Here is a 106,507-nt window from a genome sequence, read left to right as displayed (position 1 = left end):
AAATCAGATTACATTTATCTTTAGACTATAGAACACCAAATATGGTATATTTAAAAACAGCGTAAATCAATTTTAACCTGTAGCCATATTTCAGGACAAGACATATCCCAATCAACCGTAAACTGAACTAAAAAATGACTGAATTACAAACTATAAAGGAAAATTTTAAATCGGATTTAAAAAAATTACGGATTTTATTAATCATTCTGACTTTAATCCAAATCGGATATATGATTATAATCTTTGCGGACACAAAACTGTGGATTAAACTCGACTTTGATTATAAAGCAAACTGGCTGATTTGGACTCTGAATTTAATTGTTGCAGGAATTTTTATCTGGTTTAATTGGACAAAAATGCCGATTAAAAAAAAGACAAAAACAAACAATACGTTTATGATTTTGTTTTTAGGAATTATTGGAATGTGGTTATGGATTCCAAACAAACGTGAAATAAATAAACTGACTGAAAAATAAAAAATACTACACACAACACCGGCTATAGTTCATTGCTTCTGACTTTCCTCGCGGAAAGTCCTCGCATTTTTACTATCTTCGGTTTACGGCGGAAAATCCTCGCGGATTTTCACGCAACGAAACCATAGCCAAACCGTTGGCAGTAATATTTATGATAAACATTCCTTAATGAAGAAATGGTTGAACATACTAAATGTATTTCTTATTCTCTACTTATTGATATGCTTGACCTATACTTTATTGAAATGGGAAACTCTAAATAGGTTCGAAGGATGGGGAATGATGGCTATGCAGGTTTTGATAGCATTTGGAATATTTGGTTTCTTGATAGATTTTGTTCTAAGATGGACAATTAGAAACAAAAGAAGACAAAATATCATAGGATCTATAATTGTCTTGGCCTTTTCCACATTTTTAGTTTATTTATTCAATTTATAAATACATCTGCCAACAACGCCTCCTATGAAAAGCCCTAGTCCAGTTCTCTAAAGTTAATCAATATTTTCTTCTTTGCTCAGATCATCTTTTTTCTTTTGATATAACTTGCTCGGCATCCTATGTAAGCTTCCCCTGATTAGAGCTATGAAAATGATTATTATTACTATATTTAGAAGAGTAAACCACGATCTTAGATGCGCACATTCAACAATGCAATAGTATATCTTAGTTGTATTTTTATTGCTTTGATCTATGGCTGTGACTATGAATCTTATGATGGACCCTTAACACTTGATATTCAACTAACTTGTGCAGAGGCAAGTGATTTAGCAAATACAGCATTTGACAATTTTTCAAATTCAAATTCAAGTAATCTTGAAGAAAATTGTTTGGCATATAAAGCAGCTTTAGAGGAACAATTAGTAGCCTGTCCGGAGGCATTCGATCAAATTTCAGAACAGATAAACGATTTAAATAATTGTGAGTATGATTCTTTTTTTCAAGTTGATTTTGATAATGAAACTTTTCTTTCTATCGATGCAGAAGCACATATCGGTAATGGTCAACTCACAATTACGGGTAAGCGAGAGAATGAAGAATTTGTTATAATATTATACGAAACCACAGAAGGAACATATCAATTAGGCACAACAGATGCTGATGGAAATATGAATACAGCAAGTTACTTTCCTGATAGCGCTTCAAATGAAAGTTGGGTTTCTGTAAATGATGGTAATGAAATAATGGGAGAAATTACCGTTTCGGAAATAAACTACACTAACTTAAGCATTTCAGGTACATTTAATTTTACAGGTGTAAATAACAACGAAACGAAATCTTTTACAAATGGTGTTTTTATAAATATTCCTTTAACAAAAGATAATGAATTTTTTGCTTTGTTTGATGGTCAGGAGTATATTGATTCCTCTATTGCAGGCTTTCTTATTAATAATGAAACGACCGTTGTAATCATAATATTTAGTGAAATTGACAATACGAATATGGATTTTACTTTAGATGTAAATACAACACCTGGCACTTATAGTCTTAGGCTTATACCAGAATTGCCGAGAGCTGGTTTTACTGCTAATCGTGATTTTTATTATTATGCCGATGGAACGTTAACGATCACAGCGCATAATCCAGAGGCAAAATTTATTATGGGAACTTTTGAATTTATTGCAGAATTAGAGATTGCTACGCCACAATCGTATACCATAACTGAAGGTCATTTTTGTATTAATTATGGTCAATAACAATTACATTTTGAAGAACTTGGCTAAGGATCAAATATGTATAGTTTGCAGACTCATAAAAGAAATATTTAAGGTATTAGCATGAATTACCCAGAACGAAGAATGGTCATCTACACCGCATTTATGGTAATGATGTTGTAATGAAGATTTTAGGTGGAGATAAAGGCAGAGAACATTTGAAAAAGTAAAAACTACCACCAACAATGTATAACCGCAATTTACTAGCGTCCGTTCGCTTCGCTCGGGTCGGTGGATTCGACTACCCTTCGACTTGTTTCACAAGATACCTTCAATCAAAAGTATATTTTGATTTCGGTAGTGCTCAGGGCAGGCTCAAGCGAAACCACCCCGCCCTTACCGAACGGCACGTTCGGGCGCGGTCGGAAATGCTAAATTCAGCACCTAACAAAAACAATAACTTAAAACCCGTAAGGGACGATTATACGAGACCTTTGTGGTTAATTTAAGAATGAATAAACTTCAAATCAAAATACATAAAAGTACAGACGGTGAATTAAGTCGCTCAGTGGCAAAAATTTTGATTGACGGAATTGACTTAATCGAATTACTAAATGAATTCGAAAAACCTTTTGCAACAAAAGAAGGTAGTCCGAGCATTGCTGGACAATATGAAGGACTTAGTCCAACAACTCTACATAAAAATTTGCTTAACCTGACCGACAACTCTAATTCTAAAGACAATAAATCAGACATTCTCGACTGTGACTGTGGAGTTTGGGGGTGTTGGGCTTTTATGACTAAGATCGAGATTATTGATGAAAAAGTAATCTGGACAGACTTTGAGCAATTACACAGAGGAAAGGAAAGTCATACCCATTGGGATTACTCTCAATTTGGACCATTCGAATTTGATGAAACTGAATATAACCATGAATTAGAAAAAATAAAAAACTAACCACAACAATGGCTCCTATGAAAAGCCCTAGTCCAGTTCCTAAAAGTTAATCAATATTTGCCTTCTTATAGGTAACAATAAAACCAACTGATAAATCATCTCCTAAAAAAGGCGTACTTTTCATATATAATTCCATCGGCGTCCATATACGACAAAAAAATTCAAAATTGTAGCTTGGTATCTTATGGCAAAGCTTGAAAAAGAAATAGAAAAAGCACTCGACAATCCTCATCAGGAAAAAACAAGATCTGAAGAGGATATCTTAGTTGACCAACTTTCTGAAGGCATTGAGACCTATAGAGATAAAAAAACCAGTGTCTTCTTAAGTGCGCTTACAGCTGGATTAGAAATAGGATTTAGCTTTTTACTGCTAGGAATACTTCATAATATTCTGAAAGAAAGGGTTTCAAAAGATGTCATTTTCTACATTTTGGCTTTTGCCTACCCAATAGGATTTATCATAATAATATTGAGCAAGTCATTGTTATTTACCGAACAGACCTCATTATTAGCTTTACCAGTACTACACAAAAGACGTTCTATAGGAGAGCTCCTCAAACTGTGGGGCATCGTTATCTGTGGAAACTTGATCGGTGGATATATCTTTGCATTTGCAGGTGGTCATATAGGTTTGGCCTTAGAAATTATATCTGTAGATAGTATAGGTGAAATAGCTTATCATGTTACCAGACCCCATAATTTGATCATATTTGGAAGCTCCATTTTTGCTGGTTGGCTCATGGCGGTCCTATCGTGGTTGTTGAGTTCGACAAAAGAAACCATTAGTAGAATTGTAGTTATCTATATCATCACTTTTACTGTTGGATTTGCTGGTTTTCATCATAGCATCGTAGGAAATATCGAGGTTTTTGCAGGATTGATCTTTACAAGTGAGCTATCTGTAGCAGATTATCTTAGTTTTCAGGGTATTGCCCTATTAGGCAATGCAATTGGTGGTGTAGTTTTTGTTGCTGCGCTGAGGTATAGAACAATTGCCTCTAATTTTTAGACCTATTTGACATTGAAAAAATGTTGGACCTCATAAACATTCTGGATGGCTGTAAGCAACCAGTCCGACAGCGTCGTTCTGGCGTGTTGCCTGCTTGCCTTCCGACGGGCAGGTTTGGTTTCTATTTGCTAAATTAGTTTCTGAAACAAGCAACGATCCGCCCGTACCGAAGGATATGTTCGGGCGGGAATCATGCAGAGACACGTTGTAAACAATTTTCGATTCATCTCTAATTTTTCAATTACCTAAATGATCTCATTGACCAGATTACCACCACAAAATAAAATTTCATCGAAGTATATCGATGCATATTACTTTTTGAAATCTGATGAGGAGAAATTTGACGAAAGTTTTACGCATTATCCTCATTACAGAACCACCCTCAATATTTATAACAGATCTAAGGTAGAAATTTTCGAAAACAAGAGAATAATTAGCTTCGATTCCGAAAATGATGTCGTTACGGTATTCACTAATAATATCAGTACTGCAAAACAAGCGGTTCTAAGAGGACCTTTTGATATCATTGGGATTCTTTTTAAACCTCTAGGCATCAATCAGTTTACTAGAGACGATTTTTTATCCAAATTCGATCATCCCGTTGTTGTCTTCAACAATTTTTGGTCAGGTCATGTAAATGATCTTTCAAACGTTTTCAACGAAAATTCTAATGATAAAAAAGTTCTTCTTCTCGATGAACTCTTATTAAAACTTTATAACCCACTAAATGAAGAAAGGCTATCGAAAATTGTCCAAAAAATATTGGACTCCAAGGGTGCCATAAAAGTTAAAGAGCTAGAGGTGCTATTCACAGTGAATAGGCGTACATTACTTCGGTTATTCAAAACTTATTTGGGTTGTAGTATTTCTGAATTCAAACGAGTCACTAGATTTAGAAATACCATAGATAGTTATCAAAACAGTCCAACCAGAACATCATTCACCGAATTATGCTACGATAACAACTACTACGACCAGTCCGATTTTATCAATCATTTCAAATCCCTTTCTGGCGAAATACCCAAGGAAGTATTGCCAAAGATCACAAAAGTCGATCAAACAGATTTGTATTGGAAATTTAGAGTTTGAGTTGTAAAGGTGTCTCAAAAATCCAATTTCTAAACGATCTATGTCCATACTTTTATCAAAAGAAATGACATGAAACGATTATTTTATTCCGGGTTGATCGGTCTTTTTTTCATAGGCTTGGGACATGCCCAAAGTCAAGCAGATGCATTAACTACAAAACTTAATAAAATTCAGGACTTAGGATATCTTCCCGGTTTTGCTGTTGCAGTGGTAAGCGAAAAGGGGGTTCATTATCAAAATGGATTCGGATATAGCGATGTTGAAAACAAAAGACCTTTTACGGTAAATAGCCTTCAGAATATAGGGTCTATTTCAAAAACGTTGACGGGTATCGCCATAATGAAATTGATAGAGGAAGGAAAGTTAAGTCTGGAGACCCCTATTAATGATATCTTACCGCAAAAATTATACAACCCCTATTACCCGAAAATACCGATAACCATTAGACACCTTGTTACACATACGGCCTCCTTTAACGATCCCTTTGATTACGAAAGAACCTATCTTTTTTCAGAGAAAATAAACATCCCTAAAAAGCGATTACCAAAGGAATTGCGAAAATATGTAAAGCTATACAATACAAATACACCCATGTCGGTCGAACAGTTTATTGAGAGTATGATGCATCCCTTTGGAAAATATTATGCGAAAAAGAATTTTCTGAGAAAGCGACCCGGCACAACCTATAATTATAGCAATATGGGCGCTACCATCGCTGGCTATATCGTAGAATTGGTTTCTGGAAAGTCTTATCAGGACTATACTAGAGAACACGTTTTAAATCCGTTAAATATGACGCGATCTGGCTGGTCCCATGAAGAAATCGATATGTCCAATTTTGTTAGCTTATATCTAAGAAATGACGAAAAAATTCCTCCCTACTCGTTAATTTCCTATGCCGATGGAGGTCTTATAACCAGTGTTCATGATCTAAGTCTCTATTTTTCAGAAATGATCAAAGGCTATAAAAATGGAAACTCAAAAATACTAAGCGATAGTTCTTATAAAACCATGATGGATGCCCTATTCATTTCCGACGACAAGAAATCGGGCATCTTTTGGGCCATAAATGGTAAAGGGGAGTACGGGCATTCTGGCGGTGACCCTGGCATCATGGCGTATATGATGTTCGACCCAAAAACTGGCCTGGGCCGAATTGTTCTTACAAATAAATTTGACGACAAAGGTAACGGTATCAATCAGGTAGTTTACATTTGGAAAACACTTGAGGAATTTATGTCTGGATTAGCTGCCGGTTTGTAGAGAGACCTCAAAAAATAGCTAGCAAGAACATATAAAAAAGTGGTTTGATCATTTCAAGGCATGAAATTTAATAAATTGGAGGTCTGTTATCAACCGAAAAATTCGTGCGTGAAAATCCGCTACTTTTCATATACTAACCTTTGAAGGCCATATTAGAATGAAAATATTGTTGAAGCATATAAATGTGATTACCACCTTAACTCTGTCGCTTGTTTTGAATTCTTGTATTGGCCAAAAAAATGAGAATGAAGTACAAAATCCTATAAAGTCTGAAAAGAAACTAGAAGAGAGTAACATAAATGCTAAAAACAAGGAATACTCTTTGTTTTCGGATTTCGACGATCAGATAAGTCAAGTCGTAAGAACTATATTTCAAGATAGCAAAGGGATTTTATGGTTTGGAACTCAAAACGGAGCATTTAAACTTTATGGTGATTCATTGATCCATATTGACAGCATCATTAGTGAATCAGGAAAAGAGGTAACAATAAAGGACATCACAGAAGATAAAGATGGGAAAATTTGGGTCGGGCATGAAGGTGGTGTTAGCAGTATTGATGGAGAATTAGTGACAAATTATTATAAATCCGATGGCTTGATCAGCAATGATGTTTGGTCTGTTGCTGCTGATAAAAATGGCAAAATATGGATTGGAACTATTGAGGGTGTTTGTATTTATAACGGTCAAGAGTTCACAAATTTTAATCTCCCTGAAGGAAAAATAGACGCTACTTTAGGCATTTCAAGTACAAAAATGGTTCACAGTATATTCGAAGACAGTAAAGGCACATTATGGTTTAGTTCAAACGCCGGGCTTTTATCATACGCCAATAATTCTATTACAAATGTTTCTAAAGAAGCAGGAATTTTAACCAATTTTGTCAATGAAATATTCGAAGATAAAGACGGTGAATTCTGGGTTTCTACAAAAATGGGATTATATCATTTAATAGACAATAAAGCAAAAAATATTACGGAAGGGAAAATTGAAACCGGAAAAGGAATAGGGAGTATTGCTGAAGATAAAAGCGGTAAAATTTGGTTTGTATCTAATCAACATTACTTATTTACCTACAATGGAAAGGGCTTAATAGAAATTGAAGAATCCAAAGACAATAAGAGACCCGTAATCTTTCAAATATATAAGGACCTAGATAATAGACTTTGGTTTGTTGGTGCTGGAGGAGCTTTTAGATTGGAAAACGGAAAATTTATCAATATAACCAGGAATGGGCCTTGGTAAAATAATAACTCCCATCAACACCGTATAAAAACAATTACTTGTTCTCGCCTATCCTTCGACCGCGCTCAGGATAGGCTTTTAAAAATTGTTGGTGTCAGCTCGCTTGGCTCGCGTCTTGCGGATTTCTACATGCCTGTCAGAAGGCAGGTTCGGTTTGTATTTGCTAAATTGGGTGCTTTAAACATGCAACTAATCTTAAACAAACGACTTAGTTTGTATTACTCAAAACAAACAAAGCTGGAAAACTCGATACATGAAAAAAAACATTGTTTTGCTATTGACCTTAATTCTTATTTCATCTTGTAGAGACAGTTCTACAGCGATTAATGAAGAGATAAAATTGGTTTCGACCACTTTGGGTTGTGAAGACTATTTATCCATCACGCATGATCTAGGGGTTTTTTGCAACAATGTGTGGAACAAAGATGCTGCAAAGGACTATGATTGGAAGCAATGTCTTGAAAAAAAGATGATCAACGATACCATAAGATATGGTTGGTCTTGGCAATGGCCTTCAAAAAGCAATGTGATCTATGCCTATCCCCAAATTAAAATCGGCAGATCTCCTTGGGCGCCAACGCCCTTCTTTAATGACCGATTTCCTTTAAAAATAAATTCCATTCCAGAACTTAATTTATCCTATGATATAGAAACGGTAACAAATGGGCAACATAACTTAGCCACTACAATGTGGATTGTAAATTCTCCGCTAAAAATCGAAGAACCAGATCCATCCAGTATCGTTGCAGAATTCATGATTTGGACCTATGCCACTCAAAAACATTTTGATCCCGCTGGAAAAAAATATGGGGAGGTTAAAATTGATGATATGGAATGGGAAGTTTGGACCGATCAAAATTGGGGCGATCCATCTGGGTTGAATTCAAACAAATGGATAAATATTTCCTTTCGTTCAAAAACAGATCATTTAAAGGTAGCGCTTAACGTAAAAAAACTTATCGAATATGCAATAAATGAAAATATATTACCGTCCGATCTTTACATTGCCGATTTAGAACTTGGAAATGAAATAATGAGCGGATCTGGTTATACTTGGGTTAGGTCATTTAAAGTATGGTAGTTAAATATAAAAATAGTAATTAGTGATTCGACACGTTGGTTCAATTGTAAGAGTGAATTCATATTCTTATGGGTCGCAACAAAAGATAACAGAGAACTGACTTAAAAACAAGTGCTCTTAGTTCAGTTTCGACACATCATTCTCATCATAGGGCATTGTAGATTTTGCGATGGCAAATGCCTGTTTCAACGACTTGTTCGACCATGCTCAGGACAGGATGCTGAAAATTGTTGGCGCCAGCTCGCTTCGCTCGTGTCACTCGAAATAATTACCTTTAGACAACGGCGGAAAATAGCTCGAGTCTTCCCGTCAACTAGTCATTCAAAAATACACTGGCAATAAAACCATCTTTATTTCTTTCAAAAGAAATCCCTTTTCATAAACATTATAAGTCTACCTTCGTTAAAAAATAATGTCGATAGAACAAAAAGTTCAATTAGTGGAAAGCCTTTTTTCTCAATTAGAGCTAGAAGCCGCTCAGTTTGAGCAATCCTCAGGACTTAGTTGCGTCTCTGGTTGTGGAAAATGTTGTGCTCATCCAAATATAGAAGCTTCTCCTATCGAATTTTTACCATGGGCGTTTCACTTGTTTTTAAATGGAGAGGCAGAAAACACGATCATTCAGCTTAGTAAAACCCAAAGCTCAACTTGTTTAATTTACAAACCTTTATCTATTATTGATCAAGGTCGTTGTAGCCATTACAAATACCGTGGTCTAATTTGTAGACTGTTTGGATTTGCAGCCAACACTGACAAATATGGAAATTTAAGATTGGCTACTTGTAAAATCATTAAAGATGGTCAAGGCGACAACTATAATTCAACCGCCGAGGCAATAACTAAAGGACTATATGTTCCTATATTCACAGAATATTATATGAAATTAAATCAAATAGACTTCAATTTAGGAAATATGATTTTGCCGATAAATAGAGCCCTTAAAATGGCTTTAGAAGAAGTTTTACATTATTATGCATACCGATCTTTTCTTCATTTAGGAAAAAAATGCGGTTAACGTATAAAAAACTATTCCTCCTAAAGAACTGAGCTAAAAAACAACTGCTTTTTCGACTAATTCCAAGAGGAAGATTCCAATAAATCAATATATTTAATCCAACAAAACAAAATCCAAACTTGGCATTCGTCTATTGCGGCTAATAGGCTCATGCTTAATGCCTTCCCTAAGGTCTTGGGGTCGTCGGAGGCAAGGCCGGCCTGCCTGCCAGTAGGCAGCAATCATAGCCGAAACCCTTTTACACAATTTGAAACAGATATTCTACATAATAATCTCAATATTTGCCATCCAACTACAAGCGCAAACAGACAGCTCCGAATATATTGGAACGTACGGTGACTGGATGCTTAATGGAAAAGCATTGACAACCGAATTGGAATTAAAGAAGGATGGAACTTTTGAACTGCGTAGCGTTGACAATATTTATCCACGAACCTTCAAAGACTTTACGAATAAAGGAACTTGGATCGCGAAAGATGATGAAGTAATATTGAACCCAACCCTCAAAAAACGAAAACCGCTTGTAAAAATAACCGAGAAAAAGATTGGCCTCAACGATTCAATTGAAGTAAAAGTCAACCATTACAATGAATACTATGAAAATGGAAAGTTGATTGAGAAAAAGAAGACAGCATTTGAGATCTTAACAGTGTACTTCAACAAAAAAAGAAAATACAAACATCTCACAAGAGAATGGTATGACACCGGAAGTTGTGCCTGGGCGCCAATAATTAGAAATCGCATAAATTTAGATTCGACCAATACTTTTAGGATCGCTAAAAGAGATATCGAGAACATCGGCGTTTACACCTACGGTTTCACTGATTTTATAGAAATACCAACTGAGGATAAAAATTCTGATCATTATGAAATTGAAGTAACTGTTCCTCTAGACAGGGAAAGAATGCCGAGAAGCAAAAAAGTGATCATTAAAGGCAGAAGAGCCTACTTTTATGAGAGCAAAGGAAAAGTAAAAAAATCATTGAATCCGTTATATAAAAAACTGGATAAAGGTCCTAAATAGCTCATTGCGTGCCTGTCATACATACGATGAATTCCTGACCCGAACTCCTTGGAAATTGCTATCTTCATGACTCGCCTACAAATTTCCTACACCATTGCTTCAACTCGTCTCCCAACATCTCACGACATCGCAGCATCCTGTAACAAACCATGCACAAGACCAAAGACAAAATACTGCAAAAATGAACGAAGTAGACAAAATAGCGTTTATCGAAACAAGAAACGGACAAATTCTAAGCACGAAATCCAAGGGGAAAACGAAATTCTATATTCCAGGAGGAAAGAGAGAACTCGGAGAAACAGATGAACAGACCTTGATCAGAGAAATTGCAGAGGAATTGAATATTACAATTGATAAACAAACGATTCACTATGTTGGGACTTTCAAAGCGCAATCGGACGGAGCTAAAGAGGGAATTATAGTTAAAATGACGTGCTATAGAGCCAAATATGACGGAACAATGAAACCGACCAGTGAAATTGAAGAAATTAAGTGGCTAAATTACAGTGATTTGGAAATCATATCAGAGGTGGACAAAAAAATATTCAGATTCCTTAAAGAAAATGGAGATTTGGAATGAAAAACTTCAAAAATAACGATGGCTCCTTGTTGCTAAACGACTCGCACATAAATTGTAATAGTTGATCGGCCGACTCGCGGGCGGACAATCCCTCCAGAACTTCTCCAAACAGTATCATCGCTAAAACCGTAGATAACGATAAGCTCCCAATTAATGTGTATCCTCAAAAGTGCACGTCCGCATATTGGTGCTTCCCCTTCATGACTAGCAATGCCTTGCTGAAATCCCTTTCCCCGCCTTGCATTCTAACCTTCACTAGTAAGGCCTACATCATGATAATTATCATTATTAAACAGGCTACAAATTCATACTTTTAGCATCCTATTTCCTTTATGATCAACCATATAAAATCCTTCAACCATGAAATACAATACCATTGTCATTGGAGGAGGTCTAGCGGGGCTAACCGCTGGAGCAACCCTTTCAAAATTCGGAAAAAAAGTACTGCTGTTAGAGCAACACCATAAACCAGGTGGCTGTGCCACTACCTTTAAGCGCGGAGATTTCATTGTAGAAGTCGGCTTACATGAAATGAGCGGCCTCACTGAAAATGGCTCAATTACCCGTATTTTCAAAATGTTAGAGGTGGACAAAAATGTTCAATTCGAAAAAGTGCCGGAGTTTTACGGAGTGGTTTCTGATAAAGAAGATTTTGTGTTGCCACATGGCTATGATGCCGCTACCAAGGCATTGATAGACAAGTATCCCGAAGACGAAAAAGGGATCAATCGTTTTATGAAGCTCATTGCAGGAGTACGAGCCGAAGCAACCAACCAGCCACGCTCGCCTTTAAAACGAAAACTGATGTATCCATTGATGCCGTTACTTTATCCTAACCTCGTAGCAGCAACAAAACATACGGTTGGGTCTTGGTTAGATCAATACATTACCAATGAAAAAGCAAAATTGGATCTCATAGCCCATCTTGTTTATTGGGGAGATGACCCTTATACCTTATCCATGTTTTACTTTGGTATACCATTTTCAGGCTTTATTGAGAACGGTGGCCACTTTATAAAAGGCGGATCACAACAGCTTTCCAATTATCTTGCTTCCTATATAGAAAAAAATGGTGGCAGTGTTCTGTTGGGTAAAAAGGCTGAAAAAATCCTTACCAATAACGGCAAAGCAACTGGAGTTACATTCCGTGATAGTTTTAATGAGAATGCAAAGCCAACCACCATTTTATGTGATAATGTAATAGCCAATTGTGCCATTCCTTTAGTACCATCGCTGCTGGACGAGCCTTATTCGAACCAGCTACGAGAAAAGATCAGTTCAAAGACCAATTCATGTTCACTGTTATGCGTATATCTTGGTTTTAATACAGATGTTAAAAAGTTTGGTGTAAAATACTATTCAAATGTTTTTGAAGGAGAGGGTGTAACTTCCTTACGGGATATAAAAAATAACCATCATGGCGATTGGTCTAAACGCAGATTCATTTTTGTAGACTATAACAAGGTAGATGCCGGACTGGCGCCGCCACACAAATCTGAGGGTGTAATTTGTGCTGTGGATTATATTGAAGATTGGGAACACTTGAACAAGGAAGACTACGACGCAAAAAAAGAAGAAGTAGCACAAGTGTTACTGCAACGATTAGAAAAGCAATATCCAGGTATTCGAAAAAGTATCGAATACTACGAGGTATCCACCTCCAAGACCATTGAACGCTATACCTCCAACCCAAGCGGTTCGGTTTATGGTTACGCCCAAACCCAAGATCAAATAGCGAATAAACGATTTAGAAACAATTTCTTGATCCCTAACCTATACTTTGCATCGGCCTGGGCTTTCCCAGGAGGTGGTTTCGAAGGTTCAATTCAGGGAGGTTTCTTGGCTGCATTGCAAATGAATCAGGATAAAATTTGGTCAGAATGTGATGATAAGAAGTATGTTGATGATAGGGTGGTTCAGCTTATAGGAAGTAAAGCTATAGATGGTAAAACACTAGAATTGTCCTTTACGAAACCAGCCGGTCTAGAAGATCTCGGCGGTGAGTATGCCATCCTTGAACTCATCAACCCGAAAGAATCAACGCTAGATCTACCTTATCGCTGGCTTCCGGTAGATGCCGATGGGGCGGACAAAAACTTGAAGTTTCAAATAAAAACGGATAACAGCAGCTTCTCTAAAAGCTGTGAACTACTGGATCATGGAGACAAAGCGATCGTATTTGGACCGATGAGCTAATTTGAATTTTCGCTACGAACAACAAAAGCAATACGCAATGAACGGGGCAATTTTTTTCTCTGGCAAGTACGGAAGCACAGAACAATATGCCAAATGGATCAGCGAAGCTACGGGCTTACCCGTATTTGATATCAAAGACCCCATGGCCGACCCTTCAAAGTATGAATATGTGATATTAGGCAGTTCCATCCTCTACTTCAAGTTGACCATCCGAAAGTGGATAAGGGCCAATTTGTCAAAGCTTCAAGGCAGGACAAAGATATTGTTCTCCGTCTCTGGTGCGGGAGAAAGCGATAAACTCAACAGATGGGTCGCTGATTCCCTCCCTTCTGAGTTTGCCTCAAAAATTGAGCATGTAGCCCTGCGCGGCAAGCTAGACCATTCAAAAGTGAGTTGGTGGGTTCGACAGATATTGTGGATGGGCTCGTTGATGAATCCCGATCCCCAAGCTAGCAAAGATGAGCGCCATGGATTTGATCATGTCGATAAGAATAGTATTCAACCGATCATTAAACTGGTCAAACAATTCAATGATACAGAAGTACCAGCTTCGTAATGACCAAGCTTACCTTAGGCTATTTTTGGCCTAGAGAATCCAAGAGATCTCCCTTCACTTGGCTTCGGCGCCACCTTCGGGCAAAGGATATTTTCACGTTGGTAGTGTTTAGATTGGACTCATACAAATCCTTAGTTTTGAGTTGACAGGTAGCGCTTATATTCCCTTCTTAGATCGAACTCTTTAGGTGTGGCTCGTTTATATTTATTAAATTGTCTGATACATAAAAATGGGCCAAAATGATAGTAGAGATCACTACAGGCCTTCAAGACGTACATCCAATATGAAATTAAGAATATTGTTGCTGCTTTTTACCGTTTTAATAGGGTCGTGCCAAGATACAGAAGGAGACTATGTTTGTCCACCTTGTGGTCTGAATTGTGACAGTTTGACCTTTTCAAAAGCGGGAAACTGCTCAAATTGCAACATGGAACTCGTACTGAAAACCGAATTGGAAGCCCGTCTGAGTTTGGTGGTGAATGATATCGACATCAAAGAAGGTTCGGGTGCGTTTTTGATTGAGGGTGGTGATTACAAAGGCAAAACCATTTTGATCCACTACCACAGACCAAAAAACTTCAGGAAGGATTCGAAGGTGATTTTTGTTATCCCCGGAGCTGGAAGAAATGGAAAAGATTATCGCGATGCCTGGAAGGAAGCTTCAGAAAAATACGGCTTGTTGGTCCTCTCTCCTGAATATCAAGAAAGATATTATCCAGAATTTTGGAGCTACAATCTAGCACAGATGATCTACGATGTGGATGTGAGCAACGAAACATTCAAGATAAACCAAGATCCTGAAAAATGGATATTTGAGGATTTTGATCGAACGTTCGAGCTGGTCAAGACAAAACTGAATTTGACCTGCGAACATTACGACATGTTCGGACATTCGGCTGGTGGACAGATCTTACATAGGCTTGCTATTTTTAAACCAGAAAATAAAGCTGATAGAATTCTGGCTTCAAACGCTGGTTGGTATACTATTCCAACAACTAAGGATATATTTCCATATGGGCTTCGTAACATTAGAGAATCGGCCAACAGACTCGACTTTAGCAAAGAGCTTGTGCTGTTTCTAGGCGAAAAGGATGATGCGAATGAAACAAGGGGAGACCTAAGGCGCTCGCCAGAAGTAGACCGTCAAGGAATACATCGATTGGAAAGAGGGATCTATTTCTATAATGAATCGAAAAAAATAGCCCACGAATCAGATTTGGAATTCAATTGGAAACTAGAGATAGTACCTAACATAGGACACGATTATAAAGAAATGAGTAAAATGGCGAGTGAATATCTTTATGGTTCAAAAGAAAATTAACTGTCCCAGAATAGGAAATCTATATATTACTTGAGCATCTCTAGACCCTAACATCTACTAAGGAACCAAATTAAAATTTAGCACCTCACCTTACAAATGATGAATTTACTATAAATGGCTATCTTTAATCTAAGTAAAATTTGGTCTTCAGCCATCTAGACATTAGTAGATATAGCGCGTGTTGATCGATCCCATGACCAAGGTCGGGCAAATCATGATACGAATGATTCTAAAAGAAAAAATGGACCTTAAACAAAAAATCAGCTAAAAACCAAACCAACAATAAGCACTATGACTAAACATTGGATAAGATCATCGGGGATCTTTGGGGTCTTAGGAGGAATAATATTATTCGCGGGAGACATGTTGTTCTATTACGATGCCGAAAGCACAAATTTTCTAAAAAATATGGCATACGCCGCCGACAACCGAATAGCGCTGAGCGGTGTATCTGCCCTGATCGCCGCATGGTTCTACATTCTTGGGCTAGGACAGGTATACTACGCCTTTAAACCTTCAAAGCCATTATTAAGAAATATGATGTTGGTAAGTCTTGGTGGCATCCTTATCGCCTATGGCGTTATACACGGTGCCTTTGTTGCAATTGCTACTAGCGCAAAGTTGGCTATTGAAAATGGTCTCGACCTAAAAGAAAGCGTACGATTGGCAAGTGACATTAATGATATTTTACGACTATTCGTATATCCTCTTTTTGCAATATGCTCTCTCATCTTCATCTTTCAAGTATGGAAAAAGAAAACGTTCTATCCTCGTTGGATGATATTGTTTTTTCCATTGATCCCTTTCTTAATAAAAGACGTATTAGGGGAATTGCTTAGTGGAAAGTGGTGGACGATCATCATGGGAGGCTACCTTAATTTAATTCTTATCGTATTTTTCACCGCATCAACCATTGCGCTATGGAATGTTAAAAAAACCCGATAGACGAACTCAATATTAAATCGGGATCAATTCTACCAATTTTAATATGTTCCTAGCAAGTCCAAATTAAGTAATGGCCAATTAGTATTTAATTCTTCCTCAACGAGGCGCCTCTCACCATTGCTCAAGCTTCATGGCTTGCCATAAAAGACCTCAAAGGGGCGGAGGACGGATGGCAGCAAGAGTAGGTGGACCTTCAAAAAAGTTCAAATTGCAAAAATATGGTCACTATACGACAAACTTTTAGAAGTGATGTCCTATGACCCACACAAATACTCAAAAATGTAGACCATCGAAAATTAGTAACTTTAAATTTATAACGAAGATCATAAAATGAATATCGCCTCTACCAAAGAAGCTATATTTGAACAGAATGGGCATCGAAAAAATCAATTTTAAAAGAGCATTTAGATTTTTACCTCAAATGCTGCTTGTGGGCGTTGGGATAGGGACCGCAAACTATAGCATACATAGCGATCTTAATTGGATTCAATGGACCATGCTATCGATATCAACAAGTTTGATCATCGGGTATTCGCTGGTTACCATTGGGCTTAACAGATCTTGGTTGGAGCTGCATCTAAAATCGAGATGGTTGCGGTATGGCACTATTGCGATTTTATGTTTTTTGATGGCGGGGATTGCTACAGAAGTGGACCAAATGTTACGATCATTGGTATTTGAAAACCGGCAATTCAAACCGTTATCAGCGCGTAAAATGTATCTCTTCAATGGGATCATTTCGTTGGTGCTAGGCATTAGTTTTTATCAATATAACTTTAACAGAAGTGACAATGTCAAATCTGGTGAGCAACAGAAGGAACCTGTTCCTTTAAAAAAAAACACGCTTCAACCTAGCGACCCTACCGAGATCATTACCAGCGTTCCAGTAAAACAAGGTGATAACATTTTGTTGATCCCCCTTCAAGATATCGTCTATTTTGAAGCTTTCGACAACTATTCTTTCGCCTATACCGTGATGGGTGAGAAAAAGCTCTGTGACTACTCGCTTCTATTTCTTGCAAAACGTTTGAACGATAAATTCTCTAGGGTACATCGAAAGTATATTGTAAACAAGGAACATATCAAACTGATCAAACCGCACTTAAACGGACGATACATCATTCAATTTGACAAAAGCAACATAGCTTCCATCACCTCCAGCAAGAGCTACTCAACAACGATTCGAAATCTGATCAAGATCAACTGACGAGAAGCGATAAAGACAGCTGGGCATTCCACTTTTTATCTTGTGACCGATCCATTCACCGTTTATGCGATGTCATTCACTGTATATTTTGACCGTTCGCACTATTTCCCTTTTATAATCAATTGGTTTTCCATTGCTTGCAGTCAAAATTGAGCGTCCATATCACCACGCTTCATCATTTAAATACAATGTCATCTATGGAAATATTGCATAAATTCAACATTATATTACATATCGTAGCGGGTTCTATTGCATTGCTCTTGGGCCTTGTCGCGCTGTTAAGTATCAAAGGAGATAAATTACATAATAACAGTGGTAAATACTTTTTGAGATTCATTTCCATTGTGATATTCACCGGATTGGTCGGGGTCTTTATCTTTGGAAGAAATACCTTTCTGCTTGTCATTACCGTTCTTAGCGGATATGTTTCGTTTTCGGGCTTCAGAGTATTGGTGAACAAAGCGAATGTCCCAAAGGTGATCGACATTCTTGCGGCGATCATCAGTCTCGTGGTGCTACTGTACTTTTTATATTATTTTAAGTCCATCGGTATGATATGGGAACCTATCATTATCTATAGCACCGCTGGTGCATTACTTTTAGTGGTGATCTACGATGTTCTAAGATATCTGATCCCGAAAGAGCACTACAAGAAGAAGAAAATATGGGTCTACGAGCATATTTATAAAATGACCAGTGCCTTTGCAGCGTTGCTTTCGGCCTTCAGTGGAACAGTCTTGGAACAGTATCAACCGCATAGCCAATATATCCCATCGGCCTTAGGAATATTGATCATCCTTGGATTTATCTTCTACTTCTATAGATTCGGTCTAAAAAGACTGCCGAAACCTTAAATGCTTGGTGGTGCAGACCAGAAACAATGAATGATGATCGTACTCGGCAGTCTTCAAATACCTCTGCAAAGGTCAATTATAATTTACAACGCACCGACCAAGAAATTATAATTGCATCATCTCTCATTTATCGATGTTGAAAGACCATCGCATCTGAAAATGTCATAAAATCTTAAAAAAACTTACAACAAGATGATTTTTAGAACGTTCAATCTTTATGAAAAGAATGAAGCCCCTTTTAATTGCACTCCTCTGTTTGATCCCTATTTCTTGCAGTCAAGAAACGTATAATGGAAAAGAACCTGTAGGAGATAATTATTCTTTTGTTGATGGTTTTGAAACCCAGAATGATGCCTTGGACGAGCTATTTCCATCAAATGGTCAGAGGTGGTCCACCATACAACAGACCAATCCATCGAGCGCTGTAAACGAGATTTCCATAATCAGTAACGAATTTACTGAAGGTAGAAATGCGATCCGCTTTCTAGCTTATCAGTCAGATGCACAATTATCGAAGATCGATATTGAGAAGAATGGCTTAACTATTGAGCCAGGGAATCTGGTTACGATCACTGCGGATTTCTATATAAATGACACCGCATCCCTTGAAAATCTCTTGCTTATCGATCTCGAATGCTGTTCTTGTTGGGATCCCACCGTTGGTGACAACTATGGCGCAGAAAACCAATGCCCAGGAGTAAGACTCATGATGTCTGGCGGTAATGACTATCTTTCCATAGAACGAGGAAAAATATCAGGAACAACCCTTCATCAAACAAGTTTTCGATTTCCGCGTGATCAATGGGTTTCTGTGAAATGGGAAATGACCATGTCTGATGACGACAATGGAAGTAACAAATTGGCCATCGATGGTAACGTGGTGATTGACGAGAATGGTATGAACATGCCAAATGCCCAAATTTTTGCAGCTGTTTTTGCCAATCAGGGAATCGACTTTACCTTACAAGAACCATTGATGTACGAACGTGTTCAAATTGGAGCAACAGCGAATCCGACCGCAGGTAATATTGAGTTGTACGTCGATAATTTTTCAATCAGGGTCGAATAAAAAGTATGCAAGAATCATTTAGGCTTGGGCGGTGTTCAAACTCAAACTTCATAAGAAAATCACTAAAACCGGTTCATTACAACGTTGGTTCCGCTCAACTCTTCCTTTAAGAATAGCCAGTATATTTCCCTAATAAGTCTTCAAAAAAAGCACTTTTTTCATCAGAGCAATTGTCCCCAACGACACCTAATCAGCTGAATAATACATAATTACCCAGTACTTATGAATTATTACCCAATATTAAAATAATGTTAATTTTTTAACATTTTTGATGGTTTGTTTTTATAAATTTAAGATGATTAACTAACATTTTAACACTAACCAAATAACTCATTATGAAAACTTTAAATGTTATCAATGGCATGAATATGCTATCGAGAATTTTAGCCTTGTCCTTTTTGGTATTGGTTTCTTGCGAGTCGGATATCGAGGAGCAAGTCGCAGAACAAAACATAGGAGAAGAAGCCGAAATAAGCGAAGAGCTGAGGCAGACCTTAGAAGCAGAGCAAGTTGAATTTCAAGGTCCAAAGGTTACCAAAGTACTATTTGGCACCGAGGTTCAAGTGGTCTCTTTAGGGAATGGAGAATATGCCCTAGCCGATATTATCCTGTCAGAGGAAAATTTCGACTCGGAGGATGAGAGCGAACAGAATCGCGGCGTTTGGGACCGACGCGTAACTAAATGGCCCAACAAAACCATCTTATATAGATATTCTAGCAATATGCCGCAGGCAACGAAAGATAAAGTTATCTATGCTGCCAATTACATCACCGACAACACCGATCTAACGGTGCGCAAATGGAAAAGTAGCGACAATGCCGGTTATGTGTGGGTAGGATATAGCGAATCCAGTGGATGTTCCGCACAATTGGGCTACAAGAACCAGAAGTTTCCAGGACAGCGAATGAACTTGGCCTCTGGATGTTCTCAAGGTTCGGCCATTCACGAATTTTTGCATGTGGCTGGTATCATCCACGAGCAGAACCACTGGAATCGAGATGCTTATGTTGAAGTCCTATGGAGTAATATTCTTGACGACAAAGAATTTAACTATTTCAAGGTATCGGATGCTAATGGTTGGGAGATTTCAGATGTCCTCGACACCAATTCTATAATGATGTACGGATCTTATTTCTTTAGAACGCCCCAAGCGATAAGCAACGGCTGGCGATCCATGAGAAGAGTTGATGGCAGCACAATTGTTCCCAATCGCAGCTATATGACTTCGAAGGATATTCAAATCATCAATGCGGTCTATTAAAACATGATGTGTTGTTCTAATAGCTTATAAAAATTGCTCATGAACTGGAAGCCCTCTGAAAGTTTTTCAGGGGGCTTTTACGTTTACATGGATGCGGGATGATCGTTTCTTATATTTTAGATTTAAGGCCAACCTTTTATGCCTTTGCTTAAAGGATCAAAGACAATGACCTGCAGCCTTCCTCACAGCGCCACGCGCTGAAAGCCAAAAAAGAGCACGCCGCTCATTCAAAAAAAAGCACGCCCCGAGATTACGACCCAGGTGATCGCCTTCGGCCTTCCTCACAGCGCTCCGCGCTGAAAGCCGAAAAAGAGCACGCCGCTCATTCAAAAAAAGAAGCGAGCTTCATTTTTGAAACTCGCTCGCACTCGCTTTTTTTCGGCTTATTCGTGACCCCGGGAGGATTCGAACCCCCAACCCTCAGAGCCGAAATCTGATATTCTATCCAGTTGAACTACGGGGCCTATAAAATCCCTACGTACCTGCCATCTGCAGGCCGGCGCAGGAATAACAATAGTACTATGTCAATTTAGCCTTCACAATAGTCGATATGGTCTTTCCATCGGCTTGGCCTGCCAATTCTTTCGAGACAATACCCATCACCTTGCCCATATCCTTCATGCCTTGCGCTCCGACATCATCTATCACCGCGACAACCACCTTTTCAATTTCCGCTTCGCTCAAAGCCTCTGGCAAGAACTGACTGATCACTTCTGCCTCATCAATCTCTGGCAATGCCAAGTCCTTTCGATCTTGCTCTAAATAGATGGCAGCACTATCCTTGCGTTGCTTCACCAATTTTTGCAAGAGCTTTATCTCTTCCTCTTCTGTCAACTCATCTTTAGCACCACTCTCGGTCTGGGCCAATAAGATCGCCGACTTCACCGCCCTTAAAGCCGTTAATGCCACTTGGTCCTTTGCCTTCATGGCTTCTTTCATGGCAGCCATCACCTCTTGTTGTAAACTCATTGCCTTCACTATTAAGATGGATTGCGAAGATAAAAAAATAAGTTGTCTTGCCACAAGCATCTTTACGATGATTTTTAATCGGTATTTATATTTTATTTTCACCCATTCTTTTCGCGTATAGATCAAATCTTTAGCTTTACATCCAGTAAAATATCAAAATGTTCAAAGCATACCCAAAACGAGTGTTGTGGTTGGCCGCCCTCGCATTCATCGCAATTATTCTTATAAGCTTTTTCAAAGCGGCACTTGAGCTAGAAGATGCAGAACAGGCTTATTATTCGCAATGGTGGCGATTGGGCTATGACGACCAACCACCGCTATACACGTGGCTACAAATAATCATGACAAAGGTCTTTGGGGTTAGCCGCTTTGCGCTTGCCGGACAACGAGCCATCTTCTTCGCATCGACCCTTTTGCTCATGTACCGATTTGCTCATCAAATGCTTAATGATAAAAAACTGGCGGAAATAAGCGTTTGGTCAATGGCATTGATCATCGTTTTTATCGACTTTAATTTCAGAAGACTTTCACATACGTCGATGATGTGCGCCCTAGTTTTGGCCACCTTGGTCATTACTGATCGCCTGCTACATTCTGAAAACCTGAAGAACTACATACTCCTGGGCATTACCCTCGGATTGGGAATGCTAACAAAATACAATTTTGCCATCTTCATTACTTCGCTTTTGGTCGCCGCCTTGCTCACAAGAAAAACCAGACTGATCGTATTCAACCCGAAGATCATTATCTCTCTTGTTTTATGTATGATACTATTTGCGCCTCACGGCTATTGGCTGTTGTCCGAACAAGCGTACATCATTGAGATACAAAATCAGGTCAACGATAAGGCGAATATTACAGAAAAGGATAGCATGTTGATCGTCCCTCAGCTATGGGAAATGACAAAAAGACTATTGATCTTCTGGGCACCACTCTTGACAGTGTTGTTTTTAGGGTATCTATCGAAACACATCACCTTCAAGAATGTTGCTAAAAAGGATTGGTTCTTCTATCTTCTTTGGGTACAGGTCATTTTTCTGACCATCCTATTTGCTGCTTTGAAGGTTGAAAATATCGAGGAACGTTGGTTATTGCCTTTGATGTTGCCGTTTGTCGTCTTCATCATTCGTTATATCGATATAGCTTCTATCGAAACGCTCTCCCGCATAGGGTTCATTGTTTTCTTAACCGCCATCGGTATTCAGACCATAAGAACGCCTATCGAAAAAATGCTGAGCATCTCCTCTGCCGTTCACTATTCTTTTGATCCGATCGTCAATGTGCTTGAAACCAAACCAAAGGCAAAGCAATGGGTGTTGCCTGATGTAACCTCGGCAGGAGGAGTATACTTCATAAGACCGCATCGCGAGGTCATTTCCATGGACGACTTTACCCTTCCGGAAGAATCGATCGATTCTTCCAATGCCATATTCATATTTAAAACAAAAAACAATAAACTACAGAATACCGTACTTTTTGATAGTATTATAGATTTTGGGGATGACCACGAGGATTACTTCTTCTATATGACAAAAAACGCCCAATGATGACCATTGAGCGCTTTTCTTCGAACTAAGATTCAAATTAATTAGTCGACATTATCGTGTAAGAACGAATTATTACTTCTTAATTGTACTTCATCATTGCTATCGGTACTTACCGACATGCGTGAAACATCTCCCTCATCGGTATTACTCTCGTTGAGGTCGATACCCGCCCTTTTATAGGCCGGTTGCTTCTCTATCTCATCGATCTTGGAGATATTATTATTGAATTTATAATTAAAATCTTTTAATTTTTTTCGTCGCTCATCTGCTCTCAGCCTCAAACTTTCCTCGATCGAATGATTGAATGGATCGATCTCCACCTCTTTTGTTTCTTTTTGCTCTGGCGCTATCGTTTTCTTTTCGAACACCACTTCTTCTTCCTCGGCAACCTTCGATACCACTTTCTTGGCCTTCGCCTTGGTAAGTTGATCTTCCATTTCCATATAATCCTCCAAACTATAGCGTTTTACGGCAGCAAGCTTCTCTGACTCCTCAGGAATGATCTCTTGTGGGTCATTCACCTTAATATCTCTTATAGCATCTACAGATTTAGAAACGATTTCGGACTCCGGCTCCTTAGTTTTGGATTGATTGATGGGCAGATCGAATGTCAATGTGAATTGCTGCTCATCTTCGGTCTCAGCCACCACGGTTTCTGGATCCACCACCTCGATGTCAAAAATCGACTTCACCGGCTTAATGATAAAATCCTCATTTTCTATATCAGCTTTCACCTCTTCGTAGGTGACTTGGATATTTCTAAGCAGTTCGGTTGTAGGTACCAGCTCCATTTCGCTCACAAATTTCTCTTCCTCCAGCACATGACGCACTTGTTTGGTCTCAGGAAGAATCTCTTCGGGCTGATTTACCTCAATATCAAAAATTGAATTGGTCTTTACTTTGTTGGATTTGGGGGTGAGATCGTGTGTTGCCTTCTGTTCATCCTCTAAAGTATGGATGATCTTCTTAGCTTCGGTATTGATGATCTCGTGCTGTTGATCGGCATCGAAACCCGTGGCGATGATCGTCACCGAAATCGCATCTTCCAGCGCTTCATCCTCTCCAACGCCCATAATGATATTGGCTCCAAAGCCCGCTTCGGTTTGAATATGGTCATTGATCTCTCCGATCTCATCTAGCGTGATCTCATCACTGCCAGAGACAATGAGCAGCAAAACATTCTTTGCACCTGTGATCTTGTTGTCATTAAGCAAAGGAGAATCCAACGCTTTCATAATCGCCTCCTGCGCTCTGTTCGTTCCAGTGGCCGTAGCCGAACCCATGATCGATGTCCCACTGTTGGAAAGTACCGTCTTAGCATCTCGCAAGTCGATGTTTTGGGTATAATGATGGGTAATTACTTCGGCTATACCGCGCGCAGCAGTTGATAGTACTTCGTCTGCCTTGGAAAAACCAGCTTTAAATCCAAGGTTACCATACACTTCGCGTAATTTGTTGTTATTGATGACCACCAAAGAATCCACATGAGAACGTAGCTTCTCGATTCCTTTTTGGGCCTGCTCGTTACGAGCCTTTCCTTCAAACTGAAAGGGGCTGGTAACGATTCCAACGGTAAGGATGTCCATTTCCTTGGCCAATTTGGCGATGATAGGCGCAGCACCTGTACCTGTACCTCCACCCATTCCGGCAGTGACAAATACCATCTTGGTATTGGTGTCCAGCATCGCCTTTAATTCTTCATAACTCTCAAGGGCGGCCTGCTCGCCAACTTGTGGATTGGCACCTGCCCCTAATCCTTCGGTAAGGCTAACGCCTAACTGGATCTTATTGGGAATGGCACTACTCTCCAATGCCTGGGCATCGGTATTGCAAATCACAAAGTCTACCCCTTTTATACCCTGCTGGAACATGTGGTTGATAGCATTGCTGCCTCCACCACCTACACCAATCACTTTGATGACGTTGCTTTTGTTCTTTGGCAGATCAAAAGCGATATTTTCAAAACTGTCTGCGCTACTCATAACGGTTTTTTACTGGTTTGTATTTATTGTCAGTTTCCATTGCCCGATTTACAAAACACCCTACACGTTTTGTTATTCGGCATTATCTAAAAAGTCTTTCAACTTGTCGGCCCATTTTTCAAAAATGGACTTTCGTTCTTTATTTATCTCAGGTCTGGCCGGTGTTTCTGTCACCACATCTTCGTCGCTCTCTGCCTCTTGCTCTTTTGCTTGCAACTGACTGGCTTCTTGGACCACGATCTCTCTCCGTTGTTTTTCCAATGCATTCATCACCAAACCTACTGCCGTGGCGTATAAGGGACTGGTGGTCTCTTTGTCGCTATCGCCAGCCAAATACTCATTTGGATATCCAATACGCGTATCCATGCCTGTGATGTACTCTACGAGCTGTTTTAAGTGCTTCAATTGACTTCCACCACCGGTAAGTACTATTCCGGCGATCAGCTTTTTCTTTTGCTCCTCATGACCATAGTTCTTGATCTCCAAATACACCTGTTCGATGATCTCTACGACTCGCGCATGGATGATCTTCGACAAGTTTTTGAGTGTTATCTCCTTTGGCTCCCTTCCTCTCAGTCCAGGAATCGATACGATCTCGTTGTCTTTGTTCTCACCTGGCCAAGCAGAACCAAACTTTATTTTCAATAATTCGGCCTGCTTTTCTATGATAGAGCAACCTTCTTTGATATCCTCGGTAATGACATTCCCTCCAAATGGAATGACAGCCGTATGTCTTATGATACCATCCTTAAAGATCGCGAGGTCGGTGGTCCCACCTCCTATGTCGATCAAGGCCACTCCAGCCTCCTTCTCTTCTTGGCTGAGCACGGCATCTGCCGACGCCAATGGTTCCAAGGTGATCCCAGCAAGGTCCAATCCAGAGCTTTTCACACACCTTCCGATATTACGTATCGACGAGACTTGTCCGACAACCACGTGAAAATTGGCCTCCAGACGTCCACCATACATTCCTATCGGTTCTTTGATCTCAGCCTGCCCGTCCACTTTGTAATCTTGTGGTAACACATGAATGATCTCTTCTCCAGGCAACATCACTAACTTATACACTTGGTTGATCAAGGTATCTATGTCGTCCTCATCGATCACCTGATCCGAATTGGGACGGGTGATATAATCGCTATGATGCAAACTGCGAATATGTTGCCCTGCGATCCCCACGACCACATTCTCTATCTTCATTCCTGAAACAGCCTCTGCTTCTTGTACCGCCTGCTGTATGGATTGGATGGTCTGAGTAATATTATTGACCACGCCACGATGTACCCCTAGACTCTTCGATTTTCCTATGCCAAGAATCTCTAGCTTGCCATATTCATTGGCACGACCGATCATCGCCACGATCTTCGTGGTTCCGATATCTAAGCCTACAGCAATCTTATTTTCTTCCATAACTTACTTTTTGGTGCAAACCACCTGACTTTCGAACTCAAGGCTTACCGTTTTGAATGTGTCTAATGACCGATCTTTCATCCCCTTCTTATAAAAGGCCTTCAGATTGTTGAATTTCTTCTCGATAGAGACGATCTTCCCAAAGATCACCTCAAAATCCAATTCCCGTAAACTGATGACCACCTCACCCTTGGTCTTATGTAATGCAACTACATTTTTTCGTAAAAAAGCATCATCATTGATGAACTTGGTAAGCGCATATATATCCTGCAAATGGTTCTTATCGATATCACCTGTGACTATAGGAACTCGTGCCGAATAATATGGTGATAGCGGCATAGGAGTCCCTTCTGAATCTACATAAAATTGATGGTCACCACTTACGCGGGCTATTGGTGTGCGCTGCCTTACCTTAGCGCCAAGTTGCCCATTTACAGTGAGATACACTTGAGCATCACGAATGAGTTCGTTCGCTTTCAGGGCTGTTTCCAACTGATTCAAAACTAACGCATCTTTGGTTATGCTCGCAATGGAATCTCTTTTTTGTATTAACAATTTATTAACTGCCTCTCTTGTGATATAGAGATTGTTCTCTCCTTGAAAAATCACAGTCACTTCAGAGATCTCCCTGGCATCACTTCGTGCATTGGTAAATGCAAATAATCCACTTAACAATAGAAAGATACCGATCAATTTTATGTAATTCCAGTTCACCTTCAATTCAATAATGCTTTTTTGATACTTTCTACTTCTACGCCAATATCTCCTGCGCCAAGTGTTAATATTACATGGGCATTGCTCGCAAGAACTTTGGCAATGAGTTCGTCCTTGCTGACGAGACTTTTTTCATCATTTTTTATTCTTTCCAACAACCAAGAAGAGGTAACCCCTGTTATCGGTTCTTCTCTCGCAGGATAGATGTCCAATAGCATGATCTCATCAAATTGCGAAAGGCTACTGGCAAAATCATCTATAAAATCTCGGGTACGACTAAAAAGATGCGGTTGAAAAATGGCCAACACCTTTTTCTCAGGGTACATTTCTCTCACCGCCTGATGCACGGCATCTATCTCTGTGGGATGATGCGCATAGTCATCGATAAATACCAGATCGTCGCGTTTGATCTGATAGGAAAATCGTCTTTTAACCCCTTTGAAAGTCGACAATGCTTTTACGAGGCGGTCGGTTGGGGAACCTATTTTTACCGCCATCGCAAAAGCTACTAATCCGTTCAACAAGTTGTGTTGCCCCGGTTGGTTGAATTGTACGCCACAAACCACCCCATCATTTGGCGTCTCTACATCAAAAACGTAGGTTCCGTTCTTGACCTTAATATTTTTTATACAATAGTCTGAATCATCTTCAATTCCATAGGTAATCCCTTCCAAAGGCAAACCGCTACGGACAAAAAGTGTCCCACCCGGCTTTATCCTTTGGGTGAATTCTATAAACGAGTCATGCAAGGATGCTGCCTCTCCATAAATATCCAGATGGTCAGCGTCCATCGAGGTGATACAAGCAACATCCGGCGATAATTGCAAAAAGGAACGATCAAACTCATCTGCCTCTACTACTGTATATTCATTTCCAGACATAACGAGGTTAGAATCGTAGTTTTCGGCTATCCCACCCAGAAAACCGGTCACCTGCTGCCCGCTTTCATTCAATAGATGTGTTAATATAGAAGAAGTGGTCGTCTTGCCATGCGTTCCGGCAACGGCCAGGCAAAAGGTATTCTCGGTGATCATCCCCAAAACTTCAGAACGTTTACAAACCTCAAATCGGTTATTATTGAAATACTGCAATTCCGAGTGCGCTTTTGGAACAGCTGGTGTGTATACGACCAAGGTCTGCTCTTTATTTAAGAAGTTCTCAGGAATTTTCGAAACTACATCTTCAAAGTGAATCGAGATCCCTAGGTCGCACAGGTTATCCGTTATTTCGCTAGGAGTTCTATCATAGCCTGCAACCTCCTTTCCAATCGTCTTGAAATAGCGTGCCAAGGCTGACATTCCTATGCCGCCGATCCCTATAAAATAGATGTTATGTATTAAATTCAAATTCATTTAAACATGCTATGTTCGATCAATTTCTAAGAAGCAATTGCTCTACTTCGTCCACAATATCACTTGTCGCATTTGGCAATGCCAATTTCTTTATATTTTCTCCCAGCTGTTGCTGTCGCTCTTCAGAGTTGAGCAATGACAAAAATGTTGACTCAAAATCTTCATCCAGATCTCGTTCCTTGATCAACAGGGCTGCATCCTTCTCGGTAACTGCCATGGCATTCTTTGTCTGATGATCCTCTGCTACCAAGGGAGATGGTATAAAGATCACCGGCTTTCCTACGATACTCAACTCTGATATGGTGCCGGCTCCTGCTCTCGAAATAATAATATCGGCAGCGGCATAGGCCAGGTCCATTTTATCCAGGAACTCATATACATTTACTTGGTTCTTATCGTCATAGGCCTTATAATCGTCGTAATAGAGTTTCCCACATTGCCATAACAATTGCACATCAGCTTCTTGAAAAAACGAAAGTTCTTTTTCTATCAGCTGATTGATTCGTCTAGCGCCTAGGCTTCCTCCTAGGACCAAAATGGTCTTTTTTTCTGCCTTTAGATTGAAAAACCGCTTCGCACCATCCCTTTTGTCTGCTATTTGAAGTAGGTCCTGTCTCACTGGATTCCCGGTCTTAATGATCTTGTTCTCTGGAAAAAACCGCTCCATATTATCATAGGCCACACATATTCTATCTACTTTTTTTCCAAGTAGCTTATTGGTGATCCCAGCATAGGAATTCTGCTCTTGAATCAATGTTGGAATATGATGGTTTGCGGCAACTTCTAGAAGCGGGCCACTTGCAAATCCTCCCGTTCCTATTGCTATCGTAGGCCTAAATTCATTGATCAGACGTTTAGCCTCCATAAGACTACTGATAAGCTTTATAGGAAACATTAGATTCTTCAGGGAAAGCTTCCTTTGCAAACCAGAGATCCATAGGCCTTTGATGGCATAGCCAGCCTTTGGCACTTTCTCCATCTCCATTCGGTCTTTTGCTCCAACAAAGAGGAACTCAGACTCTGGATAGCGCTCCTTAATTTCATTTGCAATAGCGATCGCAGGATAGATGTGTCCTCCTGTTCCTCCTCCCGATACTATGATCTTTAGTCTCTCCAAATGCTACCTTTTATTCATTACAACGCTTCGCTCAATACTGCCAGCGGATTGTTATCGTTATTTATTTGCTCTTCGGTCTCTTCACGTTTCTTGCTAACGCTTAGAATGATTCCGATAGCTAAGCAGGTCATCCAAACGGAAGTTCCCCCGCTACTGATAAGTGGCAATGTCTGCCCAGTAACGGGGAATAACTCCACGGCTACAGCCATATTTATCAATGCTTGAAAAATAATGGGTAGCCCCACTCCAATAACCAGTAATTTTCCAAATATGGTCGCACTCTTATGTGCGACGATCACTATTCTGAACAAAAGCAATAGATATAGAAACATGATCAACAGCCCACCGGCTAGACCATATTCTTCTACTACAATTGCAAAGATGAAATCTGAAGAACTTTGCGGAAGCAAATTCTTCATGACACTTTTTCCCGCGCCCTTACCAACAATACTACCAGTTGCGATCGCCGTTTTGGCGCGTTCTATCTGATAATCCTCTTCCGTAGGCACATCATCCATAAAACTTTCAAATCTGCTTATCCAAGTATCCACCCTATTGGGAAATGCTTCTGGAAACGCCTTTGCGGTCAATACGAACATGGTCAGCCCAACAGCACCGGTAAAGATGATCGCCATCAAATATTTTAAGGGATAGCCTCCTAAAAATGTAAGGACCACTACCATTGAAAAGAGTATGGCTGCCGTTGAGAAATTGGCTGGTAGGATCAATGCCAATATTAAAAAGACGGGCAACCAAAGCGGTATCAGGGTCTCGGCAAATCTCACCTTTTCATCCTTTATTTTTGATAGATATCTAGCTACATAGGCCATCAATACCACCGAGGCGAAGGTCGATGTTTGAAATGTCACCCCTACGATGGGCACACGGATCCAGCGGCTCGCATTGGCCCCACCAATCGTATTTCCTTGAGCCAAGGTGTATAACAACAATATTACTGTGATAGGCAGCATGATCATCGACAATGCCCTGAAATAATGATAGGGAATCTTGTGAATGGTATATATAATTGCAAAACCTAATGCCAGAATAACACCATGCTTTAACAAATGTCCGATGGTAGTTCCGTTGCCAACCACATATACCAAATTAGAACTTGCACTATACACTGGAAGAAATGATAGCAGCGCCAGCAGTGCCGTAATGGCCCAGATGGTCCTATCTCCTCGTATGTTCCTAAATACCGTGTTCACTGCTATGATCTCATAAATGTTAGCGTAGTTCTTTCTATAGTTTTCTTACTGCTGCTTTAAATTGATTTCCTCGATCTTCATAATTATCAAAAAGATCAAAACTTGCACAGGCAGGAGATAACAGAACTGTCTCTCCACGTTCTGCGATCTTATAGGCGACCTTTACAGCTTCTTCCATAGAATAGGTTTCCACCATTAGATCTACCACACGACCAAAAGTGTCGATGATCTTTGAGTTGTCCAGTCCCAAACAAATAATGGCCTTTACCTTTTCTCTGACCAATGGCATAAGGTCCGCATAATCATTCCCTTTATCCTCTCCACCAACGATCCAGACCGTTTGAACATTCATACTTTCTAGCGCATAGTATGTAGCATTGACGTTTGTGGCTTTGGAGTCATTGATGTATTGGACATTATTGATCTTCAAAACTTTCTCTAATCGGTGAGGCGCGCCTTGAAAATCCTGAAGGCTCTCCCTGATGGTCTCTTTCCTTACTTTTAAAAGGGTAGCCGCCATCGATGCTGCCATAGCATTCTTTACGTTGTGTTTTCCCTCTAATGCTAATGTTTCTGTTGACATAGTTGTTTGGTCGTTATCTATCGTTATGGTAATATTTTTATCTTCTAAAAACGCCCCTGGCGTTATCTTTTTCTTTATTGAAAATGGGATGAGCCGCGACCTCACTGGATGTGCCTTTAACCAATCGGTGATCACTTGATCATCTGCATCATAGATGAGGTAATCACTTTCTGTTTGGTTCATCGCTATTCTAAACTTTGAAGCGACATAGTTTTCAAACTTATGATCATACCTGTCCAAATGATCGGGTGTAATGTTGGTGATGACCGCGATATGTGGTTTAAAACTCACGATTCCATCCAACTGAAAACTGCTGATCTCCAGAACATAGGTGTCAAAATCATTTTCAGCCACCATTTTAGCATAGCTATCCCCGATATTTCCAGCCATACCCACATGTAATCCTCCTTTTTGCAAGAGATGATGTGCTAGCATGGTGGTGGTGGTCTTTCCGTTACTTCCTGTAATGCCAACAATAGTAGCATTGGTATACTTTGAGGCAAACTCGATCTCAGAGATCACAGGAATCCCTTTTTCGACCAATTGTCTTACCATTGGTACTTTATCTGGAATGCCAGGGCTCTTCATCACCAGATCCGCATTTAATATCTTCTCCTCGGAATGCTGTCCATCCTCCCATTCAATTTCAAGATCAATAAGAACGTCTCTATAAGATTCTTTGATCGTCCCTTTGTCTGAGACAAAGACCTCAAAGCCTTGTTTTTTTCCTAAAATGGCGGTACCCACGCCACTTTCTCCTCCACCTAAGACCACCAAAGCTCCCTTCACTCCCTCCATTGGTGGGACATTTTGTTTCTTTATTATTTTTTTCTTCTCATTCATATTCAACGCCCTTCCTTGGGGATGGGTTGGGGATGGGCCTATCTAATTTTCAGCGTTACTATTGTCAATACCGCCAAAATGATTCCAACGATCCAAAAACGAGCGACTATCTTACTTTCGTGATAGCCCAGTTTCTGATAGTGGTGGTGCAGTGGCGACATCTTGAAGATCCGCTTTCCCTGACCATATTTCCTCTTCGTATATTTGAAATAGCTTACCTGCAACATCACGGAGAGATTCTCTGCCAAGAAAATCCCACAGAGTATAGGGATCAACCATTCTTTTCTAACGGCGATGGCGATCACCGCAATAATACCTCCAATGGTTAGGCTCCCCGTATCACCCATGAAAACCTGAGCGGGATAGGTATTGTACCAAAGGAACCCGACAAGTCCACCAACAAAAGCAGCGATATAGATGGTGATCTCCCCTACACGAGGGATATACATGATATTTAGATAGTCTGAAAAAATAAGGTTACCAGATACCCATGCGAAAATGCCCAGTGTAAGCACAATGATCGCCGAAGACCCTGCTGCCAGGCCGTCGATACCATCCGTAAGATTGGCACCATTGGAAACAGCCGTGACCACGATGATCACCAATGGAATAAATATGAGCCAAGCATACTTTTCTGCTCCTTCACCTGCCCAGCTTACCAAACTAGAATAATCCAGCTCGTTATTTTTAACAAAAGGTATCGTCGTCTTTGTTGACTTCTTCTCCTCTCCAAATCGTTTCTGAATGGGTACATTCTCCACAATTTCCACTTCATCTCCATCTCTCACTTCTTCCTTGATGGTCACCTCTGGATGGAAGAATAACGTAGCCCCAACGATGATGCCCAGTCCTATTTGCCCCATCACCTTAAAACGTCCGCTCAACCCTTCTTTATCTTTTTTAAATACTTTGATATAGTCATCTACAAAACCGATGAGTCCCATCCAAACTGTGGTGATCAACAGCAAGATGATGTAGATATTATCGAGTTTCGCTAATAATAGCACCGGAATCAACGTCGCCAAGATGATAATGATACCGCCCATGGTCGGCGTTCCCGCTTTTTGCATCTGCCCTTCCAGTCCTAGCTCTCGTACTGTTTCTCCAACTTGTTGCTTCCGAAGAAAATTGATGATCCGCTTTCCATATATAGTAGAAATGAGCAAAGAGAGAATGATTGCCGCTGCCGCCCTAAAGGATAAGAACTGAAACAGTCCTGCTCCTGGCAGTTGATAGTGTTTCTCTAAATATTCAAAAAGATAGTACAACATAATTCACCTATACCTGATCCCCTTTCTATCCTGGGAATACGGCTATTTATTTAATTTTCTCAATAATTCTGTGACGATCTTGTAATCATCAAAATCAGTTCTCTTTCCGTTTACTTCCTGATAGGCCTCATGACCTTTACCAGCAATTAGTATGATGTCGTTGGTGTTAGCCAATTGACATGCAGTTTTGATGGCCTGTTTCCTATCGGTGATGGCCATAGTTTTTTTATAATGCTGCGGTTCCACACCCTTCTCCATCTCTTCGATAATGAGATCTGGATCCTCACTTCTAGGATTATCTGATGTAAAAATGGCCTTTGTACTCAACGCTGAGGCTATATGAGCCATCTTAGGTCGTTTTGCACGGTCCCTATCGCCACCACAGCCCACGACAGTGATAAGTTCTTCGTTTCCAGTACGAATGCTATTGATAGTGCCCAGCACATTTTTAAGAGCATCTGGGGTATGTGCGTAATCAACGATGGCAGTGATCTTTTCTTTAGATATCAAATACTGAAATCTTCCGCTCACGCTTTCGAGATCACTTATTAGCCGCAAGATCTCCAATTGCTCCAACCCAAGTTGTTCTGCAGTGGCGTAGATCGCCAAAAGATTATAGGCGTTGAAGCTACCGATAAGTTTGGACCATACTTCGTGTTCATTGACCTTTAAAAGCAAACCGCTAAATTGATTCTCAAGGATCTGCGCTCGGTAGTCCGCATAGGATCGTAAGGCATATGTAAGCTTTCTTGCCTTGGTATTTTGCAGCATCACCAATCCATTCTTGTCGTCGACATTCACCAATGCAAAAGCCTCTTTATCCAAGGAGTCAAAGAAGGATTTCTTTACATCCCTATATTCGGCAAAGGACTTATGATAGTCCAAATGGTCATGGGATAGATTTGTGAATATTCCTCCAGCAAAATGAAGGCCATCTGTTCGTTTCTGATGAATGCCATGAGAGGACACTTCCATAAAGCAAAATTCTACCCCTTCCTCATTCATTTCTTTTAAATAACCATTGATCATCAACGGGTCGGGTGTCGTATGCGTGGCCGGATATTCCTGTTCACCAACCATGACTTTCACGGTTGAAAGCAATCCAACCTTATATCCTGCTTTTATAAATAATTGATATAGGAGTGTTGCTACCGTTGTCTTGCCATTAGTACCAGTAATTCCAACCAGCTTAAGGTTCTTTGATGGCTCGCCAAAAAAATTGGATGCCATGAGCGCCAGCGAGCGATGGCTATCCGATACTTGCACATAAGTAACTCCGTTGACCAGATGTTCAGGCATTTCTTCACAGACGATGGCCAAGGCACCAAGTTCTACAGCCTTTTGGATATAATTATGACCATCCATTTGAGTCCCTTTTATGGCTATAAAAACATCGTTCAACGACACTTTCCTAGAATCGTAAGCAAGATTGGAGATGGACACCGAAGTACTCCCTACTACCGCGGTAAGATTCACTTTATATAATATGTCCTTCAACAAACTCATGAAGCCTTTATGGTTACTTTTTGATTTTCTTGCAGTTTTGTCCCTGGAGTGACGGATTGCGATACGACATCACCGCTTCCTTCGACCTCTACATCTACCCTCATATTTTCCAGCAATGAAATGGCATCCATTAATGGCATCCCGCTAAGATTGGGCATGATCGTTTTATATTTCTTTGCTGTAGCATGGTACACCTCGTACTTCTTCTCGATATCGGGATTTTGAATATCCAACCCATCCACTTCATCATAGATAGGGGTGTCGGTATAGATCTTTTGCGCAATCTTTTTGAATACGGGCCCAGCGACATCTGCCCCATAATAACCCACACTTTTATCGGGCTCATGAATGACTACAATACAGGAATATTTTGGGTTTTCTACAGGAAAAAAGCCCGCAAAAGATGAAATGTAGTTAAGCTTGCTCTTGTCTCCCCCGTAATTCTTCTGTGCAGTTCCGGTCTTTCCCGCCATAGAAAAGTGGGGAGAATATAGGTCATGTCCAGTGCCGTGCTCTTTTTCTATGACGTTCTGCATCATTTTGGTCACTTTTGCCACAGTTTCCTTGGAACAGATGGACGGATTGATGATCTGTTTCTTAAATTCGATATTTGGGGAGCTCAATCCCCAGTCCTTGATCGCCTTTACAAATCTAGGACGTACCATCTCTCCCTTGTTGGCGATGGCATTGTAATAGGTAAGTGTTTGCAGTGGGGTCATCGAAACTCCATATCCGTAAGCCATCCATTGCAATGAGATGCCACTCCAATTCTTTTTATCGTTTGGATGCGGAATCTTGGGAACTCCTTCACCGATGATCGGCAGGTCCAGCGTATTATTCAGCTCCATATTGTACAGACGATTCACAAATCGCGATGGATTCTTTGAATAGAATTTGTCGATAATACCTACCACCCCCGTGTTGGAAGACACCTCAAAGGCTTTTGAAGCGGTAATCTTTCCATAGCCGCCCCATTTAGAATCCTCTACTGTTTTACCATAGAATTTAAGAATCCCGTTTTTTGTATCGATGACATAGTTCGTGTCGATAACCCGATCTTCCAAGGCGGCGACCATGGTCATCAACTTAAAGGTCGAGCCAGGTTCGTGAGACTCCCATACGGCGTAATTACGTCGTTCATAATAGTTACCGTATGTGTTTCTACCTAAGTTAGCGATCGCTTTGATCTCTCCCGTGCCGACCTCCATCACCACAGCACAGCCATGGTCGGCCTTGTATTTTTGTAGTTGCTCCAACAAGGCATGATGCGCAATGTCTTGAATATTTACATTGATGGTAGAGATGATGTCAAAACCATCTTCTGGCTCTATTTCGTTACTATCCGTTATAGGTTTCCACTGATTTTTGGCGATCTTTTGCTTGAGCCTTTTCCCCTCTTTGCCTCTGAGGTATTCACCGTAGGCCCCTTCCAATCCAGCTCTGGAGAAATAGCCGTTCTCGTCTTTACGGTCGTAACCAACAGTTCGTTCTGCAATTTTACCAATGGGATGCTCCCTTACCGTTCTTTGTTCGACAATAAGTCCGCCTTTGTAAGGCCCCAACTTGAATAGAGGAAAATCCTTTACTTCGATATAGTCGTTATAGCCCAAATTGCGAGCCACTAAGAGATACCTGTTCTTATTGGCGCGAGCCCTGGCAAATACATTTTGGTAATATGAAGATGGCTTCCCAAACTTTTTGGAAAGTGAATCTGAAAGCGGTTCTAAAAATTTGTTGAAATTCTTTTTTGAGACCGTGACCGCATCGAATCTGATATCGTACTTGGGGACTGAGGTAGCCAGCAAGCTCCCATCATCGGCGTAGATATTACCGCGATTTGGATGTATGGTAAAGTTTCGAACGGTTCGCTCTTCTGCCAAGCGCCGATATTTGTCACCCTCTACCAACTGGATGTTGAGCAGCTTTACCACCACAACAATGGCGAAGATGAACATACATCCTGCCACAAAATACAAACGGTTCAATATGTTCTTTTCAGTGACTGCCATCGAATTGTACTATTGAGAACTAACCCTTATCTTTTTTGGTGGTGTTTTGGAGGTCGTCAATCCTCGAGGTTTCATTTTCATCCTCACATAGGATTCGAACTGCAGCTTTTGAACGCTCGACCTTGTATCTACAAATTCGCTGCGCAATTCTTTTACCTCGTCATTCAGGCGAGCGATGTCGTGCACTTTCTTATCGGCACTATGTGAGCTGGCAATCATTACGATGGCCAAGAAAGACCCGAAAATGATAAAGCGCCAGTTCTTTACCGCCTCGTCACTTACCAGGAACTTCCCTTTTAAAATATCTAAAAGACTCTCTTTCATGCTACTGTCAAACTTTTTCTGCGATCCGCAACTTTGCGCTACGGGCTCTATTGTTCCTCGCTATTTCTGTCTCGTTTGGAACGATCAACTTTCCCACTTTTTTAAAAGGCACCTCCACATTTCCATAGAAGTCCTTTTCGGGTTCTCCTTCGAACATTCCAGCCCTGATAAAACGCTTCACCAATCGATCTTCGAGCGAGTGATAGCTGATAAGGCTTATTCGACCTCCTTTTTTTACCACTTCAGGCAATTGTATCAAAAAATCTTTCAATGCCTCCATTTCCTGATTCACCTCGATTCTCACGGCCTGATATATTTGCGCCAGCACCTTGTTCTCTCGGTGCTTTGGCAAAAATCGCTGGATCGCCACTTTAAGCTCATCACCAGTTTTGATATCGCCGTCCTTTCTCTTTTCTACAATGGTCTTTGCAATGGCATACGCATTCTTCAATTCCCCGTATTCTGCAAGTACCTTTCTCAGGTCCTGTTCGCTGTAATCATTGACCACATCGTATGCAGATAAAACGTTCTTTCTGCTCATTCTCATATCCAGTTCAGCGTTAAAACGGATCGAAAATCCTCGGTCGGCTACATCGAACTGGTGTGACGAAACTCCAAAATCACCTAAAACTCCATCCACTTCTTTAACCCCGTAGAAACGCAAAAAGCGTTTGATGAATCTAAAATTCTCATTGATCAACGTGAAGCGGTCATCATCGATAGCATTTTGTAAGGCATCCTCATCTTGATCAAAAGCAAAGAGTCTTCCCTCGCTACCGAGTCGTTTAAGAATTTCTCGGGAATGTCCTCCGCCTCCGAAGGTTACATCCACATAAACCCCATCTTCTTTGATGGCCAGGCCATCAACTGTTTCTTTCAATAATACTGGGTCATGATAGCTCATCTGCGCTCATATCTTCATTTCCCATAACTTCCTCGGCCAAATCGGCAAAGTCGAGGTCATCATTCACCGAGGTCTCGTACTTTTCCTTGTCCCATATCTCCAGAATATTGATTGCCGAGGCAACTACCAACTCTTTGGAAATTCCCGCAAAGGCAATCAGGTCTTTGGGGATCAATAATCGACCTGCGGCGTCAACTTCCACCATTTTCACTCCTGCCGTAAAACGCCGAATAAAGTCGTTGTTCTTTTTTTTGAATCGATTGAGCTTATTCATCCTTTGCATCATCAATTGCCATTCCTCCATCGGGTAGAGTTCTAGGCAGGGCTGAAAGACGGAACGCTTCAATACAAAACCGCTTTGTAACACGGGAAGCAATTGCTTCTTGAAAGCTGACGGCATCATCAGTCTCCCCTTGGCATCCGCCTTGCATTCGTATGTTCCGATCAGATTTAGCAAGAAATGTGGTTTGTTGTTCAAAAATCAAATATATGGAAAAGTTTCCCACATTTTACCACTATTTACCACTTTGTTGATAAATTCTTCCCCTATTACGCTCCTCACTTGGTTTTTATCAGCGATAGCAGGGCTTGGAGGTATGCGTCATCTTCTTGAAAAGCAATTTGAAATGGATGTTTTCGAGAGAATGTCATTTTGAAAAGCTAATTATTTAATATGTTTAACAAACAAACGAAATCCCTATATTTGTCTCTTGCTAAATCGTTAGCTATTCTATGGAAGACAATTTAATCAAGGAAGGAAAGTTCAATTATTTAGAAGTAGGTGAAGGCACGCCGATCATCATACTTCATGGGCTAATGGGCGGATTGAGTAATTTTGAATCAGTCACTGGTCATTTCTCAGAGAAAGGCTATAAGGTATTGATCCCAGAGCTTCCTATCTACGATATGCCGTTATTGAAAACCACGGTGAAGAATTTTGCAAAATATCTTGAAGAGTTTATAGAGCATAAACAGCTGGATGAGGCTATTTTATTAGGGAACAGCCTAGGTGGTCACATAGGATTGTTACACACCAAAATGTATCCTGAAAAGGTGAAGGCATTGGTCATCACCGGGAGCTCTGGGCTCTACGAAAGCGCCATGGGAGATGGCTATCCAAAGCGTGGAGACTATGAATTTATCAAGAAAAAAAGTGAAGATGTCTTTTATGACCCTACAGTGGCCACTAAAGAGATCGTGGATGAGGTCTATGCCACGGTAAACGACCGCAGAAAATTGATCAAGACATTGGCCATTGCCAAAAGCGCCATTAGGCACAATATGGCAAAGGATCTACCTAAAATGAATACCCCAGTGGGTATTATCTGGGGTAAGAATGACACGGTGACCCCTCCAAATGTCGCTGAGGAATTTCACAGTCTACTTCCAGATTCTGACCTGTTTTGGATCGATAAATGCGGGCATGCACCAATGATGGAACATCCTGAAGAATTTAATACGATCCTTGAATCTTGGCTCTCCCAGAGGAACTTCTAAACCCATAGGATGAAAATAAAGTCGGCAACTTTTGTAATGAGTAACAGCGATGTTGCGAAATGCCCTAAGGAGCCGATTCCGGAATATGCCTTTATCGGCCGCTCCAATGTTGGGAAGTCTTCCTTGATCAACATGTTGACGCAGCGCAAGAGCTTGGCAAAAACTTCGGGAAGACCTGGAAAGACCCAGCTCATCAATCATTTCAAGATCAATGACGAGTGGTTTTTGGTCGATCTGCCTGGATATGGATATGCGCGTGTTTCTAAGAGCCAAAAGAAGACCTTTCAGAAATTTATCACCAATTATTTTGAAAAGCGGCTTCAATTGGTTTCCGCCTTCGTTTTGGTGGACATAAGGCATGAGCCTCAAAAAATAGATATGGAATTCATGCAATGGCTTGGAGAGAACGGCATCCCTTTCTCTATCATCTTCACAAAAGCCGATAAGCTGAAACCCAACGCGATCAAGCAAAACATAGATATCTACAAGGAAAAGCTACTTGCAGATGTATGGGAAGAAATGCCTAATTATTTTATCACTTCGGCCTCTAAAGACATTGGAAAAGAAGAACTTCTCGACTATATCGCACAGGTGAATCTTGAATTAAAAAATAGTCGCTGATCATTTCAACAGGCTGCTCAGTTCTTTGATGAGCTGATCTATATCCTCCATGGCGTCCAACTTCTTTGAGGACATCACCAACTGTAGGTCATTTGCAGTCGCAGCTAACACGACCGGATATTGATAATTATTAAGAAACTTTGAGGCATATTCCTTCTCAAACTCATCGATATGCAAAAAACTGATAGGAGTATCAATTTGCCGCTTAAAGGCCTTCCATTTTTTCTTCTCGGAAAAAGCCCCATAGGTCAATGCACACAAACTACACGGGTATGTCGAAGGACTAAACAACTTATGGCCAGCATCCATCAATGCGTTCAAGGCTCCAGATCGGGCATTGTAAACGAATATGAGCTTCTCTATCGTATCGGTCATTAGACTATTGTCGGGGAAAAAGAATATCCTTACTTAGGGTCAGGGCTTCTTCAACTCGAGCTTCTCGGCAAAGTAATCGCAGAAGTCTTTCATGGTAGCAGTCATCTTCTCATCTTGCGTTGCTCTGAAAAAGGTATCTGCCATGGTGACCAATGTCTGATGAAAGAACAGTTTCATCTCGTCCACGGGCATATCTTTGGTCCATAGGTCGATACGCAACGTTTCCTGTTGTTTACTATCCCATACAGATAGCATTACGGCCTTTGCCTCTTCCTCGCTGATTCCGCCATCCTCGGCGGACCATGACAATTTTTCGGGAACTCTATTTTCGTCTAACTCTACTTTGAGTTTGATCTCTGAAGTGTGGTTTGCCATTACTTTTTAGGTTTGTACTTAGCACGGTTAAAGATTTCTTCTTCGGGGGTCTCCAATAATTGTTGCAAAGATACGTCATTATTGTTCATAAAACTTCTAACGATCTGCCACCCCAACCACTGCCCTAATCTTCCAGGAGATTCGCTATCGATTTCGAGATAGAATTTAGAGAAAGGCGCATCATAGATAAACCGCTGAAGCAATTTAGGATCCGTTTCATATAACATATCATTTTCAACAAAATAGCGCCAAATGAATTGTTCGTTTTCAGCAGCCCATTGAAGCTGTTCTTGGGAATAACCGATCTTATCCTTGTCGGGCAGTAAAGGCAACAACTTATCCTTTAGGTACAATATTTTCCCATGGTAGATCATTTGATACAGAAATATGCGATTCTGTGGCTGCCTAACTTTTCGCCCTGTAATGGCATTGGCGATATCAGACAACAACATACTTTTTCGCATATTGGCTCTTTTGTATTGCGACAGCCCTTCGTACAGATAGTTGCTCTCGCCCAAATAGGTATCTAAAGAGATCAATAAGAGGCTATCGGCATAGATCACTTTGTTCTCGTAATCTACGTCGGACGTCAAGGTGATCACATGAGGTGGATCAAAGCTTGGGAAATAATATTTTATATGCTGAAATAGCGCTCTGATATTTTCTTTTTCTTGCCCAAGACCACCAAAGGTCTCATCGACTTGAGCTACTAGTTCTAGTTGCAGTGTATCCTTTTTTCTCTGCAGCCAAAAACTATCTTTATATTGTACTGGAAATAAATATGGATACTTCCTTTTTATCGATTGCAGTTGCCCGATCGGGCTTTTATAAAACTCTTGCTCAAATCTATCCACATCTATCTCAACTGGAATCTTGGCGATCTCGGTCTCCACTTTATTCTCCTTTTTGCATGCGGAAAGAAAAAATACTGCCAATAGCAGAAATGCTATACCTTTTTTGATCATCTGAAGAATTTTTTGTAGCAATAACGCCACGGTCTTTTTTAAATTTTATGATTCGCGTATTTTTGTTTGGCAAAGGTATTTATTACAAATCTAAAAAACCACCACAATGAAGACAGAAAAAGTTGTTGACCACATCGTAGATTGGCTAAAAAAGTATGCAACAAATGCCAAGGTCAATGGCTTTGTGGTCGGTGTCTCTGGTGGTATCGATTCTGCCGTGACCTCTACCCTCTGCGCCAAGACTGGATTCCCTACACTTTGCATAGAGATGCCCATACACCAGGCGGCGAGCCATGTAAGCAGGGCGCAAGAGCATATTGAACAGCTTGAAAAACGGTTTGATAATGTGACCGCTACCCGAGTTGACCTTACTCCCGTCTTTGAAGAATTTAAGACCGAGGTCTCATTAGACGGATCGCAGACCACTGTTGATATGGCCTTGGCCAATACGCGAGCGAGACTGAGAATGACCACCTTATACTACTATGCTGGACTTCTGGGAAGACTGGTCGCAGGGACTGGCAATAAGGTAGAGGATTTTGGTGTTGGGTTTTATACCAAGTATGGAGACGGAGGCGTCGACCTAAGTCCTATTGCAGATCTCTTAAAAAGCGAGGTGTACGAAGTTGGAAAGTATTTACAAGTCCCTAATAGCATTATAGTGGCGGCTCCATCTGATGGTCTTTTTGGTGACGCCAGAAGTGATGAAGACCAGATAGGCGCCAGCTACCCCGAATTGGAATGGGCAATGTCTATGGATGATCAAGGTAAGGTAGCCGACGATTTTGATGGGAGAGAAAAAAAAGTCTTTGAGATCTACAAAAAATTCAACGGTGCTAATAAGCATAAAATGATTCCAATACCCGTATGCGAAATCCCCAAAAATTACCTTTAATATCTGCATTCTTATTAAAAATGAAAGGCTTTTCTGGGAATCTGTTAAGGGTCGTATTGTTTTTTTGAGTAACTTTAACGTAAACGAAGCAACCCCCGCATATCCATCCATAAGGCTCATTATCGTCCTTGCACTTTATTTAGTGCTATTCTTTTTGTGGCATGTGTTGTATTAATTAAAAATTAGGATTATGGTCAAAGTATTAGTCGCCGATAATCATCCCATTGTTCAAAAGGGAATCAAAGCGCTCTTCAAGTCCTCCAATAACATCGAAGTAATTGGGAGAGCTGCCACAACCTCAGAATTATTTGATTTTGTTGCGAGCAACGATGTCGATGTAGTACTGTTGGAAATGGACATCCCAGAGATCAATGGCATCACGGCATTAAGAAAGCTAAAAAAAGAGCATCCAGATGTTAAAGTGATCATGTTCAGCTCACAGGCCGAAGATGTATACGCCGTAAGTACCTTGAAAGCGGGTGCCTCTGGTTATTTGGCAAAGTCGGTTGACGTTGATATGATCGGTGAGGCCATTTTGAAGGTAGCCAATGGGGGTATTTTTATCAGCAATGAACTTGCCCAAAGATTGGCCTTTGACGAAAGCACCAACAAGCCTCGAAGGTTCTTTAGAAGACTCTCTACAAGAGAAGTTGAAGTGTTGAAGCTATTGGCAGCAGGAAGACGAAACAAGCACATTGCAGAGGAGCTTAATCTTAATGAAAAAACGGTGAGTACCTACAAGGCACGGCTTATGCGTAAGTTGAATGTAGACAATCTCGTAGACTTGCTTCAACAAGCAAAGGCATTGGAATTATATTAGACGACACGTCTGAGTTTTTTAGACAACAACACCTTTAGATGGTAGTAATTTTGGATCTCTTCAAGGACCTCAACATTGCTACCATCTTTATTTTCGCTGGTTTTTTGTTGTAATTCTTTTACCTTTTCATCGATAAGGTAACAACGAAGGTTCAATATCGTCTCGCTAACTTGCTGCGCCACGCCGGTATCTCGATCTTTAGGAAAAATGTTCTGACTCTCCCAATCGTGCAGATCATACTGCTCTTCATCCATTAACATTCCTGTTATTTCACCTGCGATCTCCGGGTCTATCTCATTGATGATCGCATCAACGGAAAAGTCGTCATTTTCACTATACCTCTTTACCAGTTCGTTAAAAAGGAAATTGAACTGCTCATTGGCAAAGGCCACTTCGTCTTGCTGAAGGTCGAGATACATCTTTTCGTAGACCTTCGCTTTGAATACTTCTGGCTCCAGAGTCAATTCACCCTCCTCATTTTCCTTGAGCAACAGGTCCTCGAAATCCTCTTCCTTTCCCCCATAGATAAGCAAACTTTTAATGAGACTCATCTCTAGGACATTGAGTCTATCTACCTTGGAAGTCTCTTGAGCCACCTCATTCTTAACGACGTCGAAAGCCCGCTGCTCTTGCTTGTACTTTTTATTGGCCTCTTTGAGCTCCTTATTGCTGATCTGCGCCAAGGTATTAAAGAGTACCTCTTCTGAAATGTCCATGATGCGCGAACACTCTTGAATATATACTTCGCGTTGAATACGATTGGGAATTTTCGCAATGCTATTCACAATATCCCCAATGACAGAGGCTCTTTTTATGGGGTCTCCCTTGGCTTCACGCATTAATAGCGAAGCCTTGAATTGAATGAAATCCTTTGACTGCTCCTGCAGATAACGCACCAGTTCTTCAAGGGGGGTTTTCTTGGCAAAGCTATCAGGATCTTCGCCTTCGGGAAAAGTGCAGACCTTTACATTCATGCCCTGCTCTAAAATGAGGTCGATACCGCGAAGGGAGGCGCGAAGCCCTGCAGCATCTCCATCAAAGAGCACCGTAATGTTTTTAGTGAGTCTATTGATAAGTCGTATCTGTTCTGGAGTTAGAGCAGTCCCGCTGGAGGCAACCACATTTTCTACACCTCGCTGACTGAATTGAATAACGTCGGTATATCCTTCAACCAGATAACAATTGTCCTCCTTCGCTATCGATTGTTTTGCATGATAGATCCCGTAGAGCACTTTGCTTTTATGGTAAATATCACTCTCTGGGGAGTTGAGATATTTCGCTGCCTTCTTATCGTTCGTAAGAATCCTACCTCCAAAACCCAAAACCCTTCCGGACATACTGCGGATCGGGAACATGACACGTCCTTTGAATCGATCGAACTTTCTGTCTCCTTTTACGATCGTTAATCCTGTCTTCTCTAAAAATTCTAGCTGATAACCATCTTTAAGCGCTTCCTTAGTGAAAGCCTCCCATTGATCGAGCGAATATCCTAGACCAAACCTCTTTATCGTCTCATCGGTAAATCCTCTTTCTTTAAAATATGTGAGTCCAATCGCCTTTCCAGCCTCTGATTCCCATAAGGTCCTCTGAAAATATTTATTGGCATATTCAGAGACCAAGTACATGCTTTCTCGTTCACTTGCCTGCTGCTTTTCTTCGTTGGTCTGTTCGGTCTCTTCTATTTCGATATTGTACTTCTTTGCAAGATATTTTATCGCCTCAGGATACGAAAAATGTTCATGCTCCATCAAAAAGGCAACGACATTACCTCCTTTGCCACTAGAAAAGTCCTTCCAGATCTGCTTCACCGGAGACACCATAAAAGAAGGTGTGCGCTCGTCTGTAAACGGGCTTAATCCCTTAAAATTTGAGCCCGATTTCTTTAACTGCACAAAATCACCGATCACCTCCTCGACGCGGGAAGTTTCAAAAACTTTATCTATGGTAGATTTAGAAATCAATCTGAATACATTTGATCCGTAAAAATAGACAAAAGCCGCAACATAGCTGTTGTGGTCAACCAATTGCACTGCTTATAAAATAATTCTTACAACATCTAACTATATATGGTGATTCGCACGAAACCCTGTTACCGTTTATCCGATAAAACGACGTTTCATCTTATTTTGTTGCTGCAGTAATGGTAAGGGTGTTATATTCGTATCACCATAGCATAAGTAGGTTAAGTTCATGGTAAGATTTGGGGCAAAAAAGGTGGAATCTCTTCCACCTTTTTTATTTTATAGACTTTTATGTTTACATCATATAAAAAGGGAGTGAACCCACAGTTCTACTCCCTTTTACTTTTCGTGGAAATTTTAGCTAATCCATATCGAAACGTACTCCTAGCGATATATTACGCTGCTCGTTGACGGCATTCTTAAAAATTGGAGACAGGTCATATTTTCCGTAAATTCCGACCGAACCTATCGCAACGTAAGCGCTTACACCATAAATAAGCCCATCGGTATTGTAATCACGCTTTATCTTTTCCTTTACACGTTCTCCATCTTGTGTATATTTAAGCTTTTGACGCGTACTCATGTTGAACCCTGCATAACCTCCAATCCCCATCTTGAATCTTCGTCTTGTACTATAACGAAAATATTCTTCACGCTCTATCTTTCGCGAGGGACCAAACTCAAAATGAACCGGTATCACAATATTGTCTCTTCTAAATTTGGACTTTCTAAGCTCAAATGGAAATTCCGCCAATACGGTTTGATCCCCTTGCTCGATGAAGTAGCGATTCTGTGTTGGCTTGAGACCATTGAACTGAAAGGAGAATCCATACTTTATACGAAGCCAGTTGCTGTTATCGAATACGCGTGTCTTCCACGCCCAACCCAATTCAAAAAAACGCGAACCAGCAAATTTATAATCGGAATCATCAAAGGATACCCCTTCCTGTATGGCGTTATTGAATCCAATGGCCACCACCAGGTCCGAAGTGGTTCTTCGATCATAGCGTCGTTTTTTCCTTTTATCGGATCTCCAGTCAAAAACATCATCGACCTTAAATCTGATATTGACATATTCATCATCGTCTTCCTCTCTGATCTCCTGCTTTCGTTCTAGCAAGGCGATCTTGTTATCTATGATCGCTATGCGATTCTCTATATTTGAAGCATGAAGCTCTGCTGCTTCGCGCTTTCGCTTATCGGCCTCATCTTTGGTTAGCTCATTGTTATCCAATTGTTGATTGATCGCTTCTACTTTAGCCTTTAGCGCCTCGCGTTCTTCTGAATATACCACTTCCTTCTTCTCCTTTAAGGATTCAATACTTGTTTCTCTTGTTATTTCCTGCGCGGAAAGCCATTGTGTGAGCAATGCTAGAATTAATGTGACCAAATACCGAGTAATACTTTTCATAATGTTCGATTTTAGCCCTCGGCGGGTTGACCGGTAAAGACAACCCCCGAAGGAACCTAATTGTTAATTGATTGATGAATGAATTTAATTATTGCGGTCGGCGACGGCCGTCTTGACCTTGATGTAATTGTCTTTTAGCGCTTCGAATACTTTTTCTCTGAACGATCGCTCCAACTCATTTTCTACATCCAGCAGCAGGGATTCTGCCGTTATAGCTTCATCTTTTTTTATCATTCTGCTCATCGCCAAGACCTTCTCTGCCTCTTCCAGTAGAGAATCGATCTCTGCATCTGTAACCTGATTATTTTGCTGTTGAAGTAGCTTTGCCTTTTCAACGAGGTCTGCTATGGATTCCTCCTCTGTTATTGAAACGATCTTCTCTTCAATAAGAATATTGTCTTTTAACTTTATCCCTTTATCTTTTTTGGTCATCGCAACAGCCTGGTTGGTGTCTTTGATCTCTCTAAGGTTCCCAGCTTCATCGATACTTATCATAGTTTCTGAAGACTCTTTAACATCTACGACCGTTTCTTCCTTTTCAGAAATAGGTTTTGATCCGTTATCATTATGGCTGTTGATCGGCAATTCCTTTTGTTTGGTATTCGTATCAACTACCTTTCCTTCACCTATAGCAGCCTCATCTTTTAGAGAGAACAAAATGATTCCCAGCCCAACGACACTAGCCGCTGCAAAGTACCACCATACTCTCCTTCTTCGCTTATATTCGGGCTGCAATCGATCTTGCAATGTATCCCAAGCCTTGGTAGAAGGTTCGATGCTCCTAGCCTGTATTTTCTCTTTTATCTCTTCTTCAAATTTAAGTGGTGCCATAGCTTGCGTTTTTTAACTTGCCAATGCCCCGTTGAAGCATCTTTCGGGCTTTAAATAATTGAGTTTTGGAGGTATTTACAGAAATCTCCAACAATGATGCGATTTCTTTGTGCTTATATCCCTCAATGGCATACATGACAAACACGATCCGATATCCCTCTGGCAGTTGATCGATCAGCGCCTGTATTTCCTCTACTTCTAAGGCTGAAATACTTGATGCCGATGGTGCCTCGTAACGCTCGATCTCTTCATCTGAAAAAGCGAGCTGCTTTTTGGAGCGCAGATAAGAAATTGATTCTCGTATCATGATCCTTCGTATCCAACCTTCAAAACTACCTTCAAACTTGAAGGTCCGTAGATTGGCAAAAACTTTTAAAAAACCATTTAGCATTGCTTCCTCTGCCTCCTGTAAGTCGCTGATATACTGCCTACAAACGCTTAGCATCTTTGGCGCATGCTGTTGAAACAATTGGTGCTGTGCATCACGTTTGTTTTGCGCGGCACTATTGATCAATTTTTCTTCGTTCTTGTAAAGTTGTATGACTTTCACGATGCTGGTTTCATTCGGTCTTCAATTAGATAGACGCAATAATTGTGCGAAAGGTTGTCTGGGGATGAAAAAAAGATGAAAAAAGTACAATCTGTTATTGTATACTTATCCGCTTTAGAACTATTTCTTTCTATCGATCACGTAATTTACCATAAGTTCTAAGGCATCCTTGAATTCTGAAGAGGGATAGTCCTCGATCAATGCAATGGCCTCTTCCTGAAAAGATCTCATTCTATCGATGGCATACTCGAGCCCGCCGCGGTCCTTCACAAAGGCGATGACCTCTTTAACTCGTTTTTTATTCTTGTTGTGATTTTTAATGGAATTGATGAGCCAACTGCGCTCTTTTTTATCGCAATGGTTGAGTACATGGATGAGGGGTAAGGTCATTTTTTGCTCCTTAATATCAATCCCTGTAGGCTTTCCTATGCGCTCCTCGCCATAATCAAAAAGGTCATCTTTAATTTGGAACGCCATACCGATGAGCTCGCCAAACTTACGCATACGTTCTACATGATCAGAATCTGGCGCTACGGAACATGCCCCAAGCGCACAGCAGGCTGCAATCAATGTGGCGGTCTTTTGCCGAATGATATCGTAATAGACCTCTTCGGTAATATCTAGCATTCGTGCTTTTTCGATCTGTAGCAATTCTCCTTCGCTCATCTCTCTCACTGCGACCGAAATGATCTTAAGAAGATCGTAGTCCCCATGATCGACGGATAGCAATAATCCTTTGGCAAAAAAGTAATCGCCAACCAAGACGGCGATCTTATTCTTCCATAAGGCATTGATCGAAAAGAAACCGCGACGACGATGACTCTCGTCCACCACATCGTCGTGTACCAGACTGGCAGTATGTATCAACTCTATAATGGAAGCTCCGCGATAGGTACGCTCGTTTACCTTTCCACCAGAGACCATTTTGGCGACAAGGAAAACGAACATGGGTCGCATTTGTTTCCCTTTGCGAGTAACGATAAAATGTGTGATTCGATTGAAAAGCGCTACCTTGGAAGACATTGAGTCATAGAACTTCTTTTCAAAAAGTTCCATCTCCCCGACAATGGGTTGCTTAATTTGCTCAACGATCTTCATAGAAGCACCAAAGATAACATTTACCTATGAAAACTGTCTTCAAAAAATGGACTAGGAAACCGCTGCATCGTTCTTATTGGCTAATTGTCCGCAGGCGGCATCGATATCCTTACCCCGAGAACGTCTGATCGTCACGGTAATGCCATTTTGCTCAAGGACATCCCGATACATTTCGATCGCGTTGTTGCTGGCCTGTTGAAACTCCCCATCATCGATGGGATTGTATTCGATAAGATTCACTTTTGAAGGTGCGAACTTGCAGAATTTCACCAAAGCATCTACATCTTTTCGTTGATCATTGATCCCTTTCCACACTACATATTCGTAGGTGATGCGGTTCTTTGTTTTAGCATACCAATACTCTAGCGCTTCCCGTAGGTCCGACAATGGGAAGGTCGCATTGAATGGCATAATCGAGGTACGGACCTCATCGATCGCAGAATGCAGTGAAACAGCCAACTTGAATTTCACTTCCTCATCAGCCATTTTTTTTATCATTTTGGGAACTCCCGAGGTTGAAACTACGATACGACGTGGTGACATTCCCAATCCTTCGGGGGAAGTGATCTTCTCGATTGCCTTAAGCACATTGTTGTAGTTCATTAAAGGTTCTCCCATTCCCATAAAGACGATGTTGGAAAGTGGACGGCCATGATACAGACGACTTTCATTATCGATCGCCACTACCTGATCGTAGATCTCATCAGGGTTGAGATTACGCATGCGTTTTAAGCGAGCGGTTGCACAGAAACGACAGTCCAGGCTGCAACCCACTTGACTGGAGACGCAGGCGGTCGTTCGCGTTGCTGTAGGTATCAAAACAGACTCAACGACCAGATCATCATGTAGGCGCACCGCATTTTTAATGGTGCCATCGCTACTTCGCTGCATCTGGTCCACCTTGATGTGGTTAATGACAAAATTGTCTTGGAGCATGTGCCTTGTTTCCTTTGAGATATTGGTCATATCTTCAAAGGAATGTGCTCCTTTGCCCCATAACCATTCGTATACTTGATTTCCACGAAAAGCTTTGTCCCCATGATCCACGAAGAAGGTTCGTAGTTGCTCTTTGGTCAGCGCCCGTATGTCTTTCTTCTTTGTTTGCATCTGGATGCAAAGGTACTGTTATTCGCGGATTTGTTGTTTTGTATCTTATTATTTCGAATATGATTCTATTAAAGGCAGCAACTCGGCCATTGTAGTGAAGGTCTCGGTCGGCTGATACGAAAAATGGTGCTCACGTCCGTTTTCTGCATAAGCAAATACATCAAACCCTCCTCGGATTGCGGCCTCGATTCCCTTGGAAGAATCCTCGATGACCAAACAGTCCGAGGGTTGAAAACCCATATCTCTGGCTGCGTGTATAAAGATATCTGGTTCGGGCTTCCACTTATTGATATCATAACAACTATAGATATTATTATCAAAATATTGGAGAAGCCCTGTGTTTTTGAGATTTAATCGAATCTTGTTCTGTGGCCCACTTGAGGCCACACAAAAAGGAAGTCGCATGGACGTCAAAACCCCCTCAACGCCGTTCACTGGCAGCAAGTATCGATCGAAAGCATCAAAGGAACGTTTTCTAAATTCTGTTTCAAAACTCATCGGAACAGGTTTCCCAATAAGACACTCTATATCTTGCATGCAGGCATATAAATGACTTCCCACATACATTTTGAAGGCATATTCTAGATCGATGTCGGCGCCAAGCTCGTTGGCCATTTCCACCAACACCTGATTGCCAATATTCTCGCTATCGACCAAGACACCGTCGCAATCAAAGATGACACATTTATATCCGCTCATCTTTAAGGTGTACTAGAAGATACTTGTAAAAGTTTTCCGTTATAGAATTTGTTTCCAGTTAACGCAAAATCATAGAGATATTCGGCCATTTCAAGCGAGGTAAGTGGGGCCTGGTAGCCAGGAAATGCTTCTTCTAACATTTCGGTCTGCACTGCCCCAAGCGCCAACACATTGAACGAGGGACCCGTCTCTTTATATTCTTCGGCCAAGATCTCGGTAAGTGTAATTACCGCCCCTTTGCTCGACGAATATGCAGAAAGTCCAGGGAACTTAACACTTCCTTGTACACCACCCATACTGCTTACGGTGACCACATGACCATCTTTTGGCATGAATGGGATGCAGATTCGGGTGACATCGGCAACTCCAAAAACGTTTACCTGATAAACTTCTTTGAACTCCTTAGAGCTGATCGCCTTAAACGGTTTGTGCAACAACTTACCCGCATTATTGATAAGAATATCCACCTGCTTCCATTGGTCGTTAAGAAAATCTTGCAGCTTATGAAGACTTTCTTCTTTGGCCAGATCAAAGGAAAAACATGTAATATTGGGGTGTTTTAGTGCGCTGATCGGTAGGTGATTTCGCGATAGTGCGAGTACTTGATGGCCCGCATCGGCAAATAATTTTGAAAGCTCAAACCCTATTCCACGGCTGGCTCCGGTTATGATCACTTTCTTCATCTAGTATAGTTTAATTTCTTTTGTGGGTGTCGTACTCATTTTCTCCAAGACGGGTATCATACTTTGAATGACATTGGACATGTGTTCAAAGTCCATCTTATCTATTTCGTCATCTACATGATGGTAATATTCAAAGTTGGTGAGATCACAGGTTGAAATGGTTTGACTCGGCACTTTGAACTCGCGATAAAACGGATAATTGTCCGATCTCTTGAATAGATCATAACTTACCGCAACCGCTGATTTACCTATAAGGTTGGTCCCTGCATATTCATTCATCTTTTCGGCCATATTGGTTTTATCATAACCGGTAACAAAGGCGACATAGTCCCTTCCGTTGAACGGCACCCCGATCATTTCGAAATTAGCGACACCATATAGGTCGATATTTTCTTCCTTGAGTCGCTTTGCCAAATGTTTGGAGCCTAAAAGCCCCTTTTCTTCAGCAGAAAACAAGGCGAATAGTAAACTTCGGCCATTGATTCTCTGTTTTGCAAAATAGCGCGCCAACTCTAATACTGCGGTCGTTCCGGAGGCATTATCATTGGCACCATTGGCGATAGCATCGCCAGCTACCCAGTCTGCAAAGCCGATATGGTCATAATGCGCTCCGATTAGTATATACTCGTTTTTAAGCACTGGGTCATTTCCTTCTAAATGACCCACGATATTGTATGCTGGCTTCTTATGGTTGGATAACGTATCCTTGTAACTCGAAAAATAAGGTTCAACGCTACTCTTCTTAAATACATCTTCGATATAATTTGCGGCAAGCTCGATGCCGTCGGTACCCGTATTTCGCCCTTTTAGGTCGTCTGACGCGAGAAACTTCATGTGTGCCTCTATAGCTTCGACACTGGAAATTTTTCTATCAGTTGATATTTCAGGAAAACTTTTCGTCTTTTGAGTATTGACAGCAACGGCAGCACAACCAATTGTGGCCAAAACTAGACCGATGATCATGACATTGACAATTCTTCTTCGCATCATTTAGATATTTATTCTTCTATAGATAAAAGGACCTATTCTCTAAACAGTATGAAGCTCTTTAGAAAAAAGGAATCTCAAATTGAGACATTACTAAGATAAAAAAATCCTGTCCGGAGACAGGATTCGAAATTATAATTAAATCATAAAGACTAGGCCAGCATCGTCACTGGATTCTCCAAATATGACCTTAATGTCTGTAAAAACTGAGCTCCTGTGGCACCATCGACCGTACGGTGGTCACATGCCAAGGTTACCTTCATGGTATTTCCTACCACGATCTGCCCATCCTTTACCACTGGTTTTTCTATAATGGCACCAACGGATAGGATTGCAGAGTTGGGTTGATTGATGATCGAGGTGAATTCTTGAATGCCGAACATTCCCAAATTAGATACCGTAAAGGTACTTCCTTCCATTTCGGCAGGCGTGATCTTTTTGTTTCTGGCCTTACCAGCCAAGTCTTTGACCTGGGCGCCGATCTGTGTCAATGACATCTGATCGGTGAACTTCAATACAGGCACTACAAGCCCTTCATCTACCGCTACAGCCACACCGATACTAACGTGGTGATTGTAAATTGTAACATCGTCATTCCAGGTAGTATTCACCTGTGGATGTTTTCTAAGCGCCATAGCGCATGCCTTTACCACCATATCATTGAACGAGACCTTTGTGTCTGGCAGCTCGTTGATCATTTTCCTAGAAGCCATTGCATTGCTCATATCTACTTCGATAGTGAGGTAGTAATGAGGGGCCGTGAATTTAGACTCACCCAATCGCTTTGCGATGACCTTGCGCATCTGCGAATTCTTCACCTGCTCGACGCTCTCTTCTCCTACTGGGACGAAGGCTGCCACTGGTGCGGCTTGCGCTTGTGTTTGTGATGATTCGGCAGATGGTGCGGCAGTTGTTGCAGTTTGCGGAGTAAAATCTTCCACATCTCTTTTAACGATACGTCCGTTTTCACCGGTACCAGAAACTTGCGAAAGGTCGATTCCTTTCTCTTCTGCTATCTTCTTCGCCAAGGGCGATGCAAATATCCTTCCATTGGTCGAAGTCGTACTCTTGGCATTTGGAGTGTCTGCTTTCTTTTCTTCTTTTTTTGGTTGCTCTTTGGAGGTAGTCTTTTCTTCTTTTGGAGCAGTCCCCTCGGATGCGAATGCCTTTAAGACCGCATCGACATCGGTACCTTCAGGACCTATCACCGCCAACACTGAATCTACAGGGGCACTTCCTCCCTCGTCAATGCCGATATGTAATAGCTTCCCCGAATAGAAAGACTCGAATTCCATGGTCGCCTTATCGGTCTCGATCTCGGCTAGAATATCTCCTTCCTCAATATCGTCACCCACCTTTTTGATCCATGTTGCCACGGTACCTTCTTCCATGGTATCACTCAATCGAGGCATTTTCACCACTTCTACACCTTCAGGCACACTTGCGGCCTCTGGTGTTGATTCGTTTGAGCTAGTGGCCTCTTCTTTGTTCGATGTTTCTTCTTTCGGCGCTTCATTGGAACTACCATTGAGCAAACCAGAAATATCTTCTCCTTCGTTACCAATGATTGCTAAAAGGGTATCCACGGGAGCTCCATCGCCCTCTTGAACGCCGATATGTAATAACGTTCCCTCATGAAAGGATTCGAATTCCATCGTGGCCTTGTCTGTCTCGATCTCGGCCAGAATATCACCTTCTTCGATCTTATCACCAACTTTTTTGAGCCATTTTGCCACTACACCTTCTTCCATGGTGTCGCTGAGTCTCGGCATGTTTATGATTTCTGCCATGATTTAGAGTTTATGTGGTAGAAATGGATAATCTTCTTGTTCGTAAACGGCATCGTACATCACGTTCTTTTCTGGGAAAGGTGACTCTTCTGCAAACTTCTCACATTCCTTCACCATTTCCTTGACGCGCTTGTCTATTTCTGCTATTTCATCTTCGCTCGCATATTTCTTTTCCAAAATGATCTCTTTTACTTGAGTAATAGGATCGATCTTTTGATATTCCGCGACCTCATCTTTGGTTCTATAATGCTGTGCATCACTCATCGAGTGTCCCCGATAACGATAGGTCTTCATTTCTAAGAAGGTTGGACCATCGCCTCGACGCGCTCGTTGAATCGCTTCATCCACTGCCTCGGCGACTTTGACGGGATTCATCCCATCTACCGGTCCGCATGGCATTTCGTATCCGAGCCCTAGTTTCCAGATGTCGGTATGATTTGCCGTTCGCTCTACAGAAGTACCCATTGCGTATCCGTTGTTCTCACAGATAAATACCACTGGAAGCTTCCAAAGCATCGCTAAGTTGAAAGTTTCGTGCAGCGAGCCTTGACGGACCGCACCATCGCCCATATAACAAAGTGTAACCGCACCTGTTTCATGATATTTGTCACCAAATGCCATCCCTGCTCCTAAAGGAATCTGACCTCCGACAATCCCATGACCGCCGTAAAATCCTTTTTCTTTAGAGAAAATATGCATAGAACCTCCTAAACCTTGAGAGGTTCCGGTCGCCTTTCCATAGAGTTCTGCCATCACACGTTTTGGGTCAACTCCCATACCGATAGGCTGGACGTGATTGCGATATGCGGTGATCATTTTGTCCTTGGAGAGATCCATTGCATGTAAAGAGCCTGCAAGAACAGCCTCCTGTCCATTATATAGATGAAGGAATCCCCTAACTTTTTGTTGTATATAAACGGCGGCCAGTTTATCTTCGAACTTGCGCCAGAAGAGCATGTCTTCGTACCATTTTAGATACGTTTCTTTAGTTACTTTTTTCACTCTTTCGGATTTTGCAATTTTTAACTACTTGTAAATCAAGGATTTTCACAACACTGTTATGAAAGCTCCTATTTTGATGAAACTCTGTCATTTGCCTGTTTAATCGTTTAATCTGCTTACGACCCAACAAATGACTAACAAAAATAGCACTTTCGGCATTAGTGAAAAAATGAAAAGCTCTATTTGAAAGGGATTTTTATAAAATAATCACACGAAAACGTTAGAGAAAGGTTTTTTGAAATTTCGCCTTGATGTTTATAGGAACGAATTATCAAAACCAAGTGGAAGCAGGTCTTTCAATGAATTTACCTTTGCTACTTTCCCAAGTTCGCCCATAAAATAGATGGCAATGGGAGATTTTTGCTTTTGTTCATACTCTGCAATGGATTGACGACAGCTACCGCAAGAAGAAATCGGTTCGTTAACCTGTGTTGTAGAGGAGGCTGCGGTGATGGCAATAGAGAGGACTTTCGCATCAGGATATTGAGCACCTGCATAATAAATGGCAACACGCTCGGCACAAAGGCCAGAAGGATAGGCGGCATTCTCCTGATTGTTCCCAGTGATGATCTCGCCATTGTCCAAAGACAAAGCTGCGCCCACTCTAAATTTAGAATAAGGCGCATATGCTTTCTTGCGAGCTTCAATGGCTTGAAGCATCAGCTGTTTGGCTTGAGCTGGAAGTTCATCGATATCATCGAATAACTGCACAGTCGCCGTTACTTGTATTTCCTTCACTCCATTTTATTTTACTAATACTCTTGGTACTCACCACCCAAGTTAAAGGTAAGTGAGAAACGCAATGTATTTTCTAAAGGATTACGCACCTTAGACGCGGAGAACAAATACGAGACATCTAGCTTCATTACATTATATGTGAAGCCAGCACCAATCGTAAAGAACTTTCGGGCTCCCTTTTCCTCGCTCTCGTTGAAATAACCTGCTCTCATAGCGAATGAATCTTGATAGGTGTACTCTGCACCTAAGGACCAGGTAAATTCTTTTAGCTCTTCGCCGAAACCGTCTGGGGCATCTCCAAATGAGCTGAACACCCCAGAGAGGAATCCCTCGTCCGATTGCTGGTAACCAACAAAATTTGGGTCATCTTCTCCAGAAACCTCGTTTCCTTGTCCATCAACAGGAATACTTGGTGTCGGGACCAATAGCTTAGTCGTCTCTATGGTGACGCCAAGTTTATTGTATTCATCGAAGATGAAATCGAAACCTCCTCCAAGACCTAATTTCGTAGGTAAGAAGAATTCATTTCCACCTTGGTCATATTTTAGTTTTGGACCTAAATTAGTGATGGCGAAACCACCTCTCCAGCGACCATTGAAGCTATCGTATGCTTTTTCTTCAGATTGATAGTATCCAGTGATATCGACTGCAAATGATGAAGCTGCGGTCGCATCTGGGTCCACGGGCGCCAACTTGAGGTCCGAACGGATAAATCTACCTCCAACAGCCATGGAAAATTGATCGCTAAGTCTCAAAGCGTAAGAAACGTCCAATGCAAATTCGTTTGGAGATTCCGTTCCTTGTGGAATTACGTTAAATCCATCGAAAGTATTGAATTCGATATCTCCCAAGCTAAAATACTTGAAGCTTGCCGCCCAGGCGCTCCGCTCATTGATTCGGTTGTAGTAATTAACACTTCCCAGAAAGATATCACTTACAAGGTCGCTTAGGTAAGGCGTATAACTAAGGCCTATCCCAATCTGTTTCTCTGCAAACACATTTTTTGCTGCGTTCCAGTTTTGTGAAAATGCGTCTGGCGAGGTGGCTACTCCCATATCTCCCATACCAGCAGATCTGGCATCGGTAGGAATCAATAAAAAGGGAACGGCGGTAGTGATTACCCTGTCATTTTGAGCATAAAGCCCACACGTAAAAGACAGGATAAAGATTGAGGTAATTAGTTTTTTCATTAAAATGAAATGTTAGATTGTGACAAATATAGTTTTATTTTAAAGTATGACAAGTTTCTCAAACTTCTCGGCGGTTTTGTTAGTTAACGTAGATTTTACGGTAATCTTATATACATAGACGCCTTTTCCGATCCTATTTCCAAAATCATCGAGCCCGTCCCAAGTAATTTCCCTGATAAGCGGGCTGGATGCCACGATACCTTGTTGATTTATGGTCTTCACAACTTTGCCACTCACGGTAAATATCTGCACTTGCACGTCCAAGGTCTCACCGATGGGTTGGTTATGACTAAACCAAAACTCGGTATAACTGGTAAAAGGGTTGGGGTAATTGAGCACTCTACTCAATCGGATATCGTCATCCGAAGCAACAAAGAACTGAATTTCGGCAGTAGAAGAGTTGTTATAAACGTCCCAAACCCTAAAACTCAAGGTATGTAGCCCTGGCTCCAGGTCTCTAAAGGGAAATGAAACCCTTCCTTTGGTATAATCATCCAATTCTGTTTCGTAGTAATCATTAAGTACAAAAGGATTCCCTTCATCTCCATCTAAGATCGCGATGATATCGTGCCCAATACCGCTAGCCGTATTAATACCATTTTCATCTTCTACCAACGCCAATAGAATTGGAGAGCTCGATGTTATTTCTCCAGAAATAAAGCTCTCATCATTCATAAATAACCTTACGGTTGGCCCAATGTCATCATTGGCAGCATTCTCATTAAGACCCCCAACGACCAGGTCGTCGATGTTTGCGCCTGTATAATCCGACCCTCCCCCTTCAGGAAGTGCGTAAAAACTTATCTTTCCATTGCCTGCTGGAATAGCTATATCCTTTGGCACGACAAAATCAAATTCGAATTCACCATTCTGAACAGATGATTTACCTCTGAAAATGATCTCTCCTAAGGTTTCATAATTCAGTATCTGCAATTGTCCGGCAACGATCACCCCATCGTTACCAAGTGTTTGTCGTTGAATATTTTTATCGAAGATACTCGTAAAGACCTCTCCATTGAAGTTTGAAAGCAGCACATCGTTCACGTCGGTGATATTACCCCTCATTTTCACATAGCTCAAAGCTTTAAGCGTATCCAAGGGCTGGGTCACCGGAACATCATTCACATGTGTTAGGTTGATCTTTGGCCTTGGGATGGCCAACTTCATTGCTGGATCTCCCACAAAGAACACCACTCGTTTATTGGATGTTACGGAATTTTTGGTGTTCATCACCGATTCAGAGATAGCTCCATAATCAAAAGGATCGAAGGGCGAGGACAAATTATAACGAAACAAGTTTCTACTTAAGACTCTATTAAATGCAATTCCCGCTCCAACGGTAATTAATCTGGTAGTCGTGATGAGTCCAATGGCACCGCCACGTTTGTTGCTAAAGGTAAATTCCCCTACAGTAGGCCTCAAAGGATTGTCGAAGCGCGCAAACTCGCAAGTAACTGTCACGATCAAAGGATATCTAAATCTGTTGAACAATCCTAACGCGTCTGGCTTCTGAAAGATCCGTTCTTGAGCCAGACCGTCTTCGCCACCATGGCCAAAATAATTAACGACCAAAGAACCAAACTCTATCTCATTAAGAATATCCTCATTCACTTGGGGATACCGGGCTCCACCTGCTGTGGTCTCTTGCTGGTAAGACCCGCTGTGAATTTTTTTGACGTTGAGAAACGGTTTATTATTAGCGATCTCATCCGAGACTTGATCGAGGAGACCTTCTATATTACGATCCCCAAAAACATCAATGTCATCCGATACCATGGTAATATTATTGCGCCATTTTCCATTGGACAATTCGGAATAGTATTCCTCTATCTTGGTCACCATGTCATTGGCCTCTGAAGTACTCGAAGCCAAAATTCGCCCTACAGCGAGGTCCATGAGGTCCTGGTCGGACTGCCCGTTCTCCATCAGTCCTTCTTCGGGATCCATCATCGCATAAAAATCATCAGACATTATTCCATTTAGAAAGTTATGGCTTGTGTAGGAATGATAGGTCGGAACTATATTATTGTTATTCTGCAGCCTGTTCTTATAATCGAATGAGGTATCTCCAAATAGGCAGAGATATTTGATTCTACCTGCAGGAGTGGAAGCATTATCATAGACATACTTGACAAAATTTCGAATCGCTCCAATATCAGGATTGCCAGTGTTGAATTCTCTATAAATTCGTTCTAACGTAACCACTTTGGCGTTGAGATTTGATATTCGACCATGAAAGTCTGCCAATCTTTGGGCAGTGGCACTTAAAAACTGTGGCGCTACAATAATATAATCTACATCCCTAAAACCAGCAGCGTCATTAAAAATGGTAAACTTCAGACTCTGATTGGTAACGCCGCGATTAGCGGCATCTATTCTAGGAGTATAAACATCCTGTAGGTCCACAGCGATAAATTTCCTCTCGGAACCCTGTGTCAATGAAAAAGAGAAATCACTGGCTGCGTTGTTGTTGCTGTAGCGCGCCACATTGTATTTGTCGGTAATATCAAAGACATAGCCAATATTAGCAGCATCGGTGAGTCTCACTTCCCCAATCCCCGGAAGAGAGGCCATCTCGTTGAATTGAAAGTTGAATTGTTTACCATATCCTTTCAATTGGCGTTTTGCCTCTACGGTGATGTAATCCATATAACCAACCGACAAAGGATTTCCTGCATTAAAGTATTCTATCAGGACCGGTATCTCATCCCCTAAAGAAGTGACCACGTTCTGGGTAGACTTCAAACCTAAACGCAATCTATTAGGGGTCGAGGTCAAAGGATCCTGTCTAAATCCATCGTTGTTGGAAACGCTAGCGATATTGTAATCGACCACCAGATCGTCTGTGGCACTTATTCTAAATTGGGTGTTTACTGGTGAAGCTGCTGCCATTTTGCCGCTTACAGTAATGGGCTCGGTCACCACTCGATTGGGAAAATCAAACGAGTAGGTCCTGGTATTGTTGATATTAAAGGCATTGGTGAACCATCTTCTACCCAATTGCAGAATGTTAAGGCTATCTTTCTCGTAATATTGATAATCGTCAAATGTCGTATAAATATTATCAGGCACTCCCGTTGGTTGGGAGGCCTCCTGAATTCGTTTTCCGGATAAGCCCGAAGCGGTAATGTAGTAGTAGGTTCTATTGGTGAATGCATTCACATGTGTTTGACTCTCGTCGTTCCATTGGTCTGGGCCCTCCGCGTAAAACAACACATAATCACTTCCGTCAAAGGTGCCATCTTCTTCTCCAACGACCATAATAGCGTTCTCTGCAGGGTCGTAATGCAATACATCTTCATTTTTAAGGGCGATCATCTGCCCGCCATTACCATATATCTTTAAATTCCTAGGGTCTATTCCACTGACGTTCATTCCTAAATTGGACAAGAAATTTCTATCCAAACGATACACTCCAGACTTTTCGACATAAAATTGATACCATGTTCCCGAAGCAAGAACCGAATTTGTGATGGCCCTTCCCGTGTTGACAGATCTGCTTGAAAATGCATTCGGAGAATTTTCAAGAGCTCGGAACGAAATATCGAAAGAAACAACCCTTTTGTAGACACCTTGGTCAACAATAATTGGATTTAGCGTAAGGACATTAAATATTTTGGAGCGAGCATTCCGAGAGTACAATCTAAAATCCGTAACTGCCGGTATGGTCGTTCTTGGCATTTCTGCCAAGCCTGCTTCGTCGATTTCCTGAAACCGTATGTTCTTTACGACAAGACTCTGCGGATCCACCTTAGATGAGACCTCCCATCGTGCAACAAATTGCAATCCTCTGTTTGGATCAAAGTCATGATTCTCTTCTTGGAAAGTTGGCAATAAGATCTCCGAGTTGATCAAAGGGTACGGCTGGGGAGATTGCCACGCGATATCGAAGTGTTTCGTTTGGGATATTCCAAATGCGTGTATTCCTAAAACTAGCAGGAGTAATAGTGTCTTTTTCATTGCTTTTTTAACGAAGTTTGGAAAACCTTAGTATACCAATCTTTAATTTTTCAAAATTACGAATAATAAATAAGTGCTACTTGCGTTTATTGAATCGTGAGGCGGATAAATTGTGCCTATTCTCTTGAAATACTAATTTTATTGAAAATAGTTGTTATTTTAAGGTTAATCACTATATTGCGAATCCAAATTCTTATACAACTTAAGTCTTAATTATGAGAAAAAATGCAGTTAGATTTGTATTGATGGCTATGGTATCTGCCACAGTGTTTACAGGCTGTAAGAATTCCAAAGGCACTAGTAATATCTCTAGAGCTACCGGCATGAAGATCAACAACAAAGCTGGTGGATTTCAGTACAATACAAACTTCAAAGAACAGGCCACAGGCCCTGGTTTGGTGTTTATAGAGGGTGGAACCTTTACCATGGGTAAGGTCCAAGATGATATTATGCACGATTGGAACAATACTCCAACCCAACAGCACGTTCAATCCTTTTACATGGATGAGACAGAAGTGACCAATATCATGTATGTAGAATACTTATATTGGTTGAACAGCATGTTTCCTCCAGAAGACCCAAAGTATAGAAAAATTTATAATGGCGCATTGCCAGATACCCTCGTTTGGAGAAATAGACTAGGATATAACGAGGTAATGACCAATAATTATTTGCGTCACCCAGCATATGCCGAATATCCTGTGGTTGGTGTAAACTGGATTCAGGCAGTCCAATTTAGCGACTGGCGTACCGACCGTGTCAATGAGCAGATCTTAGGAGACCAAGGATTCTTGGAGCGCGATGCATCCATCAAGAGTATGGACATCAAGGCCCCCTTTGATACCGATGTTTATTTGAGTCAGCCAGAAAAGACGTACGGTGGTGGTATAGATTCACTTACTGGAAAAAGAGGTCAACAAAGAAGAGACACTACGACGGTCAATACCTACGCAGGACGAACGTCTGGTGTTGCTCTACCAGATTATAGACTACCAACCGAGGTAGAATGGGAATATGCTGCATTATCACTTGTCGGAATTAGAAATTACAATACCTACCGAGGAAAGAAAAAATATCCATGGTTAGGTGAATATACCAGATCTGGAAGAAGAAAGATCAAAGGCGACCAATTGGCAAACTTTAAGCAAGGTAAAGGTGACTATGGTGGTATTGCTGGATGGTCTGATGATGGTGCGGACATTACCAACCAGGTAAAATCATATCCACCAAATGACTATGGCCTTTATGACATGGCCGGAAATGTTGCAGAATGGGTTGCTGACGTTTATCGTCCTATAGTCGATGATGAAGCGAACGACTTTAACTATTACCGCGGAAATGAATATTACAAGAACAATATTGGTCCTGACGGAAAAGCCACCATCGTTAGTGTGGATTCTGTGACTTACGATACACTCAGCAACGGTCGTATCATCGCAAGAAATCTTCCTGGTGCACTTGCGCAGGTTCCTGTTGACGAATCTGACACCTACTTACGTACAAATTTCTCGAAGAGTGACAATAGAAATTATAGGGACGGGGATTTCAGTTCGTCAAGATATTTTGAGCGTTTCTTTGATGAGGAAGAAGAAAATGAAGATACCAACAAAGTGATGTATAACGCTCCGAAACACACGATATCTGCTGACACCCTAGGAAATATGATCAGAGAGTACGACAAATCGACTCAGCGTACCACATTGATCGATGATGAGGCGAGAGTCTTCAAAGGAGGTTCATGGAGAGATAGAGCGTATTGGTTAGATCCAGCTCAAAGAAGATATCTACCTCAATATATGGCCACTGACTATATTGGATTTAGAAATGCTATGAGTAGAGTAGGATCGAAATCTAAGAAAAAGAAAACACCTCGAGGATAATTCTATTACCTCATACTGATATAAAAAAGCCCTGAAAACAGGGCTTTTTTTATACCTTTATTTTATGAATATTGAGCAATTATATAAGTGCTATCTCCAGTCGAGTGGAGTATGCACCGATACCAGAAAAATAAGTGCAAACTGCATCTTCTTTGCCTTGAAAGGAGCGAACTTCAATGGAAATGCCTTTGCCGAATATGCACTATCTTCTGGTGCACGATTTGCGGTAATTGACGAAAAAAAATATCAAAAGAATGACCAATATATTCTTGTCGAAGATGCTCTTCAGTCGCTTCAAGAGTTAGCGAACCATCACAGAAAACGACTCAAACTTCCTATTATTTCCATGACCGGGAGCAATGGAAAAACGACCACCAAAGAGCTGATCAATGCCGTCCTTTCAAAAAAGTTCAAAACCATCGCCACCCAAGGAAACCTGAACAATCACATAGGGGTGCCTTTGACATTGCTAGATATGCGCAGAGATACCGAAATAGGCATCGTAGAAATGGGAGCCAACCACCTTAAAGAGATTGCATTCCTATGCACTATTGCCGAACCAGATCATGGCTATATCACCAATTTTGGCAAAGCACATATCGAAGGGTTTGGAAGCGAAGAGGCTATTGTTAGAGGTAAGAGCGAGTTGTATGACCATCTCAGAGATCATTCGGGGCTCATCGTATTCAACGGTGATGACCATAAGCAAATAAAGCAGGTAGCAGACTATCAAAACACCTATAGTTTTTCGGAAGACAGCGATAGCGATGTACAAGTAAAGCTCCTCTCAAGTAATCCCATGGTGCGAGTCGCATATAAGGGAGAAGAGATTCAAAGCAATTTGATCGGCGCATACAATTTTAGCAATATTGCTGCTGCCATTGCCATCGGTGATTATTTTAAGGTCGATCCAAGAGAAATAAAGAGTGCCGTAGAAAACTACGTGCCTAGTAATAACCGTTCCCAAATCATAAAAAGAGGTAGCAACACCGTCATCCTCGATGCGTACAACGCGAATCCTTCTAGCATGAAAGCTGCGATAGACAATTTGGCCAACCTCGAGAGTAACGGCAAAGTGGTTTTTTTAGGCGATATGTTCGAGCTGGGGGCCACCGCAGCAAAAGAGCATCAATTCATCGCAGATCATGTTGCCAGACTAAATTTTGACGAGATCCATCTTTTGGGAAGGAATTTTTCTGCAATACAAAACGTGCCGAATGGCGCAAAACTTTATCAATCATTCGAAGATTTTAAGATGACATTTGACACAAAGAGCATTAACGATAGCCACATTCTCATCAAAGGTTCCAGAGGAATGGCCTTGGAGCGAATTCTTGAACTTTTATAGACCTAATACTCCTAAGTTATTCAGGATAAAAGATGAAAAGTTGTCATTTGAATATGGAAAAACGTCATTTTGACATTTTTTTAGTCCAAATCTCCCGTACCAAAATCAGGTAATTCTTAATAAATCTTAAAACTTTTTATCATTAGAGAGCTAGGTATGTTTTGGCATCTAATTTGTTCCTATGACTGTGAATTTTGAATTGATGTCTAACTTAAATTTTTGTAGCTATGAGCAATCTAGTGAAAAAACAAAATGGAAGTGGGGCGAACTCGGATTCAAACAGCCTCACCTTTCCACGCTGGTCCTCTTGGATAGATGAAATGTTCAATAGGGACCTTCCCTCAGTGTTCTCACCAAATTTTAATAGTGGCCTCACACTCCCTAAAGTGAACATCAGGGAAACCAAGGATGCCTACTTTGTAGAAATGGCAGTGCCAGGACTAAAAAAGTCTGACTTCCACATCGATTTGGACAATAAGGTGCTTTCAATTTCTACCACGGTAGCGTCAAAAGACGAGGATCAAGAAGACACGCTCATTCGAAGAGAATTTGAGTATTCTTCTTTCAAACGCTCGTTCTCGCTACCTGAAACGATTGAAGAGGATAAGATAAAGGCGAATTATGTGGATGGAGTACTAAGCATTCACTTGCCAAAGAAGGAAGAGGCAATACAAAAACCCCCTCGCAACATTAAAGTTTCTTAAAAAAGGTCATGGGGTCGGAATCACCGACCCTTTTATCTTCAAAGTATTATATCGGGACCTTTGAAAACGTCACCAACTTTTGAAAAGGTGCAGGTTAATATGTCTGACAAACTGTAAAAACTTAAAATAATGAAACGGTATATGATATTGATGCTGGCAGCCCTATTAAGTACGAGCTGTAACAGTCAAGAAAAAATGAATGGAGATGTTGTTGATAAGGACGCTGCATCGAAAGACACCGAAGTACCTAAAGGCAGCTGGACGGTAAACAAAGAATTTGATGAGAACGGCAACCTTATTCGCTACGATTCTATCTACACATGGTCATCGGAGAAACATTCTAATGATATGGCATCGTTGAATAAGGATAGTTTACTTAGGTCGATGGAATCTAGATTCTATAGAAATTTTTCTGCATTTGATTTCAACAAAGAAGGATTTGGAGATCTTTTTGCCGAAGACTCCCTCTTCACCAAACGCTTTTTTAGCGATGACTTCTTTGAAAGTAGATTTGAGGAGGATTTCATGGACATCGATAAGATGCGTGAACGCATGGAAGCCATGCAGAAGAGATTTCTGGAGCGATATCGCAAGGAAATTGATGCGCCTGAGGATGATAAGCAGAAGAAAAAGTAGCTTCTAAAGTTCTCAAAAATGTGCTCTATCAAAATTTCGTAAAGGATGCTATGTGAAAGGGAAGATAGTTTTAGAGGATTTCGCTGCATTGATGGTTTGAACTGCCAGTCGGTGCGGTGGCGGTTCGACCCCTGAGGCAAACACGTCAGAACGAAGAAAGCAAAGTCCTGTGGACTTTGTCAGTGAGGAGCGAGCCTGCCGCGCAGGCCCAAGACTTTTCGCACTCTCCTTTCACCACAAAAAGTGGAGGGTTTTGAAGTGCGGATGAAGGGGGAGTGAGCTCCCGAAGGTCTGGTAGACCTTTGGCGCGAACTGCCAGTCGGTGCGGTGGCGGTTCGACCCCTGAGGCCCCCGCTCTGCGAAGTCTGCGACTTCGTAGTGGAATACTAGCGCTAAAGAGCGAAGTTTCAAACTTCGCTCAGCGCTACATAAATAAGATTACCCCAGCTGCCGCACGAATCTTTCGTGTGGCATAACCCGACCCAGGTGACCATTGACAACGGTGCACATAATGGCACGATCTCGTACTTTTACGATGCCGCGGGGACCAAATTGCAGAAGGTGGTCTCAGAGGGGAGTTCTGTGACAACGACCGACTATGCCGGAGGTTTCGTGTACGAGAAGGTGGACACCTATGGTGGTGGTCCTATGGGGAATACCATAGGATTTCCCAGCCTGAAGTTCTTCCACATGCCGGTGGGCTATGTGGAGCCTGCCGGTGCAGGCAATGCCTTCACCCATGTCTACCAGTACAAGGACCATCTGGGCAACGTACGACTTAGCTTTGCCGATGACAACGGGGACGGGACCATCGATGCTGCCACCGAGGTCCGGGAGGAGAACAACTACTACCCCTTCGGGCTCAAGCATAAGGGGTACAATAACGTGGTTGTTGGACGTGACCATAAGTTCGAGTTCCAAGGTATTGAAATTGAAGAGTCCCTCGGGTACAACATGATGGAGATGGAGATGAGGCAGTTCGACCCGGCCATCGCACGGTGGGTGGTCATGGACCCAGTTACACATCATGATTTTTCTCCTTACAATGCCTTTGACAACAACCCTTTATTTTGGGCGGACCCTTCTGGGGCAAACTCTACAGTGGAATGGATGGAGGCCAATGGTCTAAACGAAGACGATGTGATTACAGTTTATCAAGCAAGTGATTCTAATGAAGGGGATAACAATGGGAGTGGTGACGAGAATGGTGAAGATCCACCTCCATTTTATTATAATTGGCAAACGAACGAGAGGCTGTGGTTTGAATCTAGAGAAGAGGCAGCGGCTTACTGGGGAAACAATAGTTTTGTTTGGGCAGGCGCTGATGACAGAGACCTGGCAAGGACTTTTGGGACAATGGCAGAAGACGGCGAAAAACGGATAAAGAGAAAAATTATCGAGAGTTTACCTGACGGATTGTCCGCTACAGGTCAATTTAAGGCAAAATTGATATTCTTTGAATTTCAATTAGGCACAGGTTTCTATAGTGGAAGCTGGCAAGAAGGTCTTGCTGGTGCATATGACTTCAATTTTACCAGTGACTTTGGGCTTTCGGCGGATTTGGACTTTCAAACCAACTACTATTATTCTGGCAGGGACAATAGAGCTATGAGATTGGATGATTTTACCGGAGATGAAATAGGTACATCATATTCTTATAAAATGTTTAATGCAGGTGTTAGACAAGCTTATGGGCAAGAAAACCCATATCAGGTTTATAGCCTTGGAACAACAATAAATCTTAAATCAGTGTTCATAAGGTGGTTGCCAAAGACGAATAATAATGTTTCTGTAAATGGTTCTAAAACAGGAAGCTTTTATAAAGTATGGGATATAGATTAGTTAAGTCTTAGTAATGGAATATATTCTTATTGAAATAGCACAATTCTTATTTGGGATAACAGTTATCGTTGTTTTACTCAAAAAAGGATTGAATAAAAAGAATAGACTATTCTTAATATTTTTCGGAGGAACACTTTTATTTTTGTTTTTGAAAGATTTGGGTAAAACCAAAGTCTTTATTGATCAGCGTTTTTTAATGGATAATAAAGAGATAACGTCTTTAGAACTGATTCCATATAAGAGCAGAAATTATGTTACATCAATAGAAAAACCTTTATTGTTTAACATAAAAGATGAAATCCAACCAATAGTAAAGGAACTGACAGATATTGAAAGTACAGACTTACTGCAACCCGATAAGTCAAAGTCTTTCGCTATTGTCTTAATTGATGAGAAAGAAAAGAAGTTCTCATATTTAATTGAGCATACAGCGAATAATGGAACTTTAATTTCATTTATTATTGAAGACAATTACTTGGGAAGTTTTCGTAATGACTCTTTATTAAAGGAAATATATAAACTAACAAATGATGAGTTTTTTAATGAATAATTCTTCTATTATATTAATAATGATTTTCACTTTGTTTTTATCTTCTTCAGTCCATGGTCAGGAGAAGCTTTACAAAGGTTATGATGAATTCGCAATACTGACCTTAGAGAATAATATGGAGATACATAAAGCAACAATAGGCTTCAATGTTTCTATAAATGTTACTGAACATAAGCTTTATGAGGTGTTTTATACCACGCCTGAAGGGTTCGAAACCTCTTTTTCGTTTAGATTAATAAATAATGGGGGGGCACAAGCTCTTTATGAAATAATGGAAGATGACGCACCTGAAAAATTTGCTTTAGCAGTTCGTGATAGGTTAAAAGAAAACAAAGGAGTTTATTTTATCACAAAAGATTTTGTGGATTCAGAAAACAAGATAAAAATAAAGTATATCGTTCAAGGTGGTGCTCCAAATTAAGATATGAGAAAACATGATAGTATAGTAAACTGGTGCTTTTGAAAATTATAATATTTTGATATCTTATTTTCAATATTATAAATAAAGAATGAGTCTCTTGGTCGAGACTCATTCTCGTTCCTTGAAAAAGTAACATACGTTCTCTAAAATAGTGAAAGGCCCAAAAAATCTGCCTAGGATACTACCCCTTCGGGCTCAAGCATAAGGGATACAATAATATTATAGTTGGAAGAAATCATAAGTATGGGTTCAATGGCAAGGAGGAGCAGGATGAGCTCGGTATCAACTGGATGGACTACGGGGCGAGGAACTATGATGCGAGTTTGGGAAGGTGGATGTCACCAGACCAATTAAGCGAAGAATTTACAAGTTGGTCGCCATATAATTCAATGATGGATAATCCAATTAACTTTATTGACCCAGATGGCAGATCTGCTGTTTGGGTGCCTAAGGTTAATGAAGATGGCTCTACTTCTTATATTGCAGAAGTTGGTGATAGTGCAGAGACTTTGTCAAGCCAATATGGGATAAGTCAAGATCAGGCTGAAGAAATAACAGACACATCAGGTGATGAGGAAATTGATGAAGGCACAGAAATATCTGGAGAAACGGTTCAAGAGGTTACAGGAAGCGATGTTTTGAAACTAGATTTAACGTCTAAAGAGGGTCGGCAAGACCAAAAGAGGCTAACTCAGTATTTATTCGCAAGAGATTATTGTTCAGAATGTTCTCAGGATTCACAATTCAAAGCATCTGATTTTTTCACTAACAGATATGCTGCTTCAATAGGTCCAGCTGGAGCGGGCTCTATTGATGGTTATGGAATTATTGAAATAGATGGTGTTAATGTTGAAGTGTATTTTGATTTTAGGCTCTCAACAATAAGCGACTACAAGAATCCAACGAGAGATGTGACAACAGGCGTAAGGGTAATTGGAAATCCACAAAGGCCAACAGGCTCATTTGGTAAGAATTCCCAAGTATTTCTTTTTGGGGTATTTTCACCCACTGGCGGTCAAATATCTCAGAGTAAAATAATAACTGGCTCATCCAATGCGATTAGGCTTGAAAATTACTTTTTCAAAAAATAGCGATATGAAGAAAATAAAAACAGTTGCAGTGTTAGTGGTTTTAATGCTTGCTTCCTGTGAGGGAGGTGACAATGAGAAGGTATTCTTTAAGTGCCTTGATGTTATAATTGAAGAGAAGAAGGAATATATCAATTATGAAGACGGCGAGGATTACGTGTCAGATTTGATAAGGTTTGAGCAAGAGTTAAAGGAGGTTGGATACTTAGAGGCTGCAAATAAGGAGGGCTATGAAAAGCTAATTGATAAAGTGATTGAAAGTGAGGGTAAATATAAATCGTTTTTGGAAAACTCTAAATCTGATATTTTTGCCTTTAAATCTTTGATTAATCAAGTTTTGTTCCAGTGTCCCCTATACTGCATTGAAAACTCCGACGAAGAGTTTTTAACGATGAAAAGGCAGTATTCTCAAATGGAAAAGATAGAGTACCATGGCTTTAATAAAAAAGAATACATCAAGGAGCTTTTTAAAGTAACCGACACAGATGATTTTGACAACTTTTTATTTCGAATACCGTTTATATATTTATTTATAGTGAATGCTGAGGGTTGGTAATGTTCCAAACTGGCGCTCATGATGTAATTGCAATTTAAAATGCTTGAAATCAATTTGATGTAAAAAGGATAGGTCTCGATTTTGAAGCCTGTCCGATAGCGTGAAAATGTTTTCCGTGCAATAACAAACCAAGGGCTGTCCAATACGGGCGGCCTTTTTTTTGTCGCATTTTGGTTATTTTCATTATTTGTACGGGAGAACCGTAATTGTTTCACAGGCCAATGTGCTACTTTAGGAGATTGTGCGATACGCTCTGGCTCAACAAATAACTGTGTAGGTATTAACTGCCGTTGGTCTAACTGTTTCACTGCTCACGGCATGGACCTATCAAAACAATCGTATTTTTCGGCAAAATTTCGACAAAAAAATAAACAAAAAAAGCTTAAAACATTGAATTTCAATGAATTAAGCTTTGATTTATGTGCGGATGAAGGGAGTCGAACCCCCACGCCTTGCGGCACTAGATCCTAAGTCTAGCGTATATTTGCCCAAATAACACCAAAGTCACTCATTTTCAATTGATTATAAAAAACATCATTTTCTTTGATATCATCTAATATCAATTGATTTCAGCATTTGTTGTACCTATGTTGTACCTAAAAAGTCTAATAAATTTGTATCTTTATCGAAAGTTTACAACAAAAATTAAGCTCAAAATACAATGTTGTACCTATGTTGTACCTGATTTGACTTTCGTACTCAAAACAGGTCAATTATGTCGTCAAATGCAAAAATAGTACTGCGCAAAAAAACGAACAGTAAAGGTCTATATCCACTAGCTATTCGTATCACAAAAAATCGTCGCTCAACATACCAATATATTGGTCATTATATCGACTTAGAGGATTGGGACGAAAAAAACATTCGAGTAAAGAAATCAAATCAAAACTCGGACAGTTTAAACAAGTTGTTATCACAAGAACTTTCTGATGCCAATAAAGCACTTATTGATTTGCAATCAGAACACAAAGATGCTTCTGCAAACCAAATCAAAAAAGAGCTATACGCATTGGGTAATACTTCTACCTTTTTTGAACTTGCCCAAGAGCATCTCGATGAATTGAAAGCTGCTGAAAAATTAAACCGCCTATCCACAGATAGTGCTTTGGTAAGTTATATCTTAAAATTCAATAAATCCAAACAACTTTCCTTTCAGGAAATCGACGAGCGTTTCCTGAAGAAATTGATGATATATCTAAAAGTTGAACATTCTCTAGCTGAAACGTCAATAATGAATATATTGGTGTTTATCCGTTTATTATTCAATAAGGCAATAAGGCTTAAAATTGTTAGTAGGGAATTGTACCCTTTTGGTGGTGATAAGATTAAAATTAAATTTCCGGAAACCAATAAAATTGGATTGAATATTATTGAAGTAAGAGCTATCGAATCTCTTGAAAACCTAACTAATAATGAATGTCATACAAGAAATGTTTGGCTTTTCAGTTTCAATTTTGCCGGTATGCGAGTTACTGATGTTCTATGGACAAAGTGGTCCGATATTTATGACAGCAGACTACATTATAGAATGAATAAAAACTCGAAATTATTATCATTGAAAATACCAGATAAAGTTTTTAAAATTTTAGATTACTACAGGGACGATAAGAGATACCCAACGGATTTTGTTTTCCCTGAATTGAAAAAAGCGAATCTCGATGACGCTAAAGACATCTATAACAAAAGAAAGACAGCTACCAAGAAATTTAATGATAATCTAAAGTCTATTGCTAAAAAGGCAAAAATAGATAAGAAGGTTACTATGCACATTGCGAGGCATACTTTTGGTAACATCGCTGGTGATACCATTCACCCCTTAATGCTTCAGAAGCTATACCGCCATAGCGATTTAAAGACAACATTAAATTATCAAGCTAATTTTATACATAAAGAAGCTGATGATGCCTTGGATAGTGTAGTCAATTTTTAATTGGATTTGCTAGTCTTTGATTAAAACACTTCACCAACATTTTATACAGCTCTGGATGTTTCCTTTTAAGCAAGTTTGGACGTTCGAAGAAATATTCTGAAGCTACTGCAAAGAATTCTGCTTGGTTTGTACCGCCATATTTACGAATGTCGGAATGGTTATCATTAATCGCTTCCATCTCCTTATGTATTAAATTCAGCCAAGGAATTGCATATTGATGCTCTAATAATCGTTCTGGCATACCATCTGTTCTATCATCCAACTTATCAATTAAATGTACGAATTCGTGTATGCCAGTATTGCTTTTATCAGTTGTGTTTTTAAAACCGTGGTAAAGGGCTTTCTTCGATAATATCATTTGCTTTTCAAAACGTCCATTCCCCACTATTCCACCAATATTGCGTGCGCTATCCTTACTGTTAAATTGCATATCTTCATTAAAATTATCTGGATACAATAAAATACCGCTTAAATTAGTGTAATGCCATTCATTAAATCCAAAAACAGGAATTACCGCACTTGCTGCAATTAAAATTTTGTCCAATTCTTCCAATTCAAACTGCACAGCATCTATATAAACCTCACTTAAAAACTGCATCATTTTTTGTTGAAAAACAAGTTGCCTGCCTTTAGAAAGATTTTCATAATAAAGAACATTCTCCATTAATAATTTGTGCCAATGCTCTGGAAATGGCTTCACGCTATGCCGCTTCGCTTTTCGATAAAAATGAATAGCAAACAGAAGAATCACAACCAAAATTAAAATATAGACCATATTAAAACGAGAATATTAATCTACGGCTTCCGCTTTAAAGCCTACTTTTTGCAATGTAGCCTTTATATCTTCTTCTGAAGCACCGTCGCTTTCTATGGTTAAAATTTTATCAGGATTAGTGGTATCCACTTCCCAACTTTCCACACCTTCTTGCTTGTTTAAAAATGGGGTTACTTTAGAGACGCAACCACCACAATTGATATTTGTTTTAAATTTTAAAGTTTTCATTGTATTTGAATTTATAATTAATATTAAAGTTTTACTCGTTTCAATCTTAGGCTATTCGCGACTACAGAAACGCTACTGAATGCCATTGCCATTCCTGCTATCATTGGGTCCAATAAAAATCCATTTACGGGATACAAAACGCCTGCTGCAATTGGAATCCCAATGAGATTATATATGAATGCCCAAAACAGATTCTGGCGTATGCCCAATACGGTTCTTTTTGATAGTTCCAACGCTTTTGGAATAGATTGCAAATCAGACGTTATCAAGGTCATTTTCGCAACGTCCATTGCTATGTCCGAACCTTTACCCATTGCGATACTTACATTGGCTTGTGCCAAAGCGTGGGAATCATTGATACCATCACCAACCATAGCTACTATCTTACCATCAGCTTGCAGTTTTTCCACAAAAGCTGCTTTCTCTGAAGGCATTACTTCCCCTTGGTAATTTGTTATTCCTACTTGTTTTGCGACAGCAGATGCAGTTTTATTATTATCTCCTGTAAGCATATAAACCTCGATACCTCGTTCCTGAAGCGTTGCAATGGCCTTTTTTGAAGTTTGCTTAATCTTGTCTGCAATAGCGAGTATCGCCAGCACTTGTTTTTCATTACCGAAGAAAATGACTGTTTTTGCTTGTTCTTCGAGGCTTTCTGCTGTTTGCATTAAGGCAGCATCGATTTGAATATCATTCTTGACCATTAATTTATGGTTGCCTACAAAGTATTTTGTCCCATTTTCCGATTCTGCTTTAACACCCATTCCCGTGATACTTTCAAAAGAAGTGATTTCGGCGGGTTGAACATCTTGTTCCTTAAAATGGTTGACTACCGCTTCTGCCAAAGGATGTTCTGATTGTGCTTCTATTGCCAAAAGAATTTGTTTGTATTGATTTTGATTTTCAAGTTTATCCTTCCAAAGTATATCAGTTACTAACGGTTTCCCTTCTGTAATGGTACCCGTTTTATCAAGAATGACCGCATTCACTTTATGACCGAGTTCTAAACTCTCGGCATCTTTTATAAGAATATTGTTTTCTGCACCTTTACCAATACCCACCATAATGGCAGTAGGTGTTGCCAAACCTAACGCACAAGGACAGGCTATAACCAATACTGCTACAGATGTCAACAAGGCTTGTGAAAATGCATTATCGCCTCCAGCCGACATCCAAACAATAAAGGTAATAACAGAAATCCCTAATACAATCGGAACAAATATTCCTGCGATTTTATCAACCAGTTTCTGTACAGGTGCTTTACTTCCTTGGGCTTCCTGAACCATTTTAATGATTTGGGAAAGCAAGGTTTCTCCACCTACTTTTTCAGCGGTAAATTGAAAACTACCTTTTTGGTTTACCGTACCCGCAAATACTTTTCCACCATCTGATTTTTCTACTGGAACAGGTTCTCCCGTAATCATACTTTCATCTACATAAGAGCTTCCTTTAGACACCAACCCATCTACAGGAATTTTATCTCCAGGTTTTACCAAAATAGTTTGACCTACTTGCACAGTCGAAATAGAAATCTCCTTTTCTTCCCCATTCTCAATAATCTTTAGCGTTTTGGGTTGTAAACCCATCAGCTTTTTAATGGCTGAAGAGGTATTGGATTTTGCCTTTTCTTCCAAAAGTTTCCCCAAGGAAATAAAAGTTATAATGACAGTAGCCGCCTCATAATAGACGTGAGGCTCGATACCACGGCTCAACCAAAATTCAGGAAAAAAGGTGTTGAAAATACTAAACAAAAATGCAATTCCGGTACTCAAGGCCACCAAGGTATCCATATTCGCCTTACCGTTTTTCGCTTGCTTGAAAGCATTGACAAAAAAGCTACGCCCAAACCAAAACAGAATAGGGAAAGCCAATAGTAAAGAAATCCACTTACCTGGTTCCCATTTCATAAAAAACATTCCTAATACAAAAATTGGAATCGTAAGAATGGCTGACCAAATAGTGCGATTTTTTATGTCTTGATAGTGCTTTTGCTGTAGTTCTTGTTGTACTTCCGAAGGATTCTCCGCATCAATGATAATATCATAGCCCACTTCGCGAAGTGCATTTTGAAGTTGATTAGGACTCAACTCTTTGTCGTACTCTACAAGAACAGAGCTATTGGCAAAATTTACGCTTGCATCAAAAACGCCTTCCGTATGTTTTAATACAGATTCAACACTCGCTGCACAAGACGCACAGGTCATACCTGTAACCGGGAATGATTCTTTTATTCCTAATTTATGGTTCTTTTCTTTGGTTTTAAATATGTTTATGGTCTCCATAATCCTATGTTCATTTGTAGCCTACAAATTTCAGGATTTAAAGTCTTTAATATGTTACGTTATTTGCTGAAGGATTTGTAGAATTTACTCATTCACCTTCTTTTATTCAGAAAAATTCAACGGCAATGATTATGAATGATTACGTTATTTTTCTAAACCAGCAAAACACGAAATTTTGATTGGTATCAAAGGGCGTTTTATGGTCAATTTTAATGCACCTAATTTTATCAAAGTACATTTTAAATTGATTGGTCATGGTGCTTTCCGAATATTGTTTTATCTCTAAACCACTACACTTTTTGGGACCATTTTCAGAAAAAGTGGCAACAACTAAATTACCGTTCTTATTTAGATACTCTTGAACAGTTTCGATATAACCATTTATATCTTGTAATTCTGTTAAGAAATGAAATGCTGCTCTATCGTGCCAAAAGTCATAGTGTTCTGGTGGTGAAAAATCAGCAACATCGGCTACAATCCATTTTACTTTCTTTGATTGGCCTTTTAAACGTTGTTTAGCTCTATCTAATGCAGCTTCAGAAATGTCTAACACCGTGATATCTTTATAACCTAGCTTTAATAAATTATCTACCAAAAAACTATCTCCACCACCAATATCGATGATTTTTGCAGATTTAGAAATATTAGATTCTTTAAAAAAAGATAAAGATGTTTCTGGCACAACTTCATACCAACTCACTTCGTTTAAGGGTTTTGTTTTAAAAACGTTTTCCCAATGTTCTTTTCTCTTCATAGTATTATGCTTTAACTCCAAGTCATTCTTTGCAATCTAACAGCATTCAATATTGCTAACAATGCAACACCAACATCTGCAAAAACTGCTTCCCACATTGTTGCTAAACCACCTGCTCCTAAAATTAATACTATAACTTTTACGCCAAAAGCCAATATGATATTCTGCCATACAATTTTTCGAGTGGAACGACTAATTTTAATAGCTCTAACTACTTTTGAAGGTTGGTCGGTTTGAATAATGACATCTGCGGTTTCAATAGCCACATCACTTCCTAAGCCACCCATAGCTATACCCACGTTACTTGCTGCTAAAACAGGTGCATCATTGATGCCATCACCTATAAATGCTACTTTGTTTTCTGGATTCTTCTTTAAAGCTTCAACTTCATTTAGCTTATCCTCTGGTAATAATCCTCCTTTAGCTTTTTCAATTCCTAATTCTCTTGCGACTTGTTGGGTAATGGAATGTTTGTCACCAGAGAGCATTATTATATTTTTGACACCTACTTTGTGCAAATTGGTAATTGTTTCTTTGGCATCATCTTTTAATTCATCTGCAATAACAACATAGCCTGCAAATGTATTGTCTATTGATACTAACACTATAGATTCTACAATAGTTTCTGTTTCCTCTAAAGCATTGATTTTATTGGCTGTCATTAGAGCTTTGTTACCAACTAAAACAGTCTTACCATTTACAATACCTTTTAAACCTTTTCCTGCTATTTCAGATACTTCGGAAGCCTTGTAATCTGCACCCTCATCTTTATATTCCAAAATGGCTTTTGCGATTGGATGTGTGGATTGTTCTTCCATAGCCATTAGGTATTTCATAAATTCAGATTCTTCCCAACCTATAGACTTGATTTCCTTGATTTTGAAAACACCTTTGGTAACCGTTCCTGTTTTGTCCATCACCAATGTATTTATTTTGGTCATAGCATCTAAAAAGGAAGCTCCTTTGAACAAAATTCCATTTTTTGAAGCTGCACCCAATCCTCCGAAATAACCCAACGGAATGGATATGACTAAAGCACAAGGACAGGATATAACCAAAAATATTAAGGCACGATATAACCAGTCTCTAAAGACATAATCATCTACGAAAAAGTAAGGAATGAAAGTAACACCAATAGCCAAAAACACAACAATTGGTGTATAAATGCGTGCAAATTGCCTGATGAATAATTCTGTTTTTGATTTTCTTGCTGTTGCATTCTGCACCATATCTAAAATTCTCGCAATGGAACTATCCTTAAACTCTTTGGTAGTTTCAATTTCAATAACACCATCCATATTAATACTGCCTGCAAATACTTTCTCGCCTTTTGCAATTGTATCAGGTTTGCTTTCGCCTGTCAATGCTGCTGTATTAAATGAGCCTTTTTCGGAAAGTAGAATACCGTCTAAAGGCACTTTTTCGCCAACACGGACTTGCACTTTTTCGCCAATTTCAACCGTTTCTGGACTTACAGAAATGTAATCATTATTGCGATATACCAAAGCCTCATTAGGACGTACATCGAGCAAAGCTTTAATATTGCCCTTTGCTTTATTTACTGCTGCACTTTGAAATAACTCACCAACAGCATAGAATAACATTACCGCTACTCCTTCAGGATATTCTCCAATTACGAATGCGCCTATGGTTGCAATAGACATTAAGAAAAATTCGGTAAAAAAATCGCCACTTTTAATACTGTTCCACCCTTCCTTTATCACAGGAAAACCTACGGGAATATAGGCTACCACATACCATAGTAAACGAATCCATCCTTTAAAATATGGGAACATATCGAAATAATCGATAGCAATACCTATCATTAACATTACAAAACTGAAAATTGCTGGCAAATAGGTATTAAACTTTCCTAAGCTTTCTGAACCGTTGTGATTGTGACCATCATTTTGACTATGCTCTTTTTTTGGATTTGGTTTTATATCTCGTAAATTGAGTTTCTTTTTCTTCATTGTTAAATTATTAATAATTCAAAGCTATTGTAAAATTGCCTGCAATGGAAGTGCATTATTAACCGCTACATTTATCACAAATACCTTTTACTACCAAGTTTACATTTTCTGAAACAAAACCTTCTGGCACTTTAATTTGAGGTATTTTATGTTCTGTTAAGCAAATGGTTTCATTACAGTTATTACAATGAAAGTGCAGGTGTAAATCCGTTTCAATTTCACAGCTGCAATCTTGTTCACATAGTGCATATTTTACTATACCTGTACCGTCGTCTATTTGGTGTACAATATCTTTTTCTACAAATGTTTTAACTGTTCTATATAGTGTTGTTCTGTCTGCCTTTTCAAAAGCGTTCTCAATATCACTTAACGTTACGGCCACCTGGTTTTCCGCAAGGAACTTATAAATTAATAAGCGCATTGCAGTAACACGTATGTTTTTTGACTCTAATAGTTGTTCTATTGTTTCCATAATTAATGTTCGTGTTCTGCTTCACCTTTTTTCATTTCTGCAATAAGGTAGTATGCATTATTATAAGCGAATTTTGTATTTGACTCTATGTCTTTAGAAAATTGAACCGCTATCCAATTGTTGTCTTTTGCACCCAAAATAACTTCTACTGGTTTAAAACTCCAATCTTCATTTTCTTTTTCTACTGAAAATGCATAATACCTATCGCCATCTTTAATAATCGCACTTTCTGGTAATGCTTTTGTCTTGGTGTTCTCTACTTGAATTTTACCTTGAATATACATTCCAGGGATTAAGTTGCCTTTCTTGTTTTCAATTTCTGCGTGAACGTGAACTGCTTTTGGATTGTCTTCAAAAGTTTTGCTAACGGAATAGATTTCTGCTGTAAGTTCTTCATCCGGAACGGATTGTATAGTAAAAGATACTTTCTGACCTCTTTTTACTTTATACACATCCTTTTCAAACACCATTAAATCAGCGTGCACGTGATGCGTGTTTACAACTTCAAATAACTCGGTTTGAGGCTCTACGTATTGGCCTGTTTTTACTTCAACCTTTTGTACAAAACCTTCTATTGGACTACGTAATGCAATTTGTTGAGCAATAGTACCGTTACGAACTAAAGTGGTGTTGACGTTTAGTATTTTTAATTGGGCAGCTAATCCGTTTACCATTGCTTTTGAAGCATTATATTCTGCTTCTGCCTTTTGAAAATTAGCACCAGAACCTACACCTGCATCGTATAATTTTTTTTGACGCTCATAGTTCTTTTTCAAAAAAACACTATTACTATGGGCATTTAAGTAATCGGTTTGCAGTTTTATAATATTTGGGTGAGAAAGGTAAGCTACTACTTGACCTTTACTGACTTTATCGCCTTCAATTACTTTAATAGATACTACATTAACACCAACCACAGAAGTTATAGTAGCTTCGTTTTGCGGTGGGACTTCCAATGTTCCATTAGCTTCTACATAGCCACTCATATTGCGTAATGTAAGCGTGTCGATTTTCATTTTTAAAGCATTGAACTGCTGTTTTGAGAGCACAACTTCTTGTCCTTCATTTTGCGACTCCTTTGCTTCAGTTTTTTGTTCTCCATTGTCGGTATGAACATCTGAGCCATTTTTATTTCCACAAGCGGTTACTAAAATTGAAGCTATAAATAGTGTTAAAAATTTATATGATGTATTTTTCATTGTCTTATTGGTTAAAATATTGTAATTGAAATGTACTTTGTAAATAATTGATTAGCGCGGTTTGAGATTCCAAATCAGATTGAACAGCTTCTTTTATAAGTTGTGTAAATGCGGTATAATCAATTTCCCCTTCTTTATATGCCAATAAAGCACCCACTTTTTGTTCTTTCACAAGTGGTAACACTTCATTTTTGTAGAAAAGCCAAGACGTTTTCCATTTTTGGTAATTTTCTTTAGCTTGAATAAATTTGGATTGTACTTCTTTTTGCTTGAATTGCACATTGGCTTCCGTTATCTCCTTATCAATTTTTGCAGTTCTAATTTGCGCTTTGTTTGAGCCAGATAAAAACGGAATTGAAATACCTGCTTGATAGGTGTAAAATCCCGAATTGCCATCAACTTTTTGTAACCCCCCTTGTAGGTTGAACTTTGGCAAATTATTTGCTTTTGCAGCTTTATAATTGGCTTCGGCTTCATCTACAATATTCTGTGCCATATTGTACAACGGATGATTTTCAATATTGAATGCTTCCATATTTATATCCGTAGCAATATCAAATTTATCAGTAACCGTATAAATTTCCTCTGAAACAAACCATAGATTTAATTGCTGTAAAGCGACTAAATAATCACTATACGCCTGCGCTTTTTTATTTTGAATTTGTAAGGCTTGATTTTTAGCTGCTGAATATTCTAATCTTGAAATGGCCTCTACTTCATAATTTAAGGCAACAGCTTTCTCGAAGTTGATATAAATAGAATCTAACTCTTTGTACAAATTATAATTCCTTTTACTCTGCAAAGTATTTGTCCAAGCCTTTTTCACTTCCAATTCTAAATCTAATTCTGAAAGCTGAAACGCTTTTTGAGCTAATTGAATGCGTTGTTCTTGCAATCGCTTTTTCGCAGAAATACCAAACACATCAATGTTGCTTTGGCCAATTCCTATGGTAGTATAAATACCATTTCCATTATTAATTTCCTCACCTCCGGTAAATATTTGAGTTGTGCCAAAATCATAGGCTGTAGCTTTTAGTTGTTCCTGTTTTGTGATTTCCAACTGCTTTTGCTTCAACAACGGATAATTGTTTTTTGAGAGTTTTACAGCCTCCTGTATTGTTATTTCAGGAAGTGTATCGCTTATCTGTTGAGCGTTACTTTGTGTCGAAAAACCAAACATTATAAGTAAAACCGCAGTTGCTGTAACTATCTTTTTATTCATTTTGAACTTAAAAGATTTGTTTTCTACCCAATGGTACAAAATTGGTAACACGAATAGAGTCAGTAATGTAGAAGTCATTAATCCACCAATAACCACGGTTGCCAATGGGCGTTGTACTTCTGCTCCAGCAGATGCCGAAATTGCCATAGGTAAAAACCCCAATACATCTGTAAATGCTGTTAGCATAATTGGTCTGATTCTTCTTTTTGTGCCTTCTACAATCCTATCTTTTAGATTGGTTACACCTTCATCTTTTAACTCGTTGAGCCCGCTAATCATCACTAATCCATTTAAAACCGCAACGCCAAACAGCACAATGAAACCGACACCTGCCGAAATACTAAAAGGCATATCACGTAACCACAATGCCACGACACCACCAATGGTTGCCATAGGAATTGCGATATAAATCATTAAGGTTTGTGGTAAGGATTTTAATGCAAAATATATTAATATAAAAATGAGCAATAATGCAATAGGAACAACAGTTTGTAAACGGTTACTGGCACGTTCCAAATTCTCAAAAGCCCCACCATAGCGAATGAAATAACCTGATGGTAATTCTAATTGTGCATCTAGTTTTTTCTTTATTTCAGTTACCAATGATTTTACATCACGACCTCTCACATTAATCCCTACATAAGTTCTTCTGTTAGTATTGTCTCTACTTATTTGCATTGGTCCTGATTTGTAGCTAACATCCGCAATTTCACGTAATGGAATTTGAGTGCGAGAAGGTAGATTGATGTAGAGGTTTTGAACATCTGAAATATCCTTTCGGTTTTGAGAACTTAAACGCACCACTAAATCGAAGCGTTTTTCACCTTCAAAAATCACGCCTGCCGTACCACCAGCAAATGCAGATTGTACAGTTCGATTTAGCGCATTTATTTGAAGTCCGTATTGCGCTAATTTATCCCTATCGTAATTAATAGTCATCTGTGGTAGTCCGGTTGTTGCCTCCGCTTTCATATCACCAATACCTTCTGTACCTGCAATAATTTTAGATATTTCTTCAGCTTTTTGAGACAACACATCAATATCTTCACCATATAGTTTTATGGCAATATCTTCTCGAACACCTTCAAGCAATTCATTAAAGCGCATTTCAATAGGTTGGGTAAACTCATAATTAACGCCCGGAACGATTTCAACCGCTTCTTTCATTTTCTCAATCAGCTCATCTTTAGTAGTAGCTGTCGTCCATTCGCTTTTTGGTTTTAGAATTACGAAAACATCCGCTAAATCCATTGGCATTGGGTCTGTTGGTATTTCTGCAACACCAATACGACTAACTATTTTTTCGACTTCTGGAAATTTAGCTTTTACAATTTGCTCTATTTTTGTCGTTGTTTCAATGGTTTCTGTTAGAGAACTACCTGGTTTTAAAATGGCGTGAAATGCAATATCTCCTTCATCGAGTTGCGGGATGAACTCGCCACCCATTCGGCTAAACATAAAAACTGTAATTCCGAATAGCACGACTGCAATACCTATAATCCATTTTCCTTTTTTCAGTGCCTTTACCAATAATGGTTGATACTTATCCTCAACCCAATGCACAAATCTATCTCCATAAGATTTTTTGTCGTTTTTTGGTGCTCTTAATACCAATGCAGACATCATTGGTACATACGTCAAACAAAGCACCATTGCACCTATCATAGCAAAAATGAAAGTTAATGCCATTGGTTTAAACATTTTCCCTTCTATACCTTGTAAAGCAAGAATTGGAAGAAACACAATAAGAATAATAAGCTGACCGAAAAAGGCAGCATTCATCATTTTTTTTGAAGCATTAGAAGCTACTTTATCGCGCTCTTTAGCTGTAAGGCATTTCTTTTTTAGGACTTGAGATGTAATGAGAAAAACAGTACTTTCAACAATAATTACTGCACCATCGACAATAATTCCAAAATCTATTGCCCCCAAACTCATTAGATTTGCCCACACGTCGAATACATTCATCAATATAAAGGCAAACAACAGAGACAACGGAATGGTCGAAGCTACTATTAAACCACCTCGCCAGTTTCCTAATAAGAAAATAAGAACGAAAATGACTATTAATGCGCCTTCAATTAAATTGGTTGCAACTGTAGAGGTTGTTTCGCCAATTAATTTACTTCGGTCTAACAATGATTCAATAATGATTCCTTCAGGTAATGACTTTTCTATTTGTGCCATTCGCTCCTTTACATTAGCGATAACATCATTGGAATTAGCACCTTTAAGCATCATCACCAATCCACCTACAACTTCACCCTCACCATCTTGTGTTAATGCACCATAGCGAATTGCAGAACCAAATTGAACTGTAGCAATATCACCAATAGTTACAGGAATATTATTAACGTTCTTGACCGTTATTTTTTTAATATCCTCTAAACTGCGCACCAACCCTTCCCCACGAATAAAATTAGCTTGATGGTTTTTTTCGATGTATGCGCCACCTGTATTTTGGTTATTAGCTTCAAGTGCATTAAATACATCTGTAATAGTCAAACCAATAGCGTTTAAATCGTTTGGGTCAACAGCGACTTCGTACTGCTTAATTTTGCCGCCTATAGCATTGACTTCAACCACACCTTCAACCATAGCCATTTGACGCTGTACAATCCAATCTTGCATAGAACGCAAGTCTGCAATGGTATATTTGTCTTTAAACTCTGGTGCTACTTTTAGTGTGTATTGGTAAATTTCTCCTAAACCTGTTGAAATGGGACCCATAGTGGGTTCGCCAAAACCCGCTGGAATTTGCTCTTTGACTTCGTTTAGTTTTTCTGCTACTAATTGTCGCGGCAAATATGTTCCCATATCATCGTCGAACACAATGGTAACCACCGATAAGCCAAAACGAGAAATTGACCTAATTTCCTGTACATTGGGAAGGTTGCTCATTGCGACTTCAACAGGATAGGTTACAATTTGCTCAATATCTTCCGTTCCCAAATTTGGTGCTTGTGTAATAACCTGCACTTGGTTGTTGGTAATATCTGGAACAGCATCGATTGGTACTTGGGTCATACTCCAAATACCTGCTCCAATAATGGTGAGCGTTAGCAAACCAATTATGAATTTGTTATTGATTGAAAAATCAATGATTTTATTAATCATAGAAAATGTATTAATTCAGTTGAAAATTTGATGGAAGTTTGGATAAACCCATCGAATAAAAATGACCAATACGGTCAAAAAAGGATATAGTTATCCTATAAAAACTGAATTATACCTGGGGTGGTTGTAAGATGGTGGAATTGAAGTCTTTTTCCAGACCGTTGAAGTGATAAAACACTTCTGTAGAAATATCGTTTGTATCTATTGTAAAATCTACAATTTTAAAATATGTTGCGTGGATATGGCAACAATGACAATTGCAGAATGGCGAACACAAATCTGAATTTTGATGATCGTCACCGACAGCCTGTGAAATTTCTATTTTAACTTCATTATCAAGCGCAACATTATCTTCACAAGGTGCCAAGTTAAGCGCGAAAATATAAATTGATAATATGAATGCTAAAATTTTCATCGTAACAAAGATATGATAAATTTAATGCAATGGTTGTGCAAAAATCTATTCTGAATTAGCAACAGCTTTTATTCTCTTGAATTGGCGGACAAGGTACAGTTCCATAAGAGCAGTAAACACAACAATCTCCTTCTTTTGGTTTCAGAACCTTTTTACAATTTTCACACTCATAAAAAAACTGACACGCATTTGTTGGCATGTCTTCTGCTTTTTTATGTCCGCAGTTGGGGCATGTAATTTCTGATTTTAATTGGATTTCCATTAGTTTTCTTCCTTGTCGGTTACTTTATAACCTGTTGAGTTAATTGCTTTCTCAATTTCCGTTTCATTCGTCTTGGTTTTGTCAAATTCAATAATTGCATTTCCTTTTTCGTAGGACGTCTTTGAATTTACAATTCCATTAAGTTTATTTACTTCGTGGTTGACGTGTTCCTCGCAACCTGTACAGGTCATTCCGCTGATTTTAAATTCCGTTGTTTTAATATCAGATTTGTCAACTAAGATTATTTGCTTTTCTGTGTTTGGATAAAAAATTCCTGAATAGTATGGAAAAGCCAACATTACAATTGCAAATACGGTTACAATTCCTAAAAAGGTTTTTGACTGTATAAATTTTGGCTTTTCATTAATATGACATTCACAGTCAATTTCGTTCTTGGATTTCAATTTCTGATACCAAGCAAAACAAAGAACTAAAATTGTCAATCCAATTAGGTAAGGTCTAAAAGGTTCTATCCAAGAAAATGTTGAAGCAATTCCACTTGTTCCCGCTATTACAGCCAAAACAGGTGTAATACAGCATATTGATGCCGCTATTGCTGAAATTATTCCAGTGTAAGCTGCTGTATTTGATGATTTTTCCATATTCATTCTATGCTACTTTTTTGTTTTCTTTAAGCCTGCCGAAAATTCCTTCCAATACTTCGCTTGAATCTTTCACCAAAGAGTAATACAACGTTTGACCATCTCGTCTCGAAGAAATCAATCCGGCATCCTTCATCTTTCGAATGTGTTGTGAAATTGCTGGGACACTCATTTGCAGTATATCTGAAAAATCACAAGGACAAAGCTCACCTTCCTCGTTCAACAGGAATAGGATCTTCAGTCTAGTTTCATTACCTGCCAGGGCCAGTATCTTACCAATACTATTGATTAATTCTGAGCTTGCATTCAAAGTGTTACGACAGCGCATCAACTGCTTCTCGTCTGCCTCTGCACGGGTGCAACTTAATTCAAGAGCCATAATTAAAATTTTAGTAAATTTACAATTATATAATTATTTAAGCAAATACTTAAATAAGCAAAAAAGATTAACATATCATTCAAATTAACTATAACTTAAAATCTCTAATATTATATTCTAAAAGCAAATGTAGTGTTTCGAGAAAAATCACTCTACTATCCTCGTTAAGAATCTTTTGCAGGCTGGCAGTCATTTTTTTAATTCATCAACCTCTAAAAGAAAAAAGATTTTCAACCTCTAAAGCCTTTCCCTAATTGGAAAGATTATTTGAGGCAAATCCTTTTTCTTTTAATCGATGATGTGTCCTTATATTTTTAATCGTTTAGATTCTTTGTTTCTTCTGTAAGTGATCCTTCAAATTTGGGAAGAGGACGTTTTTCTTTTTCTTCTTCTGTTTCCACTATCCCATTTTCTTTGATGTCATTGATTAACCACTGCATTTCCATTATTTCCCGACGTTGCGCTTTAATGATTTCATCGGCAATTTTCCTTACTCTGATATCTTTTATTTTAGACCGTTCGCTAGTTAAAATAGCTATAGAGTGATGGGGAATCATACCCTCCATATAGTCGACACCAGTAACTGTTACTTGACTTCGGACTAGCCAAATTCCACCTGCAATCAACAAAACCCCTAGACTCAAAATCATAATATTCTTGCTTTTGTCTTTGTACATATTTAACATATAAAGAAGCATAATAATGACCATCGACCCACCCATAATTAGTGTCATAAAAAATCTGGTCTCACTGTACCAGAAATGGTCAATAATCTGATACGAGTGTGTATACATTAAAAAGAACATCGCAACCATTGATGTTCCAATCATTGCGAAAAATTTTAAATAATTATTTGGCTTTTTTTCGTTGTTTTCCATAATTTATATTTTTGGTTATTTTAATTAATTTAAGTTATTAAAATTAAGATTTACACAAAACAAGTATTTGCTACAATAGATAATACTTTACCTCATTTAAAATACTAGTCGATTGTTCGACATAACAGTAGCATTAAATTCTCAATACCCTAAAGGTCATCAAGTGATTTTCTGTTTTTATTTATACTATTTTTAAACTGTGTGGGCGTCATCCCAGTAACTTTTTTAAACTGATTACTCAAATAAGCAACACTGCTATAGTTTAGCTTAAAAGCTATCTCACTTAAGGTTAATTCATCATAAACTATGAGTTCTTTTACGCGCTCAATCTTTTGGTTAATAATGTACTGTTCAAATGTGATACTCTCCACTGATGAGTATAGGGAACTTAAATATTTATAATCTAGATGTAATTTTTCAGTTATAAAGTCTGCCCATTTAATATTCAAATCTTCTGACGAGTGATGGATTTTATCTACCACCAAGGTCTTCATCTGTTCTATAAGTTGACCTTTGCGGTCGTTGATTAAGTTGAAGCCAGCCTCTTGAAGTGCTTTAGAAAGTGTATTTTTAGTTTCTACACTTAAAGGTTTTGTTAATCTCACTTCTCCCAATTTAATTGAGCTATACGATATTCCTAACTCTTGTAAAATCTTAGATACTGCTGAGATACATCGTGGACATACCATATTTTTTATGTGAATTATAGAACTCATTTTTTTAAAACAACTTTAACCCAGCTTTTGAAAGGGAATAGTAATATGCTGCAATAACAGCGATAATAAATATCACAATGATAGCAAGTACACCAATAATTTTATCTTTTCTAGAAATATTGTTTTTGTATTGGTGCTTGTTCCTTGCAGCTTTTCTCCTATTTCTTCTACTCTCACTCATCATCGTTATTCTTGCCATTGTATAATTTTCTTTATGGAACTATATAATTATATACGTTTAACCTATAAGATTAATTATTCTATAGTCTCCTTTACTTCACCACATTTTAACATCGCTTGTCCGTAATACGGATTACGAATTTCTTCTTCTAGACTTAACCAATATGCACCTTTATTGTTATCTGCCATAGGACAAAACTCTTTATACACTTTTTGGTCAATCCCAAAAAGTTTTATACCACTTGTTATATGAGCAGAAAGATGTTTAAAATGTCCTCTTTGTACCGCTATATCCGAACTGTTTTCAATTCCATTTGCAGAATTTTTCAATTCTTTCTGAATTGTCATCCAATGGTTATGCGCTTCCTCATTAGATAATAATTTCATATCTACTTTTGATAAATTCTGACTTACTCTTTTTGCAGCAGTTTGTGCTTCTTCAGAGTCGTCGTTAACAAGAGCATCTTTCAATAGAATATAGCCATCAAAAACCTCTTTTAACTGTTTTTGAAATTTGTTAGACACATCAATCCTTTTGTTCATTTGTGAGTGATTGGTTTTATCCATTTTATCTCCTGCGTTATCGCCTTGCATTCCCAAATGCCCTTCATGACCGGTCATAGTCTTACCTCCTTCTGCATTCATCATAGATTTTTTACCCTGTAATTGGGCTGCTGCATCCACGGTAAATGTACCATTAGTGACTACTTCATCTCCATTTTCTAATCCTTCTAAAATGGTGTAAGTATCCCCATTGGCATTACCTAATAGAACTTCTTTCATTTCAAAAACAGGTTCATTTGGTTTTGTTTTAAGATAAACCACAGAGCGTTCCCCAGTCCACATCACAGCAGTGGCCGGAACAGTCACTGTACTTTTAGAACCAGGTTTAATGCCTTCAACTTTCCCTTCAACAAACATTCCTGGCTTGAACTTGTCTTTTTTATTATTTAATATAGCTCTTACAACTATGGTTCTGGTTGCAGAATTTAATAATGGGTCAATGAATGAAATTTTTGCATCAAAGACATCATTACGATAGGCGTTTGTGGTAATCTTAATAGTCTGTCCTTCTTTTAATAACGCAATTTGATTTTCATAAGCATCAAATTCTGCCCAAACGGTATTAAAATTTGCAATCTTATATAACGGCTGCCCTTGCTTTACATAGTCGCCTTCTTCTACCATCTTATGAGTTACTGTTCCAGAAACCGTGGCAAATACAGGAAAGTATTCTTGTACCTTACCCGCATTTTCAATGGTATTAATTTGCTTTTCTGAAAGCTTCCAAAGTTTAAGCTTGTTTCTTACTGCCTTGTATAACTCGGGTTGCGATTCTTTTAGCGATGAAGCGGTTAGTAGTTCTTGCTGTGCAGCAACTAATTCTGGCGAATAAATGGTTGCCAATCGTTGACCAGCTCCAACACGTTCTCCCGTAGAATTAACGTATAGTTTTTCAATTCTTCCACCAAAATAGGTTACTTGAACGGCATTGGATTCTTCATTAGTCATAATCTTACCAGATAACTTTAAAGAATTATCTCCCATTTGTCCTTGTCCCACAACGGATGTTTGGATATTAGCCAAAGCCATTGCATTTTCGGTCATTTTAATTTCGTTAGCATTAAGGCCGTCTGCACCAGCATCGGCAGGGATTAAGTCCATTCCACAAATGGGACAGTCGCCAGGTTCATCTTTCATAATTTGTGGATGCATTGAACAGGTCCACATTTGATTAGAAGCAATTTCTTCCGAATGATTGTGGTCGTCTGTAACCTTATTTGTTGCAGTATCAGCAGAACCTCCACCGAATATTAGAAAGCCGCCTAAAAGGCCAACAATCAACGCAACACCTATGTAAATAATGTTTTTATTCATAATATTACTTTTTTGTTCTCTTATTTATTTTTCTAATTGTAGGTGATGATGTATACCACAGTAAAAAACCACTGAGTACTGTTATTAATCCTAAAAGTGAAAAAGCTCTTAGAACTATTGTATTAAAATTATCTCGCCCTTGATAATCCATAGTGTGCGTCATCCAGAGAAAGTCAAACCAGCGCCAATCTCGATGGCGTACTGTTTGAAAAGCTCCATTTTCAATGGCAACGTAAGCTTTAAGATTTTCATCAGTTTTATATGAAATCTCATAAGCTGGTAGAGGCCTTCCTCTGTATTCGTGGTGGTCGCTTACAGTTTCAATCCTCCGTATTTTGTCTAATTTTAAATCCGGTAACATATAGCGTTCAGCTACTTTGATTGCTTCTTGTTCTGTAATTCCATTCTTTTTATTGCCTGAAACCGCATTGTACAGATTGTTCTCATTTATCCAATAATAGGGTTCGCCGGCTATTTCCAACAGTTCCAAGTTTTGAATTGGTTCTTTTAAATTTAGTTGAGCAGTACCTAACAAATTATTAAAGGACGTTTGTTTTGGTTTCTCCTTTTTAAATTGGTCACCGTGGATGTCATCAATATCTGTCCAACTAAAATATAGACCGCTAATCGTCCACATTAGGAATTGAATACCTAAAAAGAGGCCCAAATAACGATGCGCTTTTCTTATTTTTAATGCTGTATGTCTATTGACCATCTTATTGGTTTAATTTGAAAGGAAAGCTAATCGTTACCTTTTCCCAAGCAAGAGAAATAGTACCTTCTGTTTCACTTAACTTATTTACTTTATATTCTAAATGCTCCGTAATTTCATCTGTAATAATTGGTGTCACTTTAAATCGTATTACATCATCTTTTTCATCGTAATCATCTTTTCCGTGCTGATTCCAATTTTTATTAATCATTATAGTCCAATCCTCTTTTGATGGTATTGTAAAAAATCCATATTTACCTGCAGGTAGTACTTTTCCATCAATGGTCAAATCTTTATTAGTTTCTAACCAAGTGGCCATATGTGCACCTGCTTGCCAAACATTATTGTAACCAACTAATCCACCGAAAATAATTCGCCCCCTAACCCCAGGCGATGAATAATCAATATGAATATGCGCATCACCGACCATTCCCATAGTTGAAGTATGTGGACTTAATACTTTTTTTGGTAGCTTCGATGAAGTTTCAGTTTTTGGTTGCTCTAAAATTGTTTCGGTTTCTTTTGTTTTTTGCTTACAAGACACAAAAAGAAGCGTGCATAACAATAGGATAAAAAGAATACGTAGTCTCATATGATTTTATTTTTTATTTCTTGAAGAAGAATGTGTTTTGATGATTTTCCATTTTTCACCTATTCTCTTTAGAATGGAAGTTGCTACGCCTTTTTTAGCTATAGTTCTACTTTCACCTTTATCATTGGGCTTTAATACAATGGTATAAACATACGTTTCTGTTGTAAATGCATAATCTTCATCAACCTGAACATCGATTTCATAATCTGAAAAAGTAAAGCTTTTAAAGTGTCCCAATTCTGGCCCCAAATGATGTTCTATGTAATGCGCATAAGAACCTTCTACACCTCCGGATTCAAACACTTTAGAATCTTCGGTAAACAACTCAAATGTTCCTTCGGTCGTTAAGTTTTGTAAAGCGTCCTTGTATGATTTCATTACTTCGATAACGTCTTGCTTATCTATCGTATCATTACTGTTTTGTGCATTGGTAAAATTGACTGTTGTAATGAGAATAGTTATTAGTGTAATTAATTTAAGTACTTTCATAATTATAGTTTTTAAAAGGGTTATTTGTTAACGTGTATTCTATTAATATTGGCAATACCAAAAACCAAAACAAAAAAGCTCAAGAATACTTCCATCATTACCAAGAGTTTACCAGAAATTGTTAATGGTACTATATCACCAAAGCCAACTGATGAAAATGTGATTAAGCTGAAATACATAAACTCAAAGAATTGCATAAAAAATGAGTCATTAAGTGATGTGGCAGATTTAAAGTTTTCAGAATTTAGCACGTACAGCGCTTGATAATCTGCTGAAAACGAAAGGGTAATCAAAACAATTAATACAGCAAATAATGTAAGAACATGTGTAAGTTGATGACTTTCGCCTATTATTTTGCTTAACTGTATAAAAGTGAGCCTCACAATAAAGACCGTTTTGACTAAAGCCAACACAACAATTAAAAGAGGTAAAAATGTGCTATCAGGATTTTCATTAGCCCAAAACACATAACTTAACGACAAAGCAATAACTACACTAGCAGTAAGCAATACTTTTTTAAAAAGCTGTTCATAAAAGCCTGTATTTTTTGATGTGTTTGTTATGTCTTCCATATTCACTTTATTAATCCTCTAATCAAATAATTGAAGTGCCAACGCACCACCAGTTATTATAATCAGTATTGCATATATTATATAATTGAACCATTTTTTAACTACAGATTTCTCTTCTTTGCAATGGCATCCGTCTTTGCAACAATCTTTCATTATTTTATTTTGTTATCGTTACATTTTTAAATAATACCTGAAAATGAGAGTTAGACAGTATTCCATCAATCAAAAAAATAAGTCCTTCTCTCAAATTCAAGTATATTCCACTAAACTTCTCTTTTTAAACTTTTTGTTTGCCTGTCAAAGGAAGAGAGATACTATTATTCTAGGGGGATTTAACCTCTCTCCCTTATGCAGGCTGCTATTAACCAAATCAACTTCTCTTTTTCAATTATCTTATGCCTGACACGGGAAGGAACTAACACTAACCATCAACATTGTTTTCCTTCCCACGACAGGACTTAATGACTATTAATATATCCTTAAAATCGAAACCATTTTGTTAATTAATAAAACTAAAAGACTCCAAAACATAAGGAAGGGATTATCTAATTAATAGTCTCTTTTACTTTTCCACATTTGAGCATTTTACTGCCATAATATGGGTTTCTCACTTGATTGCTGGTACTCAACCAAGAGCTACCACCATCATACATAGGACAAAATTGTTTGTACAGTGTACTTTTCGTACCTGTAATTACTATCAAATCTGAAATATCCTTGCTCAATGTCTTAAAATGTTCTCTTTGGTGACCTATATCACTTTTTGCAATATGTTCTGCGTGCTCTGTAGCATCTTCAATAATGTCCGTCAATTCTTTTTGCTCTTCTACCTTATACTTTGACTTGTCAAAAGCTTTTAATGAAGTTGCCAATTTCGCACCTAATTCAGCTGCTTTTTTGGAATCATCAGTCACCAAGGCGTTTTTTAAATTGAAATAATCGCTTAAAATCGCCTCGGATTTTGTGTCACCTTTCATAGTCATCATTTTATCGTGATTATGATTCATTTTCTCTTTTTCCTGTGCATTGCTAAAAGAAACTGCTAACAATAGCATCAATGCTATATTCTTTTTTAAATTTTTCATCTTATCTTTTTTTAATTATAAACTGTCTTTTAAATTTTCCATATACTTAATAACCTGTTGAATTTCTTCTTCTGAAAAAGCTGCCTCTTTGTGAATCAAAGTATAAGAATCCATAGGCATTTCGTCGTTTATAATTTGGTTGACAATAGACCTTAACTTGCTTTTCTTCCGCCTAGCCGAATACTCTGCCCACTCACTAAAATTGAGCTCTGCTTTACCTTCGGCTATGTGATTTTCTAAATACCAAGCCACTGGTTGCACCTTGTTGTACCAAGGATACTGTGTGTTGTTACTGTGGCAATCATAACAAGAGACTTGCAATTTGTTCTTGATATCGCTTGGGACATCATTTACCAACATAAAGTCGGTTTTTGGAACACCATCGCTTTGATTACGTTCTACAGGCATAAACTGTATGCCTACAAAAGCAACCAACAATACTATTACTATGATTTTTACAGCCTTCATTTAATTGATTTCTTTTTGGACTTTTCCGCAGGTTAGCATTTTACTTCCGTAGTATGGATTTTTAATATCCTCACTCATACTTAACCAAACGGTACCACCATCGTACATTGGACAAAATTGCTCATAGAGCTTTTTATCCGTTCCGGTAATTGCGACCATATCCGTTACATCTTTGCTCAAAGTCTTAAAATGTTCTCGCTGATGCTTGATATCGCTTTCGCCGATATGCTCTGCGTGCTCAGTAGCATCTTCAATAATTTCTTTCAAGTCAGACTTTTCGCTTTCAGAATAGCTTGACGCATCAAAAGATTTAAGCGATTGTGCCAATGTATTTCCTAGGTCTTTCGCCCTTGCATTGTCATCATTTACCAAAGCATCCTTCAAATTGAAGTAATCGCTTAAAATAGCTTCTGCCTTGGATTCTTGATTATCGCTGTTTGTCATTTGTTCTGTCTCTTTCTGCATTTGATTGTCTAATGTCTTAGATGATTCAGTCTTGTTTCCACCTTTACAGGAAATTGACACAGATGCAATAAGTAACATCGTAATGGCTAATAAGGTTGTTTTTAGTTTCTTCATTTTTTTCATTTTAATTTATAATTTGACATTTTGTGGACCGATATAATCCAATAATTCGATTAATGATTTTTTTACGCTCTTAGATAATTTTCTAACTGTAGATTTGTCTGACAATGACCAGGTCTTTTCAATATCTTCAATGGAAACCTCAATGATACTTTTGTCCTCAACCTCTTTAATACTGATTTTACAGGGTATTAAAGTGGTCATTTGTATGTCGTTTGAAATTAATTCGGCAGCGGTTTTCTTATTACAAATCAGTAAAATCAAATGTTGAGGTAAGTTTTGAAAATAATCATCTAGATATTCACTAATGTCCATCTCGGCTACAATATCAAATTGAGCTTTTCTTAAGTGTTTTTTTACCTGCTTTAACGCTTCATTAAAAGTTACAGTACCATACCTTCTCACAATACCATACTGTGTACTTTGGCTATCACTATAATTTTGACTGTCTAAATTTTTATTAAGACTATTCTTTTCCATATCAGACTATTAAAGACGATTAATTACAGATTTTAACTTAGTTGTGATTTCGTTGGCCACTTTGTGTAGTTTTTTATTACTAACAGCCTGCATTGAAGCCATTGGATTTACCGCCGCCACCTCTACATTCCCTTTCGATACTTCCTGCACGATTACATTGCAAGGCAACATAGTACCTATCTTATCTTCTGTTTCCAGTGCCTTATGGGCATAGGGCGGATTACAGGCCCCCAATATTCTGTATTTTTTGAAGTCCACGTCCAGTTTCTTCTTCAGGGTTTCCTTGACATCGATTTCGGTCAAGATGCCAAAACCCTCTTTTTTCAGTTCTTCCGTTACCTTATCTATGACCTTTTCAAAATCTTCGTTAAGGGTCTTGTTGAAATAATATTCCATCGTTTTAATTTTTAGAATTCAACGTTCGTTTTTGTTCCTCATATTCTTGTTTGGACAGTTCTCCTTTGGCAAATCGACTGTCTAGGATGTCCCTAGGATTTTCCTTGGTCTTAGAACTTCTGTTATTTCGTCCGTCATACATAAAAAAGGCCAACACCAAAATGACCGGTATCAATATCCACCACCACATCATCATAATTTCAGGATTTTAATAGTTATTTTCTGTTTTCAATCCACCGCGGTATTCGGTGGCTTACGCTCCTTTACTTTTCATTTTTTCTTTCATCTTTTCCTTCATTTCAGGATTCTTTTCCATCATTTTCTGCATCATTTCTTGCATCATAGCAGGGTTCTCTTCCATCATATTTTTCATTCTTTCCTTCATCTCCTTTTTCATCATTTCGTTTTTGTGCATTTTTTCCATCAACATCTTACGGCCCTTTTCGCTCTCCATCATCTTATCGAGCATTTTGGCCTGCATCTTTTCCTTCATTTCTGGGTTCTTTTCCATCATCTTCTGCATATGGGACTGCATTTTTTCCTTCATCTCGGGATTCTTGTCCATCATCATTTTCATGTCTCCCGATTCCATCTGTTCCATATGGCTCTTCATCAGAATCTTTTTGGCCTCTTCATTTTTTCTCGCCTCACTGATAAAATTGGTAAACTGAACTGGATTTGAAATGATCTCTTGGTAAATGGCACTTCTGTTCTCCTCGACCTGCATGGTCTCGGCTGCATTAAAAGTCGATTTGCAGCCCACCATAGTTCCTATCAATACAATTGACATCAAAATTCTAGCTGTTGTTTTCATTTTTCTCATTTTTAAAGGTTTATATCTCATTTCTCTAAATTTTAATCTTCTTTCACGTTACTTTCATTTCGTTTTAAAAACCACTTCTCACCGAAAAAAATCAAGACCATTAGTATGACCGCCACAATTACTACCAATACATCACTGCTTGCTTTTATCCAAAGAAAAGCCCCAAGAACCACCACATCCAGAATAATCGCCGTAATCAAAACAACAGGATTGGCCTGCACATCCTTACGGAGATTTTTAAACACCCCCCAATGGATTCCAATATCCATGATCAAATAAAATATGGCACCTAAAGAGGCGATTCGGGTAAGATCAAATAAAATAGTCAAGGTTATGGCCAGAACTACTGTATACACCAGCATATGCTTTTGAAGCCTGCCTGGCATACTAAAATGTTCATGGGGAATCAATTCCTTTTCGGTCAGCATTGCTGTCATTCTGGATACTGCAAAAATGCTCGCTATCACACCAGAAATTGTCGAGATGATGGCGATACCCACTGTGAACCAAAGCCCGTACTTACCAAAAGCCGGGCGGGAAGCTTCTGCCAATGAATAGTCCTTCGCCGCTATAATGTCATCTATCGATAGATTGGAAGAGACCGCAAAGGCGACCAATAAATAAACCACCGTACAGATGAGCAACGAGATGATGATGGAACGCCCCACATTTTTATTTGGATTGACAATTTCATCTCCACTATTGGTTATGGTCGTAAAACCTTTGTAAGCCAAAATAGACAAAGCCAGTGCTCCCAAATAATTAGTGATTGGGTATTCCGTGAGACTTTCGGACGGAACTACTTCGGAGAATGAAAAACCTGCGGCCCATAGTCCGCCTATGGCAAAAATGGCTATCCCACCTATTTTAAGAATGGCCATTACCAAAGAGGACTTTCCGATTACTTTGTTGCCTAAAATATTGATAAGAAAGGCAACCACCAACAGTACTACCCCTAAAATGGGCACCCATATACTATTTTCTCCTACATCAAATAACTGTAATGTATAAGAACCAAAGGTTCGGGCTACCAAACTTTCGTTGATGACCATTGATAAGGCCATCAGCAACGCCCCTGAGGCAGTCAACGCGCTTTTGCCATATATCTTTTTTAGATACATAGCAATTCCTCCCGCAGAGGGATAGGCATTGGACATCTTAACATAAGTGTAGGCACTAAATCCCGAAATAATGGCTCCTATCAAAAATGCATACGGAAACCATTGGCCAGATAATTCTGCCACTTGCCCCAAAAGCGCAAAAATTCCTGCTCCAATCATTACCCCTGTACCTAGGGATATGGCACCTACTAAACTGAGACTATTTTTTTTGTATTGCGACATTTATTGAATGCTGATTGTGAACTCTATATTATTTAGGTTATTTTGAAATTTCTCATCATTCCCATATCCTCGTGTTCGAGATTATGACAGTGATAGAGAAACAGTCCCTTGAAATCTTCAAAGCGCATTATCAGGTCCATATACATGCCAGGCAACAAATACACACTATCTTGCCATCCTTCGTCTATGAAACCATCTTTAACAGCATGCCAGAGATTCTGGTCAACGTTATCCGTATTTCGATTTAGAATGTTGAATTGTACTTGATGAATGTGTACGGGGTGGGGCATCTGCATCATATTTGCCATACCTCCTCTATTGCCCATCATACCACCGCTTCCATGCATCCCCATTATACCCCCGCCATTATTATCACTATTGTTGGAAATATTTCCTCCGTTATTTATCCGCCAAATCTCTGTTGAGTCGAGCTTCACGATTTCATCATCAGCCACTTCCATTCCATTGTAGGTTCTTCCGTTTATTGTCCATTCCATCATTTCCTCCATACCGAAATGGAATGTTCTGGGGTTATTCCTGTTTACCGCATCCATTGGATCCAAAGAGGATATTTTCGTCAATCTTTCAGGCAGTTCTGCCTCATTTGGGTTTGAGGATTCAACATCGATTTTAAGAATCTTGAATTCGCTATTGAACGGTAATAAATTGGTGTTATCATTTCCCATCATTCCACGTCCCATCATGCCGCCGCCGTTCATCATTCCACCGCCCATCATATCATCCAATGGTATAGGTTTATGAACTAGCGAAATTTCCTCGCCCTCCAACATATTCGATAAATCCAGCCATACATTAACTCTTTGGGCAGGCCCAAGAATTAAATAAGGTAGTTTTTTAGGGCTTCCCAAGAGTCCACCATCCACACCAAAAACAGTGATAGGTTGTCCAGTGTTCCACGCCAATTTATATACTCGCGAGTTGGAACCATTGAGAAGCCTTAAGCGATATTTCCCGTCCTTATGTAGTCTTAATGTTTTATCGATTTTTCCGTTAATCAATATTTCACTACCCAGAAAGCCCCTCATTTTATCCATTCTTCCATTAGGCAGATATACTAATTGATTGTTCTCATCAAATGTCCTATCCTGGATTACTACTGGGATATCATATTCTCCTGATGGTAAATTCAAAGATTTTTCTTCATCGTCAGTTACAATAAATAAACCTGCCAAACCCTTGTATACTTGTTCTCCTGTTGTTCGATGCGGATGTGGATGGAACCAATAAGTACCTGCTTTATTCATTATTTCGAACTCATAGATGTAGGTTTCTCCCTTAGTCACAACGTACTCGGGATGACCATCATTCTCGTGAGAAACGTGCAGACCGTGCCAATGAATTATGGATTTTCCGGGTATTTGATTTTCAAAACGTATTCGCACTTTATCCCCTTTTTTTACCCTAATTATCGGACCAAGCGAACTTTCACTTATCTGTTGAAGAGAATCCTTTTCTCCTTTAATTAAAGAACCGGTATATGAATAAGTGTCAGTAGCCTTGCCGTCAATAATATTTGTTTTGGACTGAACAGCCTTTAACTGAATATCTATACTGGCTTCAAATTCTTTTGAAATCTTTTTCCCTTCATTGACAACTTTAGAAGGATTATCTGATTTGCAGGAAGACGACAATGGCAGCAGATATAAACCACCCGCTGCAAAGCCTATAGTTTCCACAAAATTTCTTCTAGTATATTGTTTTTTTGATTTCATTTTCATCCACTTTATAATTAAAATCTTGCTAAAAGACCACCACCCCAACCATATCGGTTGTTATAGTTACCCTGTATTGAAAAATTTCTAGAGAGGATGTACGAAAGACCTACCAACCATTGTGTTTCACTTTCATAAGAGCTATCTCCTAAATCATTGACCCATCCAAAGTCTGCTCTATATTCGTATTCTCCTTCCAGAAAAATTCGAGGAAAAATTAATAGCTCTCTATCCAAACGTATTCTTGGACGTAGCTGGTTATCCATACTCACATCTACGTTAAACCTGTAAGGCGTAAAGTATTTTACCCCAATAAGACCAACAGTATTGAACTCATCGAAGGAATCAGGTGTTTCAGTTTCTGTGTTAATACCTACATAGAGACGCACCCAATCATTGAGATACCTATTGTAATTTACTTCGGCTTCAAGGTTCTTGTCGTAATCGAACTCTGCTCTCAAGCCAAATTCATTACGGATATTGCTTGACGTTAAAAAGAGTTCATTAAAGTTTGAGCCTAAACGAGCCAATCCCCAAGAATAGTAGTGGTCTGTCTCATCGATAAGTTTTTGAACGGGGTAATCTTTCATTCTTTCATCCCTCGGGGTATCGTAACTAAACACTCTTGCCATACCGCCCATCATATGATATAGTACGTGGCAATGAAAGAACCAATCGCCATACTCTTCGTTATAGAATTCTATGACCACTTTTTGCATTGGCGGTACATTGACGGTGTGTTTTAAGGGCGAACGTTCTCCGTTTTCATTAATGACCCTAAAATAATGCCCGTGCAAGTGCATCGGGTGATGCATCATCGTTAGGTTGTTAAGTGTTATTCGGGTTACTTCCCCACTTTTAATTTTTATTTTATCGGTTTCCGAAAGTGGAACACCGTTCATACTCCATACATAGCGTTGCATATTTCCAGTCAGGTTCAACAGAATGTCGTTAACTGGTAAATCGGCTTTGTAGGTGGTATTTTCCGTTGCCTTTAAAAAGTCGTAGTTGAAATAAGTCTTACGAGTGTCATAATCAAAAGAGGCAGTATCTTTCTGCATCATTTGCATATCGTGCATATGGCCGTCCTTTTTCATTCCCATCGTATCGTCCATCTTCATTTTCATATCCATTTGGTCATTCATCTTACCATCTTTCATTGACATTTTATCATGCATTCCCATTTTCATCTCGCCGTCTTTCATATTCATCCCATACTTCTGCATTAAAACTTCAGGTGTCTTCTTTTTTTTATTTCCCACCATTGCAGGTGCTCCCATTTTCATATCCATTTTACCCATTTGTTTCATCATCTCTACTTTATCAGGTCTGTCTATTCTTTTAGCCGGATAAAGGGTACCATTACCTAATTGTATAGAGGTATGACCTGAACCATCTTGAGCTGTTGCGGTAACTTCTAAGGTGCCTTCGGGAATAGTGACAATGACATCATACGTTTCGGCTATGCCAAATAGAAATCGGCTTTTAGATACGGGCTGTACGTCAATACCATCACTAGATACCACCATTGGGTTTCCTCCGCCAAAATCCAGCCAATAATAAGTAGAGGCGGACGCGTTGATGAAGCGAAGACGTATTTTTTCGCCTGCCCTGAATTCTGGATACTCCGCCAATTTTTTACCGTTGGACAAAAATGCGGGATAATAAATGTCTGCAATATCAGCGCCTTCCATACGGTCTCTCCAAAATTTAAGTTGGGGGCCAAAAGCACCTTCTGAAATGACCCTACTAAGAGGAACTGCTGTACCTTTTTTAACTTGATACCACTCGTTACCTCTTTTAAGATTTCTCAATACATTCATTGGTTTTTCATTCGTCCAATCTGATAACACCACGACCAAATCTTTATCATATACCAAGGTTTTTTCTTTTGGATGAATGATAATAGACCCGTATACACCTTTCTGTTCTTGTAGCATTGTATGGGAATGATACCAATACGTACCCGATTGGTTTATTGGGATTCTGTATTGGAAAGTTGTTCCTGGCTCAATGGGTGGCGTGGTCAAATAGGGTACACCATCGTAAAAATTTGGAAGTATCAACCCGTGCCAGTGCACTGATGTTTCCTCATCCATTTTATTGGTTACGTTGATTATAGCAAGGTCTCCTTCCTCAAATTCCAAAACAGGTCCAGGAATACTACCGTTGATAGTCATTGCATTGGCAGAGACACCACCAAGCGTCATTTTATTTTCTTCAATGGTAAGGTTATACTCCTTAATAGGTCGCCCTTCTTCCTTTCTATCCGCTCCATTTGTGCCTACTTGGGCAAAAGTGAATGAGGTAAATAGTAATAATGTGATTATGCTTCTTATTCTCATTTTTATTGTGTTAAATAATTAATTAAGGCATATTGTATATAATAGCCCTTAATGGATTCGATAAGATTTATTTGAAATTTTAACTGCAACTCTTGAACATCTAATACATCATTAAAATCAATAGTGCCTGTTTCATAATTCTTTATCAGGATTTCTTCTGCATCGTTAGCTTGCTTTAAGTTATCCGATTGAATATTGAATTTTATTCTCGTATTTTCTCTGTTGTACTTTGCATCTGCTAACAGTGTTTCCAGTTTATTCAATCTATCTTCCTTTTGGGATTGTATTTGCAACTGCTTTAATTGATTTTGTTTTGTAATAGACTTGTATTTATTATTAAAAATTGGAATTGAAATAGACACCATTGGCATCACAATATCCTTTCCATTATCGTTAAAGTTCATCTCTGGTCTTTCTGCGACTGGAACATAGTCTAACCCAAAACCAATATTTGGGGCACTTTCTTTTTGGTTCAAAAGTTCAGATTGTTCCACAGATTCGTATAGCTTATCATACTTTATAAGTTCAGGGTTAAGCTGAAGATTTTCAGTTAAAATTAATGGGTCCTCATCCGGTATGGACATTTCTTCTGCTACAATTACCTCCGTGTTTTCATCCCGATTTAGTAGATTATTGAAGGTTACCTGTTCTGCTAAAAAATCTTGTTCTAATACTTCTTTTTGCTGTACAAGTTCATTTTGTCGTATTTGCAGACGAAGTACATCTACAGCGGATGCCTTACCAACTTCAACTGAAGTTAATGCCAGACGCTCATAGGTTTCCAAAAGCTCAATATTCTTATCTAGAACTATCTGTTTTGCTCTAATGGCGTATAATTTGTAGTAGGATTGGGAAACGGATAAAGCAAGTTTTCTTTTTGCGACTACGATATCTATATATTGAGTTTCTGCTAATGAGCTTGCATAGTTCTCTCTTGCCGTTATGGTACCAAACCAAGGCAACATTTGAGAAACCGAAAAACGTGCACGCTGCGCACCTGTTCGGGTCTCTGGCTCACTCACGAAATATCCAGCACTTACCGTTGTATTTGGCAACGTATTGACCTCGTTTACTTTTTCTTCCGCAATATTGTAACGCAGCTCAAAAGCCTGAATTTCAGGATTATTATTTTCAGCTTCCTGAATATAGGAAGCTAGTTGTTGTGCATTTGTTTCCGCGAAAGCGAAAAAAATAAGTCCTATTAAAATTATATATCTCATTTCGTCGCTCTTTTTAATTGAAATTCTTGTTTCCAGCTATACAATACGGGTACTACAAACAGTGTTACAAGTGCAATAAGCATCCCACCGAAGGAAGGAATAGCCATTGGAATCATTATATCACTACCTCGGCCTGTTGATGTTAATACTGGTAGTAAAGCTAATATGGTAGTTGCGGTAGTCATCAGACACGGCCTAATACGCTTTTCCCCTGCCTCTACAACAGATGCTCTTATCCCTTTTTTATCCGTGGGATTATTTCTGTCGAATGTTTGTGTTAAGTAGGTAGCCATTACCACACCATCATCCGTTGCAATACCAAACAGCGCAATAAACCCTACCCAAACCGCTACACTCAAATTTATGGTATGCATTTGAAACAAGTCCCGCAAATTTTCTCCAAAGAAGTTGAAATTCAAAAACCAATCCTGACCATAAAACCAAATCATCAAAAATCCACCGGCAAAGGCAACAGCAATGCCTGTAAAAACCATTAAAGAAGTTCCTACCGAGCGGAACTGGAAGTAAAGAATTAGGAAAATTATTGCTAATGCCAAAGGCACCACAACACCAAGAGTTTTCTCTGCACGCAGTTGATTTTCATAAGTACCAGTAAATCGATAATTAATTCCTTTTGGCACGATTAGTTCACCGCTATCTATTTTTTCTTGGATAAGAGCTTGGGCGTTTTCCACCACATCTACCTCGGCATATCCATCTAACTTATCAAAGAGAACATAACCCACTAAAAAGGTATCTTCACTTTTTATAATTTGTGGTCCTTGCTCATAACGAATCGTAACCAGTTCACTTAATGGCACTGGGGTTCCTTTTTCTACGGGAACATAAATATCTTTTAAGTCATTAGGATTTGCGCGTAGTTCTCTTGGGTAGCGCACACGAATACCATATCGTTCTCTGCCTTCAACAGTTTGTGTAAGTACCATACCACCCACAGAGACTTGTATAACCTGTTGCACTTGTTGTATGGAAATTCCATACCGTGCAAGTCGGTCTCTATCGATATCTAATAAAAGGTAAGGTTTCCCGACAATTCTGTCTGCAAAAACAGCTTCATCCTTAACACCATCTGCCTGTTTTAATATATCTTCCAATTGTACTCCAAAGGCTTCAATCTCATTTAAATCTTGCCCTTTCACCTTAATACCCATTGGTGCTCGCATACCGGTTTGCAACATAACCAAGCGTGTTTCAATAGGTTGTAATTTAGGTGCTGAAGTAACACCTGGAAGCTTTGTAACCTTTACGATTTCCTTCCAAATATCGTCTGGGGATTCAATTTCAGGACGCCAATTTCTATAATATTCACCTTCATCATCTGGTATCAGTTGTGAACGACGCACCGAAAAGGGATCTTTAGTTTTAGAAAGATCATAGTCAGCACCTTCGTTAACTTCACTATTTGGGTTTACAACTAAGCTTCCGTCTTTCAATACAAATAATCCATCTTCATCTACCTTAAAGCGTTGTCTTTCTCTTTTTTCATTTAGGATGTATTCAGATTTATACTGAATCACATTTTCGTACATAGATAAAGGGGCTGGATCTAAAGCCGATTCTGTACGACCAGATTTACCTACTACAGTTTCAATTTCTGGGATGCTGGCTACTGCCATATCTAATTGCTGTAACACGCGCTTATTCTCTTCAACCCCAGCGTGTGGCATCGATGTAGGCATTAAAAGGAAAGAGCCTTCATTAAGAGATGGCATAAATTCCTTCCCTGTATTTCGCATAATCATCACTCCAAAAATGATTATCGCGGTTGGCAGAGAAAGGAATAATAACTTATTACGTAACGCCCAATTTAAGATACGTACATAGTACTTTCTAAAAAGAGTAAATACACCTAGTAGTCCAAAGCAAATAAGACCAACAAAAATTAAATTTACTAGTATGCTTCGATCGACTCCTAAAGGCCTCCAATATTCTGCTAATAAGAAAATGATTGCAAAAGCCGATACGAATATATTGATAGTATTGGCACGTTTAGAGGTAATTTTTTCCTGTAATGAAAGAAAACCAACTACTCCAAACGCCATTAATATCAACCCAAGTGGAAATCCAAAAACAAGAGCAATAATTCCTGTTAGAACTAAAGCACCGTTTAGCATATAACTAAATGATTTTTTTACGCTACGTTTTTTAAAGAAATAGGCTGCAAACGGTGGTATTAAAAATAATGCTACAATTAGCGACGCTGTTAAGGCTGAAGTTTTGGTAAACGCCAGTGGACGAAACAATTTTCCTTCAGCACCAATCATTGTAAACACAGGAATGAAACTAATAATGGTGGTCATCACGGCTGTCAAAATGGCTCCAGAGACTTCGGCAGTTGCATTATACACAACAGTGTTCATAGGTAAGTTCTGCTCATTTTCGTCAATATGCCGTAGCACATTTTCTGATAGGATAACACCCACATCCACCATCGTCCCGATAGCAATAGCAATACCAGACAATGCAACGATATTTGCATCGACATTAAATAGCTTCATTGAAATAAAAACCATTAATACTGCGACTGGTAATAATCCCGAAATTAATACTGAAGCTCTTAAATTAAATACCATTATAATTATTACGAAAATGGTAATTAAAATCTCTAAAGTAAGTGCCTCATCAAGTGTCCCTAATGTTTCTTGAATGAGCTCTGTTCTATCATAAAAAGGAACAATAGTAAGTTGCGATGTCCTTCCATCGCTCAGAGTTTTTGAAGGTAAACCCGAACTTAATTCATTTATTTTCTCCTTAACATTATTAATAACGGCCATAGGGTTAGCACCATAACGGGCGACCACAACACCACCTACGACCTCTGCGCCTTCTTTATCTAAAAGACCTCTTCTTGTTGCAGGGCCGTGAGAAACTTTGGCGATGTCCTTTAAACGTATAGAGGTGAAATTTTCCGAGGTAACTACTGCATTTTCTAGGTCTGAAATAGATTTTACATAACCCAATCCGCGTATAAGATATTCTGCTTGGTTTATTTCTAATGTTTGAGCACCTACATCTTGGTTACTTTGTTTAACTGCTTTGACAACCTCGTTTAAACCAATTTTATACTGCTTCATCAACTCTGGATTGACATCCACTTGGTATTCCAATACATAACCACCAATTGAAGCCACTTCCGAAACACCGCTTGCCGATGACAATGCGTATTTTACATAGAAATCTTGAATACTACGAAGTTCCTGTAAATCCCAACCGCCAGTCACATTTCCGTTTTCATCACGACCTTCTAATGTATACCAGT

The 106,507-nt window shown here is 39.3% G+C and carries 97 protein-coding genes and 1 tRNA gene (1 of these 98 cut by a window edge); 34 read left to right on the top strand and 64 right to left on the bottom strand.

Annotation, left to right across the window (positions count from 1 at the left end; translation table 11 throughout):
* The first annotated feature begins 134 nt into the window (after nucleotides 1-134).
* The 19 genes from ACFQ1M_RS17655 to ACFQ1M_RS17565 all read left to right on the top strand — a co-directional run bounded on the left by ACFQ1M_RS17655 (nucleotide 135) and on the right by ACFQ1M_RS17565 (nucleotide 20,800).
* A complete protein-coding gene (locus tag ACFQ1M_RS17655) occupies nucleotides 135-476 on the top strand; it encodes a hypothetical protein (protein WP_386410840.1) in 342 nt (113 codons plus the stop codon).
* A 632-nt stretch (nucleotides 477-1,108) separates the two neighbouring features.
* A complete protein-coding gene (locus ACFQ1M_RS17650; protein WP_386410837.1) occupies nucleotides 1,109-2,170 on the top strand; it encodes a DUF6252 family protein in 1,062 nt (353 codons plus the stop codon).
* 469 nt (nucleotides 2,171-2,639) lie between these two features.
* Nucleotides 2,640-3,086: a hypothetical protein gene (locus ACFQ1M_RS17645; protein WP_386410834.1), complete on the top strand. Its 447-nt coding sequence runs from the start codon at nucleotides 2,640-2,642 to the stop codon at nucleotides 3,084-3,086.
* Between the two features lie 184 nt (nucleotides 3,087-3,270).
* The gene (locus ACFQ1M_RS17640; RefSeq protein ID WP_386410831.1) at nucleotides 3,271-4,095 is read left to right on the top strand and encodes a formate/nitrite transporter family protein; all 825 of its coding nucleotides are present in this window, start codon (nucleotides 3,271-3,273) and stop codon (nucleotides 4,093-4,095) included.
* Nucleotides 4,096-4,353: 258 nt separating this feature from the next.
* A complete protein-coding gene (locus ACFQ1M_RS17635; RefSeq protein WP_386410828.1) occupies nucleotides 4,354-5,184 on the top strand; it encodes a helix-turn-helix domain-containing protein in 831 nt (276 codons plus the stop codon).
* A 69-nt stretch (nucleotides 5,185-5,253) separates the two neighbouring features.
* Nucleotides 5,254-6,447, top strand: a complete 1,194-nt coding sequence (locus ACFQ1M_RS17630; protein WP_386410825.1) for a serine hydrolase domain-containing protein — start codon at nucleotides 5,254-5,256, stop codon at nucleotides 6,445-6,447.
* A gap of 157 nt (nucleotides 6,448-6,604) precedes the next feature.
* The gene (locus tag ACFQ1M_RS17625) at nucleotides 6,605-7,690 is read left to right on the top strand and encodes a ligand-binding sensor domain-containing protein (RefSeq protein WP_386410822.1); all 1,086 of its coding nucleotides are present in this window, start codon (nucleotides 6,605-6,607) and stop codon (nucleotides 7,688-7,690) included.
* A 253-nt stretch (nucleotides 7,691-7,943) separates the two neighbouring features.
* The gene (locus ACFQ1M_RS17620; protein WP_386410818.1) at nucleotides 7,944-8,771 is read left to right on the top strand and encodes a GH12 family glycosyl hydrolase domain-containing protein; all 828 of its coding nucleotides are present in this window, start codon (nucleotides 7,944-7,946) and stop codon (nucleotides 8,769-8,771) included.
* 412 nt (nucleotides 8,772-9,183) lie between these two features.
* Complete coding sequence (locus tag ACFQ1M_RS17615) at nucleotides 9,184-9,786, top strand: YkgJ family cysteine cluster protein (RefSeq protein ID WP_386410815.1); 603 nt, start codon at nucleotides 9,184-9,186, stop codon at nucleotides 9,784-9,786.
* 247 nt (nucleotides 9,787-10,033) lie between these two features.
* Entirely contained in the window at nucleotides 10,034-10,810 is a 777-nt protein-coding gene (locus ACFQ1M_RS17610; RefSeq protein WP_386410812.1) for a hypothetical protein, read from the top strand.
* A gap of 181 nt (nucleotides 10,811-10,991) precedes the next feature.
* The gene (locus tag ACFQ1M_RS17605; RefSeq protein ID WP_386410809.1) at nucleotides 10,992-11,390 is read left to right on the top strand and encodes an NUDIX hydrolase; all 399 of its coding nucleotides are present in this window, start codon (nucleotides 10,992-10,994) and stop codon (nucleotides 11,388-11,390) included.
* 360 nt (nucleotides 11,391-11,750) lie between these two features.
* Entirely contained in the window at nucleotides 11,751-13,586 is a 1,836-nt protein-coding gene (locus tag ACFQ1M_RS17600) for a phytoene desaturase family protein (protein ID WP_386410806.1), read from the top strand.
* A gap of 37 nt (nucleotides 13,587-13,623) precedes the next feature.
* Nucleotides 13,624-14,142 (top strand): flavodoxin domain-containing protein, encoded by a 519-nt coding sequence (locus ACFQ1M_RS17595; protein ID WP_386410804.1) that lies wholly within the window; start codon nucleotides 13,624-13,626, stop codon nucleotides 14,140-14,142.
* 427 nt (nucleotides 14,143-14,569) lie between these two features.
* Entirely contained in the window at nucleotides 14,570-15,463 is an 894-nt protein-coding gene (locus ACFQ1M_RS17590; RefSeq protein WP_386410801.1) for a hypothetical protein, read from the top strand.
* A gap of 291 nt (nucleotides 15,464-15,754) precedes the next feature.
* Nucleotides 15,755-16,408, top strand: coding sequence for a DUF6796 family protein (locus ACFQ1M_RS17585; RefSeq protein WP_386410798.1), 654 nt, complete (start codon nucleotides 15,755-15,757; stop codon nucleotides 16,406-16,408).
* Between the two features lie 370 nt (nucleotides 16,409-16,778).
* A complete protein-coding gene (locus ACFQ1M_RS17580; protein WP_386410796.1) occupies nucleotides 16,779-17,615 on the top strand; it encodes a LytR/AlgR family response regulator transcription factor in 837 nt (278 codons plus the stop codon).
* 197 nt (nucleotides 17,616-17,812) lie between these two features.
* Nucleotides 17,813-18,469: a hypothetical protein gene (locus tag ACFQ1M_RS17575; RefSeq protein WP_386410793.1), complete on the top strand. Its 657-nt coding sequence runs from the start codon at nucleotides 17,813-17,815 to the stop codon at nucleotides 18,467-18,469.
* Between the two features lie 226 nt (nucleotides 18,470-18,695).
* On the top strand, nucleotides 18,696-19,538 hold the full coding sequence (locus ACFQ1M_RS17570) for a heparin lyase I family protein (protein ID WP_386410791.1): 843 nt from the start codon (nucleotides 18,696-18,698) through the stop codon (nucleotides 19,536-19,538).
* 335 nt (nucleotides 19,539-19,873) lie between these two features.
* On the top strand, nucleotides 19,874-20,800 hold the full coding sequence (locus tag ACFQ1M_RS17565) for a M12 family metallopeptidase (protein ID WP_386410788.1): 927 nt from the start codon (nucleotides 19,874-19,876) through the stop codon (nucleotides 20,798-20,800).
* A 390-nt stretch (nucleotides 20,801-21,190) separates the two neighbouring features.
* Here ACFQ1M_RS17565 and ACFQ1M_RS17560 read toward each other — a convergent pair.
* Nucleotides 21,191-21,264, bottom strand: a tRNA-Arg gene (locus tag ACFQ1M_RS17560).
* A 55-nt stretch (nucleotides 21,265-21,319) separates the two neighbouring features.
* Nucleotides 21,320-21,769, bottom strand: coding sequence for a GatB/YqeY domain-containing protein (locus ACFQ1M_RS17555; RefSeq protein ID WP_386410785.1), 450 nt, complete (start codon nucleotides 21,767-21,769; stop codon nucleotides 21,320-21,322).
* A gap of 158 nt (nucleotides 21,770-21,927) precedes the next feature.
* On the opposite strand from ACFQ1M_RS17555, the gene ACFQ1M_RS17550 reads away from it, so the two are divergent.
* The gene (locus tag ACFQ1M_RS17550) at nucleotides 21,928-23,316 is read left to right on the top strand and encodes an ArnT family glycosyltransferase (protein ID WP_386410782.1); all 1,389 of its coding nucleotides are present in this window, start codon (nucleotides 21,928-21,930) and stop codon (nucleotides 23,314-23,316) included.
* A 41-nt stretch (nucleotides 23,317-23,357) separates the two neighbouring features.
* Here the strand turns inward: ACFQ1M_RS17550 and ftsZ are convergent, their stop codons facing one another.
* From ftsZ to mraZ, 13 genes are all read right to left on the bottom strand, one after another.
* Nucleotides 23,358-25,298: a cell division protein FtsZ gene (gene ftsZ, locus ACFQ1M_RS17545; protein WP_386410779.1), complete on the bottom strand. Its 1,941-nt coding sequence runs from the start codon at nucleotides 25,296-25,298 to the stop codon at nucleotides 23,358-23,360.
* Between the two features lie 72 nt (nucleotides 25,299-25,370).
* Complete coding sequence (ftsA, locus tag ACFQ1M_RS17540; RefSeq protein ID WP_386410776.1) at nucleotides 25,371-26,708, bottom strand: cell division protein FtsA; 1,338 nt, start codon at nucleotides 26,706-26,708, stop codon at nucleotides 25,371-25,373.
* 3 nt (nucleotides 26,709-26,711) lie between these two features.
* Nucleotides 26,712-27,422, bottom strand: a complete 711-nt coding sequence (locus tag ACFQ1M_RS17535) for a cell division protein FtsQ/DivIB (RefSeq protein WP_386410923.1) — start codon at nucleotides 27,420-27,422, stop codon at nucleotides 26,712-26,714.
* A 2-nt stretch (nucleotides 27,423-27,424) separates the two neighbouring features.
* Nucleotides 27,425-28,774, bottom strand: a complete 1,350-nt coding sequence (gene murC, locus ACFQ1M_RS17530; RefSeq protein WP_386410773.1) for a UDP-N-acetylmuramate--L-alanine ligase — start codon at nucleotides 28,772-28,774, stop codon at nucleotides 27,425-27,427.
* Between the two features lie 19 nt (nucleotides 28,775-28,793).
* Entirely contained in the window at nucleotides 28,794-29,891 is a 1,098-nt protein-coding gene (murG, locus tag ACFQ1M_RS17525; RefSeq protein WP_386410770.1) for an undecaprenyldiphospho-muramoylpentapeptide beta-N-acetylglucosaminyltransferase, read from the bottom strand.
* A 17-nt stretch (nucleotides 29,892-29,908) separates the two neighbouring features.
* Nucleotides 29,909-31,102 (bottom strand): FtsW/RodA/SpoVE family cell cycle protein, encoded by a 1,194-nt coding sequence (locus ACFQ1M_RS17520; RefSeq protein WP_386410767.1) that lies wholly within the window; start codon nucleotides 31,100-31,102, stop codon nucleotides 29,909-29,911.
* A 34-nt stretch (nucleotides 31,103-31,136) separates the two neighbouring features.
* Nucleotides 31,137-32,483 carry a UDP-N-acetylmuramoyl-L-alanine--D-glutamate ligase gene (gene murD / locus ACFQ1M_RS17515; RefSeq protein WP_386410764.1) on the bottom strand — a complete coding sequence of 449 codons (1,347 nt, stop codon included), beginning with the start codon at nucleotides 32,481-32,483 and terminating at the stop codon, nucleotides 31,137-31,139.
* A gap of 83 nt (nucleotides 32,484-32,566) precedes the next feature.
* Nucleotides 32,567-33,799 carry a phospho-N-acetylmuramoyl-pentapeptide-transferase gene (gene mraY / locus ACFQ1M_RS17510; protein WP_386410761.1) on the bottom strand — a complete coding sequence of 411 codons (1,233 nt, stop codon included), beginning with the start codon at nucleotides 33,797-33,799 and terminating at the stop codon, nucleotides 32,567-32,569.
* 42 nt (nucleotides 33,800-33,841) lie between these two features.
* Complete coding sequence (locus ACFQ1M_RS17505) at nucleotides 33,842-35,305, bottom strand: UDP-N-acetylmuramoyl-L-alanyl-D-glutamate--2,6-diaminopimelate ligase (RefSeq protein ID WP_386410759.1); 1,464 nt, start codon at nucleotides 35,303-35,305, stop codon at nucleotides 33,842-33,844.
* Nucleotides 35,302-37,314, bottom strand: coding sequence for a penicillin-binding protein (locus ACFQ1M_RS17500; RefSeq protein WP_386410756.1), 2,013 nt, complete (start codon nucleotides 37,312-37,314; stop codon nucleotides 35,302-35,304). The genes ACFQ1M_RS17505 and ACFQ1M_RS17500 overlap by 4 nt, the downstream gene beginning before the upstream one ends.
* Nucleotides 37,315-37,323: 9 nt before the next feature.
* The gene (locus ACFQ1M_RS17495) at nucleotides 37,324-37,638 is read right to left on the bottom strand and encodes an FtsL-like putative cell division protein (protein WP_386410753.1); all 315 of its coding nucleotides are present in this window, start codon (nucleotides 37,636-37,638) and stop codon (nucleotides 37,324-37,326) included.
* 7 nt (nucleotides 37,639-37,645) lie between these two features.
* Complete coding sequence (rsmH, locus tag ACFQ1M_RS17490) at nucleotides 37,646-38,542, bottom strand: 16S rRNA (cytosine(1402)-N(4))-methyltransferase RsmH (protein ID WP_386410750.1); 897 nt, start codon at nucleotides 38,540-38,542, stop codon at nucleotides 37,646-37,648.
* Nucleotides 38,529-38,999: a division/cell wall cluster transcriptional repressor MraZ gene (gene mraZ, locus ACFQ1M_RS17485; RefSeq protein ID WP_386410747.1), complete on the bottom strand. Its 471-nt coding sequence runs from the start codon at nucleotides 38,997-38,999 to the stop codon at nucleotides 38,529-38,531. Before mraZ ends, rsmH begins: the two co-directional genes overlap by 14 nt.
* A gap of 275 nt (nucleotides 39,000-39,274) precedes the next feature.
* Between mraZ and ACFQ1M_RS17480 the strand changes: the two genes are divergently transcribed.
* Both ACFQ1M_RS17480 and yihA read left to right on the top strand, forming a co-directional pair.
* Nucleotides 39,275-40,039: an alpha/beta fold hydrolase gene (locus ACFQ1M_RS17480; RefSeq protein WP_386410744.1), complete on the top strand. Its 765-nt coding sequence runs from the start codon at nucleotides 39,275-39,277 to the stop codon at nucleotides 40,037-40,039.
* A gap of 9 nt (nucleotides 40,040-40,048) precedes the next feature.
* Nucleotides 40,049-40,660 (top strand): ribosome biogenesis GTP-binding protein YihA/YsxC, encoded by a 612-nt coding sequence (yihA, locus tag ACFQ1M_RS17475; protein WP_386410741.1) that lies wholly within the window; start codon nucleotides 40,049-40,051, stop codon nucleotides 40,658-40,660.
* Here yihA and ACFQ1M_RS17470 read toward each other — a convergent pair whose 3' ends face one another.
* Genes ACFQ1M_RS17470 through gldB form a run of 3 tightly spaced genes read right to left on the bottom strand, consistent with a single transcriptional unit; the run spans nucleotide 40,661 to nucleotide 42,375 of the window.
* A complete protein-coding gene (locus ACFQ1M_RS17470; RefSeq protein ID WP_386410738.1) occupies nucleotides 40,661-41,035 on the bottom strand; it encodes a GTPase in 375 nt (124 codons plus the stop codon).
* 39 nt (nucleotides 41,036-41,074) lie between these two features.
* Nucleotides 41,075-41,410 carry a gliding motility protein GldC gene (gldC, locus tag ACFQ1M_RS17465; protein WP_386410735.1) on the bottom strand — a complete coding sequence of 112 codons (336 nt, stop codon included), beginning with the start codon at nucleotides 41,408-41,410 and terminating at the stop codon, nucleotides 41,075-41,077.
* Nucleotides 41,410-42,375 carry a gliding motility lipoprotein GldB gene (gene gldB, locus ACFQ1M_RS17460; RefSeq protein WP_386410732.1) on the bottom strand — a complete coding sequence of 322 codons (966 nt, stop codon included), beginning with the start codon at nucleotides 42,373-42,375 and terminating at the stop codon, nucleotides 41,410-41,412. Before gldB ends, gldC begins: the two co-directional genes overlap by 1 nt.
* 106 nt (nucleotides 42,376-42,481) lie before the next feature.
* Between gldB and nadE the strand changes: the two genes are divergently transcribed.
* Nucleotides 42,482-43,270: an NAD(+) synthase gene (gene nadE / locus ACFQ1M_RS17455; protein ID WP_386410729.1), complete on the top strand. Its 789-nt coding sequence runs from the start codon at nucleotides 42,482-42,484 to the stop codon at nucleotides 43,268-43,270.
* 190 nt (nucleotides 43,271-43,460) lie between these two features.
* Nucleotides 43,461-44,090: a response regulator gene (locus tag ACFQ1M_RS17450; RefSeq protein WP_386410726.1), complete on the top strand. Its 630-nt coding sequence runs from the start codon at nucleotides 43,461-43,463 to the stop codon at nucleotides 44,088-44,090.
* Here ACFQ1M_RS17450 and dnaG read toward each other — a convergent pair.
* From dnaG to porU, 14 genes are all read right to left on the bottom strand, one after another.
* The gene (gene dnaG, locus ACFQ1M_RS17445) at nucleotides 44,087-46,051 is read right to left on the bottom strand and encodes a DNA primase (protein ID WP_386410722.1); all 1,965 of its coding nucleotides are present in this window, start codon (nucleotides 46,049-46,051) and stop codon (nucleotides 44,087-44,089) included. The two genes, ACFQ1M_RS17450 and dnaG, sit on opposite strands and share 4 nt — an antisense overlap.
* Nucleotides 46,052-46,412: 361 nt before the next feature.
* Nucleotides 46,413-47,462 carry a hypothetical protein gene (locus tag ACFQ1M_RS17440; RefSeq protein ID WP_386410719.1) on the bottom strand — a complete coding sequence of 350 codons (1,050 nt, stop codon included), beginning with the start codon at nucleotides 47,460-47,462 and terminating at the stop codon, nucleotides 46,413-46,415.
* 84 nt (nucleotides 47,463-47,546) lie between these two features.
* Nucleotides 47,547-48,293 carry a hypothetical protein gene (locus ACFQ1M_RS17435; RefSeq protein ID WP_386410716.1) on the bottom strand — a complete coding sequence of 249 codons (747 nt, stop codon included), beginning with the start codon at nucleotides 48,291-48,293 and terminating at the stop codon, nucleotides 47,547-47,549.
* Nucleotides 48,280-48,843 (bottom strand): RNA polymerase sigma factor, encoded by a 564-nt coding sequence (locus ACFQ1M_RS17430; RefSeq protein ID WP_386410713.1) that lies wholly within the window; start codon nucleotides 48,841-48,843, stop codon nucleotides 48,280-48,282. The genes ACFQ1M_RS17435 and ACFQ1M_RS17430 overlap by 14 nt, the downstream gene beginning before the upstream one ends.
* Before the next feature lie 120 nt (nucleotides 48,844-48,963).
* The gene (locus tag ACFQ1M_RS17425) at nucleotides 48,964-49,941 is read right to left on the bottom strand and encodes a polyprenyl synthetase family protein (RefSeq protein WP_386410710.1); all 978 of its coding nucleotides are present in this window, start codon (nucleotides 49,939-49,941) and stop codon (nucleotides 48,964-48,966) included.
* A gap of 51 nt (nucleotides 49,942-49,992) precedes the next feature.
* Nucleotides 49,993-51,048 (bottom strand): 23S rRNA (adenine(2503)-C(2))-methyltransferase RlmN, encoded by a 1,056-nt coding sequence (rlmN, locus tag ACFQ1M_RS17420; RefSeq protein WP_386410707.1) that lies wholly within the window; start codon nucleotides 51,046-51,048, stop codon nucleotides 49,993-49,995.
* 48 nt (nucleotides 51,049-51,096) lie between these two features.
* Nucleotides 51,097-51,747, bottom strand: coding sequence for an HAD family hydrolase (locus tag ACFQ1M_RS17415; protein WP_386410705.1), 651 nt, complete (start codon nucleotides 51,745-51,747; stop codon nucleotides 51,097-51,099).
* Nucleotides 51,748-51,749: 2 nt separating this feature from the next.
* Complete coding sequence (locus ACFQ1M_RS17410) at nucleotides 51,750-52,430, bottom strand: SDR family NAD(P)-dependent oxidoreductase (RefSeq protein ID WP_386410702.1); 681 nt, start codon at nucleotides 52,428-52,430, stop codon at nucleotides 51,750-51,752.
* Nucleotides 52,431-53,420, bottom strand: coding sequence for a M28 family metallopeptidase (locus ACFQ1M_RS17405; RefSeq protein ID WP_386410699.1), 990 nt, complete (start codon nucleotides 53,418-53,420; stop codon nucleotides 52,431-52,433). It lies immediately after the preceding gene.
* Between the two features lie 149 nt (nucleotides 53,421-53,569).
* Nucleotides 53,570-55,207, bottom strand: coding sequence for a pyruvate dehydrogenase complex dihydrolipoamide acetyltransferase (locus tag ACFQ1M_RS17400; RefSeq protein WP_386410697.1), 1,638 nt, complete (start codon nucleotides 55,205-55,207; stop codon nucleotides 53,570-53,572).
* A 3-nt stretch (nucleotides 55,208-55,210) separates the two neighbouring features.
* A complete protein-coding gene (pdhA, locus tag ACFQ1M_RS17395) occupies nucleotides 55,211-56,209 on the bottom strand; it encodes a pyruvate dehydrogenase (acetyl-transferring) E1 component subunit alpha (RefSeq protein ID WP_386410694.1) in 999 nt (332 codons plus the stop codon).
* Between the two features lie 255 nt (nucleotides 56,210-56,464).
* The gene (gene cdd / locus ACFQ1M_RS17390; RefSeq protein WP_386410691.1) at nucleotides 56,465-56,947 is read right to left on the bottom strand and encodes a cytidine deaminase; all 483 of its coding nucleotides are present in this window, start codon (nucleotides 56,945-56,947) and stop codon (nucleotides 56,465-56,467) included.
* 14 nt (nucleotides 56,948-56,961) lie between these two features.
* Nucleotides 56,962-58,137 carry a type IX secretion system outer membrane channel protein PorV gene (gene porV, locus ACFQ1M_RS17385; RefSeq protein WP_386410688.1) on the bottom strand — a complete coding sequence of 392 codons (1,176 nt, stop codon included), beginning with the start codon at nucleotides 58,135-58,137 and terminating at the stop codon, nucleotides 56,962-56,964.
* Between the two features lie 39 nt (nucleotides 58,138-58,176).
* Nucleotides 58,177-62,097 (bottom strand): type IX secretion system sortase PorU, encoded by a 3,921-nt coding sequence (gene porU / locus ACFQ1M_RS17380; protein ID WP_386410685.1) that lies wholly within the window; start codon nucleotides 62,095-62,097, stop codon nucleotides 58,177-58,179.
* Nucleotides 62,098-62,312: 215 nt separating this feature from the next.
* Here porU and gldJ point away from each other — a divergent pair, with 215 nt between their 5' ends.
* The 10 genes from gldJ to ACFQ1M_RS17330 all read left to right on the top strand — a co-directional run bounded on the left by gldJ (nucleotide 62,313) and on the right by ACFQ1M_RS17330 (nucleotide 73,052).
* Nucleotides 62,313-63,977, top strand: coding sequence for a gliding motility lipoprotein GldJ (gene gldJ / locus ACFQ1M_RS17375; protein ID WP_386410682.1), 1,665 nt, complete (start codon nucleotides 62,313-62,315; stop codon nucleotides 63,975-63,977).
* 64 nt (nucleotides 63,978-64,041) lie between these two features.
* On the top strand, nucleotides 64,042-65,325 hold the full coding sequence (locus ACFQ1M_RS17370; protein WP_386410679.1) for a UDP-N-acetylmuramoyl-tripeptide--D-alanyl-D-alanine ligase: 1,284 nt from the start codon (nucleotides 64,042-64,044) through the stop codon (nucleotides 65,323-65,325).
* Nucleotides 65,326-65,552: 227 nt separating this feature from the next.
* The gene (locus tag ACFQ1M_RS17365; RefSeq protein ID WP_386410676.1) at nucleotides 65,553-66,029 is read left to right on the top strand and encodes an Hsp20/alpha crystallin family protein; all 477 of its coding nucleotides are present in this window, start codon (nucleotides 65,553-65,555) and stop codon (nucleotides 66,027-66,029) included.
* 129 nt (nucleotides 66,030-66,158) lie between these two features.
* On the top strand, nucleotides 66,159-66,665 hold the full coding sequence (locus tag ACFQ1M_RS17360) for a hypothetical protein (protein WP_386410673.1): 507 nt from the start codon (nucleotides 66,159-66,161) through the stop codon (nucleotides 66,663-66,665).
* 486 nt (nucleotides 66,666-67,151) lie between these two features.
* Entirely contained in the window at nucleotides 67,152-68,507 is a 1,356-nt protein-coding gene (locus ACFQ1M_RS17355) for an RHS repeat-associated core domain-containing protein (protein ID WP_386410670.1), read from the top strand.
* Nucleotides 68,508-68,520: 13 nt separating this feature from the next.
* A complete protein-coding gene (locus ACFQ1M_RS17350) occupies nucleotides 68,521-69,057 on the top strand; it encodes a hypothetical protein (protein WP_386410667.1) in 537 nt (178 codons plus the stop codon).
* Entirely contained in the window at nucleotides 69,035-69,478 is a 444-nt protein-coding gene (locus ACFQ1M_RS17345) for a hypothetical protein (protein WP_386410664.1), read from the top strand. The genes ACFQ1M_RS17350 and ACFQ1M_RS17345 overlap by 23 nt, the downstream gene beginning before the upstream one ends.
* A gap of 167 nt (nucleotides 69,479-69,645) precedes the next feature.
* Entirely contained in the window at nucleotides 69,646-70,569 is a 924-nt protein-coding gene (locus ACFQ1M_RS17340) for an RHS repeat-associated core domain-containing protein (protein WP_386410920.1), read from the top strand.
* Nucleotides 70,570-70,573: 4 nt separating this feature from the next.
* The gene (locus tag ACFQ1M_RS17335) at nucleotides 70,574-71,122 is read left to right on the top strand and encodes a hypothetical protein (protein WP_386410661.1); all 549 of its coding nucleotides are present in this window, start codon (nucleotides 70,574-70,576) and stop codon (nucleotides 71,120-71,122) included.
* 715 nt (nucleotides 71,123-71,837) lie between these two features.
* Nucleotides 71,838-73,052: a phage integrase SAM-like domain-containing protein gene (locus ACFQ1M_RS17330; protein ID WP_386410658.1), complete on the top strand. Its 1,215-nt coding sequence runs from the start codon at nucleotides 71,838-71,840 to the stop codon at nucleotides 73,050-73,052.
* On the opposite strand, the gene ACFQ1M_RS17325 is transcribed toward ACFQ1M_RS17330, so the two are convergent.
* From ACFQ1M_RS17325 to ACFQ1M_RS17170, 32 genes are all read right to left on the bottom strand, one after another.
* Nucleotides 73,042-73,827, bottom strand: a complete 786-nt coding sequence (locus tag ACFQ1M_RS17325; protein ID WP_386410655.1) for a M90 family metallopeptidase — start codon at nucleotides 73,825-73,827, stop codon at nucleotides 73,042-73,044. The genes ACFQ1M_RS17330 and ACFQ1M_RS17325 overlap by 11 nt on opposite strands.
* Before the next feature lie 15 nt (nucleotides 73,828-73,842).
* Nucleotides 73,843-74,055, bottom strand: coding sequence for a heavy-metal-associated domain-containing protein (locus ACFQ1M_RS17320; protein ID WP_386410652.1), 213 nt, complete (start codon nucleotides 74,053-74,055; stop codon nucleotides 73,843-73,845).
* A 23-nt stretch (nucleotides 74,056-74,078) separates the two neighbouring features.
* Nucleotides 74,079-76,337: a heavy metal translocating P-type ATPase gene (locus ACFQ1M_RS17315; RefSeq protein ID WP_386410649.1), complete on the bottom strand. Its 2,259-nt coding sequence runs from the start codon at nucleotides 76,335-76,337 to the stop codon at nucleotides 74,079-74,081.
* A gap of 139 nt (nucleotides 76,338-76,476) precedes the next feature.
* Nucleotides 76,477-77,091 carry a class I SAM-dependent methyltransferase gene (locus ACFQ1M_RS17310; RefSeq protein ID WP_062054428.1) on the bottom strand — a complete coding sequence of 205 codons (615 nt, stop codon included), beginning with the start codon at nucleotides 77,089-77,091 and terminating at the stop codon, nucleotides 76,477-76,479.
* Nucleotides 77,092-77,102: 11 nt separating this feature from the next.
* Nucleotides 77,103-79,064: a heavy metal translocating P-type ATPase gene (locus ACFQ1M_RS17305; RefSeq protein WP_062054118.1), complete on the bottom strand. Its 1,962-nt coding sequence runs from the start codon at nucleotides 79,062-79,064 to the stop codon at nucleotides 77,103-77,105.
* Between the two features lie 58 nt (nucleotides 79,065-79,122).
* Nucleotides 79,123-79,536: a Fur family transcriptional regulator gene (locus tag ACFQ1M_RS17300; protein WP_062054120.1), complete on the bottom strand. Its 414-nt coding sequence runs from the start codon at nucleotides 79,534-79,536 to the stop codon at nucleotides 79,123-79,125.
* Between the two features lie 2 nt (nucleotides 79,537-79,538).
* Complete coding sequence (locus ACFQ1M_RS17295; RefSeq protein ID WP_386410644.1) at nucleotides 79,539-80,735, bottom strand: efflux RND transporter periplasmic adaptor subunit; 1,197 nt, start codon at nucleotides 80,733-80,735, stop codon at nucleotides 79,539-79,541.
* 4 nt (nucleotides 80,736-80,739) lie between these two features.
* Nucleotides 80,740-85,074, bottom strand: coding sequence for a CusA/CzcA family heavy metal efflux RND transporter (locus ACFQ1M_RS17290; RefSeq protein ID WP_386410641.1), 4,335 nt, complete (start codon nucleotides 85,072-85,074; stop codon nucleotides 80,740-80,742).
* Between the two features lie 109 nt (nucleotides 85,075-85,183).
* Nucleotides 85,184-85,489, bottom strand: coding sequence for a DUF6660 family protein (locus ACFQ1M_RS17285; RefSeq protein ID WP_386410638.1), 306 nt, complete (start codon nucleotides 85,487-85,489; stop codon nucleotides 85,184-85,186).
* 55 nt (nucleotides 85,490-85,544) lie between these two features.
* Nucleotides 85,545-85,751 (bottom strand): GDCCVxC domain-containing (seleno)protein, encoded by a 207-nt coding sequence (locus tag ACFQ1M_RS17280; RefSeq protein WP_082422419.1) that lies wholly within the window; start codon nucleotides 85,749-85,751, stop codon nucleotides 85,545-85,547.
* A complete protein-coding gene (merTP, locus tag ACFQ1M_RS17275) occupies nucleotides 85,751-86,359 on the bottom strand; it encodes a mercuric transport protein MerTP (RefSeq protein WP_386410634.1) in 609 nt (202 codons plus the stop codon). The genes ACFQ1M_RS17280 and merTP overlap by 1 nt, the downstream gene beginning before the upstream one ends.
* Nucleotide 86,360: 1 nt before the next feature.
* Complete coding sequence (locus tag ACFQ1M_RS17270) at nucleotides 86,361-86,732, bottom strand: ArsR/SmtB family transcription factor (RefSeq protein ID WP_386410631.1); 372 nt, start codon at nucleotides 86,730-86,732, stop codon at nucleotides 86,361-86,363.
* A gap of 314 nt (nucleotides 86,733-87,046) precedes the next feature.
* Complete coding sequence (locus ACFQ1M_RS17265) at nucleotides 87,047-87,610, bottom strand: DUF305 domain-containing protein (protein WP_386410628.1); 564 nt, start codon at nucleotides 87,608-87,610, stop codon at nucleotides 87,047-87,049.
* A gap of 149 nt (nucleotides 87,611-87,759) precedes the next feature.
* Entirely contained in the window at nucleotides 87,760-88,326 is a 567-nt protein-coding gene (locus ACFQ1M_RS17260; protein ID WP_386410625.1) for a helix-turn-helix domain-containing protein, read from the bottom strand.
* A gap of 4 nt (nucleotides 88,327-88,330) precedes the next feature.
* Entirely contained in the window at nucleotides 88,331-88,525 is a 195-nt protein-coding gene (locus ACFQ1M_RS17255) for a hypothetical protein (RefSeq protein WP_299217599.1), read from the bottom strand.
* 56 nt (nucleotides 88,526-88,581) lie between these two features.
* Nucleotides 88,582-90,384, bottom strand: coding sequence for an efflux RND transporter periplasmic adaptor subunit (locus tag ACFQ1M_RS17250; protein WP_386410622.1), 1,803 nt, complete (start codon nucleotides 90,382-90,384; stop codon nucleotides 88,582-88,584).
* A 4-nt stretch (nucleotides 90,385-90,388) separates the two neighbouring features.
* Entirely contained in the window at nucleotides 90,389-91,099 is a 711-nt protein-coding gene (locus ACFQ1M_RS17245; RefSeq protein ID WP_386410619.1) for a PepSY domain-containing protein, read from the bottom strand.
* A 1-nt stretch (nucleotide 91,100) separates the two neighbouring features.
* Nucleotides 91,101-91,688, bottom strand: a complete 588-nt coding sequence (locus tag ACFQ1M_RS17240; protein WP_386410616.1) for a DUF2911 domain-containing protein — start codon at nucleotides 91,686-91,688, stop codon at nucleotides 91,101-91,103.
* A gap of 6 nt (nucleotides 91,689-91,694) precedes the next feature.
* A complete protein-coding gene (locus ACFQ1M_RS17235) occupies nucleotides 91,695-92,177 on the bottom strand; it encodes a YybH family protein (RefSeq protein ID WP_386410613.1) in 483 nt (160 codons plus the stop codon).
* Between the two features lie 20 nt (nucleotides 92,178-92,197).
* A complete protein-coding gene (locus ACFQ1M_RS17230) occupies nucleotides 92,198-92,749 on the bottom strand; it encodes a potassium channel family protein (protein ID WP_386410610.1) in 552 nt (183 codons plus the stop codon).
* Nucleotides 92,750-93,294: 545 nt separating this feature from the next.
* Complete coding sequence (locus ACFQ1M_RS17225) at nucleotides 93,295-93,834, bottom strand: DUF3347 domain-containing protein (protein ID WP_299217618.1); 540 nt, start codon at nucleotides 93,832-93,834, stop codon at nucleotides 93,295-93,297.
* 15 nt (nucleotides 93,835-93,849) lie between these two features.
* On the bottom strand, nucleotides 93,850-94,302 hold the full coding sequence (locus ACFQ1M_RS17220) for a heme-binding domain-containing protein (RefSeq protein ID WP_386410607.1): 453 nt from the start codon (nucleotides 94,300-94,302) through the stop codon (nucleotides 93,850-93,852).
* Nucleotides 94,303-94,881 carry a DUF3347 domain-containing protein gene (locus ACFQ1M_RS17215; protein WP_386410604.1) on the bottom strand — a complete coding sequence of 193 codons (579 nt, stop codon included), beginning with the start codon at nucleotides 94,879-94,881 and terminating at the stop codon, nucleotides 94,303-94,305.
* A 15-nt stretch (nucleotides 94,882-94,896) separates the two neighbouring features.
* Nucleotides 94,897-95,367, bottom strand: a complete 471-nt coding sequence (locus ACFQ1M_RS17210) for a DUF302 domain-containing protein (protein ID WP_386410601.1) — start codon at nucleotides 95,365-95,367, stop codon at nucleotides 94,897-94,899.
* A gap of 9 nt (nucleotides 95,368-95,376) precedes the next feature.
* Nucleotides 95,377-95,763: a DUF302 domain-containing protein gene (locus tag ACFQ1M_RS17205; protein ID WP_386410598.1), complete on the bottom strand. Its 387-nt coding sequence runs from the start codon at nucleotides 95,761-95,763 to the stop codon at nucleotides 95,377-95,379.
* Between the two features lie 4 nt (nucleotides 95,764-95,767).
* The gene (locus tag ACFQ1M_RS17200) at nucleotides 95,768-95,959 is read right to left on the bottom strand and encodes an SHOCT domain-containing protein (protein WP_386410595.1); all 192 of its coding nucleotides are present in this window, start codon (nucleotides 95,957-95,959) and stop codon (nucleotides 95,768-95,770) included.
* A 57-nt stretch (nucleotides 95,960-96,016) separates the two neighbouring features.
* Nucleotides 96,017-96,577 (bottom strand): hypothetical protein, encoded by a 561-nt coding sequence (locus tag ACFQ1M_RS17195; protein WP_386410592.1) that lies wholly within the window; start codon nucleotides 96,575-96,577, stop codon nucleotides 96,017-96,019.
* 41 nt (nucleotides 96,578-96,618) lie between these two features.
* Nucleotides 96,619-97,929 carry an APC family permease gene (locus ACFQ1M_RS17190; RefSeq protein WP_386410590.1) on the bottom strand — a complete coding sequence of 437 codons (1,311 nt, stop codon included), beginning with the start codon at nucleotides 97,927-97,929 and terminating at the stop codon, nucleotides 96,619-96,621.
* A gap of 32 nt (nucleotides 97,930-97,961) precedes the next feature.
* Nucleotides 97,962-99,662: a multicopper oxidase family protein gene (locus ACFQ1M_RS17185; protein WP_386410587.1), complete on the bottom strand. Its 1,701-nt coding sequence runs from the start codon at nucleotides 99,660-99,662 to the stop codon at nucleotides 97,962-97,964.
* Between the two features lie 17 nt (nucleotides 99,663-99,679).
* The gene (locus tag ACFQ1M_RS17180; protein WP_386410585.1) at nucleotides 99,680-102,007 is read right to left on the bottom strand and encodes a multicopper oxidase domain-containing protein; all 2,328 of its coding nucleotides are present in this window, start codon (nucleotides 102,005-102,007) and stop codon (nucleotides 99,680-99,682) included.
* Nucleotides 102,008-102,009: 2 nt separating this feature from the next.
* On the bottom strand, nucleotides 102,010-103,227 hold the full coding sequence (locus tag ACFQ1M_RS17175) for a TolC family protein (RefSeq protein ID WP_386410583.1): 1,218 nt from the start codon (nucleotides 103,225-103,227) through the stop codon (nucleotides 102,010-102,012).
* A protein-coding gene (locus tag ACFQ1M_RS17170; protein WP_386410581.1) for an efflux RND transporter permease subunit crosses the window boundary here: on the bottom strand, nucleotides 103,224-106,507 show its 3' portion. The gene runs 454 nt beyond the window's last position; the window shows 3,284 of its 3,738 coding nt (coding positions 455-3,738); the start codon falls outside the window, past its right edge; the stop codon is at nucleotides 103,224-103,226. Before ACFQ1M_RS17170 ends, ACFQ1M_RS17175 begins: the two co-directional genes overlap by 4 nt.

It is taken from the genome of Sungkyunkwania multivorans, from assembly GCF_042675645.1.
Lineage (GTDB): Bacteria > Bacteroidota > Bacteroidia > Flavobacteriales > Flavobacteriaceae > Sungkyunkwania > Sungkyunkwania multivorans.
The sequence above is the reverse complement of the archived record's forward strand: the minus strand, read 5'-3'. Positions and strand labels throughout refer to the sequence as shown.

What these genes read in the sequence shown, in the direction of transcription:
- ACFQ1M_RS17655 (WP_386410840.1), top strand. Translation starts at nt 135, where the DNA reads ATGACTGAATTACAAACTATAAAGGAAAATTTTAAATCGGATTTAAAA.
- ACFQ1M_RS17650 (WP_386410837.1), top strand. Translation starts at nt 1,109, where the DNA reads ATGCGCACATTCAACAATGCAATAGTATATCTTAGTTGTATTTTTATT.
- ACFQ1M_RS17645 (WP_386410834.1), top strand. Translation starts at nt 2,640, where the DNA reads ATGAATAAACTTCAAATCAAAATACATAAAAGTACAGACGGTGAATTA.
- ACFQ1M_RS17640 (WP_386410831.1), top strand. Translation starts at nt 3,271, where the DNA reads ATGGCAAAGCTTGAAAAAGAAATAGAAAAAGCACTCGACAATCCTCAT.
- ACFQ1M_RS17630 (WP_386410825.1), top strand. Translation starts at nt 5,254, where the DNA reads ATGAAACGATTATTTTATTCCGGGTTGATCGGTCTTTTTTTCATAGGC.
- ACFQ1M_RS17625 (WP_386410822.1), top strand. Translation starts at nt 6,605, where the DNA reads ATGAAAATATTGTTGAAGCATATAAATGTGATTACCACCTTAACTCTG.
- ACFQ1M_RS17620 (WP_386410818.1), top strand. Translation starts at nt 7,944, where the DNA reads ATGAAAAAAAACATTGTTTTGCTATTGACCTTAATTCTTATTTCATCT.
- ACFQ1M_RS17615 (WP_386410815.1), top strand. Translation starts at nt 9,184, where the DNA reads ATGTCGATAGAACAAAAAGTTCAATTAGTGGAAAGCCTTTTTTCTCAA.
- ACFQ1M_RS17605 (WP_386410809.1), top strand. Translation starts at nt 10,992, where the DNA reads ATGAACGAAGTAGACAAAATAGCGTTTATCGAAACAAGAAACGGACAA.
- ACFQ1M_RS17600 (WP_386410806.1), top strand. Translation starts at nt 11,751, where the DNA reads ATGAAATACAATACCATTGTCATTGGAGGAGGTCTAGCGGGGCTAACC.
- ACFQ1M_RS17595 (WP_386410804.1), top strand. Translation starts at nt 13,624, where the DNA reads ATGAACGGGGCAATTTTTTTCTCTGGCAAGTACGGAAGCACAGAACAA.
- ACFQ1M_RS17590 (WP_386410801.1), top strand. Translation starts at nt 14,570, where the DNA reads ATGGAACTCGTACTGAAAACCGAATTGGAAGCCCGTCTGAGTTTGGTG.
- ACFQ1M_RS17585 (WP_386410798.1), top strand. Translation starts at nt 15,755, where the DNA reads ATGACTAAACATTGGATAAGATCATCGGGGATCTTTGGGGTCTTAGGA.
- ACFQ1M_RS17580 (WP_386410796.1), top strand. Translation starts at nt 16,779, where the DNA reads ATGGGCATCGAAAAAATCAATTTTAAAAGAGCATTTAGATTTTTACCT.
- ACFQ1M_RS17575 (WP_386410793.1), top strand. Translation starts at nt 17,813, where the DNA reads ATGGAAATATTGCATAAATTCAACATTATATTACATATCGTAGCGGGT.
- ACFQ1M_RS17570 (WP_386410791.1), top strand. Translation starts at nt 18,696, where the DNA reads ATGAAGCCCCTTTTAATTGCACTCCTCTGTTTGATCCCTATTTCTTGC.
- ACFQ1M_RS17565 (WP_386410788.1), top strand. Translation starts at nt 19,874, where the DNA reads ATGAAAACTTTAAATGTTATCAATGGCATGAATATGCTATCGAGAATT.
- ACFQ1M_RS17555 (WP_386410785.1), bottom strand. Translation starts at nt 21,769, where the DNA reads ATGAGTTTACAACAAGAGGTGATGGCTGCCATGAAAGAAGCCATGAAG.
- ACFQ1M_RS17550 (WP_386410782.1), top strand. Translation starts at nt 21,928, where the DNA reads ATGTTCAAAGCATACCCAAAACGAGTGTTGTGGTTGGCCGCCCTCGCA.
- ftsZ (WP_386410779.1), bottom strand. Translation starts at nt 25,298, where the DNA reads ATGAGTAGCGCAGACAGTTTTGAAAATATCGCTTTTGATCTGCCAAAG.
- ftsA (WP_386410776.1), bottom strand. Translation starts at nt 26,708, where the DNA reads ATGGAAGAAAATAAGATTGCTGTAGGCTTAGATATCGGAACCACGAAG.
- murC (WP_386410773.1), bottom strand. Translation starts at nt 28,774, where the DNA reads ATGAATTTGAATTTAATACATAACATCTATTTTATAGGGATCGGCGGC.
- murD (WP_386410764.1), bottom strand. Translation starts at nt 32,483, where the DNA reads ATGGAGGGAGTGAAGGGAGCTTTGGTGGTCTTAGGTGGAGGAGAAAGT.
- mraY (WP_386410761.1), bottom strand. Translation starts at nt 33,799, where the DNA reads ATGTTGTACTATCTTTTTGAATATTTAGAGAAACACTATCAACTGCCA.
- ACFQ1M_RS17505 (WP_386410759.1), bottom strand. Translation starts at nt 35,305, where the DNA reads ATGAGTTTGTTGAAGGACATATTATATAAAGTGAATCTTACCGCGGTA.
- ACFQ1M_RS17500 (WP_386410756.1), bottom strand. Translation starts at nt 37,314, where the DNA reads ATGGCAGTCACTGAAAAGAACATATTGAACCGTTTGTATTTTGTGGCA.
- ACFQ1M_RS17495 (WP_386410753.1), bottom strand. Translation starts at nt 37,638, where the DNA reads ATGAAAGAGAGTCTTTTAGATATTTTAAAAGGGAAGTTCCTGGTAAGT.
- rsmH (WP_386410750.1), bottom strand. Translation starts at nt 38,542, where the DNA reads ATGAGCTATCATGACCCAGTATTATTGAAAGAAACAGTTGATGGCCTG.
- ACFQ1M_RS17480 (WP_386410744.1), top strand. Translation starts at nt 39,275, where the DNA reads ATGGAAGACAATTTAATCAAGGAAGGAAAGTTCAATTATTTAGAAGTA.
- yihA (WP_386410741.1), top strand. Translation starts at nt 40,049, where the DNA reads ATGAAAATAAAGTCGGCAACTTTTGTAATGAGTAACAGCGATGTTGCG.
- ACFQ1M_RS17470 (WP_386410738.1), bottom strand. Translation starts at nt 41,035, where the DNA reads ATGACCGATACGATAGAGAAGCTCATATTCGTTTACAATGCCCGATCT.
- gldC (WP_386410735.1), bottom strand. Translation starts at nt 41,410, where the DNA reads ATGGCAAACCACACTTCAGAGATCAAACTCAAAGTAGAGTTAGACGAA.
- gldB (WP_386410732.1), bottom strand. Translation starts at nt 42,375, where the DNA reads ATGATCAAAAAAGGTATAGCATTTCTGCTATTGGCAGTATTTTTTCTT.
- nadE (WP_386410729.1), top strand. Translation starts at nt 42,482, where the DNA reads ATGAAGACAGAAAAAGTTGTTGACCACATCGTAGATTGGCTAAAAAAG.
- ACFQ1M_RS17450 (WP_386410726.1), top strand. Translation starts at nt 43,461, where the DNA reads ATGGTCAAAGTATTAGTCGCCGATAATCATCCCATTGTTCAAAAGGGA.
- ACFQ1M_RS17440 (WP_386410719.1), bottom strand. Translation starts at nt 47,462, where the DNA reads ATGAAAAGTATTACTCGGTATTTGGTCACATTAATTCTAGCATTGCTC.
- ACFQ1M_RS17435 (WP_386410716.1), bottom strand. Translation starts at nt 48,293, where the DNA reads ATGGCACCACTTAAATTTGAAGAAGAGATAAAAGAGAAAATACAGGCT.
- ACFQ1M_RS17425 (WP_386410710.1), bottom strand. Translation starts at nt 49,941, where the DNA reads ATGAAGATCGTTGAGCAAATTAAGCAACCCATTGTCGGGGAGATGGAA.
- rlmN (WP_386410707.1), bottom strand. Translation starts at nt 51,048, where the DNA reads ATGCAAACAAAGAAGAAAGACATACGGGCGCTGACCAAAGAGCAACTA.
- ACFQ1M_RS17415 (WP_386410705.1), bottom strand. Translation starts at nt 51,747, where the DNA reads ATGAGCGGATATAAATGTGTCATCTTTGATTGCGACGGTGTCTTGGTC.
- ACFQ1M_RS17410 (WP_386410702.1), bottom strand. Translation starts at nt 52,430, where the DNA reads ATGAAGAAAGTGATCATAACCGGAGCCAGCCGTGGAATAGGGTTTGAG.
- ACFQ1M_RS17405 (WP_386410699.1), bottom strand. Translation starts at nt 53,420, where the DNA reads ATGATGCGAAGAAGAATTGTCAATGTCATGATCATCGGTCTAGTTTTG.
- ACFQ1M_RS17400 (WP_386410697.1), bottom strand. Translation starts at nt 55,207, where the DNA reads ATGGCAGAAATCATAAACATGCCGAGACTCAGCGACACCATGGAAGAA.
- porV (WP_386410688.1), bottom strand. Translation starts at nt 58,137, where the DNA reads ATGAAAAAACTAATTACCTCAATCTTTATCCTGTCTTTTACGTGTGGG.
- porU (WP_386410685.1), bottom strand. Translation starts at nt 62,097, where the DNA reads ATGAAAAAGACACTATTACTCCTGCTAGTTTTAGGAATACACGCATTT.
- gldJ (WP_386410682.1), top strand. Translation starts at nt 62,313, where the DNA reads ATGAGAAAAAATGCAGTTAGATTTGTATTGATGGCTATGGTATCTGCC.
- ACFQ1M_RS17370 (WP_386410679.1), top strand. Translation starts at nt 64,042, where the DNA reads ATGAATATTGAGCAATTATATAAGTGCTATCTCCAGTCGAGTGGAGTA.
- ACFQ1M_RS17365 (WP_386410676.1), top strand. Translation starts at nt 65,553, where the DNA reads ATGAGCAATCTAGTGAAAAAACAAAATGGAAGTGGGGCGAACTCGGAT.
- ACFQ1M_RS17360 (WP_386410673.1), top strand. Translation starts at nt 66,159, where the DNA reads ATGAAACGGTATATGATATTGATGCTGGCAGCCCTATTAAGTACGAGC.
- ACFQ1M_RS17350 (WP_386410667.1), top strand. Translation starts at nt 68,521, where the DNA reads ATGGAATATATTCTTATTGAAATAGCACAATTCTTATTTGGGATAACA.
- ACFQ1M_RS17345 (WP_386410664.1), top strand. Translation starts at nt 69,035, where the DNA reads ATGATGAGTTTTTTAATGAATAATTCTTCTATTATATTAATAATGATT.
- ACFQ1M_RS17335 (WP_386410661.1), top strand. Translation starts at nt 70,574, where the DNA reads ATGAAGAAAATAAAAACAGTTGCAGTGTTAGTGGTTTTAATGCTTGCT.
- ACFQ1M_RS17330 (WP_386410658.1), top strand. Translation starts at nt 71,838, where the DNA reads ATGTCGTCAAATGCAAAAATAGTACTGCGCAAAAAAACGAACAGTAAA.
- ACFQ1M_RS17325 (WP_386410655.1), bottom strand. Translation starts at nt 73,827, where the DNA reads ATGGTCTATATTTTAATTTTGGTTGTGATTCTTCTGTTTGCTATTCAT.
- ACFQ1M_RS17320 (WP_386410652.1), bottom strand. Translation starts at nt 74,055, where the DNA reads ATGAAAACTTTAAAATTTAAAACAAATATCAATTGTGGTGGTTGCGTC.
- ACFQ1M_RS17315 (WP_386410649.1), bottom strand. Translation starts at nt 76,337, where the DNA reads ATGGAGACCATAAACATATTTAAAACCAAAGAAAAGAACCATAAATTA.
- ACFQ1M_RS17310 (WP_062054428.1), bottom strand. Translation starts at nt 77,091, where the DNA reads ATGAAGAGAAAAGAACATTGGGAAAACGTTTTTAAAACAAAACCCTTA.
- ACFQ1M_RS17305 (WP_062054118.1), bottom strand. Translation starts at nt 79,064, where the DNA reads ATGAAGAAAAAGAAACTCAATTTACGAGATATAAAACCAAATCCAAAA.
- ACFQ1M_RS17300 (WP_062054120.1), bottom strand. Translation starts at nt 79,536, where the DNA reads ATGGAAACAATAGAACAACTATTAGAGTCAAAAAACATACGTGTTACT.
- ACFQ1M_RS17295 (WP_386410644.1), bottom strand. Translation starts at nt 80,735, where the DNA reads ATGAAAAATACATCATATAAATTTTTAACACTATTTATAGCTTCAATT.
- ACFQ1M_RS17290 (WP_386410641.1), bottom strand. Translation starts at nt 85,074, where the DNA reads ATGATTAATAAAATCATTGATTTTTCAATCAATAACAAATTCATAATT.
- ACFQ1M_RS17285 (WP_386410638.1), bottom strand. Translation starts at nt 85,489, where the DNA reads ATGAAAATTTTAGCATTCATATTATCAATTTATATTTTCGCGCTTAAC.
- ACFQ1M_RS17280 (WP_082422419.1), bottom strand. Translation starts at nt 85,751, where the DNA reads ATGGAAATCCAATTAAAATCAGAAATTACATGCCCCAACTGCGGACAT.
- merTP (WP_386410634.1), bottom strand. Translation starts at nt 86,359, where the DNA reads ATGAATATGGAAAAATCATCAAATACAGCAGCTTACACTGGAATAATT.
- ACFQ1M_RS17270 (WP_386410631.1), bottom strand. Translation starts at nt 86,732, where the DNA reads ATGGCTCTTGAATTAAGTTGCACCCGTGCAGAGGCAGACGAGAAGCAG.
- ACFQ1M_RS17265 (WP_386410628.1), bottom strand. Translation starts at nt 87,610, where the DNA reads ATGGAAAACAACGAAAAAAAGCCAAATAATTATTTAAAATTTTTCGCA.
- ACFQ1M_RS17260 (WP_386410625.1), bottom strand. Translation starts at nt 88,326, where the DNA reads ATGAGTTCTATAATTCACATAAAAAATATGGTATGTCCACGATGTATC.
- ACFQ1M_RS17255 (WP_299217599.1), bottom strand. Translation starts at nt 88,525, where the DNA reads ATGGCAAGAATAACGATGATGAGTGAGAGTAGAAGAAATAGGAGAAAA.
- ACFQ1M_RS17250 (WP_386410622.1), bottom strand. Translation starts at nt 90,384, where the DNA reads ATGAATAAAAACATTATTTACATAGGTGTTGCGTTGATTGTTGGCCTT.
- ACFQ1M_RS17245 (WP_386410619.1), bottom strand. Translation starts at nt 91,099, where the DNA reads ATGGTCAATAGACATACAGCATTAAAAATAAGAAAAGCGCATCGTTAT.
- ACFQ1M_RS17240 (WP_386410616.1), bottom strand. Translation starts at nt 91,688, where the DNA reads ATGAGACTACGTATTCTTTTTATCCTATTGTTATGCACGCTTCTTTTT.
- ACFQ1M_RS17235 (WP_386410613.1), bottom strand. Translation starts at nt 92,177, where the DNA reads ATGAAAGTACTTAAATTAATTACACTAATAACTATTCTCATTACAACA.
- ACFQ1M_RS17230 (WP_386410610.1), bottom strand. Translation starts at nt 92,749, where the DNA reads ATGGAAGACATAACAAACACATCAAAAAATACAGGCTTTTATGAACAG.
- ACFQ1M_RS17225 (WP_299217618.1), bottom strand. Translation starts at nt 93,834, where the DNA reads ATGAAAAATTTAAAAAAGAATATAGCATTGATGCTATTGTTAGCAGTT.
- ACFQ1M_RS17220 (WP_386410607.1), bottom strand. Translation starts at nt 94,302, where the DNA reads ATGAAGGCTGTAAAAATCATAGTAATAGTATTGTTGGTTGCTTTTGTA.
- ACFQ1M_RS17215 (WP_386410604.1), bottom strand. Translation starts at nt 94,881, where the DNA reads ATGAAGAAACTAAAAACAACCTTATTAGCCATTACGATGTTACTTATT.
- ACFQ1M_RS17210 (WP_386410601.1), bottom strand. Translation starts at nt 95,367, where the DNA reads ATGGAAAAGAATAGTCTTAATAAAAATTTAGACAGTCAAAATTATAGT.
- ACFQ1M_RS17205 (WP_386410598.1), bottom strand. Translation starts at nt 95,763, where the DNA reads ATGGAATATTATTTCAACAAGACCCTTAACGAAGATTTTGAAAAGGTC.
- ACFQ1M_RS17200 (WP_386410595.1), bottom strand. Translation starts at nt 95,959, where the DNA reads ATGATGATGTGGTGGTGGATATTGATACCGGTCATTTTGGTGTTGGCC.
- ACFQ1M_RS17195 (WP_386410592.1), bottom strand. Translation starts at nt 96,577, where the DNA reads ATGAAAACAACAGCTAGAATTTTGATGTCAATTGTATTGATAGGAACT.
- ACFQ1M_RS17190 (WP_386410590.1), bottom strand. Translation starts at nt 97,929, where the DNA reads ATGTCGCAATACAAAAAAAATAGTCTCAGTTTAGTAGGTGCCATATCC.
- ACFQ1M_RS17185 (WP_386410587.1), bottom strand. Translation starts at nt 99,662, where the DNA reads ATGAAATCAAAAAAACAATATACTAGAAGAAATTTTGTGGAAACTATA.
- ACFQ1M_RS17180 (WP_386410585.1), bottom strand. Translation starts at nt 102,007, where the DNA reads ATGAGAATAAGAAGCATAATCACATTATTACTATTTACCTCATTCACT.
- ACFQ1M_RS17175 (WP_386410583.1), bottom strand. Translation starts at nt 103,227, where the DNA reads ATGAGATATATAATTTTAATAGGACTTATTTTTTTCGCTTTCGCGGAA.